General features: G+C 41.5%; 100 protein-coding genes, 16 tRNA genes, 1 rRNA gene and 2 pseudogenes (1 of these 119 running past the window's edge). 86 read left to right on the forward strand and 33 right to left on the reverse strand.

The features are described from left to right. Nucleotides 1-246 precede the first annotated feature (246 nt). The 19 genes from rrf (at nt 247) to cysK (ending at nt 4,399) form a co-directional block, all read left to right on the forward strand. A 5S ribosomal RNA gene (rrf, locus tag PGLA_RS09835) occupies nt 247-363 on the forward strand. Between the two features lie 57 nt (nt 364-420). Continuing rightward, nucleotides 421-497, forward strand: a tRNA-Ile gene (locus PGLA_RS09840). 23 nt (nt 498-520) lie between these two features. Further along, a tRNA-Ala gene (locus tag PGLA_RS09845) sits at nt 521-596 on the forward strand. A 3-nt stretch (nt 597-599) separates the two neighbouring features. Next, nucleotides 600-675: transfer RNA gene (locus PGLA_RS09850), tRNA-Asn, on the forward strand. Nucleotides 676-679: 4 nt separating this feature from the next. Next, nucleotides 680-754: transfer RNA gene (locus tag PGLA_RS09855), tRNA-Glu, on the forward strand. A gap of 22 nt (nt 755-776) precedes the next feature. Continuing rightward, nucleotides 777-852: transfer RNA gene (locus tag PGLA_RS09860), tRNA-Val, on the forward strand. A 27-nt stretch (nt 853-879) separates the two neighbouring features. Further along, a tRNA-Met gene (locus PGLA_RS09865) sits at nt 880-956 on the forward strand. 4 nt (nt 957-960) lie between these two features. Continuing rightward, a tRNA-Phe gene (locus PGLA_RS09870) sits at nt 961-1,033 on the forward strand. 32 nt (nt 1,034-1,065) lie between these two features. Further along, nucleotides 1,066-1,141: transfer RNA gene (locus PGLA_RS09875), tRNA-Thr, on the forward strand. Nucleotides 1,142-1,170: 29 nt separating this feature from the next. Beyond that, a tRNA-Gln gene (locus PGLA_RS09880) sits at nt 1,171-1,244 on the forward strand. A gap of 7 nt (nt 1,245-1,251) precedes the next feature. After that, nucleotides 1,252-1,327, forward strand: a tRNA-Lys gene (locus tag PGLA_RS09885). Between the two features lie 15 nt (nt 1,328-1,342). Further along, a tRNA-Leu gene (locus PGLA_RS09890) sits at nt 1,343-1,427 on the forward strand. 7 nt (nt 1,428-1,434) lie between these two features. Beyond that, a tRNA-Gly gene (locus tag PGLA_RS09895) sits at nt 1,435-1,509 on the forward strand. A gap of 14 nt (nt 1,510-1,523) precedes the next feature. After that, nucleotides 1,524-1,600, forward strand: a tRNA-Arg gene (locus PGLA_RS09900). A 25-nt stretch (nt 1,601-1,625) separates the two neighbouring features. Beyond that, nucleotides 1,626-1,704 (forward strand) — tRNA-Leu (locus PGLA_RS09905). Between the two features lie 5 nt (nt 1,705-1,709). After that, nucleotides 1,710-1,783 (forward strand) — tRNA-Pro (locus PGLA_RS09910). Between the two features lie 13 nt (nt 1,784-1,796). Then, nucleotides 1,797-1,867 (forward strand) — tRNA-Gly (locus tag PGLA_RS09915). A gap of 362 nt (nt 1,868-2,229) precedes the next feature. Further along, on the forward strand, nt 2,230-3,381 hold the full coding sequence (locus PGLA_RS09920) for a sigma-70 family RNA polymerase sigma factor (protein WP_068532107.1): 1,152 nt from the start codon (nt 2,230-2,232) through the stop codon (nt 3,379-3,381). A gap of 103 nt (nt 3,382-3,484) precedes the next feature. After that, the gene (cysK, locus tag PGLA_RS09925) at nt 3,485-4,399 is read left to right on the forward strand and encodes a cysteine synthase A (RefSeq protein WP_068532108.1); all 915 of its coding nucleotides are present in this window, start codon (nt 3,485-3,487) and stop codon (nt 4,397-4,399) included. A gap of 122 nt (nt 4,400-4,521) precedes the next feature. Here cysK and PGLA_RS09930 read toward each other — a convergent pair whose 3' ends face one another. After that, entirely contained in the window at nt 4,522-4,773 is a 252-nt protein-coding gene (locus PGLA_RS09930; RefSeq protein ID WP_068532111.1) for a YolD-like family protein, read from the reverse strand. A 91-nt stretch (nt 4,774-4,864) separates the two neighbouring features. Beyond that, nucleotides 4,865-5,707, reverse strand: a complete 843-nt coding sequence (locus PGLA_RS09935; RefSeq protein WP_342671683.1) for a lipoate--protein ligase family protein — start codon at nt 5,705-5,707, stop codon at nt 4,865-4,867. A gap of 189 nt (nt 5,708-5,896) precedes the next feature. On the opposite strand from PGLA_RS09935, the gene PGLA_RS09940 reads away from it, so the two are divergent. The 3 genes from PGLA_RS09940 (at nt 5,897) to PGLA_RS09950 (ending at nt 8,616) form a co-directional block, all read left to right on the forward strand. Then, nucleotides 5,897-6,520, forward strand: coding sequence for a TVP38/TMEM64 family protein (locus tag PGLA_RS09940; protein ID WP_068532114.1), 624 nt, complete (start codon nt 5,897-5,899; stop codon nt 6,518-6,520). 128 nt (nt 6,521-6,648) lie between these two features. Beyond that, nucleotides 6,649-7,647, forward strand: coding sequence for a glycosyltransferase (locus PGLA_RS09945; RefSeq protein ID WP_068532116.1), 999 nt, complete (start codon nt 6,649-6,651; stop codon nt 7,645-7,647). 21 nt (nt 7,648-7,668) lie between these two features. Further along, nucleotides 7,669-8,616 (forward strand): prenyltransferase, encoded by a 948-nt coding sequence (locus tag PGLA_RS09950; protein ID WP_068532118.1) that lies wholly within the window; start codon nt 7,669-7,671, stop codon nt 8,614-8,616. Between the two features lie 91 nt (nt 8,617-8,707). Here PGLA_RS09950 and ald read toward each other — a convergent pair whose 3' ends face one another. Continuing rightward, nucleotides 8,708-9,835 carry an alanine dehydrogenase gene (ald, locus tag PGLA_RS09955; protein ID WP_068532120.1) on the reverse strand — a complete coding sequence of 376 codons (1,128 nt, stop codon included), beginning with the start codon at nt 9,833-9,835 and terminating at the stop codon, nt 8,708-8,710. A gap of 583 nt (nt 9,836-10,418) precedes the next feature. Between ald and PGLA_RS09960 the strand changes: the two genes are divergently transcribed. From PGLA_RS09960 to PGLA_RS26720, 15 genes are all read left to right on the forward strand, one after another. Beyond that, nucleotides 10,419-11,753: an LLM class flavin-dependent oxidoreductase gene (locus PGLA_RS09960; RefSeq protein WP_068532122.1), complete on the forward strand. Its 1,335-nt coding sequence runs from the start codon at nt 10,419-10,421 to the stop codon at nt 11,751-11,753. A 273-nt stretch (nt 11,754-12,026) separates the two neighbouring features. Further along, entirely contained in the window at nt 12,027-12,281 is a 255-nt protein-coding gene (locus PGLA_RS09965; RefSeq protein WP_068532124.1) for a glutaredoxin family protein, read from the forward strand. Between the two features lie 259 nt (nt 12,282-12,540). Next, on the forward strand, nt 12,541-14,307 hold the full coding sequence (locus PGLA_RS09970; RefSeq protein ID WP_068532126.1) for a methyl-accepting chemotaxis protein: 1,767 nt from the start codon (nt 12,541-12,543) through the stop codon (nt 14,305-14,307). Between the two features lie 267 nt (nt 14,308-14,574). Continuing rightward, nucleotides 14,575-15,480: a LysR family transcriptional regulator gene (locus tag PGLA_RS09975; RefSeq protein ID WP_068532128.1), complete on the forward strand. Its 906-nt coding sequence runs from the start codon at nt 14,575-14,577 to the stop codon at nt 15,478-15,480. A 236-nt stretch (nt 15,481-15,716) separates the two neighbouring features. After that, on the forward strand, nt 15,717-17,144 hold the full coding sequence (locus PGLA_RS09980) for an alanine/glycine:cation symporter family protein (RefSeq protein WP_068532130.1): 1,428 nt from the start codon (nt 15,717-15,719) through the stop codon (nt 17,142-17,144). A gap of 376 nt (nt 17,145-17,520) precedes the next feature. Continuing rightward, entirely contained in the window at nt 17,521-18,369 is an 849-nt protein-coding gene (locus PGLA_RS09985) for a transporter substrate-binding domain-containing protein (protein ID WP_068532132.1), read from the forward strand. Nucleotides 18,370-18,405: 36 nt separating this feature from the next. Then, nucleotides 18,406-19,182: an amino acid ABC transporter permease gene (locus PGLA_RS09990; RefSeq protein WP_068532136.1), complete on the forward strand. Its 777-nt coding sequence runs from the start codon at nt 18,406-18,408 to the stop codon at nt 19,180-19,182. Then, nucleotides 19,179-19,889 (forward strand): amino acid ABC transporter permease, encoded by a 711-nt coding sequence (locus PGLA_RS09995; protein WP_068532138.1) that lies wholly within the window; start codon nt 19,179-19,181, stop codon nt 19,887-19,889. The genes PGLA_RS09990 and PGLA_RS09995 overlap by 4 nt, the downstream gene beginning before the upstream one ends. Continuing rightward, entirely contained in the window at nt 19,886-20,638 is a 753-nt protein-coding gene (locus PGLA_RS10000) for an amino acid ABC transporter ATP-binding protein (RefSeq protein ID WP_068532140.1), read from the forward strand. The genes PGLA_RS09995 and PGLA_RS10000 overlap by 4 nt, the downstream gene beginning before the upstream one ends. Nucleotides 20,639-20,934: 296 nt before the next feature. Further along, nucleotides 20,935-21,954 carry an LLM class flavin-dependent oxidoreductase gene (locus PGLA_RS10005; protein WP_068532142.1) on the forward strand — a complete coding sequence of 340 codons (1,020 nt, stop codon included), beginning with the start codon at nt 20,935-20,937 and terminating at the stop codon, nt 21,952-21,954. Between the two features lie 5 nt (nt 21,955-21,959). Continuing rightward, nucleotides 21,960-23,096, forward strand: a complete 1,137-nt coding sequence (locus tag PGLA_RS10010) for a M20 peptidase aminoacylase family protein (RefSeq protein ID WP_068532144.1) — start codon at nt 21,960-21,962, stop codon at nt 23,094-23,096. Nucleotides 23,097-23,134: 38 nt separating this feature from the next. Beyond that, entirely contained in the window at nt 23,135-24,262 is a 1,128-nt protein-coding gene (gene solA / locus PGLA_RS10015; protein WP_068532146.1) for an N-methyl-L-tryptophan oxidase, read from the forward strand. A 242-nt stretch (nt 24,263-24,504) separates the two neighbouring features. Next, complete coding sequence (locus PGLA_RS10020; RefSeq protein ID WP_068532149.1) at nt 24,505-25,929, forward strand: hypothetical protein; 1,425 nt, start codon at nt 24,505-24,507, stop codon at nt 25,927-25,929. After that, nucleotides 25,883-26,017, forward strand: a complete 135-nt coding sequence (locus PGLA_RS29385; protein WP_281197283.1) for a hypothetical protein — start codon at nt 25,883-25,885, stop codon at nt 26,015-26,017. Before PGLA_RS10020 ends, PGLA_RS29385 begins: the two co-directional genes overlap by 47 nt. Nucleotides 26,018-26,186: 169 nt before the next feature. Continuing rightward, nucleotides 26,187-26,375 carry an aspartyl-phosphate phosphatase Spo0E family protein gene (locus PGLA_RS26720; protein WP_245699789.1) on the forward strand — a complete coding sequence of 63 codons (189 nt, stop codon included), beginning with the start codon at nt 26,187-26,189 and terminating at the stop codon, nt 26,373-26,375. A 118-nt stretch (nt 26,376-26,493) separates the two neighbouring features. Here the strand turns inward: PGLA_RS26720 and PGLA_RS26725 are convergent, their stop codons facing one another. From PGLA_RS26725 to PGLA_RS10030, 3 genes are all read right to left on the reverse strand, one after another. After that, nucleotides 26,494-26,625 carry a DUF4023 domain-containing protein gene (locus PGLA_RS26725; RefSeq protein WP_084410919.1) on the reverse strand — a complete coding sequence of 44 codons (132 nt, stop codon included), beginning with the start codon at nt 26,623-26,625 and terminating at the stop codon, nt 26,494-26,496. A 69-nt stretch (nt 26,626-26,694) separates the two neighbouring features. Beyond that, complete coding sequence (locus PGLA_RS10025) at nt 26,695-27,459, reverse strand: C40 family peptidase (RefSeq protein WP_211269524.1); 765 nt, start codon at nt 27,457-27,459, stop codon at nt 26,695-26,697. Nucleotides 27,460-27,756: 297 nt separating this feature from the next. Then, on the reverse strand, nt 27,757-29,838 hold the full coding sequence (locus tag PGLA_RS10030) for a peptidoglycan D,D-transpeptidase FtsI family protein (RefSeq protein WP_068532153.1): 2,082 nt from the start codon (nt 29,836-29,838) through the stop codon (nt 27,757-27,759). Between the two features lie 263 nt (nt 29,839-30,101). Between PGLA_RS10030 and PGLA_RS10035 the strand changes: the two genes are divergently transcribed. The 6 genes and pseudogenes from PGLA_RS10035 to PGLA_RS10060 form a co-directional block, all read left to right on the forward strand. Beyond that, a complete protein-coding gene (locus tag PGLA_RS10035; protein ID WP_068532154.1) occupies nt 30,102-31,052 on the forward strand; it encodes an ABC transporter permease in 951 nt (316 codons plus the stop codon). Next, nucleotides 31,052-31,996: an iron chelate uptake ABC transporter family permease subunit gene (locus tag PGLA_RS10040; protein ID WP_068532156.1), complete on the forward strand. Its 945-nt coding sequence runs from the start codon at nt 31,052-31,054 to the stop codon at nt 31,994-31,996. The genes PGLA_RS10035 and PGLA_RS10040 overlap by 1 nt, the downstream gene beginning before the upstream one ends. Then, nucleotides 31,993-32,751 carry an iron ABC transporter ATP-binding protein gene (locus PGLA_RS10045; protein ID WP_068532158.1) on the forward strand — a complete coding sequence of 253 codons (759 nt, stop codon included), beginning with the start codon at nt 31,993-31,995 and terminating at the stop codon, nt 32,749-32,751. The genes PGLA_RS10040 and PGLA_RS10045 overlap by 4 nt, the downstream gene beginning before the upstream one ends. Before the next feature lie 125 nt (nt 32,752-32,876). Further along, nucleotides 32,877-33,872: a siderophore ABC transporter substrate-binding protein gene (locus PGLA_RS10050; RefSeq protein ID WP_068532160.1), complete on the forward strand. Its 996-nt coding sequence runs from the start codon at nt 32,877-32,879 to the stop codon at nt 33,870-33,872. Between the two features lie 63 nt (nt 33,873-33,935). Beyond that, complete coding sequence (locus PGLA_RS10055; protein WP_068532161.1) at nt 33,936-34,187, forward strand: hypothetical protein; 252 nt, start codon at nt 33,936-33,938, stop codon at nt 34,185-34,187. Between the two features lie 81 nt (nt 34,188-34,268). Then, nucleotides 34,269-34,433 (forward strand): annotated as a pseudogene (locus PGLA_RS10060) (hypothetical protein); the annotation flags it as partial. Between the two features lie 44 nt (nt 34,434-34,477). Here the strand turns inward: PGLA_RS10060 and PGLA_RS10065 are convergent. After that, nucleotides 34,478-35,572 (reverse strand): glycosyltransferase family 4 protein, encoded by a 1,095-nt coding sequence (locus PGLA_RS10065; protein ID WP_068532163.1) that lies wholly within the window; start codon nt 35,570-35,572, stop codon nt 34,478-34,480. Between the two features lie 198 nt (nt 35,573-35,770). On the opposite strand from PGLA_RS10065, the gene PGLA_RS10070 reads away from it, so the two are divergent. The 4 genes from PGLA_RS10070 to PGLA_RS10085 all read left to right on the forward strand — a co-directional run bounded on the left by PGLA_RS10070 (nt 35,771) and on the right by PGLA_RS10085 (nt 39,890). Continuing rightward, entirely contained in the window at nt 35,771-36,538 is a 768-nt protein-coding gene (locus PGLA_RS10070; RefSeq protein WP_245699791.1) for a YheC/YheD family protein, read from the forward strand. A gap of 311 nt (nt 36,539-36,849) precedes the next feature. After that, nucleotides 36,850-37,644, forward strand: coding sequence for an ABC transporter ATP-binding protein (locus tag PGLA_RS10075; RefSeq protein WP_211269525.1), 795 nt, complete (start codon nt 36,850-36,852; stop codon nt 37,642-37,644). A gap of 3 nt (nt 37,645-37,647) precedes the next feature. After that, nucleotides 37,648-39,297: an ABC-2 family transporter permease gene (locus PGLA_RS10080; protein WP_068532167.1), complete on the forward strand. Its 1,650-nt coding sequence runs from the start codon at nt 37,648-37,650 to the stop codon at nt 39,295-39,297. 110 nt (nt 39,298-39,407) lie between these two features. Further along, nucleotides 39,408-39,890 (forward strand): hypothetical protein, encoded by a 483-nt coding sequence (locus tag PGLA_RS10085; protein ID WP_068532170.1) that lies wholly within the window; start codon nt 39,408-39,410, stop codon nt 39,888-39,890. Nucleotides 39,891-39,979: 89 nt separating this feature from the next. Here the strand turns inward: PGLA_RS10085 and PGLA_RS10090 are convergent, their stop codons facing one another. After that, complete coding sequence (locus tag PGLA_RS10090; RefSeq protein WP_068532172.1) at nt 39,980-41,674, reverse strand: methyl-accepting chemotaxis protein; 1,695 nt, start codon at nt 41,672-41,674, stop codon at nt 39,980-39,982. A gap of 395 nt (nt 41,675-42,069) precedes the next feature. Between PGLA_RS10090 and PGLA_RS10095 the strand changes: the two genes are divergently transcribed. The 6 genes from PGLA_RS10095 (at nt 42,070) to PGLA_RS29550 (ending at nt 48,840) form a co-directional block, all read left to right on the forward strand. Further along, nucleotides 42,070-43,470, forward strand: a complete 1,401-nt coding sequence (locus PGLA_RS10095) for a cytochrome ubiquinol oxidase subunit I (protein ID WP_068532174.1) — start codon at nt 42,070-42,072, stop codon at nt 43,468-43,470. Continuing rightward, on the forward strand, nt 43,457-44,473 hold the full coding sequence (gene cydB, locus PGLA_RS10100; RefSeq protein ID WP_068532561.1) for a cytochrome d ubiquinol oxidase subunit II: 1,017 nt from the start codon (nt 43,457-43,459) through the stop codon (nt 44,471-44,473). Before PGLA_RS10095 ends, cydB begins: the two co-directional genes overlap by 14 nt. Then, entirely contained in the window at nt 44,473-46,203 is a 1,731-nt protein-coding gene (cydD, locus tag PGLA_RS10105; RefSeq protein ID WP_068532176.1) for a thiol reductant ABC exporter subunit CydD, read from the forward strand. Before cydB ends, cydD begins: the two co-directional genes overlap by 1 nt. Further along, nucleotides 46,200-47,993, forward strand: a complete 1,794-nt coding sequence (gene cydC / locus PGLA_RS10110; protein ID WP_068532178.1) for a thiol reductant ABC exporter subunit CydC — start codon at nt 46,200-46,202, stop codon at nt 47,991-47,993. Before cydD ends, cydC begins: the two co-directional genes overlap by 4 nt. 130 nt (nt 47,994-48,123) lie before the next feature. Then, complete coding sequence (locus PGLA_RS27925; RefSeq protein ID WP_161487868.1) at nt 48,124-48,285, forward strand: hypothetical protein; 162 nt, start codon at nt 48,124-48,126, stop codon at nt 48,283-48,285. Nucleotides 48,286-48,630: 345 nt separating this feature from the next. Next, nucleotides 48,631-48,840, forward strand: coding sequence for a DUF6199 family natural product biosynthesis protein (locus PGLA_RS29550; protein ID WP_068532180.1), 210 nt, complete (start codon nt 48,631-48,633; stop codon nt 48,838-48,840). A gap of 101 nt (nt 48,841-48,941) precedes the next feature. Here PGLA_RS29550 and fumC read toward each other — a convergent pair whose 3' ends face one another. Further along, nucleotides 48,942-50,333 (reverse strand): class II fumarate hydratase, encoded by a 1,392-nt coding sequence (gene fumC / locus PGLA_RS10125; protein WP_068532182.1) that lies wholly within the window; start codon nt 50,331-50,333, stop codon nt 48,942-48,944. 492 nt (nt 50,334-50,825) lie between these two features. Here fumC and PGLA_RS10130 point away from each other — a divergent pair, with 492 nt between their 5' ends. Continuing rightward, nucleotides 50,826-51,758: an alpha/beta hydrolase gene (locus PGLA_RS10130; protein WP_068532185.1), complete on the forward strand. Its 933-nt coding sequence runs from the start codon at nt 50,826-50,828 to the stop codon at nt 51,756-51,758. Between the two features lie 74 nt (nt 51,759-51,832). Here PGLA_RS10130 and PGLA_RS10135 read toward each other — a convergent pair whose 3' ends face one another. The 4 genes from PGLA_RS10135 to PGLA_RS10150 all read right to left on the reverse strand — a co-directional run bounded on the left by PGLA_RS10135 (nt 51,833) and on the right by PGLA_RS10150 (nt 56,565). Then, nucleotides 51,833-53,668: an ABC transporter ATP-binding protein gene (locus tag PGLA_RS10135; protein WP_068532187.1), complete on the reverse strand. Its 1,836-nt coding sequence runs from the start codon at nt 53,666-53,668 to the stop codon at nt 51,833-51,835. Beyond that, nucleotides 53,652-55,409 (reverse strand): ABC transporter ATP-binding protein, encoded by a 1,758-nt coding sequence (locus PGLA_RS10140; RefSeq protein WP_068532189.1) that lies wholly within the window; start codon nt 55,407-55,409, stop codon nt 53,652-53,654. Before PGLA_RS10140 ends, PGLA_RS10135 begins: the two co-directional genes overlap by 17 nt. 11 nt (nt 55,410-55,420) lie before the next feature. Further along, nucleotides 55,421-55,924, reverse strand: a complete 504-nt coding sequence (locus tag PGLA_RS28875; RefSeq protein ID WP_245699792.1) for a hypothetical protein — start codon at nt 55,922-55,924, stop codon at nt 55,421-55,423. A gap of 272 nt (nt 55,925-56,196) precedes the next feature. After that, complete coding sequence (locus PGLA_RS10150) at nt 56,197-56,565, reverse strand: YmaF family protein (protein WP_211269526.1); 369 nt, start codon at nt 56,563-56,565, stop codon at nt 56,197-56,199. Nucleotides 56,566-56,659: 94 nt separating this feature from the next. On the opposite strand from PGLA_RS10150, the gene PGLA_RS10155 reads away from it, so the two are divergent. The 3 genes from PGLA_RS10155 to PGLA_RS10165 all read left to right on the forward strand — a co-directional run bounded on the left by PGLA_RS10155 (nt 56,660) and on the right by PGLA_RS10165 (nt 58,912). Continuing rightward, nucleotides 56,660-57,697, forward strand: a complete 1,038-nt coding sequence (locus tag PGLA_RS10155) for a S66 family peptidase (RefSeq protein ID WP_068532190.1) — start codon at nt 56,660-56,662, stop codon at nt 57,695-57,697. Nucleotides 57,698-57,898: 201 nt separating this feature from the next. Next, a complete protein-coding gene (locus PGLA_RS26730) occupies nt 57,899-58,099 on the forward strand; it encodes a DinB family protein (protein WP_084410923.1) in 201 nt (66 codons plus the stop codon). A 333-nt stretch (nt 58,100-58,432) separates the two neighbouring features. Then, nucleotides 58,433-58,912 (forward strand): RidA family protein, encoded by a 480-nt coding sequence (locus PGLA_RS10165; RefSeq protein ID WP_068532192.1) that lies wholly within the window; start codon nt 58,433-58,435, stop codon nt 58,910-58,912. 285 nt (nt 58,913-59,197) lie between these two features. Here the strand turns inward: PGLA_RS10165 and PGLA_RS29710 are convergent, their stop codons facing one another. From PGLA_RS29710 to PGLA_RS10175, 3 genes are all read right to left on the reverse strand, one after another. Further along, a complete protein-coding gene (locus PGLA_RS29710; protein ID WP_068532194.1) occupies nt 59,198-59,455 on the reverse strand; it encodes a DUF3953 domain-containing protein in 258 nt (85 codons plus the stop codon). 149 nt (nt 59,456-59,604) lie between these two features. Further along, nucleotides 59,605-59,775, reverse strand: a complete 171-nt coding sequence (locus PGLA_RS27390; protein WP_145939531.1) for a YHYH domain-containing protein — start codon at nt 59,773-59,775, stop codon at nt 59,605-59,607. A 427-nt stretch (nt 59,776-60,202) separates the two neighbouring features. Further along, nucleotides 60,203-65,401 (reverse strand): glycosyl hydrolase family 8, encoded by a 5,199-nt coding sequence (locus PGLA_RS10175; RefSeq protein WP_245699793.1) that lies wholly within the window; start codon nt 65,399-65,401, stop codon nt 60,203-60,205. A gap of 332 nt (nt 65,402-65,733) precedes the next feature. On the opposite strand from PGLA_RS10175, the gene PGLA_RS10180 reads away from it, so the two are divergent. After that, complete coding sequence (locus PGLA_RS10180) at nt 65,734-66,621, forward strand: AraC family transcriptional regulator (protein WP_068532196.1); 888 nt, start codon at nt 65,734-65,736, stop codon at nt 66,619-66,621. Nucleotides 66,622-66,652: 31 nt separating this feature from the next. Here PGLA_RS10180 and PGLA_RS10185 read toward each other — a convergent pair whose 3' ends face one another. Further along, a complete protein-coding gene (locus PGLA_RS10185) occupies nt 66,653-68,464 on the reverse strand; it encodes a CBM96 family carbohydrate-binding protein (RefSeq protein ID WP_068532198.1) in 1,812 nt (603 codons plus the stop codon). Between the two features lie 317 nt (nt 68,465-68,781). Between PGLA_RS10185 and PGLA_RS10190 the strand changes: the two genes are divergently transcribed. Beyond that, nucleotides 68,782-69,843, forward strand: coding sequence for a chitosanase (locus PGLA_RS10190; protein ID WP_145939532.1), 1,062 nt, complete (start codon nt 68,782-68,784; stop codon nt 69,841-69,843). A gap of 55 nt (nt 69,844-69,898) precedes the next feature. Here PGLA_RS10190 and PGLA_RS10195 read toward each other — a convergent pair whose 3' ends face one another. Genes PGLA_RS10195 through PGLA_RS10205 form a run of 3 tightly spaced genes read right to left on the reverse strand, consistent with a single transcriptional unit; the run spans nt 69,899 to nt 72,795 of the window. Further along, complete coding sequence (locus tag PGLA_RS10195) at nt 69,899-70,909, reverse strand: Gfo/Idh/MocA family protein (RefSeq protein WP_068532200.1); 1,011 nt, start codon at nt 70,907-70,909, stop codon at nt 69,899-69,901. Beyond that, a complete protein-coding gene (locus PGLA_RS10200) occupies nt 70,906-72,027 on the reverse strand; it encodes a Gfo/Idh/MocA family protein (protein ID WP_068532202.1) in 1,122 nt (373 codons plus the stop codon). The genes PGLA_RS10195 and PGLA_RS10200 overlap by 4 nt, the downstream gene beginning before the upstream one ends. A 21-nt stretch (nt 72,028-72,048) precedes the next feature. Beyond that, the gene (locus PGLA_RS10205) at nt 72,049-72,795 is read right to left on the reverse strand and encodes a sugar phosphate isomerase/epimerase family protein (protein ID WP_068532204.1); all 747 of its coding nucleotides are present in this window, start codon (nt 72,793-72,795) and stop codon (nt 72,049-72,051) included. 110 nt (nt 72,796-72,905) lie between these two features. Here PGLA_RS10205 and PGLA_RS10210 point away from each other — a divergent pair, with 110 nt between their 5' ends. Beyond that, nucleotides 72,906-73,805 carry a helix-turn-helix domain-containing protein gene (locus PGLA_RS10210; protein WP_068532206.1) on the forward strand — a complete coding sequence of 300 codons (900 nt, stop codon included), beginning with the start codon at nt 72,906-72,908 and terminating at the stop codon, nt 73,803-73,805. Between the two features lie 94 nt (nt 73,806-73,899). On the opposite strand, the gene PGLA_RS10215 is transcribed toward PGLA_RS10210, so the two are convergent. After that, on the reverse strand, nt 73,900-75,759 hold the full coding sequence (locus PGLA_RS10215) for an LTA synthase family protein (RefSeq protein ID WP_068532208.1): 1,860 nt from the start codon (nt 75,757-75,759) through the stop codon (nt 73,900-73,902). Nucleotides 75,760-76,026: 267 nt separating this feature from the next. Continuing rightward, the gene (gdhA, locus tag PGLA_RS10220; protein ID WP_068532210.1) at nt 76,027-77,406 is read right to left on the reverse strand and encodes an NADP-specific glutamate dehydrogenase; all 1,380 of its coding nucleotides are present in this window, start codon (nt 77,404-77,406) and stop codon (nt 76,027-76,029) included. 185 nt (nt 77,407-77,591) lie between these two features. Here gdhA and PGLA_RS10225 point away from each other — a divergent pair, with 185 nt between their 5' ends. Both PGLA_RS10225 and PGLA_RS27930 read left to right on the forward strand, forming a co-directional pair. After that, nucleotides 77,592-79,883, forward strand: coding sequence for a helicase C-terminal domain-containing protein (locus PGLA_RS10225; RefSeq protein ID WP_068532212.1), 2,292 nt, complete (start codon nt 77,592-77,594; stop codon nt 79,881-79,883). A gap of 117 nt (nt 79,884-80,000) precedes the next feature. Then, entirely contained in the window at nt 80,001-80,147 is a 147-nt protein-coding gene (locus PGLA_RS27930; RefSeq protein WP_161487869.1) for a hypothetical protein, read from the forward strand. Nucleotides 80,148-80,171: 24 nt separating this feature from the next. On the opposite strand, the gene PGLA_RS10230 is transcribed toward PGLA_RS27930, so the two are convergent. Then, complete coding sequence (locus tag PGLA_RS10230; protein WP_068532569.1) at nt 80,172-80,855, reverse strand: CidB/LrgB family autolysis modulator; 684 nt, start codon at nt 80,853-80,855, stop codon at nt 80,172-80,174. After that, a complete protein-coding gene (locus PGLA_RS10235; protein WP_068532571.1) occupies nt 80,855-81,226 on the reverse strand; it encodes a CidA/LrgA family holin-like protein in 372 nt (123 codons plus the stop codon). The genes PGLA_RS10230 and PGLA_RS10235 overlap by 1 nt, the downstream gene beginning before the upstream one ends. Before the next feature lie 123 nt (nt 81,227-81,349). Between PGLA_RS10235 and cidR the strand changes: the two genes are divergently transcribed. The 5 genes from cidR (at nt 81,350) to PGLA_RS10260 (ending at nt 87,667) form a co-directional block, all read left to right on the forward strand. Next, entirely contained in the window at nt 81,350-82,255 is a 906-nt protein-coding gene (gene cidR, locus PGLA_RS10240; protein ID WP_211269530.1) for a cidABC operon transcriptional activator CidR, read from the forward strand. A 123-nt stretch (nt 82,256-82,378) separates the two neighbouring features. Beyond that, nucleotides 82,379-82,843 (forward strand): MarR family winged helix-turn-helix transcriptional regulator, encoded by a 465-nt coding sequence (locus PGLA_RS10245; RefSeq protein WP_068532214.1) that lies wholly within the window; start codon nt 82,379-82,381, stop codon nt 82,841-82,843. A 3-nt stretch (nt 82,844-82,846) separates the two neighbouring features. Further along, nucleotides 82,847-84,574 (forward strand): ABC transporter ATP-binding protein, encoded by a 1,728-nt coding sequence (locus PGLA_RS10250; protein WP_068532216.1) that lies wholly within the window; start codon nt 82,847-82,849, stop codon nt 84,572-84,574. Next, a complete protein-coding gene (locus PGLA_RS10255) occupies nt 84,571-86,427 on the forward strand; it encodes an ABC transporter ATP-binding protein (protein ID WP_068532218.1) in 1,857 nt (618 codons plus the stop codon). Before PGLA_RS10250 ends, PGLA_RS10255 begins: the two co-directional genes overlap by 4 nt. 220 nt (nt 86,428-86,647) lie before the next feature. Continuing rightward, a complete protein-coding gene (locus PGLA_RS10260) occupies nt 86,648-87,667 on the forward strand; it encodes a serine hydrolase domain-containing protein (protein WP_068532220.1) in 1,020 nt (339 codons plus the stop codon). 64 nt (nt 87,668-87,731) lie between these two features. On the opposite strand, the gene PGLA_RS10265 is transcribed toward PGLA_RS10260, so the two are convergent. The 4 genes from PGLA_RS10265 to modA all read right to left on the reverse strand — a co-directional run bounded on the left by PGLA_RS10265 (nt 87,732) and on the right by modA (nt 90,391). After that, nucleotides 87,732-88,157, reverse strand: coding sequence for a ferritin-like domain-containing protein (locus PGLA_RS10265; protein ID WP_068532222.1), 426 nt, complete (start codon nt 88,155-88,157; stop codon nt 87,732-87,734). Nucleotides 88,158-88,411: 254 nt separating this feature from the next. Beyond that, on the reverse strand, nt 88,412-88,576 hold the full coding sequence (locus tag PGLA_RS28355; RefSeq protein ID WP_169810190.1) for a hypothetical protein: 165 nt from the start codon (nt 88,574-88,576) through the stop codon (nt 88,412-88,414). 328 nt (nt 88,577-88,904) lie between these two features. Next, nucleotides 88,905-89,579 (reverse strand): molybdate ABC transporter permease subunit, encoded by a 675-nt coding sequence (gene modB / locus PGLA_RS10270; RefSeq protein ID WP_068532224.1) that lies wholly within the window; start codon nt 89,577-89,579, stop codon nt 88,905-88,907. Then, a complete protein-coding gene (gene modA / locus PGLA_RS10275; protein ID WP_068532226.1) occupies nt 89,576-90,391 on the reverse strand; it encodes a molybdate ABC transporter substrate-binding protein in 816 nt (271 codons plus the stop codon). The genes modB and modA overlap by 4 nt, the downstream gene beginning before the upstream one ends. Before the next feature lie 166 nt (nt 90,392-90,557). On the opposite strand from modA, the gene PGLA_RS10280 reads away from it, so the two are divergent. Then, entirely contained in the window at nt 90,558-91,499 is a 942-nt protein-coding gene (locus tag PGLA_RS10280; RefSeq protein WP_068532228.1) for a helix-turn-helix transcriptional regulator, read from the forward strand. 59 nt (nt 91,500-91,558) lie between these two features. Here the strand turns inward: PGLA_RS10280 and PGLA_RS10285 are convergent, their stop codons facing one another. Beyond that, nucleotides 91,559-93,103, reverse strand: coding sequence for an FAD-dependent oxidoreductase (locus PGLA_RS10285; RefSeq protein WP_084410925.1), 1,545 nt, complete (start codon nt 93,101-93,103; stop codon nt 91,559-91,561). A gap of 201 nt (nt 93,104-93,304) precedes the next feature. Between PGLA_RS10285 and PGLA_RS10290 the strand changes: the two genes are divergently transcribed. Next, nucleotides 93,305-94,243 carry an aldo/keto reductase family protein gene (locus tag PGLA_RS10290; RefSeq protein ID WP_068532232.1) on the forward strand — a complete coding sequence of 313 codons (939 nt, stop codon included), beginning with the start codon at nt 93,305-93,307 and terminating at the stop codon, nt 94,241-94,243. 267 nt (nt 94,244-94,510) lie between these two features. After that, entirely contained in the window at nt 94,511-95,464 is a 954-nt protein-coding gene (locus tag PGLA_RS10295) for a DUF2167 domain-containing protein (RefSeq protein WP_145939533.1), read from the forward strand. Between the two features lie 82 nt (nt 95,465-95,546). Here the strand turns inward: PGLA_RS10295 and PGLA_RS10300 are convergent, their stop codons facing one another. After that, nucleotides 95,547-96,650, reverse strand: coding sequence for a diguanylate cyclase (locus tag PGLA_RS10300; RefSeq protein WP_068532234.1), 1,104 nt, complete (start codon nt 96,648-96,650; stop codon nt 95,547-95,549). 205 nt (nt 96,651-96,855) lie between these two features. On the opposite strand from PGLA_RS10300, the gene PGLA_RS10305 reads away from it, so the two are divergent. From PGLA_RS10305 to PGLA_RS10345, 9 genes are all read left to right on the forward strand, one after another. After that, nucleotides 96,856-98,382 (forward strand): spore germination protein, encoded by a 1,527-nt coding sequence (locus tag PGLA_RS10305; protein WP_068532574.1) that lies wholly within the window; start codon nt 96,856-96,858, stop codon nt 98,380-98,382. An 8-nt stretch (nt 98,383-98,390) separates the two neighbouring features. Continuing rightward, nucleotides 98,391-99,575, forward strand: coding sequence for a Ger(x)C family spore germination protein (locus PGLA_RS10310; protein WP_068532576.1), 1,185 nt, complete (start codon nt 98,391-98,393; stop codon nt 99,573-99,575). Next, the gene (locus tag PGLA_RS10315; protein ID WP_068532236.1) at nt 99,568-99,786 is read left to right on the forward strand and encodes a hypothetical protein; all 219 of its coding nucleotides are present in this window, start codon (nt 99,568-99,570) and stop codon (nt 99,784-99,786) included. Before PGLA_RS10310 ends, PGLA_RS10315 begins: the two co-directional genes overlap by 8 nt. Before the next feature lie 26 nt (nt 99,787-99,812). Beyond that, on the forward strand, nt 99,813-100,877 hold the full coding sequence (locus tag PGLA_RS10320; protein WP_068532238.1) for a GerAB/ArcD/ProY family transporter: 1,065 nt from the start codon (nt 99,813-99,815) through the stop codon (nt 100,875-100,877). Between the two features lie 170 nt (nt 100,878-101,047). Further along, entirely contained in the window at nt 101,048-101,890 is an 843-nt protein-coding gene (locus tag PGLA_RS10325; protein ID WP_068532240.1) for a uroporphyrinogen-III synthase, read from the forward strand. 307 nt (nt 101,891-102,197) lie between these two features. Further along, entirely contained in the window at nt 102,198-102,827 is a 630-nt protein-coding gene (locus PGLA_RS10330) for a ThuA domain-containing protein (RefSeq protein ID WP_068532242.1), read from the forward strand. A 19-nt stretch (nt 102,828-102,846) separates the two neighbouring features. Then, on the forward strand, nt 102,847-103,164 hold the full coding sequence (locus tag PGLA_RS10335; RefSeq protein WP_068532244.1) for a phasin family protein: 318 nt from the start codon (nt 102,847-102,849) through the stop codon (nt 103,162-103,164). After that, nucleotides 103,164-104,834 (forward strand): ABC1 kinase family protein, encoded by a 1,671-nt coding sequence (locus PGLA_RS10340; RefSeq protein WP_068532246.1) that lies wholly within the window; start codon nt 103,164-103,166, stop codon nt 104,832-104,834. Before PGLA_RS10335 ends, PGLA_RS10340 begins: the two co-directional genes overlap by 1 nt. 397 nt (nt 104,835-105,231) lie before the next feature. Continuing rightward, nucleotides 105,232-106,977: a DEAD/DEAH box helicase gene (locus PGLA_RS10345; RefSeq protein WP_068532248.1), complete on the forward strand. Its 1,746-nt coding sequence runs from the start codon at nt 105,232-105,234 to the stop codon at nt 106,975-106,977. A gap of 107 nt (nt 106,978-107,084) precedes the next feature. Here the strand turns inward: PGLA_RS10345 and PGLA_RS10350 are convergent, their stop codons facing one another. Then, nucleotides 107,085-107,447, reverse strand: a complete 363-nt coding sequence (locus PGLA_RS10350; RefSeq protein ID WP_068532250.1) for a response regulator — start codon at nt 107,445-107,447, stop codon at nt 107,085-107,087. Nucleotides 107,448-107,657: 210 nt separating this feature from the next. On the opposite strand from PGLA_RS10350, the gene PGLA_RS10355 reads away from it, so the two are divergent. The 6 genes from PGLA_RS10355 to PGLA_RS10380 all read left to right on the forward strand — a co-directional run bounded on the left by PGLA_RS10355 (nt 107,658) and on the right by PGLA_RS10380 (nt 113,558). Next, nucleotides 107,658-108,017, forward strand: a complete 360-nt coding sequence (locus PGLA_RS10355; protein WP_068532252.1) for a DUF3243 domain-containing protein — start codon at nt 107,658-107,660, stop codon at nt 108,015-108,017. 329 nt (nt 108,018-108,346) lie between these two features. Next, nucleotides 108,347-108,922: a TetR/AcrR family transcriptional regulator gene (locus PGLA_RS10360; RefSeq protein WP_068532254.1), complete on the forward strand. Its 576-nt coding sequence runs from the start codon at nt 108,347-108,349 to the stop codon at nt 108,920-108,922. A 57-nt stretch (nt 108,923-108,979) separates the two neighbouring features. Beyond that, on the forward strand, nt 108,980-109,690 hold the full coding sequence (locus PGLA_RS10365; RefSeq protein ID WP_068532256.1) for a YqeB family protein: 711 nt from the start codon (nt 108,980-108,982) through the stop codon (nt 109,688-109,690). Nucleotides 109,691-109,885: 195 nt separating this feature from the next. Next, nucleotides 109,886-110,926, forward strand: a complete 1,041-nt coding sequence (locus tag PGLA_RS10370; RefSeq protein ID WP_068532258.1) for an LLM class flavin-dependent oxidoreductase — start codon at nt 109,886-109,888, stop codon at nt 110,924-110,926. Nucleotides 110,927-111,168: 242 nt separating this feature from the next. Continuing rightward, nucleotides 111,169-111,645 carry a glutathione peroxidase gene (locus tag PGLA_RS10375; RefSeq protein WP_068532260.1) on the forward strand — a complete coding sequence of 159 codons (477 nt, stop codon included), beginning with the start codon at nt 111,169-111,171 and terminating at the stop codon, nt 111,643-111,645. Nucleotides 111,646-111,926: 281 nt separating this feature from the next. Beyond that, on the forward strand, nt 111,927-113,558 hold the full coding sequence (locus PGLA_RS10380) for a formate--tetrahydrofolate ligase (RefSeq protein WP_068532261.1): 1,632 nt from the start codon (nt 111,927-111,929) through the stop codon (nt 113,556-113,558). A 116-nt stretch (nt 113,559-113,674) separates the two neighbouring features. Here the strand turns inward: PGLA_RS10380 and PGLA_RS10385 are convergent, their stop codons facing one another. Both PGLA_RS10385 and PGLA_RS29390 read right to left on the reverse strand, forming a co-directional pair. Next, on the reverse strand, nt 113,675-114,103 hold the full coding sequence (locus PGLA_RS10385) for a TetR family transcriptional regulator C-terminal domain-containing protein (protein ID WP_245699795.1): 429 nt from the start codon (nt 114,101-114,103) through the stop codon (nt 113,675-113,677). Between the two features lie 9 nt (nt 114,104-114,112). Then, nucleotides 114,113-114,274, reverse strand: a pseudogene (locus tag PGLA_RS29390) (TetR/AcrR family transcriptional regulator); the annotation flags it as partial. Nucleotides 114,275-114,858: 584 nt separating this feature from the next. On the opposite strand from PGLA_RS29390, the gene PGLA_RS10390 reads away from it, so the two are divergent. Next, a protein-coding gene (locus PGLA_RS10390) for a GNAT family N-acetyltransferase (protein ID WP_068532265.1) crosses the window boundary here: on the forward strand, nt 114,859-115,343 show its beginning. The gene runs 736 nt beyond the window's last position; the window shows 485 of its 1,221 coding nt (coding positions 1-485); it begins with the start codon at nt 114,859-114,861; the stop codon falls past the right edge of the window.

Raw genomic sequence — 115,343 nt, forward strand, 5'->3', positions numbered from 1 at the left:
TAATAATAGCAATCGGTCGAGTGCTTACCCTAAGTTTTTGGAGTTTAGGCTTCAGAAGCAAATGTAAGTTTCGAACTGCAAATTCATTCGTATCTAGTTTTCAAGGATTAAACCTTGAATAGCATTTAAATTCATTCACACATTTGTGATAAACCGAATTTAAAGCTGGTATAAAGCTGCATGTTCTTTCTGAGGACTGATATTTCTCGCAGCGATTTCGAGAAGCGTAAGCTTCGAAAAATCACGTTTGGTGGCGATAGCGGAGGGGTTCCACACGTACCCATCCCGAACACGACCGTTAAGCCCTCCAGCGCCGATGGTACTTGGACCGCAGGGTCCTGGGAGAGTAGGACGTCGCCAAGCAGAATACCACAAATCATGTGGTTTTTTTTTGCCTAGATTGTATAGGTGTACACATAAGGGCCCTTAGCTCAGTTGGTTAGAGCGCACCTCTGATAAGGGTGAGGTCGGTGGTTCGAGTCCACCAGGGCCCACCATGTAATATTATATATCCCAATATGGGGCCTTAGCTCAGCTGGGAGAGCGCCTGCCTTGCACGCAGGAGGTCAGCGGTTCGATCCCGCTAGGCTCCACCATATTCCCTGATAGCTCAGTTGGTAGAGCACTCGACTGTTAATCGAGTTGTCACAGGTTCGAGTCCTGTTCGGGGAGCCATTAAGGCCCGTTGGTCAAGCGGTTAAGACACCTCCCTTTCACGGAGGTAACAGGGGTTCGATTCCCCTACGGGTCACCATTTAGATTGTTACGATAGATACGGAGGCTTAGCTCAGCTGGGAGAGCATCTGCCTTACAAGCAGAGGGTCGGGGGTTCGATCCCCTCAGCCTCCACCATCTTAACTTCATATGTTTGTACAATGACGCGGGGTGGAGCAGCCCGGTAGCTCGTCGGGCTCATAACCCGAAGGCCGCAGGTTCAAATCCTGCCCCCGCAACCAATAAGGCTCGGTAGCTCAGTCGGTAGAGCAAAGGACTGAAAATCCTTGTGTCGGCGGTTCGATTCCGTTCCGAGCCACCTTGAAGTGTTTGTGAAATTTGTATGGATGCGCCGTTGTAGCTCAACTGGTAGAGCAACTGACTTGTAATCAGTAGGTTGGGGGTTCAAGTCCTCTCGACGGCACCATATTTCATTTCGAGAATGAGAAACCGTTTTGGGGATTAGCCAAGCGGTAAGGCAACGGACTCTGACTCCGTCACCATAGGTTCAAATCCTATATCCCCAGCCATTTATATGAGTCATTAGCTCAGTCGGTAGAGCACCTGACTTTTAATCAGGGTGTCGAAGGTTCGAATCCTTCATGACTCACCATCTCTTTATCAGTGTGCGCGTGTGGCGGAATTGGCAGACGCACTAGACTTAGGATCTAGCGTTTCACGACGTGGGGGTTCAAGTCCCTCCACGCGCACCATATGTTTGCGGACGTGGCTCAGCGGTAGAGCATCGCCTTGCCAAGGCGAGGGTCGCGGGTTCGATTCCCGTCGTCCGCTCCATTTTTATTATATTTGCGCCCTTAGCTCAGCTGGATAGAGCGTTTGACTACGAATCAAAAGGCCAGGAGTTCGAATCTCTTAGGGCGCACCATTAATATTATAGTTATTATGTATATGCCGGTGTGGCGGAATGGCAGACGCGCACGACTCAAAATCGTGTGGGAAACCGTGGGGGTTCGAGTCCCTTCACCGGTATACATCGGGACGTAGCTCAGCTTGGTAGAGCACCTGGTTTGGGTCCAGGGGGTCGCATGTTCAAATCGTGTCGTCCCGATTCTTTTATTAATGCGGGTGTAGTTCAATGGTAGAACTTCAGCCTTCCAAGCTGATAGCGTGGGTTCGATTCCCATCACCCGCTTTACGTGTAGAAGTACAAGAAACCTTTGCTGAGCAAAGGTTTTTTGTTTGCACAAAATATGATTTATGCGTAATCCTTCACTTAAATGGGACAGGATGTTTTTATTGCTGGTATCATTAGAATAAATTTTAACAACTTGAATGAATTATAAATATTTTTGACATTCCGCACCCCTAGGCATCATGCCTACGGGGTGTTTTTTTATTTCTATTTAAAGTGAACATTCTGATTATATTCTTTAAGATATTCTAATTTAACCTTCGAGTTCATTTAACTCTATATAGTTCTTAAAATGTTCACAATACTGCTTCCATATTATTGGCGTTTGAACTGTTATACAAAGTAGGAGAGGAGGATGGTAGGTGGAGGACGCTGAACTGATTATACGTATTCAACAGGGGAAACATCATTTTACAAACCTCTTAATTGAACGGCATTACGACTCTATAGGGAAATATTGTTATTGGAGAACCAGCAATATAGAGGCAGCGCAAGATATCACACAGGAAACGTTCTACCGCTTTTTCCGTAATTTTGATCAGTATACCCACGTTGGGAAATGCAGGGCCTATCTGTATACCATCGCTCGTCACCTGTGCTATGACTACTTCCAAGCTAGACGGTTGCTGTCATTGGAAGAACCGGCAGAAGAGCAATGCGGGGAAGCACCTTCGATGGAAGAAACGGTGGATAGCCAAATAGCGGTTAATCAACTGATAAAGGAGTTACCGACTGAGCAGCAGGAAGTATTATTCCTTCGGTTCTGCTACGATCTAAGATTTCGTGAAATTGCAGAAATTACAGGTGTTAATATTTGCATCGTTCAGTACCGGGTGAAACGCGGATTAAGCACACTTAACAAAAAGTTGGGAGGGAGGGACAAATATGAAGAAACAACGGACAGAACAAATTCAAAACATGCTAAAAGTTCACCCTATCAGAGCGGTGCTGATTCCATCATTTTATCATCTCGCTATGGTCGTAATAAGGTAATCACCGCGAAATTGAAAGCCAGCTTCATCGTGTCCTTAGGACTGCTTGCCTTAGCGCTGATAACCTATACGCTCCTCTTATTAGGTATATATGGATTTGAAGGTGGGGGTACCAGTGTGCAAATAATTAAACTTATGGCTCCTGTTCCGTACACGGTATTTCAAACGTATCTGTGGGTGGTCTTTATTGGTAGTCTAGCCTGTCTGCTTGTGGGTGCGGTGACGCTGTGGCTGTCCAGCCGTATGAGGAGTCCCTTTCACGTTATCATTACAATCGGAATTTTACTTATCGGTCCGCTTCTTATTCCCGCAAGCAAAAGCAGCCGCTTGTTTAATCACATGATGGATTTGCTGCCTGGCAATATGTTTGACAGTTTTACAAAAGTAACTGGCTACGAAGTGTTTCATATTTTTGGTCAGTTGATTCCGGAGTACAAGGTCATGGCAGGTTTTTCAATCATTGTTATAGCTCTGTTGTTGCCTCTTACTTATCGAAGTTTCAAAACACATCAAGTTGTGTGAAACTTCTAATGAATTTGATCCTTCTTTATGGTATCCTAAAAGGAATTTAGTGGAAAACTATAAATCGAGTGTGAGCCCTGCACAGGTGAAGGAGAGATGCACCATGAGTATCGTACACGATGTTACAGAACTTATAGGTCAGACACCCATGGTAAGATTGAATCGAACGGTTCCTGAGGGTGCTGCAGAGGTATATGTGAAGTTGGAGATGTTCAACCCTTCGGGGAGTGTTAAAGATAGAGCAGCATTCAATCTAATTGATGCCGCTGAGAAAGATGGGTTACTTTCTCCAGGGGGTACAATTATTGAACCGACTAGTGGCAATACAGGTATTGGATTAGCCATGATAGCAGCGGCCAAAGGATATAAAGCGATTCTTATCCTGCCTGATAACATGTCCAAGGAACGAATCAATATTCTAAAAGCGTACGGCGCAGAGGTTGTTCTCACGCCAAGTAGTGAAAGAATGCCTGGTGCCATTACAAAGGCTCTAGAGCTCAGAGAGCAGATTTCAGGGAGCTTTATCCCACAACAGTTTGAGAATCCGGCCAATCCTAGCATACATCGCACCACAACAGCACCAGAGATATTGGAACAAATGGATTACCGCTTGGACGCTTTTGTGGCTACAGCAGGCACCGGGGGTACGATTACGGGTACGGGTGAGACATTACGTGCACATTTGCCAAACATACATATTGCAGTGGTTGAACCGATGGGATCACCCGTACTATCAGGAGGTCAACCGGGACCTCATAAATTGGTTGGGACGAGTCCAGGTTTCGTTCCAAGTATTCTGAATACAAGTGTGTATGATGAAATTATTCAGATTTCTGATGAAGAGGCGATTAGGATGATGAAAGACCTAGCACGATTGGAAGGTATTCTTGTAGGACCGTCTTCGGGAGCATCTGTTTATGCAGCAGTAGAAATAGCTAAGAAATTAGGCACTGGTAAAAGAGTCGTCTGTATAGCCCCAGACACGGGTGAACGTTACTTGAGCATGGAGTTATTTTAGAGGGGAAAATGAAATAAACCGTTGAAGACAATCGTGGCTCATGTCTTCAACGGTTTATTTGTGTCATAGTGGAATTCACGAACAGATATATATTGCACTTGAGTGGTGTGATATCCATGTGACTAATCTCTTGGATAATTCACTCTCATAATATCTAGAAAGGGTACCTTGGTTAATTCACTATCGTTCATCATATGAACTAATCGCGTACGTGAATCCATGAGCTTGATCCGACCTCGTACTTGTTCTTCTCGTCCCCAAACAGTTAATAGAATTTCACTATCCTCATTTTTTGCTTCGATCAATTGGTTCCCTAACTCTTCTAATTCAAATTCGTCTCGCGTAGGTCTTTTTGCAACTTTAGCCTTAGCCATATACAACCCTCCCCTTACACAACAAAACCTTCTCTTAAGTATACCGTCATTTCGTATGCAAGTCATTGGCAATAGGATCAAGTAAGGGACCTTACGATTCATTCACGTCATACCGCTGTCGAAGTGTATCTACCATCTCCATAATTTCAGCTTGTTGTGGAAAATACGGGTCTATTGTCGTAGATGAGTATTGCGTGCTCTGACGGTCGCTAATGACATGTTTCACGGCTTCAGCAAATGTTGTGGTTGGTTCTTCGCCCATATCTATGAGTTCAGAAAGACTTGCGGTACTGTCATCCGTCACGAGTGGGTATTGAGAAGAGGCCGCATCAACAGCTGCACGCTCGTAGAAGCCTCGTACAAGCTGAGCTCTTTCCTGACCAGATCCGTTAACAATGACAAATGCTTGTACAATATAAGCATGGGCTTGTCTTCGTTGTGCGATGCCGCAGAACTTGCGCCCACCGATACTTAAATCGAAATCACCCGGGCAATAAGCACCTACAATCTCACCTTTGTCCACATGAGATCCTGTATTAGATAGCGCATGCCGAATCAGGCTGTACATCTTTTCGAAATCACGATGGAAGTGGGTATCTGCTTGGTCCTGCTTTGACATTATTAATGAGATATTAACGACACCGAGGTCAAGTGGAACAGCCGCACCTCCGGAATTCCTTATTCCAACTTGGTATCCTTGAGATGTGATCCATTCTCGCCCCTTGTCTGCATGAGGTAGGCGACTATCTCGAAGGCCCATAATAAAAGACTTGGGATGACGCCATAGATGACAGAGCACTGGCCCACCTTTACCGACATGCTTGCATAGGAGTTCATCGAGTGCAAAAGGATAGAGAGGATCAATCTCGGATAAATCATTCATTCGATCTAGAATTAACATATGTTCAAACCCTGAATTGTCGATATCGTTCACAATAATGGTCCCCTTTGTAGGATATAATAAATTTACGTCCATTCGAAGTTTCTTTTATTCTACCATGTTCGTAAAGTGCATATTTCAAATGATAAACCGTAATTGAAAAATACATAGTTATGGTATGATATGGGTTGTATAAAGTAATATTGGTGTTTTTATATTGGAGAGATGAAGTAGGTGGTTATAATGACGGGCGTATTGGATATCATGTCGATGCTGACTGAGGAAAATATGAGACAAATGCTGGAGAGGTACCGTGAATTCGGAGCTTTACCAGGAATTCTTTTAACGTTTATGAAATCGTTCATTCCTCCGCTACCCACCCTTGTTATCGTAGGGGTAAATGCGGCTGTGTATGGATTGTGGCTTGGATTCTTATATTCGTGGATAGGTATGATAGGTGGGTGTTTGTTGACTTTCCTCATCGTACGCAAAGTGTCCTCGTATCCCTATTTTACACGATGGGCTCTCAAGCCAAAAGTCGCTAAGAGTATGATATGGGTTCAGCGGAATGCCTTCAGCTACGTGTTTATATTAAGTCTGTTTCCGGTTGGACCGTTTGTTGTGGTTAATATAGCAGCAGCGGTAGCACGTATGCGGCTAATTTCTTTTCTGATAGCTGTTATTGTTGGCAAAGGCATCATGATATTCTATGTTTCTTACATCGGGCATGATTTGCAAAGTTTTGTAGAACATCCCATTCAACTGGTATATGTTCTAGTATTTATCGCTGCATCGTTGTTCATTATGAAGAAGGCTGAAGCTTATTTCACAAGGACTCCAGTAGAGATGAGTAACACTTTAAAATGATCTCTTAGCCCGTGTTCTATTCGAAAAAGATGGCTTTCGCCAAGGCGAGGGCCATTTCTACTTGTTACAGGGAGCTTCTGTTATATTGTTAATACTAAAATTTAATGAGAGACAAGGGTGGAAGACGCATGAAAAAAGTCGGATTGGTCATGAGGAAAATACAATTTGCGGAGTCCCAAGGCCCCCGTGTATTTGCAGACCGCTTGAAACAAGTAGGTAAGGAACTAGGCGTGGATATTGTATTTATATCTCCTGAACGTCATGTGAGTGGCCATGATTGGATTCCAGGTTATGAACATGAGAAGGGTGATTTAGTTAATTACGACATTGTACTGGATCAGATTCATTCACAGAACATTGATCATGTGATTTATACGGTTTCTGGATTCACCTATTTGAAGATGTTCATTAAGAATAGTGTGCTTTTTCCACATAGTTTTCCTGATCCGGCACTGACAGGGTACGAGATGATGAAGCCTTTTTATCAAATGGTGGACAAGGCAGTAGTACAGACGGAATTTCTCAAGCGAGAACTAGACCGGAACTTTGGCGTTGAAGATGTGACGGTAATACCCATTGGATTCAGTGAAGAACTAGCGGAGCGGCATTTTGACCCTTCACAAATTGTTGATAATCGTGTGCTGTGGATTGGACGTGACGAAGAGAATCGGCGCCCAGATCTAGTGCTTGAATATGCGAGACAGAACCCAGATAAGGAAGTATTCATGGTGTTCGGTGGGATAAGGTACAAAGAAAGTATGAAGAAATATGACATTCCGCTCAATGTGAATTTGAAGTTCGCTTTAACTCAGGATGAGATATTTGAACTTATGAATTCTTCAAAGGTGTATTGGAGCTGTTCGAAATTCGATACCTTTGCGATGCCTCTAACGGAAGCTTTGGCGATGGGGAAGATCATTATTAAACCTGAACATCCGTGTTATGATCATATCAGCTCAAAGCATGCTTTTTCGGGAAATGAGAAGAACTGGTTCGAGTTAGTCAATATGGCGGTAGCCTCACCTAACAAATACTCCTTAGACAATCGTCACTACGGATTCGAGAAGTTCTCTAGTCGTGTAATGAAAGAGGGGTATCGTCAATTTTTTGATACATGGCTTAAGTAATTTACATAAAGGATGATAGTGATGACATTAAAAACTTTTCTGAATCTAGTCGAGATCAGGACGAAGCTCGCAAGCATGATTCCCTTTTTCCTAGGAAGTATCTATGTAGTGTTCCGCTTTCAACAATTTCAAGTAGCCAATTTCATATTAATGTTCGTATCGTTGCTTACGTTCGATATGTTCACAACAGCGATGAATAATTACTACGATTTCAAAAAAGCTAGAAAAAAAGAAGGATATGGTTATCAAGAGCATAATGCCATTGTGAAGTTCGGACTGAAAGAGTCGACGGTGGTGACCCTAATCATTACGTTATTTGTAACAGCTGTGGGTACGGGGATGTGGCTCGTCTTTAATACAGGATTAGTTGTTTTCCTGGTTGGAGGATTATCTTTTTGCGTAGGGATATTATATTCGTTCGGTCCGATCCCTATTTCTAGAATGCCGCTCGGTGAGTTGTTCTCTGGACTGTTTATGGGGTTCGTCATTATCTTTGTTTCGACATACATTCATGTAGGAGATCAACTGGTTGTGCTGGCCTTTGACCAACAAAATCTGATCGTACAGATCGACATGCTTGAAGTATTACTGATCTTCCTCATTTCGATACCCGCCATTCTTTGCATTGCTAATATTATGCTGGCAAACAACATATGTGATATGGATGAGGACGTAGAGAATAAAAGGTACACACTTCCGGTGTATATCGGTAAACGCAATGCGCTCAACCTATTTAGATTCATCTATTATGCTTCTTATCTAGATCTAATTGTATTGTTGTTCTTGAAGGTGAATCCAATGATCGTGGTCCTTGTTCTTCTTACCTTAATTCCCTTAAAGAGAAATATTAGCGTATTTATGAAAAAACAAACCAAGCAACATACCTTCGGTTTAGCTGTTCAGAATTTCCTCATTACGAATATGGCTCGTATTTTAACCTTTAGTGTAGCGATTGTTATGGCGTTGTAGTTGAATTTCCGTAAAAAAGGGATATGCATGAGTTATGCATATCCCTTTTTGAGTGCAGTCAAAGCACTTGATATATGTGAGAGTGTGAGTGTTAGACACTGAGTTGAGTAAATGCCTTATCAGCAGGCACATATTCGTAACCTAAGTCACGAGCTACTGCCTCATATGTGACGTATCCATTGATGACATTGGCTCCACTTGCAATGGCAGGATTACTACGAATAAGCTCTTGAATATCGTGATTGGCCAGTTGTAACGCAAATGGCATCGTGGCATTGGTTAAAGCAATCGTTGAGGTTTGCGGTACAGCACCCGGCATGTTCGCAACTGCATAATGGACGACACCGTGTTTCACATAGGTTGGCTGATCATGTGTGGTGATATGATCAATCGTCTCTACGATTCCGCCTTGATCAATGGCGACATCTACAATAACGGACCCTGCTGTCATCGATTTCACGACTTGCTCAGACACCAACTTCGGTGCTTTGGCGCCAGGAATAAGAACAGCACCAATCAATAGATCTGCTTCTGCGACAGATTTAGCAATGTTGGACGTGCTAGAGACTAAGGTCTTAATCTGGTTACCAAATATATCGTCTAATTGACGTAATCGTCCTACGTTCAGATCAATTAGGGTAACATCTGCCCCGAGTCCAATAGCGACCTTCGCAGCGTTCGTCCCAACGATGCCTCCACCTATAATCGTTACTTTCCCACGCGATACACCAGGTACACCCGATAATAGGATGCCTTTGCCCCCGTGAGGTCTCTCTAGTAATTGGGCTCCGATCTGCGCTGCCATACGCCCTGCAACCTCACTCATGGGTGTTAGGAGCGGGAGAGTGCCGTGGGTCGTTACAGTCTCATAAGCAATGGCGGTAACAGCTGAATCAACCAAGGCTTTGGCAAGAGCGGGTTCAGCTGCTAGGTGTAAATACGTAAAGAGGATTAATCCTTTTCGGAAGTAACCATATTCACTAGCGAGAGGTTCCTTCACTTTCATAATCATGTCGGATTGGCTCCACAACGTTATAGCTTGTTCGACTATAATGGCACCAGCGGCGGTGTATTCATGATCAGGGAATCCACTTTCTGCACCAGCATGTGTCTCTACATATACGGTATGTCCATGTTGAAGGAACTCTGCCACGCCTGAGGGAGTAATCGCTACCCGATTTTCATTATTTTTAATTTCTTTTGGAATTCCAATTCTCATCTTAGATCACCTCGTAGGTTTGTTGTAATATCTATTAAACTGTACAAGTGAATAGAAGCTTGAATCACCCCTGATGTTCATACTTTACTCCATTTATTATATGAATATACGAACAAACAATTGTGTGTATTTCCCACTATAAAAGGATGTCCATGCTGGGTGAAGCTATTAATACTATATATCTTTTCGAAAATTAGTACATATTAAAATTAATAATAATTCATTTTACGGAACTTTGGATATAGCTTTCTTCCCTTGATTTGGGAGTGGGGCTTTTTTGCGTATCTATAGGTAATATGCTGATGGATACGTCATATAGGAGATAGGTTTGTTCTATTTTTGAATAGAAAAAGGCTATTAGACGTGGGATACGCCTCATGCTAAAGTAATACCAAGTTTAATCCATACTTATAAGGTAGGAATTATAATATATTGTTTCAGAGTTTACTACTTTCGAAGTAAGTTTTTAAGAAGCTTATTCAAGAAGTATTTTCATAAAAACTTTAAAGCGTATGCTTCCGAGGCAAGTTTTTAAGAAGTCTATTCAAGAAGTATTTGCTAAAAACTTTTAGGAGGAACAAACATGGCAAAACAAAAGAAGTTAAAGCTTGGAGCGATCATTCACGGAGTGGGTGGCAATCCCGCGGCTTGGAGACATCCTGACGTACCTTCAGATGCAAGTGTGAATTTTAATTACTATAAAGAGCAGGCATTAACCGCAGAGGTTGGTAAGTTCGATCTCGTATTTATTGCGGATGGGCTATATATTACGGAGAAGTCGATTCCTCACTTTCTTAATCGGTTCGAGCCGATTACGATTCTGTCTGCACTAGGTGCAGTCACTTCCAATATCGGGCTTGTTGGGACACTCTCAACTTCCTACAGTGAGCCCTTCACGGTCGCTCGGCAGTTCTCCTCTTTGGATCACATCAGCGGGGGGCGCGCAGGTTGGAATCTGGTAACTTCTCCGCTTGAAGGATCAGCAAAAAATTATAGCAAAGCGGATCATCCGACGCACCCGGAGCGTTACAAGATTGCAGATGAATATCTCGAGGTGACCAAGGGGTTATGGGATTCATGGGAAGATGATGCTTTTGTCCGCGATAAAGAATCCGGTGTTTTCTTTGATCCTGAGAAGTTACATGCACTGGAACACAAAGGAGAGTTCTTTTCCGTAGAAGGACCCTTAAACATAGCGAGATCTAAACAAGGTCAGCCGGTTATATTCCAAGCAGGCTCATCAGAGGATGGGAAAGATTTAGCGGGTAAAGGTGCAGATGCAGTATTTACGGGCCATGGGAACATTGAAGATGCTAAACAGTTCTATGCAGATGTGAAAAAGAAAGCCATCGAACACGGACGTTCACCTGATGATGTTCTTATTTTCCCTGGTATCGGTCCAATTGTAGGTCGGACGGAAGAAGAAGCAGAGCGTAAATACCAAGAAATTGCGAGTCTAGTTACGATTGAGAATGCGTTGAACTACTTAGGAAGATTCTTTGAGCATCATGATTTCTCGCAATATCCGTTAGATGCACCGTTCCCTGATTTAGGTGACTTAGGGGCTAATAGCTTCCGTAGTGGGACAGATAAGATTAAGCAGGATGCCAAGGAGCATAATTTAACACTTCGCGAAGTCGCACTTGGAGCCTTAACGCCTAGAGGTAATTTCATAGGAACGCCTGAGAAAATCGCAGATTTAGTTCAGCAGTGGTTCGAAGAAGAAGCGGCAGATGGCTTCATCATTGGTACTGGTGTGCCTAGTGGATTGACTGACTTTGTAGAGCTAGTTGTTCCTATTCTACAAGAACGTGGAATTTATCGCACAGAATATGAATCCGATACATTGCGTGGCAATTTAGGATTGTCGATTCCCGAGAATCGTTACGTCAAGAAAAAAGTTACAGCCGAAGCTTAAGGAAATAGTGAGAGATAGATAGACGAGACATGGGTAGGGGGAGACACTTCCATATACGTTGCCCCGCAGCCGCAGCAACAGCAAGATGCAGAGAGGAACAACCCGTGTACTGAGGGCATTTAACAGCGTGCCATTACCCTACATTTTAAAAAGAGTGAAATGACGAAGTAAAACTAAGTACATGCTTACGAAGTAAGTTTTACTTCGTAAAACTTTAAGTACATGCTTACGAAGCGAGTTTTACTTCGTAAAACTTTTAGGAGGAATATAAACATGTCAACAAACCCAAAGATTGTGGTATGGAGCAAGCAAGGCTGTCAGTATTGCGCTGAAGTGAAGTCGTATTTGGAGGCTAATCATTATAGCTATGAGAATATAGATGTAGGTGCGAATGATATATTGAGAGATGTATTAGAGGTTAAATACGGCATTCGCCATGTTCCAGTCGTTGAGATAGGCAGAGAAGGTAAGTTCGAAGGAGTTATAGAAGTAGGATTAGAACATCTGCAAGCTGCACTAGCTAAATAAGGCATATATAGAAACATTCTTCAGGCTTTCGTAACCCAAATTATTTTGGAGTTACGAAAGCTTATTTTTTTGAGAAATCATAAACGTATTAAATTGTATGTGATGGGATGAAAAGCGAATGAAAATTCATGAAAAATCAATATCGCTTGCAATTTAATCGAACAAAATAGTATGTTGTAGTTATATAAATTTAGTAAAATATACCTTATTGGTAAAAATCATGAATTTGATGGGGTAGTAGCAAAGGAGAGGTTACAGCATGAAAAAAAGAAAAGGGTTTCGTTTTACACGTATCAGTTATTTTTGGAATTGGCATTTAAAAGTGAAAATAACACAACAACTCTACATCTTATTGTTTAGTATTATCGTGTTGATTGCCGGATCAGGATGGTTCACATTCTATCAAATGGACTCCATTAAAGGTTCCATAGCTGAAATAAATGATGCGAATCGTGTTGAAGATCAATATGGTGTCGTCTCAGATCGAATGATGAACACGGCATTAAGTCTTCTAAATTTGATAGAGGAATTTGATATTCAAAAGAAATATAGCGTAGATGAAAATCTTGCGAATTTTAACGCTAATCTTGAAGAATTAAAACCTATGTTCGAAAAACTTGATAGCCAATATCCTCAAGAGGAAGCCAGTAATACATTTATTTCTCACATCAATGCTTTAGTGCCTGCGAATGATTTGCTTTTGAAATCAAGCGGAAAAGTTGGACATGGGATGAGTTCTAAGGAGATCAACTTGGTTCGTAAGGATGTTCTCTATGCTTACACCTATATCATTGGATCAACCAATAAATTGATGGATGTCAAATTCAATGAAATCTCAAAAGAACGCCTTTCCGAGCAAGCAGCTACATTGAATTTGGCGAATATTGTTACACGTGTCAACAGTCTACTATTGATAATAATTCCACTAACTATGATTCTTAATTTCATTCGAATTATTCGTGGTGGTTTGAAGGTTGTCTTTAGCCGTATCCAATCATACAAGAGTCAAGATTTCACATATGAGTATGCAACAAATCGAAAAGATGAGTTTGGAATGATCGATATCACCCTTAGTGAGATGGGTTCTGTTCTAAGGGATACCATTTCATCTACGATTGATGTAAGCCAACAAGTGCTATTAGCCACTAAACAAATGGATCTTAAGATCGAAGATAATAAGTTAGCGTCTGAACAAGTGAAAAATAATCTTAAAATAAGTAAAACGAAGCTATCAAGCCAAAATGATGAAACAGCTTCTATTTCTGCAGTGACTGAACAGGTTTCCGCTAGCTCTCAACAAATAGCCGCTTCAAGTGACTATATTAACAACAACATGGAAACAATGAGACGTTCTTCTCATGAAGGTAAACAACGTATGGGTGAGATTCAAGAAATGATTGATACAATCTTAGATGAATTTCAAGGATTACTTCGTGTCATGGAGACAATGTCCACTCGATTTAGCAATGTAGTACAACGTCTTAGTGGGATCGATGAGATTACGAGTCAAACAAACCTACTGTCACTGAATGCATCCATTGAAGCGGCTAGAGCGGGAGAACATGGTTTAGGGTTTGCTGTTGTATCAGATGAAATTCGCAAGTTATCTGGGCAAACAGAAGATTTATCGAAGGATATACAATTCGTTCTGAAAGATATTCGTAATGGAATGCAAGACTCAAGCAACTCCTTACAGTCATTTTCAGTTCTACTCGGTAAGACCAAAGATATTACTGAAAGATCAAGTGAAACGTTTGATAAGATCGAAAGCAATAGTGAAAATCTTGGCTCTCAGATTAATGAAATTACAGTAGCGATTGGGGAAATTGCAGCAGGCATGACGAATGTCGTTAGCTCGGTTGAATTATTAATCAATACTTCGACGGATGTGAATGTATCTATGGATCACGTTGAGACGATTGCTAATGAACAATACACTCTTTCTGATGAACTGAGTCACACAGCTGTAACATTACACGGCGCATCTGACAGATTGTTAGAAAAAACGTCTATTTTTAAAGTATAAGTAAAATTGAAAGACATTAATGTCTCTTTGTTGCCAAACACTCACTTATGACTAGGGAGTGTTTTTCCCTATGGACATAAAGGAAGTATTACCGAGACGGTCATCATTCACTGATGTAACTTGGTGTTGCGTTACCGCTAAAGTGGTTATTCCTTAAATTTACGTTGACATCTAAGGGAGCTTGATTTAAGATAACGGGAATAATTCCGAGTTAATTCATATGATAAGTCAGTATATATGTTGATTTAAAAATAGAGGAGGGATTAGGTGAATATTGAGAATTTGGAGGCTTTTGTTTATGTCATTCATTACGGTAGCTTCAATAAGGCAGCGGATATGTTATTTCTATCCCAGCCTTCGGTAACCGCAAGGATACAAACACTCGAACGAGAATTGGATTGCAAACTGTTTGATCGCTTTGGAAGACAGATTCAATTAACGGAGAAAGGAAAACAATTTCTACCTTACGCACAGCAGATCCTACAAACCTACCAGAAGGGTAAAGTACAGCTCCATAAGCAAAAGGCTCTTCCAAACCTTGTGAGAATTGGCTGTACGATATCCGTATCTAACTATATTATTCCAGACCTACTTCCTCTCCTCAAAAATAAATACCCTGACCTTATGTTTAAACTTAGCGTTACGACCACAGACGATATTATGAATCAGGTACTGAATAAGGAGTTAGATGTTGGATTTGTTCGTAATGTGGCGCATCCACACCTTCAATCTATTAAATTATATACAGATCCCATTACGTTATATGTGCACGAGGGGCATCCTTTTATCGAGAAACACGATGTGACAATTAAAGATATTGAACAGGAGACTTTTGTATTCTTTGAATGTGGTGCACTCGATTGGTTACAGCTACATCGGGTATTTGAGAGTTTGGACCATCCTCCCCAAATTGAGTATATGACGGATAACTTAGAGACGGCTAAGAAATTAGTGTTGAACAAAGCAGGGATATGCTTTTTACCCAGTCTATGTGTAAGTAAGGAAGTGTCGGAACAGAAGTTATTCCCGATTCATTTCCCTGAGGTGTCCAATATTTCGCTACAGACCAATGTGATTAACCTTCATGGAGAGAATAGCATCGTGTATAGTTCCCTTTTGGACATGGGGAAGGAGATACTTAGGAGTAAAGCAATCATTTCTGAAGTCCAGTGATTAGAGAAATAGAAATAGTTGGACATCGAGATTTGGACCAGAATGCTAATTTTATGTTCTGGTTTTTTCGTATGTGATTGTGAAATGTGTATGTTTACACCTAAAGTTAGGAAGATTAAATGGTACATTCCAAATTAATACATGTATCTCTCCTTAAGAAAAATTTGATATACTAATGTATCTACTCAAAAATGGACATTAAATACCATATACTCAACTAGATGGGAGCCGCATAAATGTTACAAACTTTACAAAACACGATTGACTTTATAAACAGTATGATGTGGTCTAAATTGCTAATCGTTATGCTTATCACCTGTGGTCTGTATTTCACCTTTAGAACGAAGTTCCTACAATTTCGTCTGTTAAAAGAAATGGTGCGCCTACTAAGAGAATCTAAAGGTGGCACTCGTGATAGCATTTCTCCGTTTCAGGCGTTTTGTATTAGTATGGCCGCTCGTGTCGGGACCGGTAATATTACAGGGATTGCGATCGCAATTGCGCTTGGAGGTCCTGGTGCGGTGTTCTGGATGTGGGTTATCGCCGTTATTGGATCAGCATCTAGCTTTATCGAGAGTACGCTAGCGCAAGTGTATAAAGTCAAAGACAAAGATGGGTTCCGAGGTGGACCAGCCTATTATATGGAACGTGGCTTAAATAAACGATGGATGGGTGCTTTGTTCGCTATTCTAATCACATTGTCTTTCGGACTGGTATTTAATGCAGTACAGTCGAACACGATTTCAATAGCTTTCGAGAATGCTTTTGGCACGAATCGTTTAATGATCGGGTTAGTCATGGCTGCGGCATTTGCAGCTATTATATTCGGTGGTATTAAACGTATTGCCAAGATGTCGGAATATATCGTCGTTGTACTAGCGGTACTGTATATCGGTATTGCTGCCTATATCGTGCTAGTTAATATTGGACAAGTTCCAGCAGTGCTTGCGCTGATCGTGAAGAATGCATTTGGTATTGAGCAAGTCGCAGGAGGGACTCTTGGAGCGGCGCTTATGCAAGGTGTGAAGCGTGGATTGTTCTCAAATGAAGCGGGTATGGGGAGTGCTCCTAATGCAGCAGCGACGGCGACTACAAGCCATCCTGTGAAGCAAGGGCTGATTCAAGCCTTAGGCGTCCTTGTGGATACATTATTGATTTGTACAAGTACAGCGATGATCATTCTGCTCTCTGGCCTATATACGCAATCTGGGTTAGATGGAATCGAATTAACACAAGCAGCATTAAGTGTTCACATCGGTTCTTGGGCATCTGGTTTCTTAGCCTTGATGGTGTTCTTGTTCGCATTCAGTACGCTAATCGGGAATTATTACTATGGAGAGACCAATATTGCATTCTTGAAATCAAATAAAATTTGGATTGTCATATATAGATTTAGTGTATTAGCAATGATTATATTTGGATCGGTGGCCAAAGTTAAGTTAGTATGGGATTTGGCTGATTTATTTATGGGCCTCATGGTTATCGTCAATTTGATTGCTATTACTATGCTATCTAAAGTAGCTTTTGCTGCACTCAAAGATTATATGAAACAGAAGAAGGCAGGGAAAGACCCTATATTTATTCGAGAAAGTCTACCTATGTTGGACGACTCTCATAGGGTTGAATGCTGGGATTCTCCGATACCATCATCTAAAGCAGAATAGTTAGTGGTATAACAGTTCATTGAGATTTTGTGAAAAGACTACTGTATAACGAGAAGGTCAATGAAGAAGCAGCGATTTTAAGTTTTTATAAAATGCATTTGAAAAAATAAAGGCGAATTCCCATTCATTTCTGAATGAGAATTCGCCTTTATTTTATGATACCTTGACGTTTTTTATGGAATATTTTTTTCACTTTGATTTTTAGGGTGCTATTGAAATATCAAATCATGATATAGAAAACCTCTATTAGCTAACCCGTTGACGGGAACAACGCATGGTTGTAAAGTTAATTCAACATTAAATCACATAAAACTGATAGGAATTATGTGAATGAGATCAGTTTATATTTTAAAGTTCACATTGGGGAGGAAAAAGAATGAAGAAGCTAGCTGTGATAAGCGCTGTAGTACTACTGATGGTAATGGCTACAGGGTGTGGGTCTAATAATAATGGGGAAGTTGCACAGGGGGATAAGGCAAGCGGAAGTACTACGGAAGCGAAGAAAATCATTGTCGGTACGGGTACACAGTTCCCGAACGTCTGCTTTATTGACGAGAGTGGTAAGTTGACCGGATTCGATGTTGAACTTGTGAAAGAAATTGATAAATTGTTGCCTGAATATGAATTCGAATTTAGGACGATGGATTTCGGAAATTTATTACTCAGCCTTGAAACGAACAAAATTGATTTCGTCGCTCACCAAATGGAGAAAAATAAAGAGCGCGAAGAGAAATTCTTATTTAACAAAGAGCCATATAGCATTTTCCTATCCAAAGTAGCGGTTCTTAAGAATGACACCACAATCAAGTCGCTTGACGATTTGAAAGGGAAGAAGGTACTTATTGGACCAACAAGTAACCAGGCCTACTTCTTGGAGCAATATAATAGAACACATGATAATGCGCTTAACATTGTGTATTCGAGCGGTGAGGCGAATGATGAAGTAGCCTTATTTGAGAACAAGCGCGTAGATGGTACGCTATCCACCGATTTTGCAATCAAAGACTATCTTGGTTCTGACGGTACGCCTGCGTTGAAGACGGTGGGTGAGCCATTGATTCAATCGGATGTATTGTTCGTATTACGTAAGGATGGTCAGGAATTGTCCGATCATCTTGATGAAGCAATCAAGACACTGAAAGGAAATGGTACGCTAGCTAAATTAAGCGTTCAATGGCTTGGTGAAGATTTTACGAAGAGTTTAGATGACGCAAAAACGAAATAAAAGAGAGATACCAGATCATATGGGGGTGTAAATGCTGTGGGCAGACAATTTGATTTTAACTATGTACTCGATTTCTTACCCAAATTATTGTCTTACCTGCATATCACCCTTTTCATTGTAGCAAGTTCTATCGTACTCGGTATCATCATGGGATTTATTGTGGCGCTGCCCAGATTATACAATGTCCCGGTTTTGAAAAGAGTCTCCCAAGTGTATGTATCTTTTTTTCGCGGAACGCCCATTCTGATCCAACTATTTCTTATTTACTATGGGTTACCTGAATTATTGAAGCTTGTTCATGTGGATGCCTCAAGGACAAACGTGCTTGTATTCGTTATCGTGGCCTATGCACTACACAGCGGAGCATTTATTTCAGAAGCGATACGCGCTGCAGTGAATGCGGTTGATCGGGGGCAGATAGAGGCGGCCTATTCGGTTGGAATGAGTGGGTACCAAGCATTGACGAGAATCGTACTTCCGCAGGCGTTAGCCATATCTATACCGATTCTTGCTAATCTAGTTATCGCAAACCTGAAAGATACATCCCTTGCTTTTACGTTAGGTGCCATGGAGATGACAGGTAAATCTCAGACGTTAGGCTCAGCGACTCGTCATTTCCTGGAGACGTATATTGCATTATCCCTTATATATTTCGTAATTAGTACGGTTCTTGAAAGAATGTTCTTCTATATGGAGGCTAGACTGCTAAGGCACGAACGGCAAGTTGTTGAGAAGGAACGGTCACCGAGAAAGTTGATTGGATGGCGCAAAAGAGAGATAGCACGATTAGAGAAGGGGGTTGATCCACATTGAAAATTGACCCGCTGTTCATTCTAACGGCTTTGCTAAGTTTGATTAAAGCACTCCCAACGACATTAATCATTACCGTGGTCTCAGTATCCATTGGCTTGATTCTTGGTTCGACGGTTGCCCTTATTCGGATATACAGAATACCGGTGTTGCATAGAATCGCTGCTGCTTATGTCATGTTCATTCGTGGTACGCCCATGTTGATGCATTTACTTCTTATTTATTTCGGTCTTCCGATGCTTATAGATGGGATATCAGGAACTTGGGGCCTTCCTTTTCACTCCAATCAAATTCCCTTAATCGGTTTTGTGCTTATTTCTTTCTCTCTAACGGCGGGAGCCTATATGTCGGAGGTCGTTAGAGCTGGCATATTGGCCGTCAATCGTGGACAGATAGAAGCAGCTTATTCTGTAGGGATGACGACTGCACAGGCATTGAGAAGGATTGTTCTTCCTCAAGCATTATCGGTTTGCCTCCCGAACCTCTCTAATAGCCTGATCGGTATGCTACATGCATCTACGCTTGCTTTCACTGTGTCTGTGGTGGATATTAACGCACAAGCACAGATCGTCGCGGCAACCAATTGGAAGTTTCTTGAGTCCTATATTGCAGCAGCACTACTCTTCTGGGGAATGACGGTTCTCATTGAGAGAGCAACAAGTAGGCTTGAGAAACGGATCAATAATTACAATCGAGGTGGCGTAGCATGATTAAACTGACCAACATATCCAAGTCGTTTGGTAAGCATGAAGTGTTACATCGTATTAATCTGACCGTGGAAAAAGGGGGAGTTGTTGTCATTCTAGGTCCGAGTGGATCGGGTAAAACAACGCTGCTTCGTTGCATTAATTATTTGGAGAAACCCAATGAAGGGCAAATTGAGATTGGTGATTTCAGCCTCGATTACAAACATGCAAACAAGAAGGATATTCATAATCTTAGACAAAGATCAGCGATGGTGTTTCAGCACTACAATTTGTTCAAGCATAAGACGGTACTTGAGAATGTGATGGAAGGACTTATCATCGTTCAGAAGTTCTCGGCGGACGCGGCTAAGAGCAAGAGTATAGAAATGCTTGAGAAGGTGGGACTAGGTGCGAAGCTTGCTGCCTATCCAAGTCAATTATCAGGTGGCCAACAACAGAGAGTAGGCATTGCACGAGCATTAGCGCTTAATCCAGAAGTGATTTTGTTCGATGAGCCTACTTCTGCACTTGATCCTGAGCTGGTCGGCGAAGTATTAGATGTTATTCGCAAAATCGCCAAAGAAGGCATCACGATGATTGTTGTGACACACGAGATGGGTTTTGCTCGGGATGTATCTAACCATGTGGTCTTTATGGATGAAGGTGTCATCGTCGAAGAGGGAAGGCCACAGGATATATTTGGCGCTCCAAAGGAAGAACGGACGAAGCAATTCCTGAAACGCATCACTTCAGAATGGGCTTATTCCATATAAATACGTGTTCAAAAAGTCGGATTTTCAGCACCAAAGTATATGCTTATGATGCTGCGTTTCTTCGAAACGCCTTAGAAGATTGGATGAAGCAAGGGAGTGAGGAGCGGAGCGTAGCGTAGGAAGTACCTACGTGAGCACCTGAAATGTTTCGGAAGGAAACATACCTCGAAAGCATAGGCTAGGACCGGCTGAATTCAATATTCGATGTCGAATAAACTTCTTGCATACTTCGTGATCAAAAGATGACTTTTTGAACAACCTCTATAAGAGGAAATATAGAAGGAGCGGATGATTCGATGGGAGTAAAGCTTAGTATATTAGATCAAAGCCCAGTGTTCGAAGGGGATACCGCTGCGATTGCTTTTCAGAATACAATTGAACTTGTTCAACTAGCTGAAGAGTTGGGATATCACCGATTCTGGGTATCAGAACATCACGATTCTGATCAAGTTGCGGGGTCATCACCTGAAGTGCTGATCTCGTATTTATTAGCAAGGACTCAATCCATTCGGATTGGTTCTGGTGGCATTATGCTTCAGCATTATAGCCCTTATAAAGTGGCGGAGAATTTCAATGTCCTAGCGACACTAGCACCTGGGAGAGTAGACTTAGGCGTCGGAAGAGCACCAGGTGGGCTTCCACGTTCTACGAAGGCACTTCAACAGGGGATGACAGAAACACCGTCCTTAGAGCACAAACTACAAGAACTAGAACAACTCATTCATAACCAATTGGATGAGGATCATCCACAAAGTGGCTTACGGGCAACGCCTAACCCGGTACAACCGGCTGAACTTTATCTGCTTGGAGCAAGTGTATCTAGCGCAGAATCGGCTGCAGATCTAGGTCTCCCTTATGTATTTGCTCAATTTATTAATAGTGATCCTATCATTGCTCAGAATGCATTTGCAGCATACCGTAATCGTTTCAATGGTAGCAAAGGTACTCAACCTCAGCTTATTCTAGCACTTTCAGTCATTATTGCGGATACAGAGGAGGAAGCGAATGAATTAGCCGGGGAACAGAAGCTAATCAAAGTACATTTGGATAGCGGAAAGTCTGTGACATTAGGTACAATAGAAAAAGCGGAAGAATTTGGAAGACAGTCGAACGAGGGTTACCGAATTGATATACAAGATGCTGCCATTGCCAAAGGATCGAAGGAGGCGATTCGGCAACATTTACTTGATCTGCAACAACAATACGGCATAGAGGAGTTTGTCGTTACGACAGCTGTAAAGGATTTCTCCAAGCGAATTCATTCTTATAAGCTGCTAAAGGAAGCTTTCTCAGAGGTGCTAGTAGAGGGTGATTAATAGTCATGTTGGAACAACAATTAATTAAGATGAGACGTCATTTGCATTCGAATCCTGAGTTATCTCATGAAGAGTTCGAAACAACAAAATCGATACGTGGTTGGCTGGAAGAAGCGGGAATTGGAGTCGCTGATTATTCACTTCCAACAGGCATTATTGCGGAAGTAGGGGGTCTACATGGCGGACCGATTGTTGCTGTACGTGCAGATATTGATGCATTAGCCATTCAAGAAGATACGGGTTTACCTTATGCCTCATTATTTCCTGGCAAGATGCATGCGTGTGGTCATGATTTTCATACGGCGTCTATATTGGGAGCAGCGATGCTATTGAAGCAAAGAGAGCATGATTTAAAGGGGACGGTAAGGTTTATCTTTCAACCGGCTGAGGAGAAGGCGAAGGGGGCTAAACAGGTCATCGCAAGTGGGGCTTTGAAAGGGGTGCAGACCATATTTGGAATGCACAATAAGCCCGACCTACTCACGGGAACGATTGGGATTAAATCTGGCGCATTGATGGCAGCAGCTGATGGCTTTGCTGTTGAGGTGAAGGGAGTAGGCACCCACGCAGCCGTACCAGAGGCTGGAGTGGATCCGATCGTAGTTGCGTCGCATATGGTTACTGCACTTCAGTCTATCGTGAGTCGTAATATAGGTTCTCTTCAGAGTGCTGTGATTAGTGTTACTCGAATTCATAGTGGGACAGCTTGGAATGTTATTTCGGACTCAGCCATGTTAGATGGAACGATTCGTACTTTTGATATCGAGGTAAGGGAGCATGTGCTGAAACGATTTCAACAGATTATCGATGGGGTTGCTGCTGCATTTGGAACAACGGCCAGCGTGAAATGGCTGCCGGGACCTCCTTCTGTTCATAACGATAGTTCACTTGAATCGTTAGCGATTGCGGCTGCTGAGCGTGTAGGCTTGAATGTGGTGGCGGCAGTCCCCTCTTCAGCAGGAGAGGATTTTGCATTTTACCAGAAGGAGATTCCTGGGTTCTTTGTATTTATGGGTACGTCTGGTCCACAGGAATGGCATCATCCTGCATTCGATGTAGATGAGCGCGCACTATCCATTAGTGCAGAATACTTCGCGGATTTGTCACAGCGGGCTATCAATCAGTTATTAGTTAAAGAATAGATTAGATAGACTCATGATAGGGGGGGATTGTCATCCGCATGTCATACGATGTTATCGTCGTGGGAGCGGGATCTATGGGGATGAGTGCGGGTTATCATCTAGCTAGACAGGGTATCCGAACGTTACTCATCGATGCGTTCGATCCTCCACATCATGAGGGGAGCCATCATGGTGAACCACGGTTGATACGACATGCTTATCATGGAGGGAAAGCGTATGTTTCATTGGCACTCCGGGCGCATACGTTGTGGAATGAGCTAGAAGAAGCTACGGATACCTCTTTACTTATTCAATCGGGTGTATTGAATATGTCTTCCGCCAACGTATACTCATATGAAGAACGCCTAAAGGACGCACGCCAGTTAGGCGTACCCCTAGAACTGCTTGATGCAGATGAGATTGCTAAGCGATGGCCAGGTATCCGACTTACGGATGACTTCACGGGGTTGTACGAGCCAGAAGCGGGTTATTTATTTAGTGAGAAGTGTGTAGCAGCCTATCGACAAATGGCACTAGCAGAAGGCGCGATCCTTTTACCATACACGAATGTGTCTAGCATTGAAGCCAAAGGTGAGGGCGTATCTGTCCATACACAGCATGGTGTGTTTCATGCAGATAAGGCGATATTAAGTGCGGGTGCATGGTTCAAAACACTGGAGCCGTTCATCAAGCTACCCATCCAGTCGGTCCGCAAAGTCGTAGGCTGGTTCCAAAGTGATGAGTCACTCTTTGATACAAAGAACTTTCCAGGATTCACTTTAGGTAGCCTAGCAGGTGGGTTTTATGGGTTTCCTAGTATCGATGGTGGAGGGGTGAAAATTGGCCGTCATGATCAAGGCGCACCTTGGCAACCAGGTGAACCTATACAACCATTTGGAGCTTATCCGGATGATGAAGGGGATCTGAGAAGTGCGCTTGAGACTTACATGCCTTTGGCAGCTGGTAAGCTTATTCGTGGGTCCGTATGTAAGTATGAGATGACGTCAGATGAGGATTTCATTATTGACTATCATCCTGCATATCGGAACATTCTACTGGCAGGTGGATTCTCAGGTCATGGATTCAAGTTCTCTAGTGTGGTAGGAGAGATCCTGTCAGATTTAACAGTGAAGCAAGCGACCCAGCAGGATATTAGCTTATTCTCATTATCTCGGTTTCAGGTATGAATGTATAAAAATACACAATCAACGATAGACTTGTATATAAGGCAGCTCTCATTAATCTGAGGGCTGTCTTTATCCTATTGGGGGTATAGTGTTCAATCAGGATTCTCATCTCTAGTATCTTTGTGAATATTATTAATTGACCACATATCAATATATTCGTATAATTGTAATTATATAGGAGAGAATACTTATTTAGGATTTTGATAGAGTGAGATGAGCTTTTCTGTGATAGGGGTGATGGAATGAGTCCGGCAACCACGATTCGAGCAGAAATAATAAATCATTTAGAGCGATTTGGGCATTCATTTAGTAGTTTTGGACAAGCAACTGGAATTAATAAAGGTGTCATCAGCGCAATTCTTAACAAGAATCCGCCCAAGCCCATTTCCGTGCGGCAGATTGATCTCATAACCAAGGCACTAGGGTTTGAAGAGGGAGCGCTATACGACTTATTTGTGGAAGAATGTTTCGCAAATGAGAAGCCGAATGGTAGAAGGATAGGTTCATTTCTAATTCGCTGTTCGGAGCTTGGCAAAGAGGATACGATTGCTCAAGTACTAAATAGGTTAATGGAGAATCTAACCTATTTAACGTTGGTGTTCTCTCTTGCTGAGAAGTTGTATACCAGTGGGCAGACGAAGGAATCCATCATCTATTATAAATGTGTAGCTGAGCATGAGCGGTATCAGCATTCTGAGAGGCTAGCGATTAGCCAATACCGTATATTTAGAGCCTCTATTGGACTTGATGCGGAACGTAATATGGAGGTTGCACTTCAGTTTGCTCTCTATTGTAAGAGATTGCCAGAGAGCTATCAGTTAGATGCTTTGTCTCAGATATCGAATATTTACTACGCTATGAATAAGTGGGACAAAGTTGAGCAGTATACAGATGAATTGATCGTTCTCTCTAATATTGTCCTTCAGAGTGAGAAGCGCAGAACGATAGGAAAGAGACCTATTGAACATTTGATAACTGAAAAACCATTGGTCTATTATTATGGTTATGGTTACTTGTTGAAGGGTGTAGTGTTAGAGCATCAGGGGCGCTATGAGGAAGGCATGGCGGCTGTTTCTCTCTATGCAGATTTAAGCTGGATCGATGGATTAGATCAACAGGGCCGTGTATGGATGGAGAAATTCCAAATGTGGGCAGTAGCCAATACCTATACATTACAGATTCTTATGGGCAATGTGAGTATACTTCCAGAATACACGCAACTATTGCAAGACAATCCGAAAGAAGTTCTTCCGGGCCTCTCAACGATTATAAAATCGGCTAACCAACATGGATTCTTGGTAGACGATATTCTGGAGAAGTTTAAGGATGCTATTCAGGGGTATCAGAGAGATCTATTATCGAAATTATGTAATGGTTACGAAGATGTTTTTAATAGGCTAAGGTATGCAAATCTTTGTTATCAAATTGCAATATACCAATTTGATAACAAGAAATATAGAGAAGGAATGAAATTTATTTTTCAAAGCCTTACAATTTATGCTAATATAAACAAGAAGAAGGAAATAATAGATTCAATGTCATTATTTGAGAAGTATAGAAGTTGTGCCTTGCAAGAAGAGTTAGAAGAGTATGACATAATTATAAAAAGGGGATGTAACAATGAAATCAGTGAAATTAGTGGTGGCTACATTAATTCTTGTTATTAGCTTAAGTAACATTATTCCGATTGGACAACCTCTACCTAATGGTTCTAATATTGTCACACCATTAGAGCATGGTGTGGGTAGTGTCTAACTAATCTTTAATATATTTCCAAGAGCTGTTCGGAGTTCTTCCGAGGGCTCTTTTTTTTGCGGTGGTAAACAGGATATTGAATCTAGTATTAATTGGTATATAGAAACATCAGAATAGTAACAATTTGGTAACTCGTTGTAATATGTATGACAAACAGGGAGGGAGCCTATTGAACACAAGTACGGTATACAGTTTGATAGAGTGTAGACGAAGTGAGTTGAACACGCTAGCAAACATCTATGGTATCAAGGATCATCGAGTATTGACTAAATCGGTGCAACTTGATGATATATTAAATGAGTACCTCAGCAAGAAGGTATCTCGCGAGCTGAAGAATCATTCACAAATAAAATCATAAAATGGAGAATACAAGCCATACAATTGAGCTAATAGGGCTATTGTACGGATATTATAGCAATAACAAATACAACGGTATCGTCCTCTCATATGAGAATAGATACCGTTATTCCTTATTTCTATTTCTGTGTTCCGTGTATCTTGGTAGGCAATTTCTGACTTGGGGTTCCCTTACCTTGATGCTCCTTATTTCGTGCTGCTTTCTTCTGCGTATCATGTAACTTCTCTACGAACTCATGTGTATTGTCCATCTGCTCTAACCTCCTCATATTTACTACTATACTTTCTCCATGAATGCCCTAATTCATGAATGCCTTAATTTATAAGACACTTCGCATGAATAGAATTACATTACTCCAATAACCAGTGTCTAGGTTACTGATCTGAACACCTGGTTTGCCCCATGTATGAATAAACTTGCCATCTCCTATAAAGATCCCCACATGTCCTGGAATCGCGTTACTTTCAAATCGGTCAGGGACTGTGAAGAATATTAAATCGCCAGGTTTCAAGTTATCTCGCTTAACATCACGACCCTCTTTACCTTGATCTCTAGCCAGTCTTGGTAAGTCTACATTGAATTTTTTGAACACGTGTTGTGTGAAAGTGGAACAATCAAATTTCTTCGATTGCTCATATGGTTCAGCCCCGAAATCGTAGGGGACACCTAAAAATGTCTTGGCATATGAGATGAGTTCACCCGTATCTGCTGATGTGCTAGCGATGCGCAAGGACTTCTCTGGGGTTTTATTATTCGGTGGTGAGTCATCATGAAGTGGTGAGATCTCAATCCTATGATATCTCTGGTTCCATTTAACATTCGTATGGAGCAGACTTGAGAGGGAATCGGAGGTTAGATATAATTGTCCATTCACACGGATAGGCGCTTCTTTCAATTGGACGGTTTTCCCTAATGAAGAGGCTTGTTCTTGTCCAAGACGTGCTTTATACATTGGATCGGTATACCCAATTTGGACAGCGTTCCCAGAATCTTTCATACGAAGACCTAGGGATTGAACGGCGTTCTGTAAGGGTATCCATGTTTTTCCCGAATAATCAGTGTGTAGGACTTGATCAGTAAACATTCCAGAAGTAGTAGGAGAAGAGTGGCTATGGCTGCCCTTTGTCTTAACAGTATTCGTAGCAGGATTAGTATCATTGGCAGTCTTACTGTTACTACAGGATACACATAGTACAAGGAGGATACAGGTGATCCATATCATTAGTGTTCGGTTTCTTTGATGGGTTGACTTTAGCATATACGCACGCTCCATTATTCATATAGTACAGCCTCGAGAATGATGGGTATGAGAAGTGATATCTCGTTCCCTCTTTTTCGAGGCAGCTTTTACGTATAATGTGTGCCATTGTATGCTTTTTTATTAACGTACAGATAAAGAAGTGCTCTCTGCGATAGGAATATACTTCTTGGGATTCCCATCAAGCCCATACTCTTGATCGTATGCGTCAAAGATCTTACGGGCGATAGGAGCAGCGCTTTGAGCTCCGAACCCACCCTCGGGCACGACAACCGCGATAGCGAGCTTAGGATTGTCACGTGGGGCATAGGCAATAAATATCCCGTTATCTCTCATTTTTCCTTTTGCATCTTGCTCAGAAGTACCTGTCTTTCTTGCGAAGTCGTATGGAAATCCTTCAAAGGCACTTACCTTCGTATTCATCCCTTGTGTGATTTCGCGCCAGTAGCTCTTATCTAACTTGATTTCATTTAATATTTCCGGTCCGAATTTCCTGAGCGTTGTTCCATCTTGTCTTTTAATTTCATTGACTAGCTGCGGTTTCAGTCGTTTACCTTGATTGGCTAACATAGCCGTATACTGAGCTAACTGTAGGGTCGTATATTTGCCTTGTTGACCGAAGGAAGCATAGGCTAAGGCTGCCAGATTACTTCCTGCTTGTTCTACGTCATTGTATTCAAGTGTGCCTCGGTATTCCTTGGGTAGATCTACTCCCGTGTTAACACCGAGTCCGAATTTCTTCATATATTCATCCCATTTCCCAATCCCTTCTTCTCCTGGATATTTGGAATTGAGCTTCTTACCCACCATATCCACCATAAAGACATTGGATGAGTCCGTTATCGCCTTAGCAGGATCAAGGGAGCGAAGGACATGGCCTGAGGAATTTCTAATCGGTGTCTCCGAACCTTCTTTACCGATGTAGGTTACTCCGCGATCAAAATAATGATCTGTCGTTCTGAATAGACCCTCTTCTAACCCGATCAACACGCTAAGTGGCTTAATTGTAGAACCGAGTAATAAGACTGATTCTAGACCGTTGACTGATCTGCCTGAACTATACGGAGTGATCGTACCGTTCTGGTAATTGTTTTTAATCTGTTTAAAATCTTCGGTTGAGATGTTCTTGCTTCCTGATGATTTCCATACGTTCGTGTTATAATCCGGCATACTTGCCATCGCAATTACTTTTCCCGTATCTACTTCCATGGCTACTGCATAGCCCGTAATGGCATTTGGATGAGTCTTTCCAGAGACCGTATTTGTGTGAAGCCAATTCAACTGATCTGTGATGGCTTGCTCTGTTTTCAGTTGCACGTTTTTGTTAATGGTTAAATAGATGTCATGACCTTTTTCCGGGGGAACAACTTGTTCGACAGCTAGGGGCATATTCTGTGGTGTAACTGAAATTTCTTTATATCCGTTCTGTCCTCTGAGCTCATCTTGAAAGGCGAACTCAATACCGTCATATCCGACAATTTCATCTTCTGTATAGGTTAATCCAGGGTTCTTTTGGGTGTCTTTGACTTTCTGAAACGCATCTATTTTACTGTAAATTTCCTTTGAACTTTTAAAATATTTAATATATCCTACCGTCTGGACGGCTATCGTCTCTGGGTTATAATGGCGAGTGCTCTCTTCTACAATTTCAATTTCAATGCCGGGAAAGGCTGTCTTATTCTCAGAGAAATAAGCGATTTCAGCGAGGTTAAGGTCAGTCTTAATCCGTCGAGGCTGATATCCGGGACCCTTCAGGAATTCCAGGTCCATCGCATCAATGATATTCTGTTGGGTTAATTTCTCCCCGTTTGGATCTAGTGTGTTCAATGCCTTCTCGATTTTTTCTGCTAATTGAAAAGCAACAGGCCGGACAAGCGGTTTTTTCTTCTTGAGTAAGATTTCTTCCTTTGCCAAGCTATAATCTTGCATCAATGTAATGAAAAGAGATTGAATAGGGGTAGAATAAGCTAGCTTGGTATGCGTGTCATCATAAATGGTTCCTCTTATAGGAGAAAGAGCTACGGTTTTTAATAATCCATTCGATTCTTTCTCAGTTAAGGTGGCTCCTTCTACGAATTGCAGGATAGCTAACCTTACAATAATGACGCAAAATATGATAAATGTACTGAAAAAGAATACGTTAATTCTCAGCGCGAAATATTGTCTTCTTTGATCTTTATTCGTTGTTTGATTTATATTGAACATAAAGACACTCCAATCTCATTAATGAGTTGTTAGAAGCGATTGTTGGGGAACGGGGACGATCCACCTATTATACTATACCAGTTTATCCCAAATAAGATGTAAAGTAATAGACATAACTCTATAAAAATAATAAAGATTTTAGGGTTTTCAATTGACAATCCCTAGTAAGACAGTATAATTAAATTTATTGCTAATTGATAATGAATATCATTCTTGATAAATATTCATTAAACCTATATTTCAGGAAGAGTAAGGTAAGAAATATGAAAAAGAGATATTTGCTCATTACACTTGTTATTTTTTCATTTATTTCAATCTTCATCGGAGTTAAAGATATCTCTCCAATGGATATCTTCCGCCTAACAGATCAACAATGGCAAACATTAGTGATTAGTCGAGTTCCTCGTCTAATCAGCATTATTATAGCGGGTATGAGTATGAGTATTGTCGGTTTAATCATGCAGCAGTTGACCCGTAATAAGTTCGTGTCGCCAACGACAGCTGGAACGATGGATTCAGCAAGGTTCGGAATTCTTGTCGCTATGATGGTGTTCTCGAATGCAACGTCGCTACAGAAAATGTTAATTGCTTTTATCTTTGCACTTATAGGAACCTTTATCTTTATGAAGATTCTAGACAAGGTGAAATATAAGGATGCCATCTTTATTCCGCTGGTAGGGATTATGTTTGGGAATGTAGTTGGCTCGATCACGACATTTTTTGCCTACAAGAATGATCTCATTCAGAATATGGCATCATGGTTACAGGGAGATTTCTCAGTGATCTTGAAGGGCCGATATGAAATGTTATATATCAGCATTCCGCTCGTCATTATAGCTTACCTATTTGCCAATCGGTTCACGATTGCTGGTATGGGTGAAGAGTTCGCGAAGAACCTAGGATTGAATTATAAGCAAGTCGTAAATATCGGGCTTGTTATTGTAGCCGCAGTGTCCTCTATCGTTATACTAACGGTTGGAATGATTCCCTTCTTGGGGCTGATTGTTCCGAATATTGTGACGATCTATCAAGGAGATAATTTAAAGAAGAGTCTTTCACATACCGCGTTATTAGGAGCTGTGTTCCTCCTATTCTGTGACATCTTAGGGCGACTTATTATATTTCCTTACGAAATACCGATTGGTCTCACCGTTGGCGTTATCGGAAGCGGAATCTTTATCTACTTACTTATTAGAAGAAAGGCATATGAATAATGAAGGTTAAGTTTAGTATTTTATTCGTAATTGTGATAGCACTTATTGCTTTGTTCCTTTTGTATGATGCAGGTGGTCACTGGGATTATGTCCTTCCAAGAAGAGGTAAGAAGATTCTGGCTATGGTTCTTACAGGTAGCGCGATTGCCTTCTCGACGGTTGTGTTCCAGACCATTACGAACAATCGTATTTTGACACCTAGCATTCTAGGTTTGGATTCCTTATACATGTTGTTTCAGACTTTTATCATTTATGCTTTTGGATCTACAAACTTAACATCGTCGGATCGTAATATTAACTTCTTGATTTCTGTTGCATTAATGGTCGGGTTCTCGGGCGTATTTTACAAGATTCTTTTCCGAAAAGAAGGCCAGAGTAACATCTACTTTCTGTTGTTAATAGGGATGATATTAGGGACATTTTTTGGAAGTGTATCTTCATTTATGGAGGTACTCATTGATCCTAATGAATTCTTGATGTTGCAAGACAAAATGTTTGCGAGCTTTAACAATGTGAATACAGATTTATTAATGATCTCAATCATTGGGATCATTGGTGTAACGCTATATTTCATGAAATTCATTAAGTATCTGGATGTCATTTCCTTGGGAAGAGATCAGGCTGTTAATCTAGGTGTGAATTACGACTATGTTGTCAAAAGATTGCTCGTTGTCGTAGCCATTCTGATGTCGATAGCAACGGCTTTAGTAGGTCCGATTACCTTCTTAGGGCTTCTAGTTGCCAATGTGGCTCATCAATTTCTCAAAACATATCAACACAAATACTTAATCTTAGGTTCTATTCTAATCAGCATCATCGCATTAATCGGAGGACAGTTCATTGTTGAGAAGGTATTTACATTCTCCACCACGTTAAGTGTCATTATTAACTTTATTGGGGGAGCGTACTTTATATATCTTCTGTTAAAGGAGAATAAGTCGTGATAGAGGTAAGGAATGTTTCTAAAAAATATGCAGATAAACATGTCGTCGATCAAGTTTCACTTCAGATTTCCAAGGGGACTATTACTTCCTTTATCGGGCCTAACGGTGCAGGGAAAAGTACACTTCTCTCGATGATCAGTCGTCTCACAACGAAGGATCAAGGTGAGATTTTCATTGAGGGACAGGACATTAGCAAAGCTAAGAGTAACGATCTGGCTAAGCAAATCTCCATTCTGAAACAGTCGAACCACATAAATATCCGATTGACCATTAAAGAACTGGTGAGCTTCGGGAGATTTCCATATTCCCAAGGTAGGTTAACTGCCGAAGATTGGAAGCATGTGAATGATGCGATTGCGTACATGGATCTTGAGGATATTCAAGACAAATACTTAGATCAATTAAGTGGTGGACAGAACCAACGCGCTTATATTGCCATGGTCATTGCCCAGAACACAGATTATATATTGCTGGATGAACCGCTTAATAATCTAGATATGAAGCACTCCGTACAGATTATGAAGGTGCTAAGACGGATGGTTGATGAACTGGGCAAAACGGTCATTATCGTCATCCATGATATTAATTTTGCTTCTGTCTATTCAGATTATATCGTTGCCCTTAAGGATGGACGAATTGTCAAAGAAGGTGCTACACAGGATATTATCGATCGTACCGTTCTCCAGGATGTGTATGGCATGGATATTCATATTGAGAACATCAATGACAATAAGATATGTGTGTATTTCGCTTAAATGTTTGAACTCTAATTTGGGAAATTATGATGTGCGCATACTCCATATGTAAAGGCGCCAGTGTGGAGTATCCGACTCATCAATGATTTTAATAGCATTACAAATACAAGCTAGGAGTGATTGAATTGAAGAAAAGTGTACTCATGATCATAATGACTGTAATGATGGCTGTAGTAATGGCTGCATGCGGCAATAATAATACCAAAGATGCTAAGACAGAAACAACTGAACCAGCAGGGAATAAGACCAATACAGCAGCACCAGCAGAGAGCAAAGAATTGACGATCAAACATAAACTTGGTGAAGCTAAAGTACAGACGAACCCTAAGAAAGTTGTTGTGTTTGACTACGGCGTGTTGGATTCACTTGATAAATTAGGTGTTGAAGTGAGTGGTGTACCACAAGCTAACATTCCTCCATACCTTTCCAAATTTGAAGATAAGAAATACGCTAACGTAGGAAGCTTGAAAGAGCCTGATTTTGAGAAAATCAATGCGCTTGATCCTGACCTTATCATTATTTCTGGAAGACAACAGGATGCTTATGAAGAGTTGAATAAGATCGCTCCAACGATTTTCTTAGGCGTAGACAACACGAAATTAGTAGAGTCTTTCAAAGAAAATATGAATACATTAGGTCAAATCTTTGATAAACAATCACAGATTGACGAAGAGTTAGCTAAGATTGATGCATCGATTAAAGAAATTCATGATAAAGCAACAGCAAGTGGCAAGAATGGACTTATCGTACTTGCTAATGAGGGCAAACTAAGCGCATATGGTGCTGGCTCAAGATTTGGAATCATTCATGATGTATTAGGCTTTACACCAGCAGATCCTAAGATTGAAGTGTCTACTCACGGACAAAGTGTCACTTCTGAGTTCGTGGCAGAGAAGAATCCCGACTATCTATTTGTAGTAGATCGTGACAGTGCTGTTGCAACCAAAGGTACAGAAACAGCTTCTGCTAAGGATACTATTGAGAACGATTTAGTGAAGAATACGAAGGCTTTCAAAGAAGGGCACATCGTCTATCTTGATCCTAACTACTGGTACCTATCCGGTGGCGGACTTGTATCCATGGTTGAGATGATCAACGAAATTGGTGCAGCAATTAAATAAGTAACGCCCACACGTCCCTTCCTTCCCTCTCATATATTGGAGTGGAAGGGAGGGACATCATTTATGTCAACTAAATCCCATTACAGAACTGCTAGAAAGCACCTAAATAAGTTCGTAAAGGTCAAAACAAAGTATGGAAGTACCTTTTACGGAGAAATCATTAGAGTCAGTCCTAAGAGAATATACCTGAAGGTTTCTTCCGTTAAGAGTAATGCGAAGGTTCACACTTCATTTGCACCTTTCATTCTTCCTTTAGTCCTTTTCGATTTACTTGCGATAGTTCTATTGGCTACGCCAAGAAGACGCTTTTTCTAATAAGGGATTATAACCTATCAACTGCCGAGATCATGATCTCGGCAGTTTTTTTTGAAGAAAGGCGGTTTGTTATATCCGGAAGAGGGTTGGTTTCTTACAGCAGAAATGATGGAACTGATCGAAGGTGGTACGGATAATATCGTATGTATTCAGCCTTTTGCTTGTTTGCCTAATCACGTCACTGGCAATGGGGTTGCTAAAGGGCTGAAGTCTGAATATCCTCAAGCCAATATTACCTATGTTGATAGAACTTCATAAAGAACGGCGCCTCTTAGTTGTGGTGTCGTTCTTTATTGTTCAATGCTATAGAGAGCGGATAGCTTCGTTGCCGTCTGATTCCATGTGAAGTGTTGCAGTACGTCAGAGCGGCCATTTTCCGCCATGTTTTCTCTGAGACTTCTGTTCTGAGCTAATTTAAGCAGATGGACTGCGAACCCTTCCGGTCTGCGGTATTGATTCACAAGGTAACCATTGTGCCCATGGTTTACGATCTCCTGTATTCCTCCATTTCGGGATGCGATAACAGGAACCCCTGAGGCCATAGCTTCTATATTAACTAGGCCGAAGGCTTCATGTTTCTGAGAGGGACAGACGAAGCAGTCAGCGATGTGGTATATCTTATGAATCTTAGCATGGGGTATCTTCCCTATAAACGTAATAGGTACGCCTAAGGTTTGAGCCTGTCGCTTAAGCTGCCTCAAGTAGGAGGGCCTTGCTCTACCTACTACTACGAGGTGTACAGGTATGTGTTTCCGTACAAGATGTGAGGCTCGAATCAGTATGTGTACGCCCTTTTGTGGAATGACTCTCCCTACAAATAGAATGGTAAAAGCATTACCAAGCCTATAGTTTTTTCTACTGGTTCTTTTCTCAACTGATGTAGATGGGCGGAATCGGGATACAGCAACACCTAACTCAACTGTACGAATATTCTTTGCTGCATGAGGAAATAGAGAGGATAGTTTTTGCTGTAGCGAATGGCTATTAGCGATAATAAGATCTGCCTTTCTTAAATATCTTGAGATTTTTGGTTTATGAGGAACAAACGTTAAGGAGTGAAGGAATAAGGAGACAGGTGTATGAGGGAACGCTTGTTTAATTAAAGCCATATAATAAGGGCGATTATCAACTTGAATAAAGTCATAAGATCTCCCTTTCATATATCTAAGAACGGAAGAGATATAAGTTGATGCTTTCCCTGAAGCTACTCGAACAATAGTGATGCTCCCGATCTGACTCTCATGTGGTAAAGAACGGGCCCGTCTGCTGATAATGGTGACTTTATGTTTGGTCGCAAGTTGTTTAGCTATTGCCAGAATACATATTTCCACAGATCCGCTACCTGGAACGGGTATTTGCTCCGGTGCAACGATAAGAATGTGCATTGCTTTCCTCCAATCTGTCAGGAACAACTTTTTTGTTTCTCTAAGATATGCTATCTCTTTGGAAAAGGTATGGTCGTATGGTCTATACAAAGAAGCACGGGAATGAATAGAATGTATTGATTTTGGGGTTAAAGTTGTCTTGATCGCTGTAATTCAATTCATTCATGGAAAGAGAGGTTGGATATGAAGGGAAAGCGAATGAGAACAGTATCAAGTAAATGGCTCAAAACAAATGCATTGCTAAGTCACGGCGAGATACGCCAATTCATTCCAATGACACAAAGATTAACGAGTGGAAACCTATCGTCAATGTTAGCTAGATATGGGATGGTCTATATTAAGCCTGAACGAGGTACGTATGGTAATGGGGTTATACGTGCGGAGCTATTGAAACAAGGACCCAATAAATATCAATATCAGATTGAAATGAAGAAGAGAATGTTTAAAGATTATCAATCCTTTTATCAAGCGCTAACGAAGGTTACGAAGAAGAGAAGTTATTTGGTACAAATGGGTATTCATTTATTGAAATATCAGAAACGTAGATTTGACATTCGAGTGATGGTTCAACTGAACCCCAAGGGGAATTGGGAGACGACAGGCATTATAGGTAGAGTAGCTCACCCTGGAAAAATAGTAACGAACTATCATAGTGGTGGTCAACTTGTGAACATCGAGAAATTGTTAACTTCTCATCTATCTTTGAATGAACAGAAATTCTTAATAGGAAAAATGAGTAAACTGGGTGTCACGATCGCGAAACAGCTTAAGCAGAAATATCCGGATTATCGGCAAGTCGGTGTTGATGTTGGGCTTGATGTAACCATGAAGCCATGGATCATTGAGGTGAATACGAACCCGGATCCCTATATCTTTAGGAAACTTGCTGATAAATCTGTGTTTCGAAAAGTAATGAGGTATAAAAGGTTAAAGGCACCGATTCGTCTCTTGAAAAAGAAAAAATAGTATCGGATTCTTCATGGCTTCTTCGACAAGTCAAAACACCTTGAAATACCTGATGGAAGTTGAATCAGGTATTTTGATGATCCATCGTTTAAACGATATACAATTAATGGGTTGTAAGTTATATTAAACGTGTATTTTGGAACTGTAGGATAGGGAGGAAGCGTCGATGAGTGAAAGTGGAATCCGTAGTATCTACTTTAATCGTTAAAGGAAAAAAATATTGAATTTTTCTAATATATGAGTTAAAAATGATATTTATAACATGTATAGTAATGTTATACTAATAAATGGATATTATTAGAGAGGGGCAAATGAAGTTGCAATATATAGGAGAACCCATTATATCCATCCGTGATTTGGTCTTGAATTATGGCGATAAACCGATTCTATGTAGTATTAACCTAGATGTCTTTAAAGGGCAGATTATCGGATATATCGGTCCAAACGGAGCGGGGAAAAGCACCACAGTAAAGGTATTGCTCGGACTCATAGGTGAATACAAGGGCGAAGTAAAGATTCTAGGAAGAGATATCTCAGATGGAGACGTTGAATATAAGAGGAAGATCGGATATGTACCTGAGGTCGCTGATATTTATGAAAGCCTCACAGCACAAGAATATTTGACGTTTATTGGACAGTTATATGGGTTGGAATATACCCAAGCGGACCAGAAAGCATTTCAATTAATGACAAGCTTCGAATTGGACCAAATGTACTGGTCACGAATTTCCTCCTTTTCCAAAGGAATGAAGCAGAAGGTACTGTTGATCTCGAGCCTAATACATAATCCTGAGATTCTATTCTTAGATGAACCTCTCAGCGGACTAGATGCTAATAGTGTCATGGTTGTGAAGGAATTACTAGCTTGTTTAGCCGCTCAAGGCAAGACCATCTTCTATTCATCGCACATCATGGATGTGGTAGAGAAGATCAGTAATCGAATTATTTTACTAGATGGCGGAAAGATCATAGCAGATGGTAGCTTTCATGAACTGCAGCAACAATCCAAGGAAGGATCACTGGAGCAAGTATTCAATCAACTCACTGGATCACACGATCACAAAGATGTAGCTGAACGGATTGTCTCTATTGTTCAAGAGGTGTAGTCGATGAATGAATTCAGAACATTGAAGGTGTTGGATCGGTTTCGTCTTCTTTTTGAGAAATTCGGAATTAATTATGTGATCATGAGAAGAATCCTTCAAGTCAAGTTGACGATGGATGGCAGAAGAGTACCCACTATTATTGGGAATTCAGGATCGGCTCAGGACCCGAAGAAGGATGACCAGAATAAATTTTTGCGATCCATGTGGCTGTATCTCGTATTGGGTACGTTAGCCCTTGCACCTATTGTTATGTTGAATGACAACTTCATATTTCAAATGAGCCTCGTATTCGGGATTGTGATCTTCATGGCGCTGACCTCGTTAATATCCGACTTCTCATCGGTTCTCTTAGACATTCGAGATAAGACGATACTGAACTCGAAACCCGTGGATGCAAGAACCATTCATGCCGCCAAGATCATACATATTAGTATTTATCTTTTCTTCATTACAGCGGCACTTTCTATTGCGCCACTTATTGGTGGTACCATCCGTCATGGCATCATTTTTTCAATAATTTTCCTCTTCGAACTAGTATTCATAGATATCTTGGTTGTAGTATTAACGGCTCTATTATATCTCGTTGTCCTTCAGTTTTTTGACGGAGAGAAGTTGAAGGATATAATTAATTATGTGCAGATTGGCCTAATGTTGGTTATGACGATCGGGTATCAATTCATTTCACGATTATTTAATATTGTAGACTTAAATTATGTATTTGATGGGAAGTGGTGGCAGTATTTTATTGTCCCCGTATGGTTCGCAGCTCCCTTTGAACTATTCATTCATGGTGACCGTAACAGGGTCTTTCTCATTTTTGCTCTTCTGGCTGTGCTAGTACCTCTAGTATCCATATTGATATACGTTAAGTGTATGCCCTCATTTGAAAGGAATCTGCAGAAACTTAACGATAATAGTGGAAGGAGAAAGAGAGGGAGACCTAAAGGGACAGGAATATCAAGATTTCTGTGTTCTACACAGGAAGAGAGAATGTTCTATCGGTTTACCTCAGATATGATAGGTAATGACCGAAATTTCAAGTTGAAGGTGTATCCATCTTTAGGTCTATCTATTGTATTTCCGTTTATATTTCTATTTAATTTTTTGCAGTCTCAAGAATGGGACAAGATATCTTCTAGTAAAAGTTATTTACTTATGTATGCTGCAGCTCTATTTATTCCACAGGTACTGATTATGTTGAAATTCTCGGACAACTATAAAGGGGCGTGGATATACAAGGTCATGCCGGTTCGAGATTTAGCTGCTATATTTAAAGGTAGTCTCAAAGCTGCCTTAGTCAGGTTGTTTCTACCGCTAATTCTATTAGTCAGCGTCATATTTATCATTGTTTTTGGATTAAGGATTATTCCTGATGTCATTGTGTATCTATTGAGCATATGTATTTACACCGTGCTCACATTCCGAATATTAAGGAAGGCATTACCTTTCTCGGAGCCCTATCAGGTCTCGGGAAAAGGAGAAGGGTTGCTACTATTTGTCCTGATGGTTATTATGGCTTTATTCGTAGGATTCCATTTCTTAAGTACCCTTGTAAGTTATGGGGTCTACATCTATATGACACTCCTTATTATTGCGAATATTGTTAGCTGGAGACGAGCCTTTCGAACCTCATGGGATAGAATAATATCATAGGTAGAGGGTATGTTGATCTTGGATGAAATCTATTACCTAATTCATCCTTTTGATTATCTGTTGCAGAAGTAGTACATTATAAAAGTTATCATTAAGGAGGTTCCACATTAATGTATTATGAAGACAACGAGAATTTATCAATCATGACATATACCTTGAACAGTGGTATTAAGGGTACAGTTCCTTTATCTAATAAACAAATTCAAGAATGGTTAGAGAGTTATAGATCGAATACCAAATTCATTACTGCTATTGGTAAAGAGTTTTTCGGTCTTAATCCTGAGCTTGTCGCGGACTTCAAAGTGCAGAATCGATTCTCTAACTATGTTGAGATGATAAGGCCAATATCAGCAGGTGACCAAGAGAAGAATGATGAACTTTCACAAGCCTATGAAGAGAATCTTGTATTCTTTAAGGTTGACTGTAAATGTGGAACAACGTATACAACATATTCGCAATATTATACAACGAAGTGGTTTTGTTCGAAGTGTAAAGAGATTGTATTCATGGATAAGAAGAAAGGGAAGGTTCCTACCGACAAAGGTGAGGCTTGGTATATGACGAACAAGTACTTTGTGGAACGTGAATCTTAAGACTTGATACCTTTCAATCTTTCAAAAACAGAAGAAACGGCTGATTGATCTCTCAATTGGCTGTTTCTTCTGTTTTTTCATATTATCATTTATATTTTGAATCGTTCAATGAGGACATGGAGTTTCTCAGACATGACGGAAAGGAAGGATGCGGAAGAATCGATTTCTTCCATGGAAGCTAGCTGTTGCTCTGAGGCAGCAGATACACTTTGTACTCCATCTAATGTCTGCTGGGCTACCTTTACGAGAATATGAGCTGTTCCAACAATAACATTTGCGCTTTCGGACAACTGATGGACTGCTGTAGATACATATTCATTTTGCTCTGTAATCATGGCGGCAGAAGCCTCAATTTGTTCGAACGATTGCCCTACCGCAGAGATTCGCTTAGATTCTTCGGTTACTTGTGCGGCTGTATCGAGCATATTGTTACTAGCGGTCTCCATGAGTGATAGGGTCTTCTTCACAACTTCCGAAATCTCTTTCGCTGATTGAGACGAACTTTCAGACAATTTCCTTACCGAACTTGCTACCACGGCGAAACCTCTGCCATGTTCCCCTGCTCGAGCTGCTTCAATAGCCGCATTCAAAGCTAATAAATTCGTCTCTGCTGCCATACCTGTCATGACATCAAGCATAAGACTGATCTCTTGCGAATGATCCTTTAAGCTTTGAATTGTAAAGGATAGTTCTTGAATGCTCTCATTCATGTGGTTCATCTGATCAACGGTCTTGTTCATGGATATTCTTCCTGCGCGAGCTCTTTGTAAGTTATCTGCAGCTGAAAGACGTGCTTGATCTGTACTTTCGGAGATATTTGAAATGAAAGTTGACATTTCCGCGATCTTTTTGGAACTTATTTCTAAGCTTTCTAACTGTTTCTCAGCTCCATTAGCCATGTCTTCAATGATGATGACGGTTTGTTGTCCGGCTATTCCCGTCTGCTTAGAACTCGCGGATAATTCCTCAGACGATGAGGCAACGTGAAGAGAGGCGACGCTAACTTCTCGAATTAGATTCTGAAGATTAGTTGTCATCGTATTGATGTCAATTGTTAATTGTCCTACTTCGTCCTTGCTCTTAAACTGTAAAGGCTCCAGTGTTAAGTCTCCATCGGCTATACGGCTTACGATCGTAGATAGGGCGGATAGGGGACTCACTGCTCTACGGATGATGATAAATACAGAAAGTGCAGCGAGGGTAAATAAGATAGCACCTACAATAAAAGGTATAAGAAGGGTTTCGACTGTTCTTTTATGGATGAGTGAGGCATCGACGTTAATTGCAAGCAAACCTACAATTTCTTTGTTGGAATCATGGTCTTTATAAATAGGTCCGTACCCAGTTTTTAATGTGATCTCATCATATGTATACACTTTCGAAGATAAGGAATGTTTCATACTGTTTATCATTTCTTGATCTACTTTATTGAAATAGAAGGTGTCCCCTGCTTGGTATCCCCTCTTCTTTAGATTATTGTCTGCAGCTAGAATCTTGCCGTCTAGAGATAGAATGAATGCTTCTTTAAATAGAGGTTTCTTATGTATAATCCAGTCTATATTCGTCTCAACGTTACTAAGTATGCTTGTGTCACCTTGAGCAAGTGCTAATATATCCTGCGGATTAACAAGTCCAGAAGTGATGTTCGCACAACCAACCGTTTCAATTCCGAGCGCCTCATCAACTTGTCGATAGGTTATTTGATATGCAAATATACTGATTGAGATACCTACCACCAAGAGAAGAGCAATTAATTTTAATGTTATTTTCTTAGCTAAACCCATCTAAAAAACCTCCAGTAGTATACGATAAGCTAATCTACGACTTTGAGTGCATAACTCGAAGTCTATATTAGTGTATTTTCGCTAGTAAATGACAAAAAATCAATGGCATAAATCACTCTAAATATAGGTTGCGATTTATGTCGATTCATGTATTTTTAAATCCGAATATGTAACCTACTTAAATATGTACCTTAATTATTACAGTTTAAAATCATTCTAATTTTAAATATTGTGTGACAAACTTCACAATGAGAGGATATTTCTTCATTGAATGTGATAAATATCACATTTGGTTTGAGGAGTCTCTGACAAAATATAAAATATAAGATATTAATTTTCGTGTACTTAATGATTAAGCTATTGGAAACTTTAAACAAGGAAGAGGGATTAAAATCATGGATCCGGTTATGCTCTCACGCATCCAGTTTGCGTCGACAACGTTGTTTCACTTTATCTTTGTACCATTGTCTATTGGATTAGCGTTGTTGATTGCGATCATGGAAACAATGTACGTGGTCAAAGGTAAGGAAGTATACAAAAAGATGGCTAAATTCTGGGGACATTTGTTCCTCATTAACTTTGCTGTTGGTGTCGTGACTGGGATATTACAAGAATTTCAGTTCGGAATGAATTGGTCGGATTATTCGAGATTTGTAGGGGATGTATTCGGGGCTCCACTAGCGGTAGAAGCGTTACTAGCCTTTTTCTTGGAGTCTACATTCTTAGGGATATGGATTTTTGGATGGGAACGTCTATCTAAGAAGCTTCACTTAATGTGTATTTGGTTAGTAGCTTTTGGTACGACAATGTCTGCCTTCTGGATTCTAGTAGCGAATTCTTTCATGCAAAGACCTGTTGGATTCGAGATAAATAATGGTCGAGCCGAGATGAATGATTTCTTAGCTTTGATCACAAACGGTCAGGTTCTTTTAGAGTTCCCTCATACGATTTTAGCTGCATTTATGACAGGTGCCTTCTTGGTTACAGGTATCAGTGCATATAAAATGTTGAAACGCCAAGATTTTGAGTTTTTCAAGAAATCTTTTATTGTTGCCATTATTGTAGGTTTGGTATCGTCGATTGGGGTTGCACTCGTAGGACATAGTCAAGCACAGTATTTAGTAAAGACTCAACCTATGAAGATGGCGGCTTCTGAAGCGCTATGGGATACAAGTACCGATCCGGCTCCTTGGACTGTAGTAGCGACGATAGATCCGGAGAAGAAAGAGAATGGGATGACCTTCAAAATTCCATATTTGCTTAGTTTCTTGTCCTACAGTAAGTTCTCTGGCGAAGTTGTTGGGATGAATCAGTTACAAGCTGAGTATGAACAGAAATATGGTCCTGGTGATTACATTCCACCAGTACGTACGACTTTCTGGAGCTTCCGTATCATGGTAGCCAGTGGATCGGTTCTTATTCTTCTAGCTATGTATGGATTCTACCTAGTTGCTCGTAAGAAGTTGGAACAGACGAATAAATGGTTTATGCGTATAATGGTAGGGGCTATTTCGTTACCCTTTATTGCGAACTGGGCAGGATGGATTATGACTGAGATTGGTCGCCAACCTTGGACTGTTTTCGGATTATTCACGACAGAAGATAGTATTTCGCCTAACGTTTCAGCTGGACAGATATTGTTCTCGTTAATTTCGTTCTCACTTGCTTACACAGTGTTAGCTATCATATTGGTTTATTTATTTGTTCGTGTGATCAAGAAGGGACCGAACGATTCAGGTTCCCATATAGAAGAATCTCACGACCCATTTGATAAGGAGGGGTATCATGTCTCTTAATGAGTTGTGGTTCTTGTTGATTGCTGTACTATTTGTTGGATTTTTCTTCTTAGAAGGTTTCGACTTTGGCGTAGGAATGTCTACAACGATTCTTGCCAAGAATGACACAGAGCGTCGTGTATTAATTAATTCCATTGGTCCTTTCTGGGATGCGAATGAAGTATGGTTGATTACTGCAGGAGGTGCGATGTTTGCAGCTTTCCCACATTGGTATGCCACATTATTTAGTGGATTCTATACACCACTCGTATTTGTTCTATTGGCTCTGATTGGTCGTGGTGTGGCCTTTGAATTTAGAGGTAAAGTAGCTTCTGAGACATGGAAGAAAACGTGGGATATCGTCATATTCATCGGAAGCTTATTACCTCCACTTCTGTTCGGTGTGGTATTTGCTTGTCTTATCCAGGGCGTTCCCATTGGCGAAGATATGAATATGAATGCAGGATTGTTTGATGTTGTGAATGTGTATACCTTACTTGGAGGTATTACAGTCGTTGTTCTTTGTCTAGTGCATGGTCTGATGTTCACTACCTTAAGAGTATTAGGTGATTTACAGGACAGAGCACGTGCGATGGCTAAGAAACTTCTGATTCCTCTTGCTATTCTAATGGTTGGATTTACTGTTATGACGTACTTTAACACAGATGTATTCGAAGTTCGGGGTACTATTCTGAGCATAGTTGCTGTGGTAGGAGTGATCGTATATCTCCTCGCTGCATTCTTTATTTCCCGCAAAAGAGATGGTTGGGCTTTTGGTATGACAGGAGCTATTATTGCCATATCCTTCACTTCCATATTTATTGGATTGTTCCCACGGGTCATGGTTAGCTCAATTAGTGATGCCTATAGTCTGACGCTCACGAATGCTGCATCAGGTCAATATTCATTAAAGGTCATGTCCATCATCGCACTTACTTTGCTTCCTTTCGTACTAGGATATCAAATATGGAGTTACTTCGTATTCCATAAACGCGTGAACGCGAAAGATCATTTGGAGTACTAATGGGCCGTAATCTATTAGGCTTCAAAGGTATTAAACCCGTCTTAGCGGCGGTGGCACTGCTGACCTTAGTGCAAAGTGTATCCATTCTATGGATGGCTAGAACGTTATCGGAAGTTGTCTCCGCCCTCTTTGCCGGGGGTTCATTACAAGATCAGAATGTTGGCATCTTTCAATTCCTAGCGGCTTTCTTGGTTAGGCATCTCACGAATTTTGCGCAACAAAAAATAACGTACCGCTATGCTGAGCATACCGGTGCGTTATTGCGTAAACAGCTGATGGATAAGTTATTCCTACTGGGACCACGATTCGCAAAGACGGAAGGAACAGGGAAACTTGTCACACTTGTTCTGGACGGCGTTCTCAAGTTTAAAGTGTATTTGGAACTGATTATTCCGCGTATGGTGGCTACTGCCATTATACCCGCAGTAACTTTCATTTATATATTTACACAGGATGTTCAGTCCGCGATTATATTGTTAGTTACGATGCCGATTCTAATTGTATTTATGATCTTAATTGGTCTATCTTCACGTAAACAAGTAGACAGTCAAATGGTCTCTTACCGTAATTTAGCGAATCATTTCGTGGATTCCTTACGTGGGCTTGAGACGTTGAAATATTTAGGACGAAGTAAATCGCATAGTCATACGATTGGAAAAGTCAGTGATAAGTACAGAACAGCCACGATGCGTACCCTTCGGGTGGCTTTTTTATCCTCATTCGCCTTGGACTTCTTCACGATGTTGTCTGTAGCATCCGTAGCAGTGAGCTTAGGACTTCGTTTGGTAAATGGGGATATGATGCTCGTTACAGGATTAACGATCCTTATTCTTGCTCCTGAGTACTTCCTGCCGGTTCGTATGGTGGGAGCCGATTACCATGCAACTTTGAATGGTAAAGAGGCGGGAGAAGCGATTCAAGCCATTATTGATATGCCGATACAGAAGATGGATGTAACTCTACCCGATGGATTCTCGTATTCTTGGAGATCAGATAGTCAACTAACGTTATCTAATGTACAGGTTCAGCATGAAGCGGAGGGACCACATTCTTTACAGGATGTGACCTTGCATATTCAAGGGATGCGGAAGATTGGGATTATTGGTGAAAGTGGAGCGGGTAAATCTACATTGATAGATATTCTAAGTGGTTTTCTAAGCCCTTCATCAGGGGATGTCGTATTGAACGGACAACGTCTTCCTGCCCTAACAGATGCAGCTTGGCAGAATCAGATGACTTATATTCCACAGAGTCCGTATCTGTTCAGCAGCAGTCTTGCTGATAATGTGAAGTTCTACACGCCGAATGCTAGTCAAGCAGAAGTAGAACAAGCAGTAAAGAATGCGGGATTGTCGGATCTAGTGAGTAGCTTGCCAGCTGGCTATGATGAAGTTATTGGTGGCGGAGGTCGTACGCTTAGTGGTGGACAAGCGCAACGGGTTGCACTTGCACGGGCGTTCCTCAGCGATCGTCCCGTTATTCTATTAGATGAACCAACAGCGCATTTGGACATTGAGACGGAGTATGAGTTGAAAGAGACCATGCGCTCGCTTTTTGAAGGAAAGTTAGTATTCCTGGCAACTCACCGACTACATTGGATGCCAGATATGGATCAGATCATTGTGATGGATCAAGGGAAGGTTGCTGAGATTGGTACCCACGAGGAGTTACTTGCCTGCAAGGGCGTGTATTATGCATTAATTAGATCACAACTGGAGGGTGTACTATGAGACGCGAACAATGGCTGCGGCCTTATATCACTTCATACTTCTGGCGTTTCGTAGTGATTGTTGCACTGGGTGCCCTGACGGTATTTACGGCAAGCAGTCTGATGTTCTCGTCAGGGTACCTTATTTCGAAGTCTGCTCTTCGTCCAGAGAATATCTTGATGGTGTATGTGCAGATTGTCATCGTAAGAACCTTTGGAACGAGCAGATCTGTGGTTCATTATGTGGAGCGTCTCGTGGGTCACGATACGATTCTACGTATTCTATCGAAAATGCGCGTACAGATGTATCGGATTCTAGAACCGCAAGCGCTATTTATTTCATCACGGTTCCGTACAGGCGATATCCTCGGTATTCTAGCAGAGGATATTGAGAAGCTGCAGGATGTGTACCTGCGTACTATTTTTCCTAGTCTAGTAGCCTTGTTGTTGTATACGATATCGGTAACGGCATTGGGACAATTTGATGTGCAATTCGCGTTATTCATGGCGTTGTATCTGCTTATTCTTATTCTGATTCTACCGTGGATTTCTCTGTGGCTTACGAAGAAGAAGAATGAGCAGTCACAGCAGAAGCGTGGTCGGTTGTATCAGACATTAACGGATGCCGTACTCGGTATGAGTGATTGGGTCATCAGTGGTAGACCGGCTCAATTCGTTAATACCTATGAAAGTGATGAATTAGAAGTAGCAAGAATTGATCGTAAGCTAAGCACTTGGGCAAGATGGAGACAGTTGATCGGCCAATCCACTGTAGGTATTGCAGTAGTCTGCATGTTGTACTGGGCAGGTCAGCAGTATGCAGATGGGGCGATTGCTTCGACGATGATCGCTGCGTTTGTACTTGTTGTTTTCCCATTGATGGATGCATTTCTACCGATCTCTGAATCTGTGGAGAAAATACCACGTTATCAAGGTTCTTTTGCAAGGTTGAGAGAAATTGAGGATGTGGGTATTCAAGTGAAAGGTTTAGTTCAGAATGATCATTCTGATACTAGAGAGTCCTCTCAGATGGGAATGGTTAGCGAAGATCTTGTAAATAGGGCTAGACAGGATGCACATATTAAGATTGATCGTGCCTCTCATCGATATGTTGCTGAGGGTCCATGGTCTTTCGAAGACATAACATTAGATATTCCTCAAGGAAAGAAAGTAGCTATCATGGGACGTAGTGGCGCAGGGAAATCGACGCTATTGAAATTGATCCAAGGTGCGATTACACCTGAAGAGGGTAGTGCTACTATTCAAGGGGCGGATGCTAGTCAATTTGGAGATCATATTCCTAGCCTCATTGCCGTATTGAACCAAAGTCCGCATTTATTCGATACATCGGTTACGAATAACATAAGGTTGGGGAAACTCGATGCTTCTGAAGAGGAGATTAGTGAAGTAGCTCGGAAAGTGAAGATGGATCGTCTTATTGATTCGCTTCCTAAGGGATACCAAACAGCGATGCATGAGACAGGACAACGATTCTCAGGTGGGGAACGACAACGAATTGCCTTGGCACGTGTCCTGTTGCAGGATACACCTGTTGTCATTCTCGATGAACCAACAGTGGGTCTTGATCCACGGACGGAGAATGAACTACTTTCGACGATCTTTGATACACTGGAAGGCAAATCACTCGTCTGGGTAACACATCATCTCGTCGGTGCGGAGCATATGGATGAGATTATCTTTATGGAGAACGGAAAGATTGAGATGAGAGGTTCTCATGCGGAACTCATGGAGAAATATCCACGTTACCGTAACCTATATCATCTTGATCGACCTGAGGCTTTTTTTGCATGAGGGATTGTGAGTAAGAAGTTAATGGGTATAGATACGGACACATAAAAATTAACTTGGAACAGAACAAGTTGCTTTCCATTATGGAAGGCAACTTTTTTTGTCACATGAAAAGAAGTTAGGTGATAGATTTGTGAGTAAGTGTGTAAAGAGTTCCAACTTGAATGGGAAGGGGCTTGAGCAGATGTCAGAACCTTATGTAGTAATTGCGAATTATGAGGATAACGATTTACTTCAAGTGGAGGAATTAATTGGAGAGAACCTTGGACGGATCGATCAGCCTGCTTTCATTTAACAGGAAAACCTCCTGTTAATATTTCTGAAAGTATATCTTATTTCAATCTAACTGGAAATTTTCCAGTTAATTCAACCTATTATCCATTATTTCCGCTTAAAAGCCCGAATTAGATGGAGAAATTCCAGTTATATGATCTCCCAGCAGTGTAAGAGTCATATTAGCGGGAGAAATTCCTGTTATTTGTCTTCCGTTACATCAAGCACGGATGTCTAGGTTAAAAATTGAATCAAGAAATATAATATATAGGGGTGAAGGAATCATTTGTTTTGATCTCCGAATATGAAGTTGTTTGGTTGATATAAATGTTATAATTATCCAAATTCATCTTCACAGGAGGGGAATATGGTTTATTTTTATGGATTTATAGGTGTCTTTATGGGTCTATGGATGTTTTTTTATCCTACTATCATTTGGGAAATCTCAGAGAGTTGGAAATCAAATGATGGTTCGGAACCGTCAGACCTATATATTTGTTCAATCCGATTAGGTGGCATAATGTGTATACTTGCTGGACTTGGAGGGATAATAGCATTTATATTATTAATTGAGTAGCATGGCGCGACAACAAAAATACCGTCCAGCATGGATCCATGCCGAACGGTATTTTGAATTACAATTACCGATGTATACAATCAGATTAAGTATTAAATCAATTAGTCTTCCTTCGGGTGGATCATTTGCTCTGGGCGAACAATCTCATCGAACTGTTCTTCTGTTAATAGATTGCTTCGTAGAGCAGCTTCTTTGAGCGTTAGACCCTCTTTATGGGCTAACTTAGCTACAGCTGCTGCATTCTCATATCCGATATGAGGATTGAGAGCTGTAACTAGCATAAGGGATTGTTCTAGGTTACGCTGAATAACGGCATAATTAGGCTCTATTCCCACAGCACAGTTATCGTTAAATGAACGAATAGCATCTGCTAATAGCCCAGCGGATTGAAGGAAATTATAGATGATGACAGGCTTGAACACATTTAGTTCGAAGTTCCCTTGGCTTGCAGCAAAACCAATTGCCGCATCGTTACCCATGACTTGGCATACGACCATCGTTAGTGCTTCACTTTGTGTTGGGTTTACTTTACCTGGCATGATGGAGCTTCCTGGTTCATTCGCTGGAATAATAAGTTCTCCGATTCCACATCGTGGGCCACTAGCTAACCATCTCACATCGTTTGCAATTTTCATGAGATCAGTGGCAAGTGCTTTTAGTGCCCCATGTACATAGACAAGTTCATCGTGGCTCGTAAGGGAATGGAATTTGTTCGATGCTGAAGTGAAGGTTTTACCTGTTAGGGTACTGATCTCCTCAGCGACCATATCTCCGAATTTCGGATGGGCATTGATTCCGGTACCAACTGCTGTACCACCGATGGCAAGTTCACGAACATACTCGACACTACTTTGAATCATCGTCTCCGTCTTCTCAAGCATCCGGTACCAACCACTAACTTCTTGACCTAAGGTCATAGGGGTAGCATCTTGTAAATGTGTTCTTCCAATCTTGATAATGTCTTGGAATTGTTCGGTTTTGAGACGGAATGTCTCTTTAAGCTGTTGTAGAGAAGGTAGTAATTGATCTTCGACGACTATGAGTGCAGCCATGTGCATTGCGGTTGGGAACGTATCATTGGAACTTTGTGATTTGTTCACATCATCGTTAGGGTGAATACGCACGGTACTGTCCTTATGAGCAAGAAGTTGATTCGCACGGTTCGCAATAACTTCGTTAACATTCATATTGGATTGGGTACCACTGCCAGTCTGCCAGACAGCGAGCGGAAAGTGTTCATCGAGCTTACCTTCGATAATTTCGTCAGCAGCTTCAACGATAGCTTCTACCTTGAGTGGGTCCATTTTGCCAAGCTTACCATTGGCTAGTGCTGCACTTTTCTTAAGGATTGCGAATACCCGGATAAGATCCTGAGGCATTTTCTCAGTACCAATTTGAAAGTTCTCAAAGCTGCGTTGGGTCTGTGCCGCCCATAGCTTGTCCGCAGGCACTTTTATTTCCCCAATTGTATCTTTCTCGATTCTGTACTCCATCTGCACGTCGTCCTCCTCCATAATAATCATACCTACATAGATTGAAATAAAGTATGGGCTCACAAGTCAATCCTTTCTAAGGAAGATCATGAATAGCCGTTCGCCTTTATTTCATTCTATCTACATAGATTGAAATAAAGTAAGGGCTCACAAGTCAATCCTTTCTAAGGAAGATCATGAATAGCTGTTCGCCTTTATTTCATTCTATCTACATAGATTGAAATAAAGTATGGGCTCACAAGTTCAATCATTTCTAAAGAAGATCATGAATCGAGATTCGTCTTTAGTTCAATCTATCTACATAGAAAATATATCATAATTTAAGGGTAAACTGACAAATGGATTTTATCATTGGATGGAGTATCAGAAGAATGGACATTATATGAAAAATGATACTCCAAATTGTGCAGATCATATATACTTGTAATTCGAAGGATTGCCTTAGTATTTCTAAAAGAAATTTATATATCGTAATGGAGAGGAGAGAGACATATGTGGACTGTTGTTGTGGCTACGGCTAGTGCTATTGTCGTGTTGGTGATATGTCTAATCGCTGCAAGTGTTTATTTCTATAACGTAGGTATTCTGCGTAACAATAAGGATTTCATGAATGTCGATCCTAACTTAATAAAAGCAACGCATCCATGGGAGTATGCTAACGAATGGTTACAGACACAGCCTATGAAGACCATTAGTATTCGATCAGATGATGGTTTGCAGTTAACAGGGTATTATGTTCCTTCACAGACGGATTCGAATAAGGTAGTTATTCTAGCACACGGATATTCAGGGCAAGGAAGAGACATGTCGAACTTCGCCAAGATGTATCAGGATTTAGGCTATCACGTACTGATGCCAGATGACAGAGGACATGGTCAGAGTGAAGGGCATTACATTGGGTTCGGTTGGCATGATCGCAAGGATTATCTGAAATGGATTGATTATATTATTAAAAATCAGGGGGAAGATTCGCAAATTATTCTTCATGGTATCTCCATGGGTGGATCAACTGTGCTTATGACGAGCGGCGAACCTTTGCCTGATCAAGTGAAGTGTATCGTTTCTGATTGTGCTTATACTTCGGTTAAAGATATATTGAGTCATCAATTGAAATCGATGTACAAACTACCCGCATTTCCGTTAATTCCGTTGACGAGTCTGGTGTGCAGATTGAAGGCAGGGTATTTCTTCGGAGAAGCTTCAGCATTAACCCAAGTGAGTCGGACCAAACTTCCTATTCTATTCATTCATGGGGGTGAAGATAAGTTCGTTCCATATGATATGGTGCATCGCTTATATGAAGCCGCAGGCAGTGAGAAGGAACTACTATCTGTGCCTAATGCCCAGCATGGCAACGCTTATTTTGCCGATAAAGAGGGATATGGCAACAAGTTAACTTCGTTTGTAGGTCGGTATGTATTCTAAGCAAAAGAGTGTTCGTGATTCATGATGAAAGTCATGATTACGAACACTCTTTTTAATAAAGTTAAGGGCTAACTTTACACAACTCTTCTGAATTGACTCGAATACAACTCGTAATAGAACCCTTTCGCAGCGAGCAGTTGCTCGTGATTACCCTGTTCGATGATTTGGCCACCATTCATGACTAATATCTTATCCGCATCCTGAATGGTGCTTAAACGGTGGGCAATAACGAAGCTCGTTCGTCCCTTCATCAAGTTCTTCATGGCTTCTTGGATATGCATCTCTGTTCGAGTATCTACGCTACTTGTCGCCTCATCAAGAATGAGGATTGAAGGATTAGCTAGAATTGCTCTGGCAATGGTAAGGAGCTGTCGTTGTCCATGACTCAGATTGCTTCCTTCGGCTTGTAAGATCATATCGTAACCATGGGGTAACCTCGAAATAAAGCTATCCGCATTAGCCAGTTTAGCGGCCACTATAATTTCCTCATCGGTAGCATCCAATCGACCGAAGCGGATGTTATCACGAATGCTACCAGAGAACACATAGGCATCCTGAAGAACCATACCTACTTCCGTACGGAGGTTGTTCTTATCCATTTGACGAATGTCTGATTCATCAATAGTGATACGACCTTCATTAATGTCATAAAATCGGGTTAACAAATTGACGATGGTTGTTTTTCCTGCACCTGTAGGTCCGACAAGCGCGATTTTCTCACCTGGATTAGCGACAAAGGAAACATTCTGAAGAATAGGCGCATCAGGTCGGTAACTGAAAGATACGTTATCAAATTGAACTTTGCCACGCATGTCATGTGAGGTAGCCACGCCTTGGTCTTCTGTATACTCTGAATCTAACTCCATAATCTCGAATACACGCTCAGCACCAGCTACAGCGGATTGAATCATATTATATTGATTGGCGAGTTCAGTAATCGGCCGGCCGAACTGCTTGGAATAGTTAAGGAAACTGACGATGATGCCGACGGTGGTTAGATCTTTAAATACCATCCAACCCCCAATGGCTGCGATGAGCGCAAAGTTAAAGTTATTTACAGCATTCATGACAGGACCTACGAGTCCAGCAACAATCTGAGCTTTCGTGCCCATGGCATTTAATTGTGAGTTGATAGTTTTGAATCGCTTAATCTCAGTAGCTTCACGTCGGTATAGCGTAACTACCTTTTGTCCTTGGATCGTCTCTTCAATGAATCCGTTCAGTTCTCCAAGATGTTTCTGCTGACCTTTAAAATATTTGCGAGTCAGGCTGGAAATCTGCCGGGTAGCCAATAGGATAAGAGGAATCGTGATTAGGCTGACTAAAGTTAATGAAAGATTCAGGCTTAGCATAATAACAAGTGAACCCGAGAGTGTGATAAGGCTAGTTAGTAATTGAATGACACTCTGGTTAAGTGAGTTGGATACATTCTCAATATCATTGGTCGTTCGACTCATCAGTTCCCCAGTATTATGGGTATCGAAGAACTTTAGAGGCAGGGATTGATACTTATCGAAGAGATCATGTCGAAGCTCAAGGACGGTCCGCTGGGATACGCCACTCATGACATAAGACTGAACCCACGTTACGACACTACCCAGGATATAAATGCCTAGCATCAACAAGCATATCCATAACAGACCGTTGTAGTCTTTAGGTATGATGAAATCATCAATAGCTTTGCCGATAAGGAACGGACCAATGAGGGAGATCACAGAGCTAAGAAAGGTGAAAATATAGACGATGATAAGTCCCGTGCGTTGGCGTTTCAAATAGGACCATAATTTCTTTAGCGTAGCGAGTGTATTCTTAGGGCGCACTTTCGGCAGACCTCTATGTCCGACGCCTCCCATGCCAGTGCCCAATGGTTTTGAGGAATGACTAGAGCTTCCCTTAGCTGATTCTGACATGCTCTTGCTCCTCCTTCCGTTGGGATCGGTAAATATCTTGGTAAATGGCGCTGTTCAGAACAAGCTCATCATGGGTTCCTTCGGCTGCAATCGTACCGTTGTCACCCAGGACTAGAATCAGATCTGCGTCGATGACGGAGGAGATCCGTTGGGCAATAATAATGGTAGTCGTATGGTCCATAAGTTCTTTGAGTGCTTTTTGTATACGAGATTCTGTTCCTAAATCTACGGCGCTAGTACTATCATCCAGAATTAATATGGTAGGACGCACAAGTAATGCTCTCGCAATAGAGATACGTTGTTTCTGGCCACCGGATAGATTAACTCCTTTTTGACCAAGAACGGTGTTATACCCGTCAGGCATACTCATGATAAAATCATGTGCTTCTGCAGCTTTAGCAGCAGCTTCAATCTCTTCTTGTCCCGCCTCATCGTTGCCGAAGCGAATGTTATCTCGAATGGTGCCGGTGAACAGAATGGATTGCTGCAAAGCCATCCCAATCTGACCTCTTAAATCATCCAAAGGGATGTCTTTGACGTCTATTCCATCGATTAGCACACTACCGCTCGTCGTATCGTATAAGCGTGGAATAAGGCTGATCAGTGTGGATTTGCCGGACCCAGTTGCGCCAAGAATGGCAAGTGTCTGACCGGGTTCTGCTTGGAAAGATATATCTTGCAGAACTAGCTCTTCCTGTGCGGTATCATAGGCGAATGATACGTTCTTAAACTGAATATGTCCGGAATGAATGATGGAATCGCCTTCGAGTCTCTGTGCATATGTAGGATTTGAAATTTCGGTCTGGGTGTCGAGCACCTCGTTAATACGCTCAGCGGATACTTTGGCACGAGAAATGAAAGGAAGCATATTGCTAATCATGAGCATGGAGAATAATAACTGGGTGACATAGTTAATGAAGGCGATTAACTCTCCTGTTGAAAGAGAACCACTTCGGGTAAGTCCCCCACCATACCACAATACGGCAACTACACTGACATTTAGAATCAGCGTCATGATCGGCATATTTAGAGCTATCAATCGTGCGGCTTTAATAGCAATATGCGTATAGTCCTCATTAGCGTTCCCGAACCGTTTGCGTTCATAGTTCGCTCTTACGAATGCTTTTACGACCCGAATTCCAGATAAATTCTCCTGAAGCACGTTATTCACAGCATCCAGCTTAGACTGGACTTTGGAGAACAACGGGAAGGACTTACGGATGAGAACGACTAATAAGATAAATAATAGTGGAGTGGCTATCGCTAGAATTAGAGTTAATTTCGGGCTAATGTATATCGCCATGATGAAGCTTCCGACAAACAGGAGCGGGGAGCGAATAAAGCCGCGCATAATGATTTGAACAAAAGCCTGCATTTGCATGACGTCATTGGTTAATCGAGTAATGAGCGAACCTGTCTTTATTTGATCTAGATTGCGGAAGGAGAAGGTCTGAACTTTCTCGAATAAGTCGTTCCGCAAGTCCCTTCCGAAGTTCTGGGAGGCAATACTTGAAAATACGGTACAACCCACACCTCCGATTGCACCAATGAGTGCTACGCCAAGCATCATGAGTCCAGTCTTCTGGATATGAGCTAGGTCGCCCGTCATGATGCCTTTATTAATAATACTTGCCATCATCATAGGTTGTAATAAATCCATCCATACCTCAAGCACCATGCACAGAGGGCCTAATAAGCTTGAAATCCAGTATGGTTTTAAATACGATTTCAACTTCCACATAAAGAGCTACCTCACGGATTCGTAGGATTATCGGATTCATTCTCCTGTATTTCAAATAAATGAGTGAACTGTTGAATAATATCATCCACTGCTTTTAATTCTCCACTAATGACTTGTTCGATCGACTTGAATTCAGGCTGTTCTAGTTGCTGCATTAAGGTTGAACGTTTTACTTGTAATTGTTTGAGAAAAATGAGGATGCGTCCACGACGAAAAGTCTTCGCACCTTGCATGTTCTTGTCATCTCGATGGGTGGAACGTTGTACTGAGGATTCCTCTGTTTCTGTATGATCCAATCTTCTGCGCGTTCTCTCGGTATGTTCTCCCGAATCTTTACGGTGGTCACGATCACTATGATGCCTTCCATGAGATCTTCCACGTTCACCAGCACTTGAACCTCTTTCTGTAGCTGCTCGGTCTAAGCTACTGACTTCTCTTCGTTTGCTGGTAGCCGGAGAAGGAGAGGTTTGTTCTCTCTCGGACAATCTTTCACGTGGGGTTATACGGCGTCGCATATTCAACACTCCTTATTTTTGTATCATACGTATACATTTGCATACATTGCAATCTGTATACAAATGTATACTTCTAAAGAAGTGTTGTCAATAACAAGTGTAACCATAGGTTGAAACCCTGTATCTCTACCTAGTGGGAGATGCGGTTTTTTGTGGTTTCGGAACAGCTGCGCTGAACGCAAATAGGTGTTAGAAGCGAATAATCGGCCATAAAAAAGCACAGCTCTGTGGTGGGAAGAGCCGTGCTGTATTTCGGGTTTGTTTTATAAAATTTAGACTAAAGGTTGTTGAATTAATGTAGCGAAATTGAACTGATGTACATGACCATCATTTAGTGTAGTTGATCCAGTTACAAAGTGAACATGTTTTCCATTTCCAACAGGAATTGCACGTCCGGTTCTAATTTTTTTGAGATTATGAAAATGATTCAAGAAGTCGGTATGTGTGAGATCTATTTCATGAATATGACTGTTACCTACCCGGATCACTTGACCGGTAACACCTGCAAAACGATGATTATGTCGATCGGCACCTTCTTCTGCTAATTTAGTACTTCCTTCAAATTCATGTACATGCGTTTGCGCTCTTGTTATTTTGTTGTTTCTTGTTATCTTACGATTTCTTGAGATCTTTTTAATCATAGGTATAAGCCCTCCTTAAAGTGTTAACAAGGTATCTTATTACAATGTGTCGAAGAATGTGTTAGGCGAGTATCTTGGTAAAGCGGAGGTCATAATGAATAAACCAAATAAACTAATGTCAGGATCGAAGATTGCAATCATATCTCCATCCAATGGACTTCCCTATTTATTTCCGGGTATCTATGAACTTGGATTACAGAATCTCCAAGATATATTAGGGTTTGAAATTATTGAAATGCCTACAGCGAGAATGTCTCCAGATGATTTATATAGGAATCCACAATGGCGTGCGAATGATATCAATGAATGTTTTAAAAATGATCAGATTGATGGGATCATCACATCCATTGGCGGGTACGAATCGGTTAGGATTTTACCGTATTTAGACACTGAGATCATAATGAATAACCCGAAGTTCATCATGGGTTTTTCGGATGCTACGACCTTTTTGGCATACTTCAATTTGTTAGGGTTGGTGACCTTTTACGGACCTTCTGTTATGGCAGGACTTGCGCAGTTACAACATCTACCTGATGAATATACGCAACATGTAAAGTCGCTATTGCTTGAAGATCATTATCCATATGCTTATAAACCTTTTGCAACGTGGACAAATGGTTATAAAGACTGGGGTAATCCAGAAACATTAGGAGAATGTAGAGAATTTAATCATAACGAAGATGGATGGACTTTTATTCAAGGAAACACAACAGTAGAGGGCTATGCCTGGGGCGGATGTATTGAAGTTCTAGAGTTCATGAAGTCAACGGTGTATTGGCCGAGTGGAACCTTTTGGAATGATAAAATACTGTTCTTTGAAACATCAGAAGAGAAACCTACGCCAGGGCAAGTTGGATATATGCTTCGTAATTACGGTATGCAGGGAATATTCCAGCAAATTAAGGGCGTGATCTTTGGGAGAGCCAAAGATTATTCGATTGAAGAGAAACAAGAACTGAATCAGATCATATTAAGTGTCATCAGGGATGAGTTCGGCGCTGACAATATCCCTATTGTTGTAGATGTAGACTTCGGGCATACGGATCCCAAATTAATCATTCCCTTAGGTGGATTGGTGCAGTTAAATGCTACAACAGCGGAGATAGTCCTTCTGGAAAGTCCGTTTGCCTAATTGGTAGTTGGAATTTGTTTAGGAGTGCGCCATCATAGGCGTGCTCCTTTTTTTATCCCATTTAATGTGACGCTATAGTTATGCTAATAGATGTGACCATGCCTTTTTCAATTGTAGAATACTTCGTTCCATATCATTCAGATCAATTCCCCCGAAGCCCATATAGATCCTAGGAAGTGATTTGCTTGGCTTTAATCCCTTATGTCTCAGATCGTCCAAATCGCGATTGAACAGATGAATACGCAGCTCGCAAGATTTGAAAGTAATGTGAATCGGTTATCGGAAGAAGAGGTCTGGTCTAGATTAGCACCGGACATGAATAGTGTGGCGAATTTATGTATTCATTTAGCAGGAAGCGAGTATCAGCACTTTGTTAGTGGGTTGGGTAATCGACTTTTATAAGAGAAAGATCGCAGGAGTTCGATAGAGTAGGGGGGATATTCTAAGAGCGAATTACTTGAACAACTTCACGCTGTTCGTAGGGAGTCCATTCAGGTATTAAACGAGTTAACGGATGAAGATTTACAAGGAGAAGTAAAAATTTATTTCAATCCTGAGGATTGGAAGCGCATGAAGGGGATAGATGCTGAATATGCTGAGCCATGAGTTATCAGATCCGTTCAGAGCCATTTAGTATACATTGCAGAACACACTGGATATCACGCGAGTCAGATCGTGTTAATAACCAAATTGTTATTGAAACGTAGTGCTGATTATTAAAAATGGGGGTGAAGGATGTTGGCGGGAATCATTGAGGCAAGATTAGCGGCTTTAGAAATTGTACTTCCCCAAAGGAGTGACCCAGCTGCGAACTATATGAACTATAGCATTGTGAATGGCTTACTTTTTGTATCAGGAAAAGGTCCGTCAGGTCATCCAAAAGGGAAATTGGGCAGTGATTATTCAACGCAAGAGGGGTATGAGTTCGCAAGGCAGGCTGGAATAGAAGTGCTCGCAGTTCTCAAACAAGCGTTAGGTAGCTTGGATCGGGTGAATCGGGTCATTAAAGTTCAAGGTTTGATAAATGCCTGTCCTGAATTTGAGGAGCATCATCTCGTTCTGAATGGCTTCTCTGATCTTATGCAGGAAGTGTTTGGTGAGAGAGGACTTCATGCTCGCTCGGTAATGGGTGCCATTTCATTAAGAGGCAATCTTCCACTCGTGGTGGATTCTATATTTGAGGTTGAGGTGGGTGGGGAGAATATCTGTGTGTAACTTTTGTCCGGAACAAGGGACTTGTCACCCAATTTGGTTTAATAATCATTCGTCCAGCTTCTTCTCTATTCTTACTACGGTCTCTAAAATTTCTCTACTTGTCTAAGTATGTAAGATGATCCGTCGAGCAAATCTATATAAACTAAAAAAGAATAATAATATTAAGGCAATAGTTATTAGTTGAGTTAAAGCAGTACCCCAATGAAATGACATGATTTAATCTCCTTATGTTCGATTTATCTAATAGCTCCGTGTGGTAAGCAGGCTAGAAGAGCTTCTATGTTACTAGTGGACCATTAAAACCCAAGCAAAAACAGATAATACGAATATTGAAATTAATAAATTTAGTATCGCCATTCGTTTTCGGTTCTCTTTGAAGTCGGACAGACTCGAGAATAGAAGAGTGCAGCCCATAAATAACTGAGTATAGTTTGCTGATATTAACGTACTGTCGGGATTTATTAGGATAGAACATGCAAAGAAAATAGTAATTATCGCAAATAGTATAGAAATAATTCGGAAAGCATTTAACTTTCTCAACATAAGACGTATACCCCCTTGATATTCGTACGTTTAAAAAAACTACTGTGTAACGTGCTTTACTTCGAAATACTTGAGCTTCTGGGAATTTTCGAAGGATATTGAAATTAATAAACCCAGCCTAAAAAGTAGCATAAGCTGGGTTTGATATCTTATTTTTTCTTTTTATGATAGTGATAGCCTGTGCAAAGTCCTTTTTGTTTAGATTTTGCGGAGCAATTATGCCCACCATTTTTATCAGTTCTTCCTGAATGTGCAAAAGCTGAAGAGGAGGTCCCAAGTAACACAATTAGAGCAATGAACAGCACAATAATTTTTTTCATGTAAACTCCTTGTATGTACCCTATACTTTAGGGTTTATTAGAATCCTTCACCATGTTATAACGAATTCCATATTAAGGATATGCAGTTTATTATGATAATTCTTAGTTAAATTCTTTTTCAACGGGTGTAAGTACTCTGTTATCTTACTTTCCTCAATCGGGTACCGTTGCTAAGATATCAAGAGCTTTAATTCCTAAAGCACATCCTTTCTGATATTGTATGGATCTTATTAACATTATAAACGATCAATTGATACAATTGGTGGTTTTATCCATATGTACTTATGTTTAGGTAAATTACAAGTGGAATTAACTTGTTGACATGAAGTAACCCGGGCTTAGCCCGGGTTACTTTTTTATCATATAGATGCCTTAGGATGGAAGTATAGGTCGTGCTGGTTTCCTTAATGAACCACTTCTTAAGCTATTAAAAATACTTTTTGATGACTCGATAGATAAGAACCGCTGTTTCCGCTCTGGTCGCAGTCTGTCCAGGACGAAGGGCGTTACTATCGCCTTGAATGATTCCTTCCTTGACCAATAGTGCAGCACTTTCCTTGGCATAGTCCGCCAGTTTTGTTGTATCGGTGAAACTGCCGAGATCAGATACGGCGCCACTGATTTTCAATTTTTCTGACAGTTTTAATGCTCTGGTTAACAGCACCATCATTTCTTGTCTAGTGATAAATGCTTTGGGTTCGAATCGGTCTTCTCCAGTTCCAGTGGCGAGTCCAATTTTCTTCGCAATTCCCAACGCGTCATAATAATAAGATTCTGATGCAACATCCTTAAAGTTCGAATTTGCAACAGCATCAAAACCGAAGGCTCTAACCAGGAGTAGAATGAAATCAGCCCTTGTTATCTTTTGGCCTGGTTCAAATGTCTGATCCGAGGTTCCTTTGATAATCCCTTTGGCCGCAAGATACTCAATAGCAGACTTCGCCCAATCAAAGCGTTTATCTACATCACGGAATGAAGGGGCATCAGGCTGCTTCACATCTTTAGGAGCAGGAACGGGAACAGGGACTGGGTTTGTGGCGTTGCCCGAAGGTCCGGAGCTTCCCTTGTCACCGTTACCGGAGTTTCCTGTATCCGAACCACCGCCGGTTGAAGCGAGTGTCGTGACGACTCTTACATTACTGATTTTGGATATGTTACCGGATGCATCATAAGCGACGACAAAATAACGATAAGTCGTATTTGGCGTCAATCCGCTATCCTTGAATTCTGTTTTCTCCGTCGTTGCGATCACGGAATCATTACGATAAACCTTGTATCCTACACTTCCCATATTATCGAAAGAAGGAGTCCATTTAAGCTCAATGGCCGTAGTGGATACTGCTGATGCTTTTTCGATGGTTGATTCTTTTGGCGCTTCGGTGTCTACGATGGTCGGTGTCCACCAGTTGCCAGAAACGACCATCATGCTAAGTAAACGCAGCGTATTGCCAAAGTAAACGTCTTCGCTCGTAGGTTGCGTTGCATTATAATCCCACAAAGAGTTAAGCCAACTTTGATTGTCTGAATCTATCATCGCGGCTACCATCATTGGAGCAGAAAATGAGTTGTCCGTATATTCCTCTAATGCCGATGAACCATCGAGCTTGTAGCCAGCCATGATTTTGCTCGGATCGTCGTTTGTCCGCTTGCGTATCCAATCGGTGAGCTTGTTCAATTGCGTCTTCGCCCGATCATCTCCCGTCAATAGATAATCTGTACCGATGCGCCAAGGCGTACGAGAGGAATTATAGCTGTAATCGCCATCTGTTTCCGACTCTAGGAATTTCGGTTCTGCGGGAACGTATTTCCCATCTATCTTCACCACAAAGTCAGGGAGAAGTCCGGCATCAGGACTGAAGTTCTTGTAGAGATCCTGAGTGATCGAATACGTCTTGTCGATCACAAGGTCCCAATTGCGGTCGCCCGACACATTGCGGAAATCCTTCAGGTGCTGAAGCATAAAGTCAGATGGACGTGTCGCGTTTCCGTACTTAGGATCACTGTCATCTACCCAATCCGCTAATTTTAATGTCCAATCGGAATGATTAACATCGTTTTTCATAATGGCATTGATCACTTTTTTGGCTTCAGCTAAATAATTGATTTCGCCAACGCTTCCCCACTGGCTGTCCGCAAGCAGTAAAGCGTATGCGATATCCATATCTCCATCTGTAGCAGAGTCAACACCGCTGACATCAACGATGCCTTGGCCCGTATCACCCTGCCTCCAAGCCATCAGATCAGGGTTGATGCTGCTCGGATGGGCTCTGAAGTAACGGTACAACCCATCAAAATAAGACTTGGCTTCCGGATCATGGCCAGCCATATAGGCAGTAATCAACATACCGTAGCCATGTGCTTCAGAAACGGTTATCGCATCATAATCGACATTGAGATCATCATCATGTTCCTTCTTGAACCAATCTCCGTCGGCATACCATACATAGTATTGTGACGGATCTGATTCTTTAAGATAAGGATTCGGTTTCAAATATTTCTTCTTCCATTCATCGAACAAACGGGCCACAGTTGCATCGATTTGCGCCTGCGGCTGATGATTCGGTTTAATCGAGCCAGCAGCAAAGCTCGTATGCTGAGGGAAAGGTCTGAGAGTAGAAGAACCATTGGAAGATGGCTTCGTCTTCAGACGGATCTCGTTAGAAGCAAGCGATTCAACTCCGCTCTCGTTCACTGCCTTTACCGTATACTGATATTCTGAATTGGGATTCAAACCGATATCGGTAAAGGAGGTTTCTTGGGTCTTTCCAGCGAGAACACCATTGCGGTACACATGGTATTTGGCTGGTTTTGTGCCGGAAGATTCCGTCCATGACAGATCAATTTGGAAAGGAGAAATGACCTTGCCAACCAAGTGGGTCGGAGCCGAAGGCGGTTCATTCCCTGATGGACCTTCCAGTGTACGGACTTCCACCTTTTCAGAATTGTCTCTGCAACCGACTGCCTTGATGACCAGATTGTATTGGATTGCTGGATTCAAATCCTCGATTGTTAAGCTGTATTGCGTCGTAGTCTCTTTAACTTGCTGATAGACACTCCAGTGCTTGCTAACTTTATCATCCTTCTCATACACTCGGAAACCTCTTACAGGGTCCTTACTGGACGCAGGTGCTTTCCAGGTAAGTATCGCCTTGTTGCCCTGCAGTTCAACCTTTGCATCAACCACTGGTGCAGGCTTAGTGTCTGTACGTTTAATTCCGTAATGATCGTATACCTTCAGGCCATCTTCTCCAAAACCTGGCTGACCTTCGTCTTTAACGGCTGCCGTCATAGCATCAAATTTAAGAACCTGATCCGACAGGGACACATCGGTAAACATTTTCTTCTCAGGTTGTTCGTCGATTGCTGCAAAGTAGTCGTCGTAAGGAATTGGCTTGCCGTCTGGACCAATGATTTCTTTAGGTTCCCAGTTCGTGTCCGGACCATTCTCATACTGGTTATTCTTATAATAAAATTTATTCCCAAACGCATTCGACATGAGGTAAACCGTTCCTTTGGGATTGATGACGTTGCCTTCACCGTCTTTCTCCAAATCCTTTGGATCGATAACCTTGTCGCCATACATTTGGAAAGACCTCATATACATATGATCGTGGGCCTCAAATACCATATCGATTCCGAGTTCGTCAAATACAGGAATCAGATTATCCTTGTAAAACTGGACTCGTTCGCCTTCCCATTGAGCTGAATTATCTCCGGCTGCATAAGGGGATTTGTGGAACATGACGAATTTCCACTTCTTATCGGTCTTGGCAACCGTATTTTGCATCCAAGTCACTTGATTCCAAAATTGTTCCTTCTTGTTATCATCCCAATCTACAGTACTTCCGTCCTCACTAACCTTTCCGTCAAATTGTGAGTTGAAGACCATATAGAGTCCGTCACCGTACTCGAATGAATACACGGAGCCGTCGTGCGTAGCATCTACAACTTTACGAGGTAAGTTGAAGTGATTGTAAAAGTTATTGTTCGGAGTTGTCGCATCCCCGTCCCAGTCTGAGATCTCATGTCCACCGAGTACTGGAACATACGGAACGTTTAACAAAGGCTCCTGTGCCAGACCGAGCATCCACTGCCACTGCTCCTCTAGATCGCCATTATCGACTAAATCACCAGCACTGATGAGGAACTTGGGATTGCCGATGTAATTCTTAGCTTTCTTGAAGGTATCCGCCCATGGCTCGAATTCTGATTCGCTTGAGGCCTGAGAATCGGATCCAACAATAAACCGATATGGTTGTGGAGTAGCTGTATCTGTCATGAAAGATCCAATAGAGCTCCATTGCGTACCGTCGCCTACACGGAATTTGTATTCCGTTCCAGGTTTTAAATGATCAGCAATCACTTTATGGCTAAAGAACGTTGTTTTATTACCGGAGGATCTGTCATTCTTGGTCATATAAGTAGAAATTTTATCTGCCTTGCCAGTAAACTCAGTAGCCTCTTTTGGAAATAGACTTCCTTGAATCTGGGAGGCTTCAGCGATCTGCACTTTCGTATCGGTTATAATGTCCGTATACCATGCTAAAGCAATGCTTGTTTTTGGATCGCCATTAAAGGCCATATTAATGAGTTTCGGTATGGTTGGTGAATCTTGCGTAGTGAAGCTCCAACTTATATCTCGAACAAGTGGGCCGTTATCTACACCTTGAATTGCCGTTTTGGGTATCGTAACGGTGTAGGTTGTACCATATGTTAATGCGTCATGTTCGATCCATAGACTATCGTCTTTCACATTAAAGTGTAGGCCGGGAACCGTCTGATTCTGGGCATCTACAACAGTAATCGCTGTGTTGGATACCAAGGAGATCTCTTTGTTGAATTTGACTTCAAAAGGTGTGTTTGAGGATACCTTCTTCGCTTCATCTCCAGGGAAATGCATCAGATCAATTGTAGGATGAACAGGAACTTTTCCTGGGATTGGTACGCCCTCCACAGAAATGTTCCGAATTCTGCTGGACCCTCCTCCGCCAATGCCGTCTGGATTGTCTTTGGAGTTGGTTGCTTTATTCGAGTTAACGAGCCAACGAATGTACAACAGTTCCTTATCATCTGCATTCGGAAGCGGAAGCTTGTTAAGTTTACAGGAATCATTCGAGCAGTTGTAGCTTGATGAGGTATTCATCTGAACGGTGCCGTTCGGTACATCAGTCCATGTGGTACGATCAGTGCTGATCTGCACTTTGAAATCGTTAGGGCCTGAACCGGACGAGTTTTGTTCAGAAGACAAAGTAATATCCTCGTAGGTCGCTGTTGAAACTGTCGCCAACCAATATTTTTTATCTTGGCCGTCGTCCCAACCCTGGTAGCTGATATCTTTCTTATCTTTATCGTAGTTCTCGAACCTTCCGCCTATGTTTTGTAGTATGGAGGAGGATTGGTATTGACCGCCTGTAGCAAGGTGAATATCATATTTACCCTCGTCCTCGAACATCCATTCGGAAATCACAGTTCTAGACGTGCTTACTGCTCTGGACAAATCTGCAGGATCAACGTTCGTCCCATTGGCATATGTAGCGCTTGGTAATGACCACGGAATCAGCAAGAAGACCATAAAAAGGAGGGCTGCACGATTCCAATGTCTTCTAATGTTTTTCTTCAATCGCATGTGTAATCCCCTTTCCCGATAGTTAAAGCGCTTAAACTTTTAGAGAGAAACCTTTCTTGAATCTTCTTGTCTATAAGTGATAGCCCCTTTCGTCAGAGATGGTAGAATCCTAATTTAGATCCCCCCATTGCTTAATATAGCGCATGAGCACACTTGCATTCTCGAATTATCCGTTCCGAATTTCATTATTTTCTACGTTTATTGCTAATATTTTAGTGAGAAAGTGATCATGTAATATAAATTTAAGTGATTTAATTTTTAAGGGATATTACCTTTTTGATTGGCTTCAGTTACAATAAGATCACCAACAGATAATCCGGGCTTCCGGGGAGGTGCTAGAGATTCACTTCTTTCGATCCACACCTTTCTATATCAGCAAGGAAAGCAAATCGAGCACAAGCATTCCGACGGTACACTATCACGATGCTTATGAAATCCTCTACTTAATTTCTGGCGAGTTGTATTATGTTATCGAGAATCAATCGTATCAAGTTGTCAGTGGTTCATTGCTACTGATTAGAATGAACGATGCGCATAAGTTGATCAATCCGAATGGTTCGACTTTCGAAAGAGTTACGTTACTGTTCCAGGAGGAGTACCTATGCGACTTGTTGGGAGGGGAAACAGCCTTTCATCCGTTGGCCTCTTTTTTACCCGGTTCGTGTGTCATTCGGCTAAGAGGTCCAGAACAAGGCTTCGTCGAGGGAATCTTTGAGAAAATGATCGTTGAGCAAGCGAACAGATTGCCCGAAACAAATCTTTACCTCAAAATTATTTTAACTGAACTATTAATTTTCATACAACGTAAAAAGAACAGCTGTGGTCAACAAAACCAACGCTCCTCAGATCGGGTTCATCAGCAAATTTCCCAAGTTGTCCATTACATTAACCATCATTATGATCAGCGGCTTACCCTAGAGGATATTTCTAAACGATTTTACTTGAGTACTTCTCATCTAAGCCGAACCTTCAAGGAATCGACTGGATTTACCTTTATCGAATATATCAACAACGTTCGAGTCAAACATGCTTGCTACTTCTTGAAGGATTCCAAATTATCGGTTACGGAGATCGCTGAACGCGTCGGATTTGAGAGTTCTACGCATTTCGGACGAATGTTCAAAAGTATTGTCGGCCTTGCCCCTTTGAAATTCCGCAAATCACGTGAAATGGCGATACACAATCCTGACCAATACGAGTCGGAGATTTCTTCACGTTAGTATTTCCGACTCACTTGGTTCAGTTTCGTAGTTAATTCACATTGCTATTGTATAAATTCCCACCGCCAATACGACTATCGTTCTGCGCCGTCGTTCCGGTTGTGGCACCTGTTGCAAATACAACGTAACCTGTTGAGCTATCCAAGTTCACCGTGTTGTGATTGAAGGCATTGTTCGTTCCTGTTACATAAGCAGTGCCATGTGTTCGAACCTGGAAAGCATCTACAATATTTACATTGCCATTTCGGTAGCCCTGATTGTAACGAATGATCGTGTTTACACCCTTTACATCCACGAAGCTATCCGCGCTGTTGTCGCCGCTAATTCCCGTTCCATTGAATGTACAGTATTCAATTAGGGTACCACTAGCGCCTTCTTTCACATCAATGTGTTCGGCTGTAATACCACCATCAAACAGGGTATGGCTAATCACGTTACCTGTTACGGTGTGCTCATAATTTGAGCTGGAATCAGACCCAACATAAGCTCCCTCGCCGTATCCTGCTTGATATTTACCTGTGTCGTAAACTATTGAGTATTCAAGCGTATTATAGGAACTACCATCCCGGAAATGAACACCCTCATCCCCAATATTGTGAACTTTGACGTTGTGTAAAATATTACCATTTCCATTGTCGATAACAATTCCTTTTTGCGCGTTAGTAATTTCAACATTGCTAATTTGCCAATTGTCACCTGTCAGATGTATACCATAGGAACCATCATTGACATTTAATCCTTTAAGGATAGCTGGATTATTCGGATCACAGCTGGTAAGAAAGATGGGGCTTGTCGACGTACCATTCTTATCTGAGTAAAAGAGTCCTTGACCACCGGGGTCTCCACTCGTTGATCGATTTCCTGTGTACGTACCTGGAGCAATCGAAATGATGGAGCCGGGAGTAGCCGTTTTTAAAGCATTTTGAATGGCGGATGTCGTATTCAGTGCTTGCGTGCAGCCTGTCGGTGGCAGTGTGATAGCTGGTTTCGTTGTAACCACGGTCGCACTACTTTGTGCTGAAGCGTTGCCTGCGGCATCTTTTGCTTTTATATAGTAGCTGTAGGCCGTGGAAGCAGCTAGGCTGGTATCACTTGTAGTTGAACCAGTTACACTTTTGACTAAACTCCCATTCCGGTACACCTCATAACTTGTTACGCCTACGTTATCGGATGATGTGTTCCAACTCAGATCAATCTGACTGCTAGACGCTGCCGAACCGGTCAAGTTTGTTGGCGTAGTGGGTGCCTGCGTATCCCCTCCAGTACCCACACCACTGCTTATAATAACAAGTTGAGGTTTATTCGTAGCATTCTCATTACTATTTAACGTCGTATATTTGCCATCACTTTCTTGCAGTACAAAGGATGCACTAAGATCTCCCGCAGATTCCGTGGTTACATAAGAGGTAACATCTATTTCATAATAGGTGATCGAGTTATTCATCGATACGCTTCCAGTTGAAATGCCAACTGCAGGCTTGTTGTTCCAGGTGATCGATGATTCTGTCCAGTTATCCGTTGTCTTATATGCCGAAAGAATCGTATTCCAGGAAGCACTTCCATAAACCCTTAATTTGGCGCTGGTAACTCCAGCAATACCTGTAAGATTGAATTTAAGGAAGGCAGAGCGGGGAGCTGTTGGATCATTTTTAATAATCAGAGATGTTGCGGTTCCATAGTTCGAGACAGGGTTGCTTTGTTGTACATAGGAATCGTCAGATGGGCTAAGTGTTACTGTGGTTGAGGCTAGAACAGAAGTGGGAGTTGTCATCATCATCATGAGTGACGAAAATAAGGTTACAGCTAGTGCCTTACCTATATTTCGTTGAATGAACGTTAACATATAAATCAACCTCCTTAAATACATATGGTTCATGCCACTTTGTACATAATGAAGTATACGAGACGTCTAGGTATTTAAGTTCTGTCCCATAAAAATGTTCTTAAGTATAGGATTGATAAATAATATGGTGTGAACATATGCCTAACTAAAAGTGTGAGCGCTTAAACTAATTTGATGAAGGTAAACGGAAGATTATATTGGTAATATCTTTAATTTATTAAATCATAAAGTTAAAGCGCTTATACTATTGACGAATGATTAGGATTGCATTATATTAATCGTGTTGGTAAAAATTACATTCTTTTAGGAGGAATGGTATGGATAAGGAAGTCGCTAGACCCGTCAATAATAGAGTGAAATTTTTAGTTATCTCGCTTTGCTTTATCGTTAGTGCTTCATTTTCGGGGATATCGAACCCTATTCAAACGAAGGTTTATGCTGATGAGAATAGTGCTCCTTCGGAGGAATATATCGATTCAGGTGAGGTTTATGATGATTCAGGTGAAGTATACGATGATTCATATGAGTTAAATACGGAGGAATCATTATCTACAATAAACGAAGAAGATTTGTTAAGCCAAGATGCCGTGGCAGCAGCTATTGATCATGACGCTAATTTCTCGCCAGCGACGCTCAAGTTCCTGAAGACGAATACGGGACTTGATGGAGAGCAGTGGAATAACATCATGAAGCTGGTCAACAAAGCAGAGCAAGACAAGCTTGATTGGACAAAGTTCTATGGTTATTGTGAGGATATCGATGATGAACGTGGATATACGATAGGTATATTTGGAGCTACAACAGGGGGTCCCAGAGACACAGGCCCTGATGGCCCAGCATTGTTCAAAGAATTTGATGCTGCCAGTGGAGCTAGCAATCCATCGATTCAAGGCGGATTGAAACGTGCTGGTGTTAAAGGAACGATGAGTGGCTCCATTTTGAATATTACCGATAGCGATAGTGTTTTTGTCAAAAAGATTAATGCACTCCAAAAAAATGCTGCATGGAGAGAGGCAATGTGGCGCACTTTCTATAACGTATATATCAAATATAGTGTGCAGCAAGCGAAGAATCGCGGATTTAATTCTGCACTGACCATCGGATCCTTCGTCGATACAGCACTAAATCATGGAGCATCCGGTGGTTCTGATAGTCTCGAAGGCATACTCTCTCGGTCTGGAAACAGCACCAACGAGAAAACCTTCATGACCAATTTCTATGCCAAACGTACCTTGATCGTAGATACCAATGAATACAATCAGCCGCCCAATGGCAAAAACCGTGTGAAACAATATAGTACTCTTCTGAGCTCAGGTGAGACAGATCTGAAGAACGCCGATGCCGCAGTTGTTAAAGCGACTAGCTGGATCATGAAGTAAATAAAAGGTCGCATTCCCAGTGATACTGAGAATGCGACCTTTCTAGTCTTCTAAATCAATAAGATTGCGATTTCAACTCATCTAGACGAACTGCGCGATGCTCACGAGCTGAAATATTCGATGCTTCCATCAGCCTCGTCAATTGAGTTGCGCATGTAATGTTCTCATCTGCTGACGTATCCTGCTGAATATGGGCAATCCATTGTTCGAAAGCACTAATGCGATGATTGGGTAGCGGTATTTCCACCCAATCATTCGTATATTCTTCTCTTTGGGATGTCCGAATGAGCAGTTTGTTATCAGGCGTACCATACAGAAGGGTACCATCCGTGCCATGAACTTCTATCGTAAATGGAGAGAAATTATTCACAAATCCTGCTTCTACCACGCCTACGGCCCCAGAAGGGGTTGATAATAATACGGCAGCGTTATCTTCAACCTCTTTTCCTGTGATATAGCCAAATTGTGCATTGACCTCAACTGGTTCCTGTCCTAAGAACAGACTTGTCAGATACATAGGGTGACAGCCAAGGTCGATTAACGCTCCACCGAGGCATTCTTCAAATTGGTAGAAATGATCCGGTAACCAGCCTGCTGTGGCTCCATTATGAGATAAACGAACACGAACGTTTGTCACCTCACCAAGCAGTCCTTGCTTCAATATATCTTGAATGGCAAGTGTGTATCCGTCATTTAATCTTGGAAGGGAAACCGTCAGTTTCACTTGTGTCTCATCAATCGATTTTAAAATTTCAGTGACTTCACGTAGTGTAGGGGCAATGACTTTTTCTGTGAAAATATGTTTGCCCGCTGCAGCTGCTCTAATTATCACCTCATGGTGCATGGATGTAGGCGCATCCACAATCACTGCATCAATATCATCAGATTTCAGCATCTCATCCAGTGAATCGTAGAAAGGAACGCCTTGTTTCTCTGCTGCTTCTTTCCCACGTGTCGGATTTTCATCCCAGACTGCTACGATTTCTGCCTCTGGATGCTCTTGGGCTTGTTTGGTATAATCCCATGCATGTACATGCCAGTAACTAATTTTCCCGATTCGTATCATATGTTCAGTTCCTCTCTAGATGATTTATCAAAATATACCGTTTTTCCAGTCCGCGCTGATTCATAAATCGCTTCAAGTATTTCAGTAACGACGAGTGCTTGTTCCGGCAACACAACTGGGTCTGTATCATTGATGATACTTTCAATCCACAATCTACATTCTCTACCCGCCTGGGTTTCAGATTTGCCTGCAAAATAAGCAACTCCGCCTACATTTAATTCTGGCTTTTTCGTAAATAGGTGACCCAGCTCTTCTCCATTGATTCGCAGACCGTCTTTCATGTCCGCACCACCTTCGGTACCACATAGCGTAGCCTGCGCTTCGCCCACATCTAATGTATTCAGCGCCCAGCTAGCTTCGAGCGTAACCGTTGCTCCATTGTCCATCGTAATAAATCCAAAAGCGGAATCCTCTACTGTAAATAGTGCCGGGTCCCAAGGGCCGAAGGCATTTGCTGCGTCTTTCTTGCTACCCAGCTTGTGATACACATTACCTTTAACACTCTTCACTTTGTAATTGTCCATTAACCATAACGTTAGGTCCAGCGCATGGGTTCCGATATCGATTAACGGTCCACCGCCTTGTTCATCTTCATTCAAGAATACGCCCCATGTTGGAACAGCACGTCTACGAATAGCATGAGCTTTAGCGTAATAAATGTCGCCGAGTTCGCCTCGTTCACATACCTTTTTAAGTAGCAAGGAGTCTGGACGATAGCGATTGTCGTAACCGATAGATAGCTTCTTACCTGTACGCTTGGCAGCTTCCAGCATTAATCTGGCTTCGGCAGCAGTCTTGGCCATTGGTTTCTCACACAGCACATGTTTGCCTGATTCTAATGCGTCGATCGTAATGAAGGAATGCGATTTGTTCGGCGTGCAGACATGGATGACATCGATACTTGTATCTTTCAATAGTTCTTTGTAATCTGCGTATATTTGAATGTTATCAAGGTTGAATTTCTTAGCCGTCTCAATAGCACGCTCTTCGATAATATCGCACAAAGCAACGAGTTCTACATTGGACTGCGTAATTAAATTAGGGATATGTTTGCCATTAGCAATTCCTCCACAACCGACGATTCCTACTTTTAGTATTTTCTCAGCATTCTGTGTCATGTCATATTCCCCTTTGATAAGTTATAGAATTCCTCTTAAATATTGTAAGCTCATCTCAATACTTTGCAGTTGTGGTAGATCGAACTCTTCTTGTTCTACGGTATACCAATCAAGATTGAATTGTTTGGCAGCTGCAGTAATGCTATTGAAATCGATAATTCCTGAGCCAATCTCTATATTTCGTTTGTCTTCTTTACTCTTCATATCTTTCATATGCAAGATGGCACAACGTTCCTTGTATTGATGAATAAAGTCTATGGAATGAAGACCTGCATGTTCTACCCAAAATGTATCTAACTCCATAAATAAATGATCTGAATGTGTATGACTCATGAGTAGATCTAGCCCATATACACCCTCGAATGTCTGGAATTCAATATCGTGATTATGGTAACCGAACCTTATGCCATGCTCTTTACAGCGTTCACCAATGATATTAAACTGTTCAGCTGTTCGTTTATAACTATCAGCACTGTCTCGCATCTCTTCTGGAAGACCCGGACAAACGATATATGGGTTTTGAATCTCTAGTGAATACTCAATCGTGCGATCAAGATTTACTTCGAGCTCAGAAATACCAATATGGCTACCCGCGGCTTGAAGTCCTAAATCATCTAACTCTTTTCTCAAATCTTTAGCTGATGTACCAAAATATCCAGCGAACTCCACACCGTCGTACCCGATCTCTGCAACCTTTTTCAGTGTGCCGAGAAAATCTACATTCGTTAATTCCTTAATTGAATAGAGTTGTAATGCGATATTTGCCATGTCGCTTTAGCTCCTTTCTTGATACAAATAAAGTTACCAAATTCAGAGTATAAGTAATACAATGAAGCTATCTTAAAATATTAAATATTTGTCATCGTGGGAGTGTTATCATGACGGAAGCTTACTTTGAATCTAATCGGTCACCCTTAGGTTCCATCCAGTATCCTTATGAATGTATGATTCATACAAGTGTTGGAAGTCGATGGGTTGTAGGTGCACACTGGCATACTTATATTGAAATTCTATATTTCTTATCTGGACAAGCGAAGGTGTTTCTTGGTGGAGAATGCCATATTCTGAGTAAAGGGGATCTTATCCTTATTCATTCTCATGAGACGCATTCTATTTATTCGACGGACGTGGAAGAGGTCGCTTATGTCGTGATCAAGTTTGACCCGGAAATACTATATTCCACTTCAAGAACGATTTTCGAATCCAAATATGTGCTACCCTTCACCATGGCGAAATCAACGAATCAGCGAGTTTTCACCGAACAAGATTTGATAGATACACCGATACCTTCCCTTGTTACAGAGATTCATGAAGAGTTTTCTTCGCAAAACTATGGGTTTGAACTAGCAGTTCGGACATTAATATGTAGAGTATTTCTGTGGTTTTTGCGGAGGTCGCAGGATACTCAACCGAATTGGGATATTGCCCATTCACTGAAAGAAATGGATTTTCAAATGCTACAAAAGGTGTTCGAATACATTGATGATCATTACATGGAGGACATTAATGCGGAAACGGCCGCACGTATGTGTAACCTGAGTTATAGTTATTTCTCACGAAAGTTCAAAGCAATCATGGGGAAGACGTTTACGAACTACTTGAACTACATACGGATTACAGAAGCGGAGAAATTACTGCTGACGACAGACACTAGTATGACGGAGATTGCTTTGGAGGTTGGATTCTCGAATTCTAGTTATTTCATTCAGCAATTTAAGCAATTTAAGAATATTGCGCCTAATCAATTTCGCAAAAAGATTAGTCAAGAAAATACGTGAACTCGCTGTAGAAGGTCGGCATGCAAAGAGGGTGTCCCTAGCCATTATGGCTTATGGGACACCCTCTATTTATATCTGTCTTGATAAACAGAAATTATTTCTTTTGTCGATCGGGTAACTGACTGACATAACTATCGGAAAGGTGGAGTAATTTCAGCGCCTGTTCATATTCAGCTTTCGTTGCGCTAACGCTACTGTCTTCATATCCGGCAAGAGGATAATGGGTTCCGTCCTCATATCCACTGCCTGAAAGAAATAAAGCCTTGGTACTCAGGAAAGAGCCAGTGGGAAGATAGTATCTCTGAGGGAGTATGTTTGTGTTCTGATTCAACAGATCTTGCCCGAAATGAATCTGAGAATCAAGCGACGCTCCAGCGAGATTAGCTATCGTTGGCAGGATATCTACCTGTCCACCGAGCTGTTCAAAAACTCGAGGGGAGGTTATTCCAGGTCCACTAATTACGAGTGGAATATTAAGCATATCTTTGTAGCTATATTCATGTCCGTAAATTTCTTGCATTAATTGTTCATCTTTACGTTCTAGAGAATACATAGGTAGACCCATATGATCTCCGTAAGTAACAATAAGGCTATTATCCCATACACCGTTCTTCTTCAAGTCTTCGATGAACAATCCAAGTGCGTAATCCGCGTAATTCTGAGCACGAATGTAATCCCCTACGAAGGTGCCTTCATAACGATCTGGTAATGTCATTTTATATTTGTCTTCTGGAATCGTGAAAGGATGATGTGCTGTCATAGAAATGACTTGAGCATAGAAGGGCTCAGTTTGTTGATCCATTTCTTGTAGTTTCACTGCGGTCTTTTTATACAGGACTTCATCCGTGGATCCGAAGAACACAACGTCTTCATCTTCAAAGAATGGTTGAGCATAATATTTGTCGAATCCTAGAGCGTTGTACAATTCTCTACGATTCCAGAACTCCACATTATTCGTGTGGAATGTTGCACTCTGATATCCTTGTTCCTTCAATAGTTTAGGAAGACTCGGTAACTGCTTGTCAGGGTAGTTCTGTGTAGCAGCCCCAATGGATGGGATATAGAAAGAAGTATTCACGACAAACTCCGCATCTGATGTATTTCCTTGTCCAACCTGTTGATAGAAGTTAGGAAAGTAAAAATTGCTATTTACTAATTTGTTCATATTAGGAGTGATTTCTTGGCCATCAATCTTCAGATTAATCAAGAAATTCTGAAATGATTCTAATTGAATAATAATAATGTTCTTGCCTTCCGCAGCCTGCGAGAAGGCAGGGTTAACCGGAACGGTGGTTCCTTTTAATTGATCGATGGATTGTTGCGAAATTTCATCCATGGGAACCATTTCAGTTTTATCTTTTGAGAAAATAGTATAGGCCTCATAGCTTAGAATACCCATCTCTTGAGCTTGTGTAATTTCATTCATGCTCGCTCGATTTGGAAGTACATTAAAGAGGCAGACGACCAATGAAAAGATGAATAATATCGAAACGGCACGTTTGCTCCCTTTATGGGCCATATGGCGTTTCCATTGCTTAAACTTGGTGTGGCGAAAGGAAAGTATGAAGTAGAGAATAATATCAGTAAAAATAAATAAATAATATGGGGCAAGTAGTGAGAAGACACTATTGCTTACAGCGGTTACTTGATTAACTTGTTCTAGTGCATGATAGGTCACAATGACTCCATAATACTTATAGTACATAATGACAGCGAAGAATATGGATGTTACAAGAAGGTTAATGACCATATACCAGGTTAATTTACGCTTGCTAGCAAACCATTCTACTAGACTGAATAATAGCCATATGAAAGGAATCTCTGTAACTAATACCTTCCAAGGAAGGAGCTCTCCAAAGGTAACAGCCCACGCTAAATGACCTTTAAGCAATAAAATAATGGTGAATAGTACGAAAGGCCTCTTTAGAAGCCTCTTAATAGATGACCAAGACAAATGAATGACTTCCTTTCCATATGAATGTATGAACGCTTATATATGATTTATGAAAAGAATAGAATATATGTAATTATGCTCTCGAGCGTATTAGATGTCAAAACCAGGTTTTACTAGATTAGTAAACATACTAGATAGATCGAACTAAAAACGAACCCTCATATTCATAAATCAATAACAAATAAGGCATCCCGCAGATCAGTATAGCTACCGATCACAGAAATGCCTTATTCAAATCATACGTTTAGGGTTCACATTATAAGATAATTAGATTACACCGTGAGCTAACATAGCATCTGCAACCTTGATGAATCCAGCAATATTAGCGCCAACCACAAGGTTTCCTGGGTAGCCATAAGTTTCAGCTGCTTCCGCACTGCTCTTATAAATGTTAATCATAATTTGGTGTAACTTCTCATCGACTTCTTCAAAAGTCCAAGCCAATCTCATGCTATTCTGTGACATTTCAAGAGCAGATACTGCTACTCCACCAGCATTTGCAGCCTTAGCAGGTCCGAATAGAATACCATTCTCCAAGAATACATCAATAGCTGCTAAAGTAGATGGCATGTTAGCACCTTCTGCTACGGCTTTAACACCGTTCTTCACGAGCAATTTAGCTGCATCTTCATCGATCTCATTCTGTGTAGCACATGGTAGTGCGATATCACAAGGAATGGACCAGATATTCTGACATCCTTCATGGTAAGTAGCATTTGGATGTTCATTGACATATTCACTGATACGTTTTCTTTCAACTTCTTTAAGTCTTTGAACGGTTTCGTAATTAATACCAGTAGGATCGTAGACATATCCGTTAGAGTCACTACATGCAACAACAGTTGCTCCCAATTGAGCTGCTTTTTGGATCGCGTAGATAGCTACATTTCCAGAACCAGATACAACCACAGTACTTCCGTTTAGAGTAAGGTTTTGAGCTTGTAGCATTTCATTTACGAAATAAACAGTACCGTAGCCTGTTGCTTCTGGACGTGCTAAGCTACCGCCATAAGCGATCCCTTTACCTGTAAGAACGCCTGCTTGGTTGCCACCTTGGATTCTTTTGTATTGTCCGAACAAGAATCCGATTTCGCGAGCTCCAACACCGATATCACCAGCAGGTACATCCGCATCTGGACCAATATATTTGCAAAGTTCTGTCATGAAGCTTTGTGTAAATCTCATGACTTCGTCATCTGATTTCTCTTTTGGATCAAAGTCTGATCCACCTTTACCTCCACCGATAGGTAGACCAGTAAGTGAGTTTTTAAGGATTTGTTCGAATCCTAGGAACTTGATGATACTAGCGTTAACGGATGGGTGGAAGCGTAGTCCGCCTTTATAAGGGCCAATTGCACTATTAAACTGTACGCGGTATCCACGGTTAACTCTTACTTGTCCTTGATCATCAACCCAAGGCACTCGGAACATAATAAGTCTTTCTGGCTCTACTAATCTTTCAAGAATACCAGCTTTCATGTACTTCGGTTGTTTAGCTATAACTGGCACAAGAGAGTCAAGAATTTCTTTTACAGCTTGATGGAACTCTTCTTCGTTGGGATTACGTTTTTGAACCGTTTCAAATACACTGTTCACGTACTGTTTAGCTTGCACTTCATCGGGCTCATTCACATGTAAAAATGTCATAAAAAATCTCTCCTCTATTAATCTTTTTCTCTGTTTTTAAGAATTATACACTTTTTCTGTACCACTTCAACACATTAATACACTAGATTGTTAATTATATTTATTTATAAGTATCATAAGAATATCTAATGATCTGGATGGAATCATGATATGATAAATAAAAATCATGGGAACAGGTGATCCTATTGGTAGTACGGAGTAATGAACAGAAACAAGTAAAAGTATCTGTTCGGCCTTTGGTCGAATATGTTTTTCGCAGCGGAGATATCGAATCAGGGTTCCGTACTGCGAATGCACTTCACGAAGGAACTAGGATTCATCAACAAGTGCAGAAAATGTATAAAGAGGGTGATTTGAAAGAAGTATCCCTCAAGACAGAAATTCTATACGAGGACATGATCTATATCATTGAAGGAAGATGTGATGGACTAATCCACTTGGAGAATGGTTGGATGGTGGATGAGATCAAATCAACCTCCTCGGACATTTCACATATAGAGGAAGGCTATGTTGTTCACTGGGCTCAAGCACAACTATATGCTTATATGGTAGCGAAAGAACAGGGACTTGGTCAAATGAAGATTCAGTTAACGTATATTCAGGTTGTTACGGGTGATACGAAATGCGTCAGACGAGAGCATACTTTTTCAGAGCTGGAGTCTTTGGTAATGGAGATTCTGAGCAGATACACCCCCTATGCTTCCTTAAGGATTAACAATGCCCGCCGTAGGGATGAAAGTATACAATCACTACCCTTCCCTTTTGATAGCTATCGTGAGGGGCAGAGAAAGCTAGCAGGAGCAGTATATCAGACGGTAAAGGAAGGGCAGAAGTTGTTCGCGAAAGCACCTACAGGGATTGGGAAAACGCTATCAACATTGTTCCCGTCTGTGAAAGCGATAGGGGAGGGACTGCTTCAACAAATCTTCTACCTTACGGCTAGAACGACGACTCGAACCGCTGCAGAAAGGGCATTTGAGTTGATGCAATCCAAGGGATTATGTGTACAAACTGTGACGTTAACGGCTAAGGATAAAATATGTTTCCAAGAAAAGGTCTCATGTCGTAAAGAAGACTGCTCTTTTGCAGAGGGCTATTACGACCGTCTTAACGGAGCGATCATGGATATGTTATCGAGTGAGACCTTGATGAACAGGACTGTGATTGAGCATTATGCCCGCAAGCATCAACTGTGCCCCTTTGAGTTCTCATTAGATGCAGCCTATGCGGCAGATGCGATTATATGTGATTACAACTACGTCTTTGATCCACGAGTATCACTGAAGCGACTGTTTGAAGAGCGGAAGAAGAAGACGGTATTACTCGTGGATGAAGCCCACAACTTAGTCGATCGAGGACGAGAGATGTTCTCAAGCGATATAGGCAAGACTGAATTTCTGGAACTTCAGAGAGGATATAAAGGTACGAATGATCGTATTCATGAAACGTCCCGTGCTGTGAATCAGTATTTCATTCGTTTGAAAAAAGAATGTGGCGAGGTTAAGCGAAAGTTATGGAAGGAACCTCCTGAAGAACTTATCGCTTTGTTGGAGCTCTTTGTTCAAGAAGCAGAACAAGAACTTCAAGGGAACGCAAATGTAGATTCGGGCCCATTGCTATTAGATACCTACTTCGCTGCACAAAATATGATTCGAATATCAAAATTATATGATGAGCGGTATGTGACTTATGCTGAGGTCATTTCAAATAGCGTGGCCATCAAAATATTCTGCATGGATCCTTCAACCTTGCTCGCTCAAACAGGAAAAGGATTTCGCTCGACGATATTCTTTTCCGCCACGCTGTCTCCCCTTCATTATTATCGAGACATGCTCGGAGCAGGAGAAGATGATTACAGTGTGACTGTACCTTCTCCATTCCACCCTGAACAACTAGACGTACGAATTGAGCCCCTCTCAACGAGGTACCGGGATCGAGAGAAGACCAAAGAAGCATTAGTGCGCTTATTGAGTCAGATGGTACGTGAGAAGAAAGGGAATTACTTGATCTTCTTTCCATCCTATCAGTATTTGTATGATATATATGATCCGTTTATGTCGGACAATGCTGATCTAAGCACTATTGTTCAGGGTCAGGGTATGGCTGAAGAGGAGAGGGAGGCTTTCTTAGCGTCCTTTCGGTCGGATAATTCAGAGACATTCATCGGATTTGCTGTGTTGGGAGGTATTTTCTCTGAAGGTATTGATCTACAGGGAGATCGATTGAATGGCGTGGCTATTGTGGGGGTAGGACTACCTCAGTTAGGAATGGAACGAGATTTGATTAAGGATTATTTCAATGGGATCGGCAAGAATGGATACAACTATGCTTATGTATTTCCAGGTATGAACAAAGTACAGCAAGCGGGTGGCAGACTCATTAGGTCGGAACAAGATACAGGTATTCTGATGTTAGTGGATGATCGATTCACGCAGCGACCATATCATGATTTATTACCTGAGGAGTGGAGGGGATAGATTGTGGTCGTGTGAATTGAGATGCATATTTGCTCCTACAAAAAAAGAGTGTCCCTAGCCAAATGGCTTTTGGGACACTCTTTCATTGAATAGTAATTGTTGTATTGAGAGTAATGGATGAAGCAGAAACGTAGCGCAGAGGACGGAATTGTCCTGGAGAAGCGTAAGCGTTCGCCTTTGAACTCTGATTTCTACCGCTATAGGCGGTATGTGATCAAGAAATCAGAGGGCAACAGCGATCGGAAGGACAATCCGTTATCGTAGCGGTCCTTCTAAACAACAGTAGTATTAATGCATTAATAAAATATTCATCATCGTAGGAGCCATTCCAAGGGTAAAGAGAGCAGCCAGAATCATCGAGACACTGGAAATAGTGCCGCTTAGCGCACTCATCTCAAATGCCTTGGACGTACCCATACCATGGGCACTAGTACCGAGAAGTACGCCTCGTGCTACCTCATTATCAATATGGAATATTCGTAATACGGAAGGTCCGATGATCGTGCCGAACAGACCTGTAAGAATAACGAATACTGCCGTTATATTGGGGACGCCTCCGATGACTTGAGACACGTTAATAGCAATGGGTGTTGTGATGGACCGAGGCATAAGGCTGGTCACAAGCGAACTACTCAGGTGCATCCATTTTGCAAGAAACACGGAAGTGACCATCGCTACAATGGAACCAAACAGTACGCTCGTGATAATTTCAACAGCGTGCTTTTTTAATACCTTGAAATGCTTATATAGAGGCACGGCAAATGCTACAGTTGCAGGTTGCAGTAAATCACTGAGCCATTGGCCGCCAGAGTTATAAGATTCATATGGAACACCTGCTGATAATAAGAAGACAACGAGTATGACGGGTGTTATTAGTAAGGGAGAAAGATATACTTTCGACCATTTCTGATAGATCTTTTTGGCCGAATAATACACACCAAGAGTTAAGCTTAAGTAGAACAATCCGATCATCATGCTGCTCGTTTCTCCTTTTTCTTTGAAATTCTAGTTGCCATAAGTCCGGTACTTACCATGACAGTAAAAGTACTGATGAGGACAACAATTAGGATACGAATGCCATCCGTTTGAAGCATTGGAATGTATTTCATGACGCCGACAGCGGCGGGGACGAAGAGGAGAAGTAGTTCAGCGAGCAACCATTTTGCTCCGATATCAATCCACTCAAGACGGATAATGTGTGTCTCCAACAAGATGAATATCACGACAATCCCCACGATGCTTCCGGGTACTGGCAAATGAAGCCAACTTGTAATCTGATTCATGAGCATGGAGAACAGCATTAAAGCGGCTACTTGAAGGATTCCTTTGATCAAATTCATTATGTTGCAACTCCCTTTCATTCTGTATGAAAATTTTACATCAATTGTTTTCATAGGTAAAATGAATATAAAGAATGTATAACATGCATTTTGGCTATGATAGATACAAGAGGAGAAGTGAGTAGAATAGACATCCGACATCTACAATATTTCATGGAAGTTGCTCGTCACAGAAGTTTTACGAAAGCAGCTGAATCGCTATATATAACCCAGCCCACCATAAGTAAGACAATCAAGAATATCGAGGAGGAACTCGATATTATATTGTTTGACAGATCCAGCAAAAAGATCGAATTAACGGATGCTGGAAAAATCATGTTCGAACAGGGTCAACACATTGTGAATTCATTTCAGAATCTTTCATCAGAGCTGCAGGATTTACAGAATCTTAGAAAAGGTCATATTCGTATCGGACTACCACCTATGATTGGTTCTAGTTTCTTTCCTGAAGTAATCGGGCAGTTTCATCAACAGTATCCTGACGTTTCTATACAACTTTTTGAGGATGGTGCAAAGAAAGTGGAACTCGACGTGGAGAGCGGACTACTGGATATTGGTGTGACGGTACTACCAACGAATGACGAACTATTTCATTCCTTCTCTTTTGTACAGGAGAATCTAATGCTGCTTGCGCACCCTACACATACATTGGCAAAGAGAGAGAGCGTCTCCTTGTCAGAACTTGAAGATGAGTTATTCGTATTGTTTAGTGAAGATTTCGCTCTGCATGATCGAATTATTACAGAGTGTGTCCGTTTAGGATTCCAGCCTCATGTCGTCTATGAGAGCTCGCAGTGGGACTTAATTAGCGGGATGGTAGCTGCCAATTTGGGGATCGCTCTTCTACCAGAGACCATTTGTCGTGAAGTAGATGCGTCGCGGATTCATATCATCCCTCTCGTTAATCCATCCATTCCGTGGCAACTCGGCATGATTTGGCGTAAAGATCGGTACCAGTCTTTTGCCGCACAGGAATGGATACACTTCACGAAAGGAATACTCATGGAGAATAGTCGTACTAAGCAGGAATAAAGGCTACTTATAATATTTCTATTTGAAAACGTATGCAACATTTGACATATGTTTTTGGGGGGAATTATAATACATAGGTAACCTAACTAATTCGGATTTACTAGGAGAGAAACGTTTATCGTAATGGAGAATTTAAATGCGGAGAAATTGTTCATAGCTATTAAGAGATTCAATAAAGCAGGGTTTAGCCATAATGCGATTAAGGGTGTTAAACCAAGTGAAGTGATTCTTATGTTCTGTTTACAAAAGAAAAGAGAGCCTAATACTGCAGGTTTAAGAGTTTCTGAAATTAGTGAAATTCTAGGTGTTACTTCTCCTACCGTTACTCAGCTACTTAAGGAACTGGATGCTAAGGGGTTCATTGAACGAACAATGGATCAGGAAGATCGTAGAGCGGTTCGAATTAAGTTGAGTAAGAAGGGTAAAGAAGTCGTTCAAGAGGCATTAGCGCTAACAGAGGCTTCTTTTAGTGGTTTAATTCATTACTTAGGGGAAGAAGAAAGTAACCAACTGGTAGATTTACTCATTAAAGCTTGTCAATATTATGAGCAGGTAGACTCGCGTCAGACTGAAAGTGGGGATGAATAACATATGTTGAAATTATTTAAACATTTAAAACCGTACAGAATTCCAATCACATTTGTCCTCATTCTGGTATTTATACAATCATTATCGGATCTATATCTACCCACATTGATGGCGGATATTGTAGATAAAGGAATTGTGGAAGGTGATATTCCATATATTTGGCAAATAGGTGGCATCATGTTGCTGATTGCGGGTATAGGAGCTATTTGCTCTATAGGAGCAAGCTATTTCTCCTCTCGTGTTGCTGTAGGATTCGGTCAACGATTACGGAGTAAGATGTTCAATCATGTGCAGAATTTCTCACTACAGGAGTTTGATAAGATTGGCACAGCTTCTTTAATTACCCGGACCACGAATGATATTAACCAAGTTCAACAGGTGCTAATTATGCTTCTTCGCATGATGATAAGCGCTCCGATGATGTGTGTTGGTGGTATCATTATGGCCGTAAATAAAGACGCCAAATTATCACTTGTTATTGTTGTTGTTATTCCTGTACTTGTTGGTGCGATTGCGATTTTAGCACTTAAGGGACTTCCACTATTTAAAGCAATGCAGGTGAAGTTAGATACATTGAATCGTGTATTACGCGAGAATCTTACGGGTATGCGAGTAATTCGCTCGTTCAATCGTACGGAGCATGAGACTAAGCGCTTCAACGATGCCAATGTAGACTTAACAAACACAGCTATTAAAGTAAATAAAATTATGGCAGCTATGATGCCAATCATGATGCTTGTTATGAACTTTGCAACGATTTCCATTGTCTGGTTCGGTGGAATTCGTATAAGCAATGGTGATATGCAAGTAGGTTCTTTAATGGCATTTATTCAGTACGCTGCGCAAATCATGTTCTCTCTTATTATGGTTTCTGTTATTTTTGTTATCGTTCCAAGAGCTTCAGCTTCAGCAACCCGCATTAATGAGGTATTGAACATGGTACCGGAAATTAATGATCCAGCACAACCTAAGCAAGATAATGGTCAACGTGGTTACCTCACATTTGAGGATGTTACCTTCCATTATCCTGGCGCAGAACAACCAGCGATCGCTAACATTTCCTTTGATGCGAGACCGGGTGAGACAACTGCAATTATTGGAGGGACGGGATCAGGTAAGTCAACGCTTCTTAGTCTCATCCCACGTTTCTACGATGTAGGAAGTGGAAGAGTACTTATCGATGGTGTGGATGTACGAGAGCTATCACAGGAACAATTAAGAGCGAAGATTGGCTTCGTTCCGCAGAAATCAGTACTCTTCACCGGGACCATTGCTGAGAATATTCGTTATGGTAAGGAAGATGCCAGTGATGAAGAAATCCAGCGTGCTGCTGAAATAGCACAGGCCACTGAGTTTATATCGAATATGAAAGACGGATTTGAGTCCGACATCGCTCAAGGCGGTAGTAATATCTCTGGCGGACAGAAACAAAGACTTTCCATTGCTCGTGCATTGGTTAGAGATCCAGAAGTCTATGTATTTGACGATAGCTTCTCAGCTCTTGATTTCAAGACTGATTCCAAACTTCGTGCAGCAATGAAAGAGGTTACTGCGAATGCGACTGTACTATTAGTAGCTCAGAGAGTAAGTACGGTAATGGACGCTGATCGAATTATTGTGCTGGATGATGGTGGGATTGTCGGAATAGGTAAACACCAAGAGTTGATGGCTACCTGTGATGTATATCGTGAGATTGTATCCTCACAGTTGTCAGAGGAGGAAAGCGCATGAGTGAGAATAAGAAGTCTAGCTCAGGAATGGGAAGAGGACACGGACCAGGTGGACCAGGGATGGTCATGCCTGGCGAGAAGGCTAAGAATTTCAAGGAATCTTTAAAAAGATTAACTCAGTATCTTAAGCCTCGTAAGATTACATTGTTATTCATACTATTGATGGCGATATTAAGTACGCTATTTAGTATCGTAAGTCCCAAAATACTGGGGAAAGCGACGACTAAATTATTTGAAGGTATAATGACGCCAGGCGCCAAAATTGATTTTGATTATATCACACAGATCTTGCTGATCTTGATAGGTTTTTATATCATCAGTGCTTTATTCGGATATGTGCAACAATATCTGATGGCAGGAGTTGCTCAGAAAGTCGTACTCGATATGCGGACGCAAATTAATAGCAAGCTATCTCGCTTACCGCTCAAGTATTTCGATTCCAAGACACATGGTGAAATTCTGAGTCGTGCAACGAATGATGTCGACAATATCAGTACAACGTTACAACAAAGTTTAACGCAGCTTATTACATCTATTGTGACCATTGTTGGGGTCATTATTATGATGCTAACGATCAGTCCGTGGCTGACACTTATTACGATTATCACGCTGCCTCTAAGTGTTCTTGTTGTTAAAGGTGTAGCTAGCCGATCTCAGAAGTATTTCAAGGGACAACAAAAGTCTCTAGGTGATTTGAATGGACATGTGGAGGAAATGTACACAGGACATAAAATTGTGAAGGCATTTGGTCGTGAAGAACAATCGATGAAGGATTTCGATGAAATTAATGATAAATTGTACCACTCCGGTTGGAAAGCTCAATTTCTCTCCGGTTTGATTATGCCTTTAATGAGTTTTGTTAGTAATATCGGTTACGTATTAGTGTGTGTCGTAGGTGGAATATTTGTCACGAACGGAAGAATCACCATCGGGGATGTGCAAGCTTTTATTCAATACACAAGACAATTCTCGATGCCTATTGCCCAAACAGCTAACATTGCGAACGTTATTCAATCGACGATAGCATCCGCTGAACGTGTATTTGAACTCTTGGATGAAGAAGAAGAAGTGCCAGAACTTCAGAATGCTAAGACGATTCAATACCCACAAGGGGCAGTCCAATTCGAACATGTTAAGTTTGGATACAAGGAAGATGCCATACTCATTGAAGATATGAATATTGATGTGTCCCCTGGACAGACGATCGCCATTGTAGGACCAACGGGAGCAGGGAAGACGACACTCATTAATCTGCTTATGCGTTTCTATGAGTTAAATGATGGTGTGATCAAGATTGATGGCGTGAATATTGCGGATATGAAGCGTGGTGATCTTCGCAGCAAGTTCGGGATGGTTCTACAAGATACTTGGCTCTTTAATGGTACGATTAGAGACAATATTGCTTATGGTCGCGAAGGATCAACGGAAGAAGAGATTATTAAAGCCTCTAAGGCAGCCCATGCAGATCATTTCATTCGAACCCTTCCAGATGGTTATAATACAATTCTGAATGAAGAGGCTTCGAATATTTCGCAGGGTCAGAAACAGCTTCTAACCATTGCGAGAGCGATTCTAGCGAATCCATCTATTCTCATTCTAGATGAAGCAACCAGTAGCGTGGATACGCGTACTGAGATCTACATTCAGAAAGCCATGCATGAGCTGATGCAAGGTAGAACAAGTTTCGTCATTGCACATCGATTATCAACGATTCGAGATGCTGATCTTATACTAGTGATGAACCAGGGTAGCGTGATTGAGAAGGGTAACCATGAGGAATTACTGAAGCAGGGTGGTTTCTATGCAGACCTGTACAACAGCCAATTCTCAGAATCAATCGAGGATGCAGTGTAGATAACGAAGATTTGATGTATGACATTAAGGAGTACGCACTTTTTACTAGTGTGGTACTCCTTTTTTGATATACTGATACGTACGGGGGTGGGTAATTATGGATATAAGTACTAAGAGGAACCTCTAGAACATTTTCTTTTTTCAGGAGTGTTGTTGTCACTTTGAGAATCTGTCGGTTAAAACTTCAGAAAAAAGAAAATAAAACTTGGAGGTCACACAAATGAATAATCGCTTAATGACAAGGATCGAACAGATTCACAATAAAATTCAATTCTCGGGTACGGTTCTTGTTGAACAGGGCGAGGAAATTCTTGCAGAGGCGAGTTATGGTTATGCCAATCGTGCAGAGCAATTGAATAATCAATCAGGGACACGCTACGGCATTGCATCAGGATGCAAAATTTTCACGGCTATTGCCATTTGCCAGCTTGTAGAAGAAGGTAAGATTTCTTTGGACACACATTTAAAAGAATGTCTTGATATAGATTTTCCAAACTTTAATACGAATATAACGATACATCATCTCCTAACGCACACATCAGGTATACCTGATTATTTCGATGAAGAGGTGATGGATGACTTTGAGGAGTTATGGGTCGAGCGTCCGATGTATCATATACGTCGTCTGCAAGATTTCTTGTCGCTATTTCAACAAGGTCAGATGACATTTGCACCTGGTGATCATTTTCACTATAACAATGCAGGGTATATCTTGCTTGGCTTGATTGTCGAACAAGTAAGTGGACTTGTATTTACGAACTATGTAGAGACACGAATCTTTAAGCAAGCGGGCATGATGGATTCAGGTTATTTTGCGTTAGATTCACTTCCAGGGCAAACAGCCATTGGCTTTATTGATCGTGAAGACGGTACATGGAGAACAAATATTTATTCTCTTCCTGTGCAAGGTGGCTCCGATGGTGGAGCCTTTGTCACAGCGAGGGATATGGTTAAACTATGGAAAGCCCTAACGAACCAAGAGCTATTAAATGAAGCCCTTACTACCCAGTTGCTCACACCTCATGTTCAGGACGGGGATGATGACTTCTACGGTTATGGCATGTGGATCGGGAAGAAGAATGGTGGTATTTTTAAGTATCACGTTATGGGGTATGACCCTGGTGTGAGCTTTCACTCTGGTTATTATCCTTCTTCGGATATTACACTTGTTGTATGTGCAAATATCTCAAGTGGTGCGTTCGATGTGATGGATGAGATCGAAGATGAACTAGGTAATTAAATATCGAATATTATGTGCATCGAAAGGAGTACGCACTGGTTACCAGTACGTACTCCTTTTTGTGTTAGCTTAGGAAAGATAAGAACCAAACAGCGTGATTCTGTTCATCCGCAGCTGCACGTCTGAATAACTCTTTTACGTAGGTGTCATATACCTGGCCTGAGACCTTGAGATAATAATCGACTGTGTTTTGCTCGTCCTTAAATGAAGCTAATACACCTGCTCTATATTCAGATGCACAAGCTTCGGATAATTTGGGAGCAGGTAAACAACCTGTTAAACAGGTGTAAACATGAGCAAAATGCTGGAAATGTCTGATCTCATCTTGACGTATTTCCATAATTTTTTTCTTGATCTCTTCTGTAGGGGCCAAAGCCGCTAACTTCTCGTAGCAGGTAATAGCATGGTATTCACCATTCAAGGATGTCGTGAGATCTCGAACCAGTTGTGCTTCTGCTGCCGTTCGGGCTTGATCATAATGTGATAACATTTCCGTAATCCGCTCCCTTATCTAATAGGCTTATATAACATATGCATGCCTACGCCCAAGGTTCACATCGAGCGGAATCACTCTATTACTTTCGGTGCAACCCCACAGCACAATTGGAAAATGTGGTGAGTCAGATTCATGTGAAATGATAGTAGTCTAGTTGGCAAGCAGAAGACCACCACGGTTGGAATGATCCTCTTCGATGGACAGAGGTCATCCCATGCTCGTGGTGGTCTTAGTCGATCATGATAATGTTAGTTATTCTTGCACTCTGTTTCAACATGATTTACGGGTCTAGCAGCCCACTCATCTGCTTGTGGTTCAATATCTACGCCACTCTCCATTTTCTTTCTTTCGGCAAGAGAATCTCCATCTCTATTTTCCTTGTTTCGGACTTGATCATCAGTCTGATGCTCCAACGGATTCCCTCCTTTTCCAATTCTTTTGGTTTGGACATTTTTTAGAGTAACCCGTTAAACGTGTTATCATGCATGAAAGGAAAAGGCGTTGAAATATAAGGATTACTCAATTAAACGAACAGGGATGTAAATATCAAGTTCCCCATAATCATCGCTAGCTAAATCACCTAATATGAACGTGTGTGTCGAAGTAGATGGCGAGGCTTTCTTGAAATTGTTTATCGATACCTTAAACAAATAGAATTTCTCTTAGAGCAGATGTGATTTATTCAAGACAAAGCATGCCAACAAGATCTCATGGGATATTGTTGGCATGCTCTTTTTGTGCTTATTGTTTCTTTCGGCCTGTTAATAACAGCAATAGAAAGGAGATTAGAATCATCGTGAGAGTCCAGGCCCATGCCATACGGGTATTGCCAGAATCAACGGCTACATAAATGGCTGTGGGGATGGTTTGTGTTTTGCCAGGGATATTTCCAGCAATCATGAGCGTTGCCCCGAATTCGCCTAGGCCTCGTGCGAAGCCTAGAATATAAGCGGTTACCAATGATCTTGAGGCCAAGGGGAGCATAATATATCGAAAAACCTGCCATTCATTTGCGCCCATCGAGCGACTAGCTTCTTCTAAATCTTTATCTATAGAAGAAAGTCCCACTTTCATTGTTTGATACACAAGCGGAAAAGAAACGACAATGGCAGCAATAACGGCGGCCCACCATGAGAATATGATAGGGGATGTAAAGAACCGTTCAATGGCTTGTCCAAGCCAGCTCTTTCTTCCCAATATAATAAGTAGGAGAAAGCCAACGATCGTTGGTGGAAGAACAAGTGGTAGCATAAACAACGTTTCGAGCCAAATCTTTCCCCTGAATTGCCTTTTGGTCATCCACCAAGCAACGACGACGCCTAATACAATAGTTACGATGCTTGAAAGGAATGCGATCTGTAACGATAATCGAATGGGAATCCAGAACTGGTGCCAATCTATATGTAGCGTGTTCATTTAGGTACGGAGAACCCGTATTTTATGAATATTTTCAAAGCCGCTTCTGTTTGTAGAAATGTGTAAAAGTCTTCAGATTCCTCAAGATGTTTCGTTGTTGATATGATTCCCATTGGGTACTTTATAGTAGTGTAAGTAGTAGGGTCTACGGTGAAAATAACCTTCACTTTGTCTGTAGTCAACGCATCTGTCTGATACACAAAACCTGCATCTACATTTCCTGTCTCAACGTATTGAAGGACTTGACGTACATCTTTGGCTTGTACGATCTTGGGTTGTAGCGTATCCCATAAGTTTGCCTTCGTTAATGCTTCTTTGGCATAATTTCCTGCCGGAACACTCTCGGGAATACCTACTGCCAGTTTAGTAATATCCTCATGAGATAAGTCGCTAACCTTGGTGATCACAGCATTGAAGTCAGTAGGAACAACAACAACCAGTTCATTAGTTAATAGATTCGTGTGTTTGTCTGCTTGAATGAACTGTTTATCTACGAGCGCCTGCAAATTCTTAGTGGCTGCGGAGATGAACAGATCAACTGGAGCACCCTGCTCGATCTGTTGTTGTAGAGCACCTGATGCCGCGAAATTAAAGTTAAGCTTAACGTTGGTGTGGGTTGTTTCATAAAGGGTTTGTATATCTTGTAGAGCGTTCGTTAGACTCGCAGCGGCAGAGATCGTGAGTTCTATCGTTTCTACAGGAGCCTTGATCGTTTGTGTGGTTGTATTTTTAGATGAATTACAGGCAACGACTATAAGCGAAATGATTAAGATGAGACACAGAATATAACTACTTTTTATCAATCTAGTCACTTTTTCACCTTCCTAAGTTATAAATGGTTATATCTAGTTATAATTAGTATGAATTATACGTGGAATTCCATTGGAATGTAAACCTTATTTATCATAATGATTTGGAGATATGCTAGAATAAAGTAATCAATTAACGTGACCGTGATAGTAATGGAAGGGGATCCCTATGACTAACGATGTGTCCTATACAACAGAGGAAATTTCGAAACTATTGAAGATCTCTAAGCTTACCGTATATGATCTGATAAAAAAGGGTGAGTTGCTCTCCTATAGGGTGGGCAAGCAAATGCGAATAGATGCAGTAGATCTGGAAGCTTATAAACAACGGGCTAAAGGGTTGTCTAACACACCTTCTTTAAACCCTATAGAAACGTCAGACCTATCTTCGTTGAAGGCAGGTACACGATCTATCGTCATTACTGGCCAAGATATCAGCCTTGATATATTGTCTAAACATATAGAAGACAAGACGACAGGGATACGTCCACTTCGTAGCCATGTCAGTAGTCTTGAGAGTCTTATATCTATGTACAAAGGAGAAGCGGACGTTGTCAGCACGCATCTTTTAGATGGGGATACAGGAGAATACAATCTTCCTTATATAAAAAGGTTACTTGCAGGCTCCTCCTATATAGTAGTCAATCTCCTGTTTAGAAGAGCGGGATTGTATGTTCAATCTAACAATCCCAAGAATATTAACCATTGGACGGATTTAACCCAGTCAGGACTTCGATTGATTAATCGTGAGAAGGGCTCTGGTGCTAGAGTATTACTGGATGAGCAACTACGTATGCATGGAATTCATTCTCACCAGCTATTAGGATACGGTGATGAACGGTCTAATCATTTAGCTGTGGCGACTAGAGTAGCCTCTGGCGAAGCGGATGTAGGTGTAGGTACTGAAAAAGCGGCATCCATGGTTGACCATGTCGAGTTTATTCCATTAATGAATGAGAGATACGATCTTGTGATGATGAAGAACGTAGATAACATAGGCTGGATCGGATCACTGATGGACATTCTACAATCTGATGAGTACAAGCAGGAACTAAGTGCAATCTCAGAATATGACCTATCGCAGACCGGACAAATTATGTTGGAGACTTAAAAGCTATATACAAACCCCACTTCCTTTCTATGAAGGAGAGTGGGGTTTTATGTTACGTTTTAAAAATCCAGTTTCTTTAAAGGTTCTTGTGCAGGTCCTTCAAGAACATTCCCATCATAACCAAATCTAGAACCGTGGCAAGGGCAGTCCCAAGAACGGTCACCTTCATTCCATTCTACCTCGCAGCCCAGGTGAGTGCATGTCGTATCAACTAGATGAATCGCGCCTTCAGTGTCACGGTATGCACCAGCTCTTTTTCCGAAATGGGTTACGACGGCACCTTCATCTTTCTGAAGATCATTGGCTTTGGTATACACAATGCCTAACTTGCCGGATAACATCTCCTTAGCTACATTGACATTTTGTACGATGAAATTCTTAATACTTGGATTAGGGTGGAATCGTGAAGGAGAGAAAAGTTCGGAATAAGGGTTCTCTCTTCCTTGGATCTGATCGGTGATGAGTCTTGCAGATAACGTTCCGCTTGTCATTCCCCACTTGGCGAATCCAGTCGCTACATAAATACCTTCATCGCTAGCGGTAATTTGGCCGATATAAGGAACCTTATCGAGGGTGAATAGATCCTGAGCAGACCAGCGGAAAGGAATTCCCGTCATGCCTAACAGCGTATCACCGAATTCTTCCAGGTTCTCATAATGTCGATAGGTGCATATCCCTTGTCCGGTCTTATGGCTGTCTCCACCAACGAGAACGAGCGATTCTCCATTCCATGAAGCGGATCTTAGAGAACGTATGGGCTCGTCAACGCTGATATACATTCCGCCAGCAAAAGGTGTTTGTGGTTTCATAGCAACAACATAGGATCGTTCTGCATGAAGGCGTGAGAAGTAGAACCCTCCCCCATCCGTGAATGGGAAGTGGGAGGCTGAGACGACATGCTGACATGTGACTTGGTGATTACCATGAAGTGTTGTGAGCGTGAAAGGTCGTTCTCCTCCGAGCTTTTCACTAACGGTTGTATTCTCATAAATAACTCCACCAGCTTTGACAATGGCTTCCACCAGACGTTTCAAATAAGCTAATGGATGGAACTGCGCTTGACCAGGTAACTGAATGGCGCCTTTAATATGAAGGGGAATAGGGACAGTGTCTTTCCATAGCCCTGGAATTCCGAGTTTCTCGTAGGCTTTAAATTCCTTGATAAGCTTGGCTTCTGCTTGCTCGCCTTCGGCATACAGATAGGCGTCTTCTTCTTTCCATTCACAAGAAATGTCGAGATCTTTCACGGTTCGTGCCAGCCATTCAATTGCCTCACTGTTCGCATGATAGTACTTGGCGGCTAGTTCCTCTCCCAAATGCTGAATCAGTTCGTCATAGATTAGGCCATGCTGGGCGGTAACCTTAGCAGTGGTATGTCCGGTGGTCCCTTCTAATATTTGGCCTGCATCTAGTAATGCAACCCTTAATCCTTCTTTAGATAATAAGTAGGCAGTCGTTATACCTGCAATTCCAGCACCCACGATAGCTACATCTACCGTAATATCTTCCGTCAGTTGGGGGAAAGTGGGTAGTTCGGTTGAGGCCCGCCAAAGGGATTCAGGATATTGGGGCAGTTGATGTGATGGTTCTAAGTGATTAGTCACAGCCGGGTTCCTCCTAAGTATAGGTTAGTGATTTCGCTTAGTTTGCCTCATTATTCCTAAATTACTATTATTTTTGCAAAATAATCTATTTGTGATGTGGGCATGTCGTGAATTAACATTTCCAAAGGACACACGGAATGTTTACAATAAGGTCATGAAACATGATTAACACAACATACTTGCTGAGGAGGATATTCAATTATGAAGTACCGGAGACTTGGAGCCAGTGGACTAAAGGTGAGTGAGATCAGCTTGGGTAGTTGGTTAACTTACGGTGGGTATGTGGAACAAGAGAATGCGGTTAAGGCGATACAGACGGCCTATGATGCGGGTGTTAATTTTTTTGATACGGCAAATGTATATGAGCGTGGAGCAGCCGAACAATTGTTAGGTCCGACGCTTAAAGCGTATCCTCGTGAATCGTATGTTTTGGCAACAAAAGTATTTGGTGACATGGGAGATGGACCCAATGATTCAGGGTTATCTCGTAAGCATATTATGGAACAGTGTCATGCAAGTCTGAAACGTCTAGATACGGACTATGTTGATATTTATTATTGCCATCGTTTCCATCCTGAGACTCCAATAGAAGAAACATTACGTGCATTAGATGACTTGGTACGTCAGGGTAAAGTTCTCTACGTTGGTGTGAGTCGGTGGACAGCGGCACAGATGGAAGCTGCACTTGCAGTAGCTGACCGTTACTTGCTTGACCGAATCGTTGTTAATCAGCCACTATACAACATGTTCGAGCGTGAGATCGAGGAAGAGATTATTCCACTCGGTGAGAAGAAGGGCATTGGACAAGTGGTGTACTCACCATTGGCACAAGGCTTATTGACGGGTAAATATAGTTCTTCATCTAACATTCCAGAGAATAGTCGTGCGGCTAAGCTTGGATGGAATCAGGATAAGTTTAGCGATGTACGTATTGCTAAGGTTCAACAGCTTGAAGAAGTTGCTAATGATCTAGGTGTAAAGGTTGGACAATTAGCTTTAGCTTGGATATTACGTCAGAACAATGTTTCTAGTGCATTGGTTGGGGCGAGTCGTCCTGAGCAAGTGGTGCAGAATGTTGAAGCTTCGGGGATCACGTTATCCGTAGACGTATTGGAGCGCATCGAGCAAATACTAGCGTAATCAAGATCATGATGTAGAAGTAGCATAAAGCAGTCAAAGTGTATGGAAGGTGCACTTTGGCTGCGTTATTGTTAATGCAACGTAGCTATACCCATTATTATTTTCTTGAAAGATAGAAGGCACATTCGGCCAATATGCCACAGTACCTCTCTTCATAGACCATTCTTATAGGTATTAAAGATGAATTTATCCAGTTCTATTCATTTTTGGCTTGTTCTTTCCGATAGTTATTTATTGTTGGTAAATAATAACTAGGGGAGAGATATTATGGAACAATATAGGGTGGGAAGGACTAGGAAGGATCGAAGAGGGTTCAACTTGGTAATGGCCTTCGCCATCGCAGCATATGCGATGATGAGTGTTTCAGGCGTGGTACATGCGGATGAGCAAAAGCAGGAATTGAACTGGGTACAGGGTTCGGGTCAAGAAGTTGGACTTGGAACGATAGCAAAGCTTAAATTACAGCCAGGTCTGGTATTTCTAGATAAGGATGATACTGTAGCTAATGAGCTTTCTTACGGTGGAGTACCGAGTAACAAGGAGATTGGATCCGTATTTCCAACGGATGAGAATGAAACATGGTCTGTGTTTTTTGATTATGATGATATAGGCCATATTGCGGATGACGAGAAGAATGATATCGATGCGGACGCATTGCTGCAAAGTTATAAAGAAGGTACGAAAGCGGCTAATAAGGAAACAACAGAGGAAAATCACTTATTTGTGGATGGTTGGGACGTTCCACCGACCTATGATGACAACTTACATAGTTTGAAATGGTCACTTCTTGCTCATGATAACAATAATGAGACTCTTATCAATTACAATGTTCGTATATTGACGAGGGAAGGTTATATTTCTGCGATTCTAGTATCGGATCCTACACATTTGGCCGAGGACCGTAAGTCATTTGAGAATATCGTATTATCCAACTTCTCAGTGAATTCAGGCGAAGGTTACGCAGACTTCGACGAATCGACGGATAAGCTGGCTGAAATAGGACTTGCTGGACTGATCATAGGTGGTGGTGGATTGGTTGTAGCGAAGAAAGTTGGCTTAATTGCAATGCTTGTCATCCTTGTCAAAAAGTTTGGAATCGTAGTGGTTGTTGCTATTGCTGGATTATTTAAATATCTACGTAGAGGACGTAAAAAGGATGAAGCGACGATTATGCCCAATAATGATCCTAATGTTCCAATAGATTCAGATCCTAGACCATAGTAAATAAACATAAAGATGCCGTTATCCTAGACTGATCTGTCTACGATAACGGCTTTTTCAATAGCATAAGAATATGACTTATTTAGTTAACTAACTCAAGTTCCAATGAACAGACTTTATTACGACCTGTTCTCTTAGCTTCATAGAGTGCTTTATCGGCCATATCAACAAGAGCATGTCCAGTGGGAACGGCTACGGTATCTGGATAAGTAGCAACTCCAATCGAGATCGTGATAGATACAGATATTTGATCAGGCAGAATAAACGAATGATTCTGAACGCCTACACGTATTTTTTCAGCAATGATTAAAGCGTGATGGTGGGAGCAATCCAACAATAATACGGTGAATTCTTCACCACCATTTCGAGAGACGACATCAAATGAACGAGAATAGTCTACTAGTATTTTTGCAATCGATTTAAGTACAACATCTCCAGCGGAATGACCGTAGGTGTCATTTATTTTTTTGAAATGATCAATGTCGATGACTAGTAGTGATAAGGTTTCTCCACGCTGATTGGCATGAGCCAGGTGGGTTTTTATGGCTACATCAAATGATCGTAAATTGTTGAGTTGTGTTAAGTGGTCGGTAGTTGCCCTTTTTTCTAGTTGAACAAATAGCTTATTTGTTGAATAAATATATTCAGTTATCGCATATACAAATAATCCCCCTATGACGGCAATACTGAATTCAATGGGGTAGAAGCTCATAACGGTTGGAATATCTTTGATATTAATCATGAGAGAAATGAGGATAACGAACATACTAAGTACATTCATTAGAATAATTTTGAAGAATCTTGTCCAAGGATAACGTGAAATAATGGCGCATATAAACCCAACCACTATAATGCCGATGCAAGCGACGATTCCTGAAGAAGTAAACCCGTATAACATCATTCGTCCGATTCCAATGATAATAGCGCTAATAATAGCGGGTACAGGTCCGATGTATGTTCCAATTACGACGGGGAACAGATGGCGGAGATCAGCATATGTATTGGGACCAACAGGGATCGTGTATAGCATCAATACGATGCCGTAGATTCCAAAGAGGATACCCGAATTAATTTGGACGGGAAGCGAGATGGAGGATATCCCTATCGAATATCTTTTAGAAAGTACACCAGAGAAATAAAGAAAAGTAACGATGATACAAATATTAACAAATAACACATTAATCATGTATGGAATTCCTCCTGGGCATTTTAAGCCATCCTTATTATATTAGCGGATATAGAGGGAACTTGTCGATTAATTTATGGGAATGTACATACTTTTCATAAATATGGAACAAGCTACTGATAAATCCAATTTAATGGAATAACGGAGGTGATTAATAGTGAGTAAATCAGGAGGTTCACAGGGCTTGATATCTACTGGCAATGTGATGTTAGGTCTTCCATCACCGCCTATTGAGGAGGAACCCCTACAGAAAGACCTAGCTCGAAATATAGAGACTCTTAAGAAGATATTCGCGGATTGCTCGGATATAGTGTACCGAAATATTCAAGTAGCACAAGGCCAGGATGCAATCCTCTTCTACATAGAAGGGATTGTATTTGCTCAGGAAATAGAAGCTCAAATGCTAAAGCCATTAATCATAGGTTATGTAGAGAATGAGGATGGAGATTCTATCGAATCTCCACAGAATACACGTGTGTCACTCTTACAAGCTTCAAAGGCTACGACATGGGGAGATATCATTACGGCCGTCATTAACTCATGTGTTGTACTACTGATTGAAGGGACTGCCGAAGCACATATTTTTAATGTGAGAGGTGGGTTAAGACGCGGTGTAGAAGAACCTCAGACGGAGTCTGTTATCCGTGGCCCGAAGGAGGGCTTCACAGAAACATTAAGGTTGAATACGGCTTTGATTCGCTTCAAGCTCAAGACCCCCAAGCTTAAGATGGTTAACTTTGTGATTGGTGAAGAGACCAAAACAGATATTGTCTTGTCATATATTGAAGGATTAGTGGATCCTAAACAGCTGAGAGATGTCACAAAGCGCTTAAAGGATATTAAGATCGATGGCATTCTCGAATCAGGGTATATTGAAGAACTTATTGAGGATCATCCTTACTCTCCTTTTCCGCAGATGCAATATACGGAGCGACCTGACACGGTTGCTGCACAGTTATTGGAGGGTGCCTTTGCTATAGTCGTTGACGGCACTCCCTTTGTGCTGATTGGCCCCGTGTCCCTATGGCAACTGATGCAAGCTAGTGAAGATTATTATGAACGATTCTTTATTAGTAACTTCGTTCGACTTCTGCGGTACTTTTTCGTGTTGATAGCTATATTTCTTCCAGGCTTGTATATAGCAGTGGTCACGTTTCATCAAGATATGCTTCCTTCTAGACTAATACTTAGTATAGCGGCTGCTCGAGAAGCCGTTCCCTTTCCAGTTCTTGTTGAAGCATTGATGATGGAAGTCGCATTTGAAGCCCTTCGGGAAGCTGGGATTCGATTACCTAAGACGGTAGGACAAGCGGTTAGTATCTTGGGTGCACTCGTTATCGGTCAAGCAGCAGTGGAAGCGGGAATTGTCTCCGCACCCATGGTTATTATCGTGTCTTTGACTGGGATAGCCTCCTTTACAATTCCACGTTTTAATCTGGCCATAGCGGTTCGATTGCTACGATTTCCGTTTATGATTATGGCGGGCATATTCGGGCTATTCGGAATCGTTATTACTTTCGTGTGGATTCTAGTTCATTTATCACAATTGACCTCCTTCGGAAGGCCATATCTAGAAGGGGTTAGCCCATATTACAAGAAGAATCAAAAGGATGTATTCATTCGTATGCCATGGTGGAAAATGATTCATAGACCACAAGGAACGACGAAAGAAAATAACAAACGTATGGAAAAGGGGATAAACGGTACTCCTAAGCCTGAAAAGGGTTGGTGAAAGTTGACATGAAAAGGAAAAAGATAGTGACAGTAACTGCGATAGTCCTGATTTGCCCTGTATTCTTATCCGGTTGTTGGGATCGGAAGGAAATTAATGATATCGCCTTTATATTAGGTACGGCCGTAGATAAGGAAGGTTCTAAGTATCGCACGAGTGTTCAGATCGCTGTGCCAAAGGAACTTGGCGGTTCTATTGGGAAGTCTGGTGGGGGCAAGGGCTGGTATATAGAATCTAAATTGGGGAAAACCGTTCGTTTATCTTCTTTAGAGATACAAAGAAATAACTCACGTACGATCAACTTTTCAAATCGTCGTTCACTTATTATTGGGGATGAGTTAGCACGAGAGGGTATCTCTCCCATAATGGATGTATTTACAAGAACACTTCAGAATCGCCTCCAATCAATGATGGCCGTTACAGAGGGTTCAGCGTATAAAATACTGGATACGGATGCACCGATAGAACAGTTTCCAACAGAGATGGTTCGTGAGTTGATTATGAACTTCACGAAAGAAGCTATTTCAATTAAATCAGTATTGAATGCTCTACTTTCTGACGGAATAGATCCTGTTCTCCCGTTGCTTAAAGTTGATGATTCAGTGCCTTCTAAGGTAGGTGAACCTATGAAGAACCTGCGGATTGTAGGTTTAGCTATATTCAAAGGAGATCGAATGGTTGGAACCTTAAAAGGAGATATGGTCAAAATAATGATTCTTTCTATGAATCAAAATAGGAATACAGAAATGAGTATTCCTGCGCCAGAAGGTGAAGGGGATTTAGTGTTTTTATTTAAAGATAGTAATGCGAGGTTTGTACCTACGATCCACGGAGATGATGTAACCATGAAATTCCACATCCGTATGGAAGGTTCACTCGTTGAGAATGCCTCTAACTTCAGTCCGACGAATGAAGTCGGTATGCGTAAATTAGAACAATTATTGGGAGATAAAGTACGGAAGGATTTAATCGAAGTACTGGATATTTTACAAAATGAGTATCATGCTGACAGTTTGGGATTCGGAGAAATCATTCACCAACACAAACCGAAGGAATGGGATCGGTTGAGTAGTCGCTGGAAGGACATTTATCCTCATGTCAAAGTAGAAATTGAAACGGATGTACAACTAAAGACGGTTGGTCAAGCCCTCAAACCAATGGGACTTCCACAAGAGGAGATTATCCATGATTAGTCTATCCTTGATATTTGCATCCCTTATTGTCCTAATCCTCTTGCTAGATTGGAAGGTTCTTCGGACCCTACCTCCTTCAAATCGCTGGATTGCTTGTTCTTTGTTTGTCTTAAGTCTCGGCATATTTATGTACAACTTGAAATTCGACAGAAATATAAGTCCAACAGTATGGGTGGGGCAAATCATTAAGAAATGGGTGCCATTTGACTAAGGCAGAAGGATTTGGAGGGGATAGATGTGAACAAAATAACGCCACGTCAGATCATTTTACTGGGTATCGTCTATATGTTACCATTTGTGATCAATGGGATTCGATCTATTTCGATTGCCAAACAGCACACCTATGTAACTTATTTGATGGCAGCCATCCTATTTATGGGTGTTCTATGGATGTTATTACGGAGTGCAAAACGGTTTCCGGATCAAGACTTGTTTCAATCGCTAGTGAGTAGGTTTCCGGTGATTGGAAGAGGAGTTGGTTTTCTATATATATTGTTTTTCTTGTATATCCTAACACGCGATATTAGAATAATGGTCGACTATACACGTGTAGTATTACTACCGAATACACCGTTCATCGTTACTTCCCTATTGATCATAGCTACGGTTGTCTTCATTGTAAGGGGTGGACTGCGAACGTTGATCTCTTTGTCAGAGATCATGGGACCTATCGTGATTCTTGCGCTTTTTATCATGCTGATCATGTTGTTCAAAGATTTTCATCTGGAAAATATGATGCCTTTTTTTCATATGGATATCCCAGGGGTCAGTGAAGGGACTTGGCTCGTGATGTCGTCATCAGGCCAGATTATCATGCTACCACTCATTATTTCCAGTAAGGACTATCGCTATCGTGATCCTCTTTATTCACTTGTCATAGGAACGCTGTTGATTGTTCTGGTTGTGTTGACGTTAATATTAGTGATAGGAGTACCCCTGGCTGAAAGGCTTATGTATCCTAGTTATGAGTTGGTTAGGGAGATCAGAATCGCAGACTTCTTGGATAGGTTCGATCTTCTCTTCGTATTACTTTGGTACCCTTTTATTCTCATTAATATGGCCATCAGCCTGTATGTTATATGTTATGGACTTAAGATTATGGTGCCTTCTGTTTCTGGAAAAATGATGGCAGCACCGATTGGGTTACTGTCACTCTCATGTTCTGCGTGGTTCTTTCGCGATACAATTCAAATGTTGGACTTTAATCATCAGTGGGCGTGGATTGCCCTTGTATTCGAGATCATTATTCCAATCGGCATGTTTGTACTCCTTCGCCCACGTAAAACACCTCTGAAAAATTAAACATTCAAGTATATAGATCGAGAATGATTGAACTTGTGAGCGCAAACTTTAGTTCAATCTATGTAGAAATATGATGAGTATGATACAATTGACAGACGGTCAGGCATGAATATATTGATATTTATGTAACTCTACGTGCCTCCGCTAGAGATGATGAGGAGGAAACGAAGATGGCTCAGAAGATGTATGGTAAAATTGTAGCATTAGCCGCTTCTCGCAAAGTAGCTGAAATGGGTAAGTTGATAGAGAACATGGGTGGTACACCCGTGTATCGTCCTGCACAAGGAACGGTATTTCTAGATGATGATATGATTCGAGAAGGTTTAACTTCATGGCTAGAGAGTCCACCGCAATGGGTAATCTTAACGACAGGTGTAGGAATCGAAGCCTTATTTGATATGGCTGAGAATATGGGGGTAGCAGATAAGTTCCTAGAGGTCTTATCGGCATCATCTATTGCTGCAAGAGGTTACAAAACAGTGAATGCATTGAAAAAGCGTCATTTAACTCCTATCGTAAGGGATGATGATGGTAGTAGTGAAGGACTTATTCGCTCTTTTGAGTCATATAATATACAAGGTGCTAGTGTGATCCTACAGCTTCATGGGGATTCAGCGTCGAAGCTTACAAAGTGGTTGGATGAACAAGAAGCAACAACGAGACAAATACTTCCCTATCGTCATGTTGCTCCAGAGGAACACCATTTAGAACAACTTACGAAGGATATTGTGCAGTCTAACGTAGACGCTGTAACATTCACAAGTGCGCCGCAGTTCCGATTCTTAGCGGAGTATGCTCGTGTACATAATCAGCTTTCAGCAATAATTGCTGCATTTGATGGTCCAGTAGTAGCAGTAGCTGTAGGGAAGATTACGGCTCAAGCTCTGAAAGAAGAAGGGGTTCAGCGCATTGTTGTACCGGAAGAAGAACGAATGGGTAGTATGATGGTCGCATTAGGACGTTATTTTGTTAGCCAATCGGATATTGAAGTGGCCTCTTCTGACGAAGAATAAAGTGCTAAAGACGTAATGATATGCAGAAGCAAGTAAACAAGGTAGCTTTCAATGGTGCGGCCAAGGGGTTGTACCATTTTTAGTTTCTTAAATGAAATGTCTAGATATTTTTTATTAAAGAGGTTTTTTATATCGCATGTTGAATGCTATTAACTACAGTATAGAATATCATGAGGCATGAGAATGCTAAGTATGGTAGTGGATGGAACTTGAAAGAGAATATGGAATTTAAGTAAGGGAGAATATGCTGTTGTTAGGATAGTACCCAACAGTTATTACCCTGGTCACATTTAGGAGGAATAAATAAATGAATACGAATAAAAAATGCCTGCTATTAGGGGATTATACACACCCTAAATTTCATCCGTTGCAAGGGGTGGATACGCAGATTAGCCATATATTGAATGATGTAATGAGTGTGCAGTGTAGTGAGAATAAGAACATGCTGTTAGACAACAATATCCAACAATTTGATCTTTGTATCTCTTATATAGATTTGTGGGATGAAAAAGTATCTCCACAGCAAACAGCCGGTTTAATGTCATATGTTAGTCATGGCGGAGGGTTGCTGGTTATTCATAATGGCATTTCGCTTGGCGGTAGATACGAGTTAGCTCAGTTAATGGGGGGCAAGTTTATCGGTCATCCGACGTATCAACCCTTATCTTTCCGCACGAGTGGTGAGCATGCGATAACCAAAGGTGTGCAACCTTTTGAAATGGAAGAAGAACCATTCCAATTTGAATTGGATACCTTCACGGAGAAGAAGATCTTGTTGGAGTATCAGTTGGAGGACAAGTGGTATCCTGCAGCTTGGAGTCATACGTATGGTCTTGGCCGCGTAACAGTTCTGATGCCTGGGCACCATGAACCTTCATTTAGACAACCTGCATTACGTCAATTTATTCACCAAGCAGCACTTTGGACTTCTCGATAATAATAAGGAGGTAATAAACATGAGTGATCTGTTTAAGAAAGCCGTTTCTTTAGGATTAGGTCTTACCATGGTTAGCAAGGAGAAAGTTGAGAAAATCGTGGATGATCTCGTGACACGTGGCGAACTTGCACCGGAAGAATCCAAAGCATTGGTTAATCGTCTTATTGAACGGGGAGAGGTCGAACAAGGTCAGTTCAAGACTCTCATCCATGAGCAAGTGAACCGTATTCTAAAGGAACTTCATGTGCCGACTGCAAATGATCTACTTAACCTTGAACAGCGTATTGCTGCATTAGAAAGTAGAATCGTGGAATTGGAATCACCGAAGGTTGAATAATGGCTGCACGTATTAGTCATACCGGACGTTACCGTGAAATTGCTATGGCGCTTATGCGTCATGGCTTTGGTTATATGGTGGAAGAACTTGAACTGTTCCAAGTTCTTACGCTTCCTCGTCGCTGGATCACTCATGAATCACTCGAGACTAAATCGATAGGAGAGCGGATTCGCCATGTTCTGGAGGATCTAGGTCCTACGTTTATCAAGCTTGGCCAATTAGCAAGTACTCGTTCTGATCTTTTGCCTGATGCGATCATTCAGGAACTGGTAAAGCTTCAAGATCAGGTGCCGGCTTTCTCATCGGAGACGGCTCGAGGCATTCTTGAACAAGAATTAGATGTAGCGATTAAAGATGCTTTCTCTTGGTTCGAAGATACCCCCATTGCGGCAGCATCGATTGGGCAAGTCCACATGGGTAAGTTAAGAACAGGTGAGACTGTAGCGGTCAAAATCCAGCGTCCCGGCGTTGTGAAGATGGTCAGCCGTGATCTTGATATTATTAGTGGACTAGCAGTTATGATTGAGAAACGTTGGGAGTGGGCGCAGCAATACCAATTGACCCGTATCGTTGCGGAATTATCCAAGTCAATATTGGCAGAATTAGATTACAGTCAGGAAGCACGCAATACGGAGAAGATTTCGTTGCAATTCCAGACCGATCGACATATCTATATTCCTCGGATATATTGGGAGTTTACCTCTTCACGTGTACTTACAATGGAGTATATAGATGGTATTATGTTAAGTCGTCGTGATCAGTTGCTGGATAATGGTTATAACCTTAAGGAAATTGCTGAACGTGTTACAAACGGTATGCTACACCAAATTTTCATCGAAGGATTCTTTCATGGCGACCCTCATCCAGGAAACCTTTTGGTCCGAAAAGATGGGAGCATTGCTTTCATTGACTTTGGAATGGTAGGCCGTTTAAGCGCGGATATGAAAGATCAGTTATCTGCTCTTATTATCGCATTAATGAGGAAAAATACAGACGGTATGGTGCGTGCTATTCTAAAGTTAGGATTATTCCCAGTAGAAGGAGATATCTCCTTACTACGAGCTGATCTAGATCGATTGAGGGACGAATACTACGACATTCCTTTCTCGGAACTGAGTATGGGAAAGGCTCTGAACGACCTGTTCGGAGTTGCTCGACATCATCAGATTGTTATTCCTCCTGATTTGACGCTTCTAGGCAAATCTTTATTGACCTTAGAAGGTGTGATGGAGAAGTTGGATCCTTCACTAAGTATTATTGATATGGCTGAACCTTTTGGGAAGAAGTTATTGAAAGAAAGATTCAGTGCGGAGCGCCTACAGAAGAAATTTATTGGGGGAGTAACCGGATTGCTTGAGGGAATGTTGGAACTTCCTGGTCAAGCACGCCAGCTGTCATCCCTTATCAGTAAAGGAAAGCTGAAGGTCGAGATTAGTGTGCCTGAGCTGCAATCTTTAATGCGTAAGATGGATCAAATCAGTAATAGGCTCTCGATGAGCATTGTATTACTGGCCTTCAGCATTATTATGGTTGGACTTATTATCGGTTCTGCAATGAATAATCAATCCTCCATATTATGGCAACTTCCTGTGATTGGTCTTGGATTTATAGTCGCATTACTTATGGTAGTGTGGTTGTTGTACGGGATCTTCAAGTCTGGAAGGTTTTAGTATGAAGGATGCCATCTTCCATACGAAATGTTAAGTTTTAACGAATCTTTTGCTTTGTTGTCAAGTAGAAACGGCTTCGCTGTCCACTAGGGGCGGTGAAGCCGTTTCTACTTGCGTGCTGTCGTGTTACAATGGGGATTAGATTCTATAAGACGTATTTATCCGTCGATGAAGGCGTTATGTTTTTTTGTGCAGTTTCCGTATGGATTACACAGCAATTGATGATACTTCCTACAAAGAGTTATCGATGGATGATGAGGGTGTAACTTAAGGCACGAAGGGCTACGTTATTTGATTGGTGTGGCGGTTTGTATGAATTAGTGACGGACGGCCAAACCAGGTGCACTTGGGTTTTCAATCTGTCATATAAAAATAAAATTAAAACGAGGTGAAAGATTTGCCCAAATTTCAAGACTTAGGCATTTCGAGCGAATTAGATAAAGTGATTTACAATCAAGGTATTATTGAACCAACCCCTGTACAACGTGAAGCGATTCCGTTGCTTCTAGCAGGACGAGATGTTATTGCGCGGGCTCGTACAGGAACAGGCAAGACGCTAGCGTTCTTATTGCCTATCATGATGAAGATAGACGTGAACCGTCAGTTTCCTCAGGCGTTAATTGTTGCTCCAACACGTGAATTGGCTCTACAAATCACGGAAGAAGCACGTAAGTTGGCACGGAACACAGAGGTTAAAATCCTCGCTGTGTACGGTGGACAGGATGTTGACAAACAACTTCGCAAGCTTGAAGGCGGACGTCATCTTATTATTGGTACACCAGGTCGTTTGTTAGATCATCTAGGACGCGGTACGCTTGATCTTGGTGGAGTGAAGATGTTAGTGCTAGATGAAGCGGATCAAATGCTTCATATGGGCTTCTTGAACGATGTTGAGACGTTGATTCAAGCGCTTCCGTATCGTCGTCAGACGATGTTGTTCTCAGCAACGATGCCTTCTGAGATCAAGAGAATCGCAGGCGCTTATACAACGGATGCCGAAGATATTATTATTAAGGGTGAGAATTCACTTGTTCCACTTGAACATATTCGTCAAGTTGTTATCGAATGTTCTGATCGAAACAAGCAAGAAGCACTATTTAGCATGATTAATGAATATAATCCGTATTTGGCTCTTGTATTCTGTCGTACGAAACGTCGTGCGAAGATGCTTAATGAGGCACTTCGAGAAAATGGATATAATTCGGATGAACTTCACGGGGATCTTTCTCAGGCGAAGAGAGAAGGCGTGATGAAGAAATTCCGTGAAGCGAAGTTACATGTTCTAGTAGCTACGGATGTAGCAGCACGTGGGTTGGATGTTGAGGGTATTACACATGTATTCAACTACGATATCCCACATGATGTAGAAAGTTATATTCACCGGATTGGTCGTACGGGTCGTGCGGGCGACAAGGGACTCGCTATTACGCTTGCTGATCCTAAAGATAAGCCGGAAGTTCAACGCATAGAGCTTGAAATCAAACATAAAATCGAAAAGCTACGTTATGAGAATCATAGTGGCAAGAGTGAATTTAAGAAGATGAATGTATCCAGTGCTGCGGGTCAAGCATCAAGAGGGAAACGTGATGGTGGCGATCTAAGCAGTCGTGGACAGTCTTCGGGTCGTAAACAGACTTCTGGTTGGCAGAATAAAGATGGTGGTAATCGTAGAGGTAGTGGACGCGGAGGAAGTGGAGCTGGAGGCGAAGGTCGTGGAAGTTCACGCGGAGGCGAAGCTCGCGAAGGAAGTACATTCGGAGGCGCAGCCCGTGGTGGAAATGGCCGCGGAGGCGAAGCTCGCGGGGGAAGTACATTCGGAGGCGCAGCCCGTGGTGGAAATGGACGCGGAGGCGAAGCTCGCGAAGGAAGTACATTCGGAGGCGCAGCCCGTGGTGGAAATGGCCGCGGAGGCGAAGCTCGCGGGGGAAGTACATTCGGAGGCGCAGCCCGTGGTGGAAATGGCCGCGGAGGCGAAGCTCGCGGAGGTAGTTCATTCGGTGGCGGATCCCGTGCTGGAAGTGCACGAGGTGGTGAGGCTCGCGGAGGAAGTACGCGCGGAGGTAATTCAAGCGGGTCATCTGCTGGGCGTTCCAGTAGCCGGAGTTCAAATGGTGGAAGTAAGGGGTATTCGCGTAAGAAATAAGAAAGTTGTAATTTAAAGGAGAGGGGTCTAAAAGCCCCTCTCCTTTTTGTATGTTAGAATGTGTGGTTTCTCTTGAATGATCAATAGGTGGGCCTTCTTGGACCATATTAACTATCAAGAACCTTGCTGATGGCTTCAATAATCCGTTCTTCTTGAATAGGTTTTACAATGAAATCCTTTGCACCTGCTCGAATGGATTCGGTAATCATGGATTGTTGACCCAAAGCAGAACAGATGAGAACTTTAGCCTTCGGATCAATCTTTAATATCTCCTTGAGGGCTGTGACCCCGCTCATCCTAGGCATGTTGATATCCATGGTGACCAAATCTGGACGTAGTTCAGAATATTTCAAGACAGCATCATAACCATTTTCCGCCTCTGCAATTACAACGTGCCCCATACTTGTGATCAGTTCTTTTAATATCAGTCGCATAAATTGAGAATCGTCAACTACGATAATATTTGCCATGCTAATTCCTCCGTATTGAAACAAAATGAAATCATATATATACAATGGACAGATAGGAATGCTAACTAATTTTATATCGACATTGTTGCCCTTTTTGTGAAGGTGATGGACGATATATCGCTGATATTAAATCAATTCTGAGGGATATGAATTGAAGAAGGAGTAAATGCTAATTCTTAATGATGTAGTCAAATTTAAAGGAGGCATCCCATGTCCGAGCATAATCACGTAGTGAATAAAGATGGAGCATTAGATATGACTAAAGTGGATGACGTCTTAAACAGGATCAGTGAGAGTCGTAAGGATGGCATTCTCTGTGATTTTGAATTGTTCCAGAACTACTTAAGTAAAAGAATTAATCTTGGAAAATCTATAGGCCTCAGTGATGAGCAACTAGTAAATATGGCTCAGAAAATCGCTGGTTATTTATCAGATAATGAAGAACCACGTAATCGTGAAGAGAAACTTTTGCAGGAACTTTGGAAGGTTGGCACGTTGGCAGAGCGACATAGTTTGTCCCACTTATTAGTGAAGTTGGCTCAGTCCTCAACCCCTCAACTATTACAATGACGGATTACATAGAATGAATAAAGTGAGATTATAGGTGCATAACCTTGGAATTATAGAACAAACTGTATACGAATATATAATAAAACGTAGCCTCGTATTTCAGGCTACGTTTTATTTGGTTAATCATTAGCTATCATTAGCTATATAGAATCCACTTAGTTGTGATATTAATTTCGATTAATTCCTCCGTTGTGTGGGATGTTTCTTACTATTAGGATCCATTGCGATCTGGCTTCTTGCTATGATCTACGGAAGTTGTATTGCAGGGAGTCACTTCATATGATAAATTCTAACTATCGGTAAGTAAATGAATATGGAGTTGAATGAAAATGGCGAGTAATAATAAAACGCATCAGAATATTGTGGACGCATCCTATAAACTGTTTTCCGAGTACGGCTTCGATAAGACTAGTTTGTCTATGATCGCAGCAGAAGTAGGAATCACGAAGCCGGCAATATATTATCACTTTGCTTCTAAAGAAGCATTGATCGATTATCTCTTTGAGGATAGCTTTAAAGATTACCATTTTGAAGCCTATTTCACGATTGATGAGTTCACATCTATTAATTTTCAGGAAATGCTTATCGAGAACGGCCTGCGCATACTCCTGTTAGAAGATGAGGACGATAGTGTTATGCGTATATTGAATGAATTTCTATTAACGATCACCCGGAATGAGAATTATCATAAAAGATTATTGCAAATGCAGGAGGATTTTCTTAATGGATTCTCGGAGTTATTGGAAAAAGGAGTTACTCTGGGAGTCGTTTCGCCTATGAACATAACTGCTAGGGCGCATGTGTTAGCCATGGTCTTCGACAATATCAGTAGCTATATGCTGATGGGATTAAAATTGGATTATAGGCTGATTTGGATTGAAGCGGTTAATAATGCAATCCGATAATAAGGTAAGGTTACACAACAATTGCTTATGCAGCGTATTGAACGGAGGTAAGAGCCTGTGGCAACAACGGTAAAGGCACGGCATGAGTCGACTGAAATTGGATTTTCAACAACAACGCGCGTTCTACTGTTTACGGGTATTCCCCTGATTGGCATCATCATAGGGTACTTTCTCCCGGCGTTAGCAGCGTGGACATTAACATTGCCTTGGATTCCATTTAGGGGACCCATCGAGCTTATTACTTCTTTCAAAGAACCCTGGATGGAAATTATATGTTCCGTGCTCGGTTTGGCTGCTGGGATATGGTTTGCTCTCGCGTTCATCACCGAGACGCTGGTAGTTACCATCACGGATAAGTACTTGCAGCTTGATAAAGACAGAGTGGTCCAAGCGATTAATAGAGAAGAGATTACCGCAGCATTCTTAGATGGGAAATACTTTATTTTACTGGGACCATCAGGACAAGAACTTGCTCGTGAGATTTACGACTTATCGATTAAGCGTCTAGCGAGTACATTAGAGCTGTATGAATACCCCTTTATACCTTCTGGTGATCCTTATAAGGAACAATATCGCCGCTGGGTTGTGGACTCACCCGATCTGCCGCCAGCTATTAATGCCTTAATGAAAGCACGCGAGAACGCATTGCACAAGAAAGATACTGCCAATGTAAAGGATCTGCGTTGCGAACTCATCAAATTAGGCTATGTGATCCGCGAAGAAGAAGTACGGCAGTATTGGCGTTCATTTGAAATTCATGATAGCTAAAAGGAAACTAGAAACTTAGCGTAACGAACTTGATTGTTATGCTCTGTATTTTGTAAATGAGCTAAGTTCTTTCTTTAAGGATGTGGCTTTTGTATTATGAAAATAGTGCATAACGGGCATGGTTCATTGCTGAAATAACAAACCCAAATGTTATAATTTAAGAATCATTTTTTCTAAGAAGGGTCTTGACGACTTATGATAAAGCTTAGCATGTTGGATCAATCTACGATTTCAGAAGGAAGCACGCCAGTAGAGGCACTTGCACAGACTGCCATCATGGCCCAAGAAGCAGAGAAGTTGGGATTTCACAGGTTGTGGGTATCAGAGCACCATTTTGCAACGAGTCTAGCTGGCTCGAGTCCTGAAGTATTGATCTCTCATTTAGCAGCTAAGACGTCAACGTTACGAGTAGGCTCGGGTGGTGTAATGCTTCCGCATTATAGTCCTTATAAAGTAGCAGAGAACTTTCGTCTATTAGAAGGTTTGTATCCAGGACGTATTGACCTCGGTCTAGGGCGCGCTCCCGGTGGGATGCCCTTTGCTACACAAGCGCTTCAAGAGGGACAGGAACGAACGATAGATCGATATCCGGACAAGATAGATGATCTAATCTGCTATCTAAATGACACATTAAGTGATGAACATCGTTATGCTGGCTTGATTGCGACGCCGAAAGTCGATACGGTACCGGAGATGTGGTTGCTCGGATCTAGCGGTGATAGTGCGGTGCTTGCTGCAGAGCGTGGAGCAGGATTTGCATTCGCCCAATTCATTAACGGCCAGGGTGGCAGTCAGTACATGAGAGATTATCAGCAGAATTTTAAACCTTCTGTAGTATTTAGTGAGCCGCAATCGATGGTAGCCATCTTTGCTATTTGTGCGGATACGGAAGAAGAGGCAAATAGACTTGCTTCGAGTATGGATCTTTCATTTGTTCTGTTGGAGAAGAGTGCGAGATCTGCAGGGACTCCTTCTGTGGACAAGGCTCTAAATTATACGTACACTCCGTATGATCGATTCCGTATTGAAGAGAACCGTAAGCGAGTCGTCGTAGGCAATCCATCGCAAGTGAAAGAGCAGATTCTACAAATATGTGAAGATTACAATACACAGGAAATTATGATCGCAAGTATCATTCATAATTTCGAGGATAAAATGAAGTCATTCCGTCTTATTGCCGAGGCATTTGATCTGCCTGTGATGTTCGATCATCATTGTAACGAGTCCACTTTATAACAATAACTTAGAATAAGGGTATGGCTAGAGTTTGGTGGACTTATCCCTTGTGAATTTATCGGTTCATATGATTACTCGAAAGGCCATGCTAGTATAGCTTTTCAATTGAATGATACGATGGATCGTTGTAGCTTATTTGGATATTAAAGTTATTTCTTATATGATAAAGAGGATAGATAGATTCGTCCGACCATTTCAATGGAGTACAACCTATCTTGATACGAAAGCGAGGGGGAACTAGGATGTCCGTATACGAGTTTACAGCAGCTACTCCGGCTAACAAGGAAGTTTCACTAGAGGAATACAAAGGTAAGGTACTTATCATTGCCAATACAGCTAGCAAGTGTGGGTTGACACCGCAGTATGGTGATCTTGAGAAGCTGTACAAGGAATATCGTGAACAAGGTTTGGAAATCTTAGGTTTTCCATGCAATCAATTCGGTGCACAAGAGCCAGGTAGCAGTGAAGAAGCGGAAATATTTTGCCAAGTGAACTTCGGTGTAACCTTCCCGGTATTTGCAAAAGTAGACGTGAATGGTGAAGGAGCACATCCGTTGTTTCAGTACTTGAAAGAACAACAACCAGGTGCTGGTGAAGATAGCGCAATTCAATGGAATTTCACGAAGTTCTTGGTTAACCGTGATGGACAAGTCGTTGAACGCTTCGAGCCGAAGACATCTCCAGAGACGATGGTTCAGGCGATGAAGGATTTGCTGTAATTAAAGACTTCATGAAATATGAAATTCACAGATCCTATAAAAGAGTTTGAAGAGTGATGTAGAGTGATATCTATCCTTTACACCACTCTTTTTTTGGTTGTTACAGTGTCATCAAATGTTAGGATGAATGTTAGAGGTAGGATTTTACTTAGGATGAATGGGGTCAATTGTGAGGTTAGTTTAATATATTTCTGCGTTTCTTTCAGGTACAATAGTGGTTGTCTGATTTACATAATGATAAATAGATTTATACAGAACATTAATGGGGGTTACTTGAGAACATGAAGCCTATTATTGAAGTTGCTCACGCCATAGGCATTGCCGAAGAGCATTTAGAATTGTACGGTAAGTATAAAAGCAAAATCAATCCTAGCGTTTGGAAAGAAGTTAAGAATCGCCCAGATGGTCAGTTAGTGCTTGTGACCGCTATGAATCCAACGCCTGCAGGTGAGGGAAAGACATTGACTACGATCGGTCTTGCGCAAGGTTTGAATGCCATTGGAGAGTCTACAATTGCTGCGCTTAGAGAACCTTCACTCGGACCATGCTTCGGTATGAAGGGCGGAGCAACAGGGAGTGGGAAGGCACAGATTGTCCCTGCAGATGACATTAATCTTCACTTTACCGGAGATATCCACGCTGTGACATCCGCTCATAATTTATTATCTGCGATGATTGATAATCACGTATTCCATGGAAATACTTTGCGATTGAATTCGAAGCGGTTGGTATGGAAGCGCGCCATGGACATGAATGATCGGAGTTTGCGCAATATTGTGACAGGGCTTGGTGATGGAAACGGTAACGTAAGAGAGTCTGGCTTTCTCATTACGACAGCTTCAGAGATCATGGCTGTCCTATGTCTCAGTGAGAACTTGTCAGACTTAAGGAACAGACTGGGGAGAATGGTTATTGGATATAACGAAGCCGGGGATGCCGTGAGTGCTGCTGAGTTGGGCGCAGTGGAAGCGATGGTTATTCTTCTTAAGGAAGCGATGAAGCCGAATCTGGTTCAGACATTAGAGGGTACACCTGTTATAGTACACGGAGGACCTTTTGCTAATATTGCACATGGATGCAGTAGCGTCGTGGGCACAAGGTTGTCATTGAAACTGGCGAAGATCGTCGTAACAGAGGCAGGATTTGGAGCAGATTTGGGCGCTGAGAAGTTTTTTGATATTAAATGTCGTCAAGCGGGTCTAACTCCAGCAGCAGCTGTCCTCGTCGTTACAGTCAAAGCACTCAAATATAACGGGGGTGTTCCAAAGCAGGAGCTTGAGTACCCTAATATAGATGCATTACATCAAGGGCTATGCAATATGGAAAGACATATCGAGAATATTCGCAAATTCGGGGTTCCTGTATTGGTTGCAATTAATCACTTCGAAGGAGATGTCTCTGAGGAAATCATGCTAGTACAACAACGTTGTCAGCAGCTTGGGGTACGGGTAGAAATATCGAAGGCATGGGCTGAAGGGAGTGGTGGTGCGATACAATTTGCTGAGACGCTTGTGGAGCTCCTACATAGTGAGACTTCGAACTTTACCCCACTCTATACTGATGAATTGGATATCCAATCAAAGATTGAAAAGGTTGTGACGGATATTTATCGTGGTGTTGGTGTATCCTTCTCTCCATCCGCTGTACGAGGACTCGCTGAGATTAATCGACTCGGATATGGTAGTCTTCCTGTATGTATGGCCAAAACGCCGTATTCCTTCTCAGATCAACCACGCCTGCTAGGTGCCCCAGAAGGATTTACGATGCATGTTAGAGATGTCTCTTTATCTGCTGGTGCAGGGTTTGTAGTCGTTCACACAGGAAATGTTGTGACTATGCCTGGTCTGCCTAAGTCTCCCGCTGCGGAGCATATGGCTATGGATGAAGATGGTGTGATTACAGGATTGATATAGTTTACAATTTTTCCGTAGGAAAAATACTGCGAAAGCATATGCTTAGAGATAAATGAAAGGCTTATTCTTTAGGGGGAATCCTAGAGATATAAGCCTTTTTTAAAAATATCATGTTATTATCTCTTAGTAATACCATAGAGGAACACGTCAATCGATTTCTTGTATATCTTTAACGCTTGATCTAGGTTGGCATTTTGCGTCATTTCACCAAGTCCAGTTAATAAACCTTCGAAAATAATAGCAATAATGTTGATTTCATCTTGTCCAAGTTCAAATTCCCCTTGTTTCATACCTTCTTGTAGTAATATCTCGTTAAATTTCACGCGAGCCAGCATGATTTGAGAAATTTGTTCTTGAATATCATCTTTTACCCATTTGTTGGAGTAAAATTCATTGGCTACTTTGGTTAGTGGATGGTTGAACCCATTCTGGACTAAGTAATCGACAATACCGTACATTTTGTCTATAAATGTAGTATAAAGAGGCTCAATTTCACTCCATTGTTCTTCCCATTCACGTTCCCACTCTTGTAATAGAAAGAGCATTAGTCCTTCTTTGTTTTTAAAATGGTAATAGATATTCCCCTTACTACTTCCCGATGCGGCGCTTAAGTCTTCAATGGATGTTGCGGCATATCCCTTTTGAATAAATACATGGCGGGCTGACTCTACTATTCGTCTTCTCGTCAGTTCGCTCGCTTGCTGTTTTTTATTCAGTTGATCTCAACTCCTATTAATTATGAACTCATTATTGTCATTGTAATTGTCATTTCAACAAATGTCATTATGAATATAACGATTGTTCAGTAATGATGATGTTGATGGGATCGTCTGAATAAAGCAGAGAAGAAGAGTGAGGATGGCCAATATTAAGGGGATTAAGCAATTCCTATGACTTTTCCGCTCGTACGGAGTTCATTCATATAAGTGGGTATAATAGGGCTGACGAGTCCGATTTCTGCAAATACTAACATTATGTTGAATATATTGTTCTAGTTTTGAACCATTTTTATTCTATGGTGACTAAAGGGTTAGCCATATTGGCAGTTTGAACCGATACCGAGAACATGGTAGACTTTTTATGAGGTTACCTCATTTTGGTTATTTGTAGGGGGATAAATCGCCTACCGGATGAGTGGCTTTTTTTTGCTACATTTAATGGTTAATGAACAAATCGTGATTTCACATACCTGAATACGTACTGGAGAAGGGCATTGAAATTCTTTCTCTTTTGTATAGTTTACAGTGTAGAAATAGAAACTAATGGGTATTGGTATTACACAAATGGAGGGTTATAACCGATGAATCGCCGTAAGTTGCAAGACAGACTCAAATTAAAGAGTGTCGAAACGATACACGGAGAGCAGTTTAATAATTTGCTGCGTTATGTTTTTCAAGTGACCAACCGTGATTTGCAAACATTCGGCTGGGAGAACAGGGAGATTGCACAATCTAAGCTGCCCGTGCTGAAGTATGCCGATGTATTAGGTTGGTTTGATGGCGATAAACTCATATCACAGCTTGCAGTGTACCCTTTTCAGGTGAATATATTCGGTCATATTTATGAGATGGGCGGACTGACAGGTGTTGGAACTTACCCAGAGTATGCCAATTTGGGCTTAATGAACAAGCTCATGTTGCACGCTTTAAGTAATATGAGAGATAGGAAACAATCGATTTCGTACTTGTACCCGTACTCGATTCCCTATTATCGGCGTAAAGGTTGGGAGATTATCTCCGATAAAATTTCATTTGAAGTCCAAGATACCCAGCTGCCGAAGTTGAA

The sequence above is a fragment of the Paenibacillus glacialis genome (genome assembly GCF_001637205.1).
In the GTDB taxonomy this organism is placed as follows: Bacteria; Bacillota; Bacilli; order Paenibacillales; family Paenibacillaceae; genus Paenibacillus_AQ; species Paenibacillus_AQ glacialis.

Bases quoted from the DNA above. Each gene is read 5' to 3' on its own strand.
- modB (WP_068532224.1), bottom strand. From the start codon at position 89,579: ATGAACACGCTACATATAGATTGGCACCAGTTCTGGATTCCCATTCGA.
- PGLA_RS10150 (WP_211269526.1), bottom strand. From the start codon at position 56,565: ATGATTAAAAAGATCTCAAGAAATCGTAAGATAACAAGAAACAACAAA.
- PGLA_RS10265 (WP_068532222.1), bottom strand. From the start codon at position 88,157: ATGTTATCACATTATGATCAAGCCCGAACGGCAGCAGAAGCACAACTG.
- PGLA_RS10095 (WP_068532174.1), top strand. From the start codon at position 42,070: ATGGATCCGGTTATGCTCTCACGCATCCAGTTTGCGTCGACAACGTTG.
- PGLA_RS10340 (WP_068532246.1), top strand. From the start codon at position 103,164: ATGGCTGCACGTATTAGTCATACCGGACGTTACCGTGAAATTGCTATG.
- PGLA_RS10020 (WP_068532149.1), top strand. From the start codon at position 24,505: ATGAGTCCGGCAACCACGATTCGAGCAGAAATAATAAATCATTTAGAG.
- PGLA_RS10010 (WP_068532144.1), top strand. From the start codon at position 21,960: ATGTTGGAACAACAATTAATTAAGATGAGACGTCATTTGCATTCGAAT.
- PGLA_RS10260 (WP_068532220.1), top strand. From the start codon at position 86,648: ATGAATAATCGCTTAATGACAAGGATCGAACAGATTCACAATAAAATT.
- PGLA_RS09985 (WP_068532132.1), top strand. From the start codon at position 17,521: ATGAAGAAGCTAGCTGTGATAAGCGCTGTAGTACTACTGATGGTAATG.
- PGLA_RS10245 (WP_068532214.1), top strand. From the start codon at position 82,379: ATGGAGAATTTAAATGCGGAGAAATTGTTCATAGCTATTAAGAGATTC.
- PGLA_RS29710 (WP_068532194.1), bottom strand. From the start codon at position 59,455: ATGTTGAGAAAGTTAAATGCTTTCCGAATTATTTCTATACTATTTGCG.
- PGLA_RS29385 (WP_281197283.1), top strand. From the start codon at position 25,883: ATGAAATCAGTGAAATTAGTGGTGGCTACATTAATTCTTGTTATTAGC.
- PGLA_RS10090 (WP_068532172.1), bottom strand. From the start codon at position 41,674: ATGGGTTTAGCTAAGAAAATAACATTAAAATTAATTGCTCTTCTCTTG.
- gdhA (WP_068532210.1), bottom strand. From the start codon at position 77,406: ATGACATTTTTACATGTGAATGAGCCCGATGAAGTGCAAGCTAAACAG.
- PGLA_RS10175 (WP_245699793.1), bottom strand. From the start codon at position 65,401: ATGCGATTGAAGAAAAACATTAGAAGACATTGGAATCGTGCAGCCCTC.
- PGLA_RS10250 (WP_068532216.1), top strand. From the start codon at position 82,847: ATGTTGAAATTATTTAAACATTTAAAACCGTACAGAATTCCAATCACA.
- PGLA_RS10230 (WP_068532569.1), bottom strand. From the start codon at position 80,855: ATGATCGGATTGTTCTACTTAAGCTTAACTCTTGGTGTGTATTATTCG.
- PGLA_RS10065 (WP_068532163.1), bottom strand. From the start codon at position 35,572: ATGCACATTCTTATCGTTGCACCGGAGCAAATACCCGTTCCAGGTAGC.
- PGLA_RS27930 (WP_161487869.1), top strand. From the start codon at position 80,001: ATGAAGCAGAAACGTAGCGCAGAGGACGGAATTGTCCTGGAGAAGCGT.
- PGLA_RS10135 (WP_068532187.1), bottom strand. From the start codon at position 53,668: ATGTCAGAATCAGCTAAGGGAAGCTCTAGTCATTCCTCAAAACCATTG.
- ald (WP_068532120.1), bottom strand. From the start codon at position 9,835: ATGAGAATTGGAATTCCAAAAGAAATTAAAAATAATGAAAATCGGGTA.
- PGLA_RS10375 (WP_068532260.1), top strand. From the start codon at position 111,169: ATGTCCGTATACGAGTTTACAGCAGCTACTCCGGCTAACAAGGAAGTT.
- PGLA_RS10380 (WP_068532261.1), top strand. From the start codon at position 111,927: ATGAAGCCTATTATTGAAGTTGCTCACGCCATAGGCATTGCCGAAGAG.
- PGLA_RS10165 (WP_068532192.1), top strand. From the start codon at position 58,433: ATGTTGGCGGGAATCATTGAGGCAAGATTAGCGGCTTTAGAAATTGTA.
- PGLA_RS09950 (WP_068532118.1), top strand. From the start codon at position 7,669: ATGACATTAAAAACTTTTCTGAATCTAGTCGAGATCAGGACGAAGCTC.
- cydD (WP_068532176.1), top strand. From the start codon at position 44,473: ATGGGCCGTAATCTATTAGGCTTCAAAGGTATTAAACCCGTCTTAGCG.
- PGLA_RS10035 (WP_068532154.1), top strand. From the start codon at position 30,102: ATGAAAAAGAGATATTTGCTCATTACACTTGTTATTTTTTCATTTATT.
- PGLA_RS09965 (WP_068532124.1), top strand. From the start codon at position 12,027: ATGTCAACAAACCCAAAGATTGTGGTATGGAGCAAGCAAGGCTGTCAG.
- PGLA_RS10030 (WP_068532153.1), bottom strand. From the start codon at position 29,838: ATGTTCAATATAAATCAAACAACGAATAAAGATCAAAGAAGACAATAT.
- PGLA_RS10205 (WP_068532204.1), bottom strand. From the start codon at position 72,795: ATGGCAAATATCGCATTACAACTCTATTCAATTAAGGAATTAACGAAT.
- solA (WP_068532146.1), top strand. From the start codon at position 23,135: ATGTCATACGATGTTATCGTCGTGGGAGCGGGATCTATGGGGATGAGT.
- PGLA_RS26725 (WP_084410919.1), bottom strand. From the start codon at position 26,625: ATGGACAATACACATGAGTTCGTAGAGAAGTTACATGATACGCAGAAG.
- PGLA_RS10325 (WP_068532240.1), top strand. From the start codon at position 101,048: ATGGCTCAGAAGATGTATGGTAAAATTGTAGCATTAGCCGCTTCTCGC.
- PGLA_RS10335 (WP_068532244.1), top strand. From the start codon at position 102,847: ATGAGTGATCTGTTTAAGAAAGCCGTTTCTTTAGGATTAGGTCTTACC.
- PGLA_RS10185 (WP_068532198.1), bottom strand. From the start codon at position 68,464: ATGTTAACGTTCATTCAACGAAATATAGGTAAGGCACTAGCTGTAACC.
- PGLA_RS27390 (WP_145939531.1), bottom strand. From the start codon at position 59,775: ATGAAAAAAATTATTGTGCTGTTCATTGCTCTAATTGTGTTACTTGGG.
- PGLA_RS10305 (WP_068532574.1), top strand. From the start codon at position 96,856: ATGTTAGGTCTTCCATCACCGCCTATTGAGGAGGAACCCCTACAGAAA.
- cysK (WP_068532108.1), top strand. From the start codon at position 3,485: ATGAGTATCGTACACGATGTTACAGAACTTATAGGTCAGACACCCATG.
- PGLA_RS10290 (WP_068532232.1), top strand. From the start codon at position 93,305: ATGAAGTACCGGAGACTTGGAGCCAGTGGACTAAAGGTGAGTGAGATC.
- PGLA_RS10210 (WP_068532206.1), top strand. From the start codon at position 72,906: ATGACGGAAGCTTACTTTGAATCTAATCGGTCACCCTTAGGTTCCATC.
- cydC (WP_068532178.1), top strand. From the start codon at position 46,200: ATGAGACGCGAACAATGGCTGCGGCCTTATATCACTTCATACTTCTGG.
- PGLA_RS09945 (WP_068532116.1), top strand. From the start codon at position 6,649: ATGAAAAAAGTCGGATTGGTCATGAGGAAAATACAATTTGCGGAGTCC.
- PGLA_RS09970 (WP_068532126.1), top strand. From the start codon at position 12,541: ATGAAAAAAAGAAAAGGGTTTCGTTTTACACGTATCAGTTATTTTTGG.
- PGLA_RS10075 (WP_211269525.1), top strand. From the start codon at position 36,850: ATGAAGTTGCAATATATAGGAGAACCCATTATATCCATCCGTGATTTG.
- PGLA_RS10315 (WP_068532236.1), top strand. From the start codon at position 99,568: ATGATTAGTCTATCCTTGATATTTGCATCCCTTATTGTCCTAATCCTC.
- PGLA_RS10310 (WP_068532576.1), top strand. From the start codon at position 98,391: ATGAAAAGGAAAAAGATAGTGACAGTAACTGCGATAGTCCTGATTTGC.
- PGLA_RS10255 (WP_068532218.1), top strand. From the start codon at position 84,571: ATGAGTGAGAATAAGAAGTCTAGCTCAGGAATGGGAAGAGGACACGGA.
- fumC (WP_068532182.1), bottom strand. From the start codon at position 50,333: ATGGAGTACAGAATCGAGAAAGATACAATTGGGGAAATAAAAGTGCCT.
- PGLA_RS10140 (WP_068532189.1), bottom strand. From the start codon at position 55,409: ATGTGGAAGTTGAAATCGTATTTAAAACCATACTGGATTTCAAGCTTA.
- PGLA_RS10040 (WP_068532156.1), top strand. From the start codon at position 31,052: ATGAAGGTTAAGTTTAGTATTTTATTCGTAATTGTGATAGCACTTATT.
- PGLA_RS10355 (WP_068532252.1), top strand. From the start codon at position 107,658: ATGTCCGAGCATAATCACGTAGTGAATAAAGATGGAGCATTAGATATG.
- PGLA_RS09980 (WP_068532130.1), top strand. From the start codon at position 15,717: ATGTTACAAACTTTACAAAACACGATTGACTTTATAAACAGTATGATG.
- PGLA_RS26730 (WP_084410923.1), top strand. From the start codon at position 57,899: ATGTCTCAGATCGTCCAAATCGCGATTGAACAGATGAATACGCAGCTC.
- PGLA_RS09960 (WP_068532122.1), top strand. From the start codon at position 10,419: ATGGCAAAACAAAAGAAGTTAAAGCTTGGAGCGATCATTCACGGAGTG.
- PGLA_RS10370 (WP_068532258.1), top strand. From the start codon at position 109,886: ATGATAAAGCTTAGCATGTTGGATCAATCTACGATTTCAGAAGGAAGC.
- PGLA_RS10195 (WP_068532200.1), bottom strand. From the start codon at position 70,909: ATGATACGAATCGGGAAAATTAGTTACTGGCATGTACATGCATGGGAT.
- PGLA_RS10300 (WP_068532234.1), bottom strand. From the start codon at position 96,650: ATGATTAATGTGTTATTTGTTAATATTTGTATCATCGTTACTTTTCTT.
- PGLA_RS09940 (WP_068532114.1), top strand. From the start codon at position 5,897: ATGACGGGCGTATTGGATATCATGTCGATGCTGACTGAGGAAAATATG.
- PGLA_RS10385 (WP_245699795.1), bottom strand. From the start codon at position 114,103: ATGCTCTTTCTATTACAAGAGTGGGAACGTGAATGGGAAGAACAATGG.
- PGLA_RS10000 (WP_068532140.1), top strand. From the start codon at position 19,886: ATGATTAAACTGACCAACATATCCAAGTCGTTTGGTAAGCATGAAGTG.
- PGLA_RS10190 (WP_145939532.1), top strand. From the start codon at position 68,782: ATGGATAAGGAAGTCGCTAGACCCGTCAATAATAGAGTGAAATTTTTA.
- PGLA_RS10085 (WP_068532170.1), top strand. From the start codon at position 39,408: ATGTATTATGAAGACAACGAGAATTTATCAATCATGACATATACCTTG.
- PGLA_RS10330 (WP_068532242.1), top strand. From the start codon at position 102,198: ATGAATACGAATAAAAAATGCCTGCTATTAGGGGATTATACACACCCT.
- PGLA_RS09930 (WP_068532111.1), bottom strand. From the start codon at position 4,773: ATGGCTAAGGCTAAAGTTGCAAAAAGACCTACGCGAGACGAATTTGAA.
- PGLA_RS10025 (WP_211269524.1), bottom strand. From the start codon at position 27,459: ATGTTTACTGATCAAGTCCTACACACTGATTATTCGGGAAAAACATGG.
- PGLA_RS10070 (WP_245699791.1), top strand. From the start codon at position 35,771: ATGAGAACAGTATCAAGTAAATGGCTCAAAACAAATGCATTGCTAAGT.
- PGLA_RS10200 (WP_068532202.1), bottom strand. From the start codon at position 72,027: ATGACACAGAATGCTGAGAAAATACTAAAAGTAGGAATCGTCGGTTGT.
- PGLA_RS10360 (WP_068532254.1), top strand. From the start codon at position 108,347: ATGGCGAGTAATAATAAAACGCATCAGAATATTGTGGACGCATCCTAT.
- PGLA_RS10080 (WP_068532167.1), top strand. From the start codon at position 37,648: ATGAATGAATTCAGAACATTGAAGGTGTTGGATCGGTTTCGTCTTCTT.
- PGLA_RS28875 (WP_245699792.1), bottom strand. From the start codon at position 55,924: ATGCGACGCCGTATAACCCCACGTGAAAGATTGTCCGAGAGAGAACAA.
- PGLA_RS10155 (WP_068532190.1), top strand. From the start codon at position 56,660: ATGAATAAACCAAATAAACTAATGTCAGGATCGAAGATTGCAATCATA.
- PGLA_RS10295 (WP_145939533.1), top strand. From the start codon at position 94,511: ATGGAACAATATAGGGTGGGAAGGACTAGGAAGGATCGAAGAGGGTTC.
- PGLA_RS10055 (WP_068532161.1), top strand. From the start codon at position 33,936: ATGTCAACTAAATCCCATTACAGAACTGCTAGAAAGCACCTAAATAAG.
- PGLA_RS29550 (WP_068532180.1), top strand. From the start codon at position 48,631: ATGGTTTATTTTTATGGATTTATAGGTGTCTTTATGGGTCTATGGATG.
- PGLA_RS10130 (WP_068532185.1), top strand. From the start codon at position 50,826: ATGTGGACTGTTGTTGTGGCTACGGCTAGTGCTATTGTCGTGTTGGTG.
- PGLA_RS10280 (WP_068532228.1), top strand. From the start codon at position 90,558: ATGACTAACGATGTGTCCTATACAACAGAGGAAATTTCGAAACTATTG.
- PGLA_RS10350 (WP_068532250.1), bottom strand. From the start codon at position 107,447: ATGGCAAATATTATCGTAGTTGACGATTCTCAATTTATGCGACTGATA.
- PGLA_RS10005 (WP_068532142.1), top strand. From the start codon at position 20,935: ATGGGAGTAAAGCTTAGTATATTAGATCAAAGCCCAGTGTTCGAAGGG.